Origin of the sequence: Lactiplantibacillus nangangensis, from assembly GCF_005405065.1 — a bacterium.
Classification (GTDB): Bacteria; Bacillota; Bacilli; order Lactobacillales; family Lactobacillaceae; genus Lactiplantibacillus; species Lactiplantibacillus nangangensis.
This window is the reverse complement of record NZ_BJDI01000008.1, coordinates 57,672-155,556: the sequence shown is the minus strand read 5'-3', so window position 1 is coordinate 155,556 and position 97,885 is coordinate 57,672. Positions and strand designations below refer to the sequence as shown.

At 45.3% G+C, this 97,885-nt stretch carries 93 protein-coding genes and 1 other annotated feature (1 of these 94 running past the window's edge); of the genes, 77 read left to right on the top strand and 16 right to left on the bottom strand.

From position 1 onward, the window contains the following. Window positions 1-186: 186 nt before the first annotated feature. Complete coding sequence (locus FFM70_RS08415) at window positions 187-687, bottom strand: antibiotic biosynthesis monooxygenase (RefSeq protein ID WP_137616404.1); 501 nt, start codon at window positions 685-687, stop codon at window positions 187-189. 130 nt (window positions 688-817) lie between these two features. On the opposite strand from FFM70_RS08415, the gene FFM70_RS08410 reads away from it, so the two are divergent. The 5 genes from FFM70_RS08410 to pepF all read left to right on the top strand — a co-directional run bounded on the left by FFM70_RS08410 (window position 818) and on the right by pepF (window position 6,198). Then, a complete protein-coding gene (locus tag FFM70_RS08410) occupies window positions 818-1,561 on the top strand; it encodes an MBL fold metallo-hydrolase (RefSeq protein WP_137616403.1) in 744 nt (247 codons plus the stop codon). Between the two features lie 289 nt (window positions 1,562-1,850). Then, complete coding sequence (spxA, locus tag FFM70_RS08405) at window positions 1,851-2,249, top strand: transcriptional regulator SpxA (protein WP_137616402.1); 399 nt, start codon at window positions 1,851-1,853, stop codon at window positions 2,247-2,249. A gap of 150 nt (window positions 2,250-2,399) precedes the next feature. Beyond that, window positions 2,400-3,131, top strand: coding sequence for an adaptor protein MecA (locus tag FFM70_RS08400; protein WP_137616401.1), 732 nt, complete (start codon window positions 2,400-2,402; stop codon window positions 3,129-3,131). Between the two features lie 97 nt (window positions 3,132-3,228). Beyond that, a complete protein-coding gene (locus tag FFM70_RS08395; protein WP_137616400.1) occupies window positions 3,229-4,314 on the top strand; it encodes a competence protein CoiA in 1,086 nt (361 codons plus the stop codon). Between the two features lie 75 nt (window positions 4,315-4,389). Next, window positions 4,390-6,198 (top strand): oligoendopeptidase F, encoded by a 1,809-nt coding sequence (gene pepF, locus FFM70_RS08390; RefSeq protein ID WP_137616399.1) that lies wholly within the window; start codon window positions 4,390-4,392, stop codon window positions 6,196-6,198. Window positions 6,199-6,292: 94 nt separating this feature from the next. Here the strand turns inward: pepF and FFM70_RS08385 are convergent, their stop codons facing one another. Next, window positions 6,293-6,922 (bottom strand): DsbA family protein, encoded by a 630-nt coding sequence (locus tag FFM70_RS08385; protein WP_137616398.1) that lies wholly within the window; start codon window positions 6,920-6,922, stop codon window positions 6,293-6,295. A gap of 292 nt (window positions 6,923-7,214) precedes the next feature. On the opposite strand from FFM70_RS08385, the gene yjbM reads away from it, so the two are divergent. The 3 genes from yjbM to FFM70_RS08370 are packed head-to-tail and all read left to right on the top strand — an operon-like array spanning window position 7,215 to window position 9,570. Next, window positions 7,215-7,880 (top strand): GTP diphosphokinase, encoded by a 666-nt coding sequence (gene yjbM / locus FFM70_RS08380; protein ID WP_307722488.1) that lies wholly within the window; start codon window positions 7,215-7,217, stop codon window positions 7,878-7,880. Continuing rightward, on the top strand, window positions 7,877-8,680 hold the full coding sequence (locus FFM70_RS08375; RefSeq protein ID WP_137616396.1) for an NAD kinase: 804 nt from the start codon (window positions 7,877-7,879) through the stop codon (window positions 8,678-8,680). The genes yjbM and FFM70_RS08375 overlap by 4 nt, the downstream gene beginning before the upstream one ends. Next, the gene (locus FFM70_RS08370) at window positions 8,677-9,570 is read left to right on the top strand and encodes an RluA family pseudouridine synthase (RefSeq protein ID WP_137616395.1); all 894 of its coding nucleotides are present in this window, start codon (window positions 8,677-8,679) and stop codon (window positions 9,568-9,570) included. Before FFM70_RS08375 ends, FFM70_RS08370 begins: the two co-directional genes overlap by 4 nt. Before the next feature lie 56 nt (window positions 9,571-9,626). Here FFM70_RS08370 and FFM70_RS08365 read toward each other — a convergent pair whose 3' ends face one another. Then, window positions 9,627-10,265 carry a copper homeostasis protein CutC gene (locus FFM70_RS08365; protein ID WP_137616394.1) on the bottom strand — a complete coding sequence of 213 codons (639 nt, stop codon included), beginning with the start codon at window positions 10,263-10,265 and terminating at the stop codon, window positions 9,627-9,629. A 14-nt stretch (window positions 10,266-10,279) separates the two neighbouring features. Then, a complete protein-coding gene (locus tag FFM70_RS08360) occupies window positions 10,280-11,305 on the bottom strand; it encodes a lactonase family protein (RefSeq protein WP_137616393.1) in 1,026 nt (341 codons plus the stop codon). 133 nt (window positions 11,306-11,438) lie between these two features. Between FFM70_RS08360 and FFM70_RS08355 the strand changes: the two genes are divergently transcribed. Both FFM70_RS08355 and FFM70_RS08350 read left to right on the top strand, forming a co-directional pair. After that, on the top strand, window positions 11,439-11,798 hold the full coding sequence (locus FFM70_RS08355) for a PTS glucitol/sorbitol transporter subunit IIA (RefSeq protein WP_137616392.1): 360 nt from the start codon (window positions 11,439-11,441) through the stop codon (window positions 11,796-11,798). Window positions 11,799-11,816: 18 nt separating this feature from the next. Next, on the top strand, window positions 11,817-12,944 hold the full coding sequence (locus FFM70_RS08350) for an AI-2E family transporter (protein ID WP_137616391.1): 1,128 nt from the start codon (window positions 11,817-11,819) through the stop codon (window positions 12,942-12,944). A 212-nt stretch (window positions 12,945-13,156) separates the two neighbouring features. Here the strand turns inward: FFM70_RS08350 and rpsN are convergent, their stop codons facing one another. Continuing rightward, complete coding sequence (rpsN, locus tag FFM70_RS08345) at window positions 13,157-13,426, bottom strand: 30S ribosomal protein S14 (protein ID WP_137616390.1); 270 nt, start codon at window positions 13,424-13,426, stop codon at window positions 13,157-13,159. 187 nt (window positions 13,427-13,613) lie between these two features. Between rpsN and FFM70_RS08340 the strand changes: the two genes are divergently transcribed. After that, the gene (locus tag FFM70_RS08340) at window positions 13,614-14,465 is read left to right on the top strand and encodes a methyltransferase domain-containing protein (protein WP_137616389.1); all 852 of its coding nucleotides are present in this window, start codon (window positions 13,614-13,616) and stop codon (window positions 14,463-14,465) included. Between the two features lie 247 nt (window positions 14,466-14,712). Here FFM70_RS08340 and brnQ read toward each other — a convergent pair whose 3' ends face one another. Both brnQ and FFM70_RS08330 read right to left on the bottom strand, forming a co-directional pair. Further along, complete coding sequence (brnQ, locus tag FFM70_RS08335) at window positions 14,713-16,056, bottom strand: branched-chain amino acid transport system II carrier protein (RefSeq protein ID WP_137616388.1); 1,344 nt, start codon at window positions 16,054-16,056, stop codon at window positions 14,713-14,715. A 535-nt stretch (window positions 16,057-16,591) separates the two neighbouring features. Beyond that, window positions 16,592-17,239, bottom strand: coding sequence for an NAD(P)-dependent oxidoreductase (locus FFM70_RS08330; protein ID WP_137616387.1), 648 nt, complete (start codon window positions 17,237-17,239; stop codon window positions 16,592-16,594). 301 nt (window positions 17,240-17,540) lie between these two features. Between FFM70_RS08330 and FFM70_RS08325 the strand changes: the two genes are divergently transcribed. Then, a complete protein-coding gene (locus tag FFM70_RS08325) occupies window positions 17,541-18,053 on the top strand; it encodes a tRNA (cytidine(34)-2'-O)-methyltransferase (protein WP_137616386.1) in 513 nt (170 codons plus the stop codon). Window positions 18,054-18,196: 143 nt separating this feature from the next. Next, window positions 18,197-20,575, top strand: coding sequence for a DNA translocase FtsK (locus tag FFM70_RS08320; protein WP_137616385.1), 2,379 nt, complete (start codon window positions 18,197-18,199; stop codon window positions 20,573-20,575). Between the two features lie 83 nt (window positions 20,576-20,658). Here FFM70_RS08320 and FFM70_RS08315 read toward each other — a convergent pair whose 3' ends face one another. Then, on the bottom strand, window positions 20,659-20,781 hold the full coding sequence (locus FFM70_RS08315) for a DUF4044 domain-containing protein (protein WP_137616384.1): 123 nt from the start codon (window positions 20,779-20,781) through the stop codon (window positions 20,659-20,661). 75 nt (window positions 20,782-20,856) lie between these two features. Further along, complete coding sequence (locus FFM70_RS08310) at window positions 20,857-21,813, bottom strand: magnesium transporter CorA family protein (protein WP_137616383.1); 957 nt, start codon at window positions 21,811-21,813, stop codon at window positions 20,857-20,859. 191 nt (window positions 21,814-22,004) lie between these two features. Here FFM70_RS08310 and FFM70_RS08305 point away from each other — a divergent pair, with 191 nt between their 5' ends. The 29 genes from FFM70_RS08305 (at window position 22,005) to FFM70_RS08165 (ending at window position 53,364) form a co-directional block, all read left to right on the top strand. Next, on the top strand, window positions 22,005-22,370 hold the full coding sequence (locus tag FFM70_RS08305; RefSeq protein WP_137616382.1) for a DUF3397 domain-containing protein: 366 nt from the start codon (window positions 22,005-22,007) through the stop codon (window positions 22,368-22,370). 179 nt (window positions 22,371-22,549) lie between these two features. Then, window positions 22,550-22,975, top strand: a complete 426-nt coding sequence (mraZ, locus tag FFM70_RS08300) for a division/cell wall cluster transcriptional repressor MraZ (RefSeq protein ID WP_137616412.1) — start codon at window positions 22,550-22,552, stop codon at window positions 22,973-22,975. Window positions 22,976-23,009: 34 nt separating this feature from the next. Next, on the top strand, window positions 23,010-23,963 hold the full coding sequence (gene rsmH / locus FFM70_RS08295) for a 16S rRNA (cytosine(1402)-N(4))-methyltransferase RsmH (protein ID WP_137616381.1): 954 nt from the start codon (window positions 23,010-23,012) through the stop codon (window positions 23,961-23,963). Between the two features lie 23 nt (window positions 23,964-23,986). Next, window positions 23,987-24,367 carry a cell division protein FtsL gene (ftsL, locus tag FFM70_RS08290; RefSeq protein WP_137616380.1) on the top strand — a complete coding sequence of 127 codons (381 nt, stop codon included), beginning with the start codon at window positions 23,987-23,989 and terminating at the stop codon, window positions 24,365-24,367. Next, window positions 24,364-26,505, top strand: coding sequence for a penicillin-binding transpeptidase domain-containing protein (locus tag FFM70_RS08285; RefSeq protein WP_137616379.1), 2,142 nt, complete (start codon window positions 24,364-24,366; stop codon window positions 26,503-26,505). Before ftsL ends, FFM70_RS08285 begins: the two co-directional genes overlap by 4 nt. A 28-nt stretch (window positions 26,506-26,533) precedes the next feature. Continuing rightward, complete coding sequence (mraY, locus tag FFM70_RS08280; protein WP_137616378.1) at window positions 26,534-27,499, top strand: phospho-N-acetylmuramoyl-pentapeptide-transferase; 966 nt, start codon at window positions 26,534-26,536, stop codon at window positions 27,497-27,499. A gap of 625 nt (window positions 27,500-28,124) precedes the next feature. Further along, window positions 28,125-29,504, top strand: coding sequence for a UDP-N-acetylmuramoyl-L-alanine--D-glutamate ligase (murD, locus tag FFM70_RS08275; protein ID WP_137616411.1), 1,380 nt, complete (start codon window positions 28,125-28,127; stop codon window positions 29,502-29,504). Next, a complete protein-coding gene (gene murG, locus FFM70_RS08270; RefSeq protein WP_137616377.1) occupies window positions 29,504-30,601 on the top strand; it encodes an undecaprenyldiphospho-muramoylpentapeptide beta-N-acetylglucosaminyltransferase in 1,098 nt (365 codons plus the stop codon). The genes murD and murG overlap by 1 nt, the downstream gene beginning before the upstream one ends. Before the next feature lie 29 nt (window positions 30,602-30,630). Continuing rightward, window positions 30,631-31,506 (top strand): cell division protein FtsQ/DivIB, encoded by an 876-nt coding sequence (locus tag FFM70_RS08265; RefSeq protein WP_137616376.1) that lies wholly within the window; start codon window positions 30,631-30,633, stop codon window positions 31,504-31,506. A gap of 125 nt (window positions 31,507-31,631) precedes the next feature. After that, window positions 31,632-32,975 (top strand): cell division protein FtsA, encoded by a 1,344-nt coding sequence (ftsA, locus tag FFM70_RS08260; protein WP_137616375.1) that lies wholly within the window; start codon window positions 31,632-31,634, stop codon window positions 32,973-32,975. A 28-nt stretch (window positions 32,976-33,003) separates the two neighbouring features. Beyond that, complete coding sequence (gene ftsZ / locus FFM70_RS08255) at window positions 33,004-34,299, top strand: cell division protein FtsZ (protein WP_137616374.1); 1,296 nt, start codon at window positions 33,004-33,006, stop codon at window positions 34,297-34,299. A 24-nt stretch (window positions 34,300-34,323) separates the two neighbouring features. Then, entirely contained in the window at window positions 34,324-34,755 is a 432-nt protein-coding gene (locus tag FFM70_RS08250) for a cell division protein SepF (protein ID WP_137616373.1), read from the top strand. 11 nt (window positions 34,756-34,766) lie between these two features. Continuing rightward, the gene (locus FFM70_RS08245) at window positions 34,767-35,033 is read left to right on the top strand and encodes a YggT family protein (RefSeq protein ID WP_137616372.1); all 267 of its coding nucleotides are present in this window, start codon (window positions 34,767-34,769) and stop codon (window positions 35,031-35,033) included. A 24-nt stretch (window positions 35,034-35,057) separates the two neighbouring features. After that, window positions 35,058-35,843, top strand: a complete 786-nt coding sequence (locus FFM70_RS08240; RefSeq protein WP_137616371.1) for a YlmH family RNA-binding protein — start codon at window positions 35,058-35,060, stop codon at window positions 35,841-35,843. Window positions 35,844-35,862: 19 nt separating this feature from the next. After that, a complete protein-coding gene (locus FFM70_RS08235; protein WP_137616370.1) occupies window positions 35,863-36,564 on the top strand; it encodes a DivIVA domain-containing protein in 702 nt (233 codons plus the stop codon). Between the two features lie 32 nt (window positions 36,565-36,596). Further along, window positions 36,597-36,808 (top strand) — a binding site (T-box leader). A 687-nt stretch (window positions 36,809-37,495) separates the two neighbouring features. Beyond that, the gene (gene ileS / locus FFM70_RS08230) at window positions 37,496-40,294 is read left to right on the top strand and encodes an isoleucine--tRNA ligase (RefSeq protein ID WP_137616369.1); all 2,799 of its coding nucleotides are present in this window, start codon (window positions 37,496-37,498) and stop codon (window positions 40,292-40,294) included. A 174-nt stretch (window positions 40,295-40,468) separates the two neighbouring features. Next, entirely contained in the window at window positions 40,469-41,467 is a 999-nt protein-coding gene (gene dapF, locus FFM70_RS08225) for a diaminopimelate epimerase (RefSeq protein ID WP_137616368.1), read from the top strand. 199 nt (window positions 41,468-41,666) lie between these two features. Further along, window positions 41,667-42,227 carry an NUDIX hydrolase gene (locus FFM70_RS08220; protein WP_137616367.1) on the top strand — a complete coding sequence of 187 codons (561 nt, stop codon included), beginning with the start codon at window positions 41,667-41,669 and terminating at the stop codon, window positions 42,225-42,227. Then, window positions 42,220-42,474 (top strand): hypothetical protein, encoded by a 255-nt coding sequence (locus tag FFM70_RS08215; RefSeq protein WP_137616366.1) that lies wholly within the window; start codon window positions 42,220-42,222, stop codon window positions 42,472-42,474. The genes FFM70_RS08220 and FFM70_RS08215 overlap by 8 nt, the downstream gene beginning before the upstream one ends. 20 nt (window positions 42,475-42,494) lie before the next feature. Then, window positions 42,495-43,190, top strand: coding sequence for a 5'-methylthioadenosine/adenosylhomocysteine nucleosidase (locus tag FFM70_RS08210; RefSeq protein WP_137616365.1), 696 nt, complete (start codon window positions 42,495-42,497; stop codon window positions 43,188-43,190). A 32-nt stretch (window positions 43,191-43,222) separates the two neighbouring features. Continuing rightward, a complete protein-coding gene (locus FFM70_RS08205; protein WP_137616364.1) occupies window positions 43,223-44,374 on the top strand; it encodes a cysteine desulfurase family protein in 1,152 nt (383 codons plus the stop codon). 15 nt (window positions 44,375-44,389) lie between these two features. Continuing rightward, window positions 44,390-44,731: a DUF1831 domain-containing protein gene (locus FFM70_RS08200; RefSeq protein WP_137616363.1), complete on the top strand. Its 342-nt coding sequence runs from the start codon at window positions 44,390-44,392 to the stop codon at window positions 44,729-44,731. A 117-nt stretch (window positions 44,732-44,848) separates the two neighbouring features. Further along, a complete protein-coding gene (mnmA, locus tag FFM70_RS08195; protein ID WP_137616362.1) occupies window positions 44,849-45,973 on the top strand; it encodes a tRNA 2-thiouridine(34) synthase MnmA in 1,125 nt (374 codons plus the stop codon). A 150-nt stretch (window positions 45,974-46,123) separates the two neighbouring features. Beyond that, the gene (locus FFM70_RS08190) at window positions 46,124-47,476 is read left to right on the top strand and encodes a TrkH family potassium uptake protein (RefSeq protein WP_171002335.1); all 1,353 of its coding nucleotides are present in this window, start codon (window positions 46,124-46,126) and stop codon (window positions 47,474-47,476) included. A gap of 12 nt (window positions 47,477-47,488) precedes the next feature. Further along, window positions 47,489-48,151: a potassium channel family protein gene (locus FFM70_RS08185; RefSeq protein ID WP_137616361.1), complete on the top strand. Its 663-nt coding sequence runs from the start codon at window positions 47,489-47,491 to the stop codon at window positions 48,149-48,151. Window positions 48,152-48,332: 181 nt separating this feature from the next. Next, window positions 48,333-48,998: a histidine phosphatase family protein gene (locus FFM70_RS08180; protein WP_137616360.1), complete on the top strand. Its 666-nt coding sequence runs from the start codon at window positions 48,333-48,335 to the stop codon at window positions 48,996-48,998. 14 nt (window positions 48,999-49,012) lie between these two features. Continuing rightward, the gene (locus FFM70_RS08175; protein WP_137616359.1) at window positions 49,013-49,702 is read left to right on the top strand and encodes a tetratricopeptide repeat protein; all 690 of its coding nucleotides are present in this window, start codon (window positions 49,013-49,015) and stop codon (window positions 49,700-49,702) included. A 15-nt stretch (window positions 49,703-49,717) separates the two neighbouring features. Next, a complete protein-coding gene (gene recD2, locus FFM70_RS08170; protein WP_137616358.1) occupies window positions 49,718-52,270 on the top strand; it encodes an SF1B family DNA helicase RecD2 in 2,553 nt (850 codons plus the stop codon). A 131-nt stretch (window positions 52,271-52,401) separates the two neighbouring features. Next, complete coding sequence (locus FFM70_RS08165; RefSeq protein ID WP_137616357.1) at window positions 52,402-53,364, top strand: ribose-phosphate diphosphokinase; 963 nt, start codon at window positions 52,402-52,404, stop codon at window positions 53,362-53,364. Window positions 53,365-53,661: 297 nt separating this feature from the next. Here the strand turns inward: FFM70_RS08165 and FFM70_RS13860 are convergent, their stop codons facing one another. Next, window positions 53,662-53,802 carry a hypothetical protein gene (locus tag FFM70_RS13860; RefSeq protein ID WP_171002334.1) on the bottom strand — a complete coding sequence of 47 codons (141 nt, stop codon included), beginning with the start codon at window positions 53,800-53,802 and terminating at the stop codon, window positions 53,662-53,664. 365 nt (window positions 53,803-54,167) lie between these two features. On the opposite strand from FFM70_RS13860, the gene FFM70_RS08160 reads away from it, so the two are divergent. Further along, window positions 54,168-55,616, top strand: a complete 1,449-nt coding sequence (locus FFM70_RS08160; RefSeq protein WP_137616356.1) for a C40 family peptidase — start codon at window positions 54,168-54,170, stop codon at window positions 55,614-55,616. Window positions 55,617-55,851: 235 nt separating this feature from the next. Next, window positions 55,852-56,055 carry a hypothetical protein gene (locus FFM70_RS08155; RefSeq protein WP_137616355.1) on the top strand — a complete coding sequence of 68 codons (204 nt, stop codon included), beginning with the start codon at window positions 55,852-55,854 and terminating at the stop codon, window positions 56,053-56,055. 59 nt (window positions 56,056-56,114) lie between these two features. Here the strand turns inward: FFM70_RS08155 and FFM70_RS08150 are convergent, their stop codons facing one another. The 3 genes from FFM70_RS08150 to FFM70_RS08140 form a co-directional block, all read right to left on the bottom strand. Then, entirely contained in the window at window positions 56,115-57,077 is a 963-nt protein-coding gene (locus FFM70_RS08150; protein ID WP_137616354.1) for a diacylglycerol/lipid kinase family protein, read from the bottom strand. An 83-nt stretch (window positions 57,078-57,160) separates the two neighbouring features. Then, a complete protein-coding gene (rnjA, locus tag FFM70_RS08145) occupies window positions 57,161-58,837 on the bottom strand; it encodes a ribonuclease J1 (RefSeq protein ID WP_137616353.1) in 1,677 nt (558 codons plus the stop codon). Continuing rightward, window positions 58,834-59,052: a DNA-directed RNA polymerase subunit epsilon gene (locus FFM70_RS08140; RefSeq protein WP_137616352.1), complete on the bottom strand. Its 219-nt coding sequence runs from the start codon at window positions 59,050-59,052 to the stop codon at window positions 58,834-58,836. Before FFM70_RS08140 ends, rnjA begins: the two co-directional genes overlap by 4 nt. A gap of 273 nt (window positions 59,053-59,325) precedes the next feature. Here FFM70_RS08140 and FFM70_RS08135 point away from each other — a divergent pair, with 273 nt between their 5' ends. Next, a complete protein-coding gene (locus FFM70_RS08135) occupies window positions 59,326-59,820 on the top strand; it encodes a hypothetical protein (protein WP_137616351.1) in 495 nt (164 codons plus the stop codon). A 37-nt stretch (window positions 59,821-59,857) separates the two neighbouring features. On the opposite strand, the gene def is transcribed toward FFM70_RS08135, so the two are convergent. Beyond that, entirely contained in the window at window positions 59,858-60,418 is a 561-nt protein-coding gene (gene def, locus FFM70_RS08130; RefSeq protein ID WP_137616350.1) for a peptide deformylase, read from the bottom strand. Window positions 60,419-60,720: 302 nt separating this feature from the next. On the opposite strand from def, the gene pdhA reads away from it, so the two are divergent. The 18 genes from pdhA to holA all read left to right on the top strand — a co-directional run bounded on the left by pdhA (window position 60,721) and on the right by holA (window position 82,381). Continuing rightward, on the top strand, window positions 60,721-61,833 hold the full coding sequence (gene pdhA, locus FFM70_RS08125) for a pyruvate dehydrogenase (acetyl-transferring) E1 component subunit alpha (protein WP_137616349.1): 1,113 nt from the start codon (window positions 60,721-60,723) through the stop codon (window positions 61,831-61,833). A 1-nt stretch (window position 61,834) separates the two neighbouring features. Beyond that, window positions 61,835-62,812, top strand: coding sequence for an alpha-ketoacid dehydrogenase subunit beta (locus FFM70_RS08120; protein ID WP_137616348.1), 978 nt, complete (start codon window positions 61,835-61,837; stop codon window positions 62,810-62,812). 57 nt (window positions 62,813-62,869) lie between these two features. Further along, window positions 62,870-64,174: a 2-oxo acid dehydrogenase subunit E2 gene (locus FFM70_RS08115; RefSeq protein ID WP_137616347.1), complete on the top strand. Its 1,305-nt coding sequence runs from the start codon at window positions 62,870-62,872 to the stop codon at window positions 64,172-64,174. A 7-nt stretch (window positions 64,175-64,181) separates the two neighbouring features. After that, window positions 64,182-65,594, top strand: a complete 1,413-nt coding sequence (lpdA, locus tag FFM70_RS08110) for a dihydrolipoyl dehydrogenase (protein ID WP_137616346.1) — start codon at window positions 64,182-64,184, stop codon at window positions 65,592-65,594. Window positions 65,595-65,890: 296 nt separating this feature from the next. Next, window positions 65,891-66,832 (top strand): Rossmann-fold NAD(P)-binding domain-containing protein, encoded by a 942-nt coding sequence (locus FFM70_RS08105; RefSeq protein ID WP_137616345.1) that lies wholly within the window; start codon window positions 65,891-65,893, stop codon window positions 66,830-66,832. After that, window positions 66,813-67,103, top strand: a complete 291-nt coding sequence (locus FFM70_RS08100; protein ID WP_137616344.1) for a UPF0223 family protein — start codon at window positions 66,813-66,815, stop codon at window positions 67,101-67,103. The genes FFM70_RS08105 and FFM70_RS08100 overlap by 20 nt, the downstream gene beginning before the upstream one ends. A gap of 9 nt (window positions 67,104-67,112) precedes the next feature. Then, window positions 67,113-67,889 carry an inositol monophosphatase family protein gene (locus FFM70_RS08095; protein ID WP_379856183.1) on the top strand — a complete coding sequence of 259 codons (777 nt, stop codon included), beginning with the start codon at window positions 67,113-67,115 and terminating at the stop codon, window positions 67,887-67,889. Window positions 67,890-68,078: 189 nt separating this feature from the next. Next, entirely contained in the window at window positions 68,079-69,917 is a 1,839-nt protein-coding gene (gene typA, locus FFM70_RS08090) for a translational GTPase TypA (protein ID WP_137616343.1), read from the top strand. A gap of 203 nt (window positions 69,918-70,120) precedes the next feature. Beyond that, window positions 70,121-71,287 carry an FtsW/RodA/SpoVE family cell cycle protein gene (locus tag FFM70_RS08085; RefSeq protein WP_137616342.1) on the top strand — a complete coding sequence of 389 codons (1,167 nt, stop codon included), beginning with the start codon at window positions 70,121-70,123 and terminating at the stop codon, window positions 71,285-71,287. Between the two features lie 31 nt (window positions 71,288-71,318). Next, complete coding sequence (locus FFM70_RS08080) at window positions 71,319-74,750, top strand: pyruvate carboxylase (protein WP_137616341.1); 3,432 nt, start codon at window positions 71,319-71,321, stop codon at window positions 74,748-74,750. Window positions 74,751-75,338: 588 nt separating this feature from the next. Further along, a complete protein-coding gene (locus FFM70_RS08075; protein ID WP_137616340.1) occupies window positions 75,339-75,635 on the top strand; it encodes a YlbG family protein in 297 nt (98 codons plus the stop codon). 16 nt (window positions 75,636-75,651) lie between these two features. Continuing rightward, a complete protein-coding gene (rsmD, locus tag FFM70_RS08070; RefSeq protein ID WP_137616339.1) occupies window positions 75,652-76,224 on the top strand; it encodes a 16S rRNA (guanine(966)-N(2))-methyltransferase RsmD in 573 nt (190 codons plus the stop codon). After that, complete coding sequence (gene coaD / locus FFM70_RS08065) at window positions 76,221-76,706, top strand: pantetheine-phosphate adenylyltransferase (RefSeq protein ID WP_137616338.1); 486 nt, start codon at window positions 76,221-76,223, stop codon at window positions 76,704-76,706. The genes rsmD and coaD overlap by 4 nt, the downstream gene beginning before the upstream one ends. Next, entirely contained in the window at window positions 76,706-77,749 is a 1,044-nt protein-coding gene (locus tag FFM70_RS08060; protein ID WP_137616337.1) for a SepM family pheromone-processing serine protease, read from the top strand. The genes coaD and FFM70_RS08060 overlap by 1 nt, the downstream gene beginning before the upstream one ends. A gap of 94 nt (window positions 77,750-77,843) precedes the next feature. Then, entirely contained in the window at window positions 77,844-78,554 is a 711-nt protein-coding gene (locus FFM70_RS08055) for a helix-hairpin-helix domain-containing protein (protein WP_223877462.1), read from the top strand. Window positions 78,555-78,606: 52 nt separating this feature from the next. Next, window positions 78,607-79,092 carry a ComE operon protein 2 gene (locus FFM70_RS08050; RefSeq protein ID WP_137616336.1) on the top strand — a complete coding sequence of 162 codons (486 nt, stop codon included), beginning with the start codon at window positions 78,607-78,609 and terminating at the stop codon, window positions 79,090-79,092. Beyond that, window positions 79,093-81,363, top strand: a complete 2,271-nt coding sequence (locus tag FFM70_RS08045; RefSeq protein ID WP_137616335.1) for a DNA internalization-related competence protein ComEC/Rec2 — start codon at window positions 79,093-79,095, stop codon at window positions 81,361-81,363. Further along, window positions 81,341-82,381, top strand: coding sequence for a DNA polymerase III subunit delta (gene holA / locus FFM70_RS08040; RefSeq protein WP_171002336.1), 1,041 nt, complete (start codon window positions 81,341-81,343; stop codon window positions 82,379-82,381). Before FFM70_RS08045 ends, holA begins: the two co-directional genes overlap by 23 nt. Before the next feature lie 112 nt (window positions 82,382-82,493). On the opposite strand, the gene rpsT is transcribed toward holA, so the two are convergent. Further along, complete coding sequence (gene rpsT, locus FFM70_RS08035) at window positions 82,494-82,748, bottom strand: 30S ribosomal protein S20 (protein ID WP_137607259.1); 255 nt, start codon at window positions 82,746-82,748, stop codon at window positions 82,494-82,496. A 227-nt stretch (window positions 82,749-82,975) separates the two neighbouring features. Between rpsT and rpsO the strand changes: the two genes are divergently transcribed. The 11 genes from rpsO (at window position 82,976) to FFM70_RS07980 (ending at window position 94,338) form a co-directional block, all read left to right on the top strand. After that, complete coding sequence (gene rpsO / locus FFM70_RS08030; RefSeq protein ID WP_122551502.1) at window positions 82,976-83,245, top strand: 30S ribosomal protein S15; 270 nt, start codon at window positions 82,976-82,978, stop codon at window positions 83,243-83,245. A 155-nt stretch (window positions 83,246-83,400) separates the two neighbouring features. Next, complete coding sequence (locus FFM70_RS08025) at window positions 83,401-84,588, top strand: MFS transporter (RefSeq protein WP_223877461.1); 1,188 nt, start codon at window positions 83,401-83,403, stop codon at window positions 84,586-84,588. A 127-nt stretch (window positions 84,589-84,715) separates the two neighbouring features. After that, window positions 84,716-85,591, top strand: a complete 876-nt coding sequence (dapA, locus tag FFM70_RS08020; RefSeq protein WP_137616333.1) for a 4-hydroxy-tetrahydrodipicolinate synthase — start codon at window positions 84,716-84,718, stop codon at window positions 85,589-85,591. 15 nt (window positions 85,592-85,606) lie between these two features. After that, on the top strand, window positions 85,607-87,331 hold the full coding sequence (locus FFM70_RS08015) for a ribonuclease J (protein WP_137616332.1): 1,725 nt from the start codon (window positions 85,607-85,609) through the stop codon (window positions 87,329-87,331). A gap of 63 nt (window positions 87,332-87,394) precedes the next feature. Further along, the gene (locus tag FFM70_RS08010; RefSeq protein ID WP_223877460.1) at window positions 87,395-88,315 is read left to right on the top strand and encodes a hypothetical protein; all 921 of its coding nucleotides are present in this window, start codon (window positions 87,395-87,397) and stop codon (window positions 88,313-88,315) included. Between the two features lie 214 nt (window positions 88,316-88,529). Then, the gene (tuf, locus tag FFM70_RS08005; protein WP_137616331.1) at window positions 88,530-89,717 is read left to right on the top strand and encodes an elongation factor Tu; all 1,188 of its coding nucleotides are present in this window, start codon (window positions 88,530-88,532) and stop codon (window positions 89,715-89,717) included. A 203-nt stretch (window positions 89,718-89,920) separates the two neighbouring features. Then, window positions 89,921-91,240: a trigger factor gene (tig, locus tag FFM70_RS08000; RefSeq protein ID WP_137616330.1), complete on the top strand. Its 1,320-nt coding sequence runs from the start codon at window positions 89,921-89,923 to the stop codon at window positions 91,238-91,240. A gap of 212 nt (window positions 91,241-91,452) precedes the next feature. Further along, window positions 91,453-92,715 (top strand): ATP-dependent Clp protease ATP-binding subunit ClpX, encoded by a 1,263-nt coding sequence (gene clpX, locus FFM70_RS07995; protein ID WP_137616329.1) that lies wholly within the window; start codon window positions 91,453-91,455, stop codon window positions 92,713-92,715. A 164-nt stretch (window positions 92,716-92,879) separates the two neighbouring features. Beyond that, entirely contained in the window at window positions 92,880-93,473 is a 594-nt protein-coding gene (gene yihA / locus FFM70_RS07990; RefSeq protein ID WP_137616328.1) for a ribosome biogenesis GTP-binding protein YihA/YsxC, read from the top strand. A gap of 2 nt (window positions 93,474-93,475) precedes the next feature. Further along, window positions 93,476-93,772 (top strand): nucleoside triphosphate pyrophosphohydrolase family protein, encoded by a 297-nt coding sequence (locus FFM70_RS07985; protein ID WP_137616327.1) that lies wholly within the window; start codon window positions 93,476-93,478, stop codon window positions 93,770-93,772. 158 nt (window positions 93,773-93,930) lie between these two features. Then, window positions 93,931-94,338, top strand: coding sequence for an iron-sulfur cluster biosynthesis family protein (locus FFM70_RS07980; protein WP_137616326.1), 408 nt, complete (start codon window positions 93,931-93,933; stop codon window positions 94,336-94,338). 50 nt (window positions 94,339-94,388) lie between these two features. Here the strand turns inward: FFM70_RS07980 and FFM70_RS07975 are convergent, their stop codons facing one another. Continuing rightward, window positions 94,389-94,556, bottom strand: coding sequence for an SPJ_0845 family protein (locus tag FFM70_RS07975; RefSeq protein WP_137616325.1), 168 nt, complete (start codon window positions 94,554-94,556; stop codon window positions 94,389-94,391). A gap of 203 nt (window positions 94,557-94,759) precedes the next feature. Here FFM70_RS07975 and FFM70_RS07970 point away from each other — a divergent pair, with 203 nt between their 5' ends. The 3 genes from FFM70_RS07970 to uvrC form a co-directional block, all read left to right on the top strand. Then, entirely contained in the window at window positions 94,760-96,238 is a 1,479-nt protein-coding gene (locus FFM70_RS07970) for an ABC transporter substrate-binding protein/permease (RefSeq protein ID WP_137616324.1), read from the top strand. Next, complete coding sequence (locus FFM70_RS07965; protein ID WP_137616323.1) at window positions 96,231-96,971, top strand: amino acid ABC transporter ATP-binding protein; 741 nt, start codon at window positions 96,231-96,233, stop codon at window positions 96,969-96,971. Before FFM70_RS07970 ends, FFM70_RS07965 begins: the two co-directional genes overlap by 8 nt. A 114-nt stretch (window positions 96,972-97,085) precedes the next feature. Further along, window positions 97,086-97,885, top strand: partial view of an excinuclease ABC subunit UvrC gene (gene uvrC / locus FFM70_RS07960; protein ID WP_137616322.1) — the start only. 1,015 nt of this gene lie beyond the right edge of the window; the window shows 800 of its 1,815 coding nt (coding positions 1-800); its start codon is at window positions 97,086-97,088; the stop codon falls past the right edge of the window.

Here is a 97,885-nt window from a genome sequence, read left to right as displayed (position 1 = left end):
TAAATTGACGCCCCCTTTAGTCACAGAATACGTGACCAGAGGGGGCGTTTCAATACGTCATCTTATTTACTGCTTACGAATCACGTTTTTCAACTGATGTCCGGTCGCTGCTACCTAACAATGATTAGTGGCCCAGCGCCGATAAAAAAACACCTAAGCCAAAGGTGACCTAGGTGTGAGTTACAATTAAGATTTGAGCGAACGAACGAAAGCATAACGACTTTCATGGTAATCATAGTCAGGGGTTAAGTACTTGGCAAATGGCTTGAAGGACTCACTCCGTAACCAAACAGCATATTCTGAGTCACTGTGCCAGTTAGTGACAATCACAAAGGCAGCGTCATTTTTGGCTTCTCTTAAAATCCAAAAATGTTTCAGACCGTTTGGTTTTTCAAATTCTGTTCGAAAGGCAGTAAATTTAGAATTGAAGACTTTTTGTTCCTCAATCGGTAAATCCATGAAAATGAAACTAGTCATCCCATGCCAGTCTTCGTTGCCTTTAGCTAATAAGACGTCATATGAAACTGGACTTGAGAAAACTGATTTTTCACCAGATAGGTCGAGTAACATGTATCGGTCTTCAGTTGCATTGGCTTGCATCAATAATAAATCACGATCAGCGTGTTGTTGCTGAAGCATGGTCAAAATTTTGCGGGTGCCAAATGTTGCCGAAATCTTTTCACTCATCAAAAATCACTCCTTAATTATTACACTTATTATTATACGTGTTTTCGAAAATAATTGAAAACAAGTTAGGTTAACGGTTTCAATTTTTCTTGATCCTACGTTAAAATAGACCTAGAAGGGAATGATAACGATGAAATTGACCGTGTTAGGTTATTATGGTAGTTATCCATATGATGGGGTGGGCACAAGCTCATACCTAGTCACTGCTGGAAACTATCAGTTATTATTGGATTGTGGTTCAGGGGCGTTGAATGCTTTGGAGGAAATTTTGGATCCGTTGCAGTTAGATGCTGTTTTATTAACGCATTATCATCACGACCATACAGCTGATGTCGGCGTTTTACAGTATTATTGGCAATTACGTCAAGGCGACCGTAAAACACCAATTCTGCCCATCTATGGCCATACAGAAGACCCCTTGAACTTTGGGGCACTAACTTGGGCTGGTGCAACTGAAGGACGGGCTTATCAACCAGATGCCGTCAATCAAATTGGCCCATTTGACGTGACGTTCTTGCGGACTAAACATCCAGTCCCAGCCTTTGCTGTCAAAATTGTTGAACGCGCAACGGGACAACAATTAACTTTCTCAGCAGATACGGCCTTTATTCCTGAGCTAGCTAAGTTTGCGACCGGTTCACAGTTATTGATGACTGATACTAATTTTGGTGCCGATAAAACTGGTAAGATCTGGCATATGACTTCGGCACAATCTGGCTTAATTGCTAAGGAAGCACATGCTAACCGGTTATTATTAACCCATCTACCTCAGGATGTTGATTTTGAGCAATTAAGAAAAGAAGCCCAAGCAGCCGCTGGTGATGGTGTAAAGGTTACCGTTGCGCAAAAATATTTACAATTAAAATTAGGTTAGTTTGATGACCAAGTCGATACTGGCTTGGTTTTTTTGATCGCTTCGTTGCTTAATTTATTTATTATTTTAATAAGTCAAAACTAAATTGTACGCTAATTAATTAATGACGATTTTTAACAACAAAAATGGATAGTCGTTAGTAATCGGACGAAATAGACGAGACTGTATATAAAAATCACTAGAACTATTTGATTATTTTTATAAAAACTATTCACAAAAAATGATAAAGCATGTATAATAATATTTGTAATAAAGTTTTGTTGTTGGCGATGCAGAAGGAGGAGACTCAATGGTTACCTTATATACTTCACCAAGTTGTACTTCATGTCGAAAAGCCAAAGTTTGGTTGCAAGCACATGAAATTGATTTTACAGAACGGAATCTTTTTGCAGAACCGCTCTCGATTGAAGAGATAAAAGGCATTCTACAAATGACCGAAGATGGCACCGAAGAAATTATTTCGACCCGTTCCAAGGCCTTCCAACGCATGCAGTTGGATATTGATGATCTCTCCTTGAACCAACTTTATGAGCTGATCAGTCGGGACCCAAGCTTGTTACGTCGGCCCATTTTACTGGACGAGAAACGGTTACAAGTTGGATATAACGAAGACGAAATTCGGCGCTTCTTACCACGAAAAATTCGGACGTTGGAATTGCAACGTGCCCAAGCGATTGCGAATAGTTAAACTAAATCGAATTGGCTTGTTAGCCTAGCTAACGAGTCAATTTTTTTAAATTCGGTTTAATTCAGATAGATTACTTTACAAAGCGCTGAAATAAGTTAGAATTGTGATAGTGATTATGGCCCTTGACACTTAGAAAGGGGTGGATCTGTAATGGAGATGGAACGAATCAATGATGATACGATTCGAGTTCTAATCGGCAACGATGATCTCAATGAGCGCGGAATTCGCGTATTAGATTTACTAGGGAATCATAAGCAAATTGAAAGTTTCTTTTATAGTATTTTAGAAGAAGTTGATGTTGATCATCAATTTCAAGATAACGATGCCGTCACTTTCCAAGTTTTGCCAAATCGGAACGGCTTAGAGTTATTTATTAGTAAAAATAGTGAAAACTTGCAGGACACGATTGCAAAGGCGACTCAGTCACCGAATGAATCCAATGACCACGATATGCAAGATGATGTTTCAGACTTTTTGAAACGCAAATTAATGCAAACTGATACTGATAGTACTGATCAACCACAGGGTGTACAACATAATCAAGCTAAAGATACGAATGATTTGGATCCTTATATTGAGGATCCTGATACACCAACGAAAGAGTTTGTGCTGGCTTTCGATAGTTTTGAAGATGTGATTGCACTAGCCCAGATGTTTCGGCCAGATGGGTTAGCTTCAAACTTGTTTAAGTATCGTGACAAGTATTATTTGGAGTTAGTCTTCTTCGTTGATCAATCTTCTACGGGCGTTATCAAAGACGACGTGGCAGTGGCGTTAGAATACGCGAACCAGACTAAGGTGACGGCTGATGTATTATTGGAACATGGTGAAAAAATCATGTCCAATGCCGCTTTAGAAACTGTTCGGCATTATTTTAAATAGGTTTAGCGTTGAGAGTTGGGCAAAATTGCTCAGCTCTTTTTTTCGTCATTTAAGCTTGCTTTTACGTAACTGTGCTTAAAAGAGGATGGTGACCAAAATGCTCATAGCTGAAGATGGAACTGAAAAGTTGGTGACTGCGGCGTTAGCACAACGTGGCAGCAAGTACTGGTGTCCGGGTTGTCATCGCCCAGTGCGCTTAAAACGAGGAGCGGTGATGTGTGCACATTTTGCCCATCAAGCCAATCAAGTTTGTACGACCTTTTCAGAGGGTGAGACGGCGGAACACTTATTAGGCAAGCAGCAATTAGCTGCCTGGTTTGCCGCATCAGGCTATACGGTACGGTTAGAAGCGCGGCTGCCTGAAATTCATCAGCGACCGGACATCTTAGTCCGAAAGGACGGTCAACTGCCGCTAGCACTAGAGTTTCAATGTTCACCGATTTCAGTGGAAAAGTTACGCCAGCGCACACAAGGCTATCGAGATCACGGTTATCGCGTTTTGTGGTTACTAGGATCGCCATATCAACATCAGTTACGCTTGAATGCGAAAGCGTTAAAATTTTTACAACACTATGCACCCTGGGGCTGCTTTTTAGTCTATTGGCTCACGGCAGTCAATGGGGGGGAATTGTTGCTTAATTTGACGACGGTCGATGGCGAACGACTCAATTATCAGGTGCAAGCGTGGCAAGCGGCTCAGGTGCCGGTCTCAGCAATTTTGAATTTAAAGCCACAACTTTCCCCACCCCGTAAAACTGCAACTCAATTTGTTACCTTTCAGCAACGCTTAGTCCTTGGCCGACTACGGCACCAGCCGGCCGTTGTTAGCTTGCAAACGTACTGTTACCAGCATGGTGGGTCCCTTGCCCAGTTACCAAATTGGGTGTTTATGACCACGGCAAAGGTGCCAATTTTAAAAACAGCCTACTTGAGCTGGATGGTCTATCTGTTGATGGCTTTAAGAACCGCACCGGCCAATTTGAGCCAGCAACGCTTACAAACATTAATTTGGCAAACCTTGCTGCCGTGTGTCGCACAGCAACCTTGCTTGCTAGATCCAAACCGCCTGCAGGCCCAGTTAGTGGCCGCGGCTATCAGTGAGTTGCGAGCGGCTAAAGTAATTAGCAGGCAAGGTAGGGATTGGCAAGTTGAGGCAGACCAACTTGCCTGGCGCGCCCATTAAAACAAAACTTATCAGCTAAAATTTAGTAATTTATGTGTTACGCTAGTAGATATTATGGTTATTGGAGGAATTCAGATGGGTGCAACCAAACAACTGCCAACACGCGCAGCAGTACCAACACAATTAACCTGGGATCTGACTCCCATTTATGCGACGACCGCAGCATACGAAGCGGATATTGCACAAGTTAAACAGGAACTAACGACAATGGCGCCATTAAAAGCGCATTTTACCGAATCTGCAGCGACGGTCTTGGCTGGGGTTCAGGGGGTATTAGGCTTGTATCGGCGATTGGAAAAGGTCGCCGTCTATGCAAGTTTAAAACATGATCAGGATACTGGTGACAGTGCTAATCAGGCTCTGGATGACCAGGCGGGGAGCTTGACTGCCCAAGTCTCGGCAGCGACCGCTTGGCTGGAACCCGCAATCTTACAACTGACGCCTGCTCAACTTGATCAATTTTTGGATGAAAATGTGGCGCTTCGTGATTATCGCCATTTTTTGGACACGGTACGGTTACAAAAGGGGCATGTACTCAGTGATAGTGAAGAAGCACTTTTAGCTGGGGCTAGCGATATTTTTGAGTCCTCCGCGAAGACCTTTGACGTTTTAAACAATGCCGACTTTGAGTTTCCCACGGTCCACGATGAACAAGGAAATTCAGTCAAGCTGTCACAGGGGGTCTATGGGGTCTTACTCGAATCAGTTGACCCGGCTGTTCGGCGTGACGCTTTTACGGCACTTTATCGCGTGTATACGCAATTTCGGCGCACTTTGGCTTCAACTTTAGCGGGCCAAGTAAAGGTCCATAATTTTGACGCACAAGTGCATCATTATCCAGATGCACGGACGGCCGCATTAGCTGCCAATCAGATTCCGACATCGGTCTATGACTCATTAGTCTCATCAGTTGATGATCATTTAGACTTGCTCCATCGCTATGTCGCGTTACGTAAGTCAATCTTGGCGGTTGATGAGTTACATATGTATGATTTGTATACGCCACTGACGGGCAAACCGGAATTGACCTATACTTACGAACAAGCTCAGGCGACAGCACTCAAAGCGTTGAAAGTGCTCGGCCCAGACTACTTGAAGCACGTGAAGACGGCGTTTGCGTCCCGCTGGATCGATGTTGTTGAAAATAAAGGCAAACAGAGCGGGGCTTATTCGTCAGGGATGTATGACACGGCGCCCTATATCTTGCTCAACTGGCAAGATAATATTGATAATTTATACACACTGGTGCACGAAATGGGCCACAGTATGCATTCTTATTTGACGACCCATCATCAACCGTACCAATACGGGGATTATTCGATCTTTGTGGCTGAGATTGCTTCAACGACTAATGAAAATTTATTGACAAATTACTTTTTGGCAACCGAAACAGATCCGAAGATTCGGGCTTACGTCCTCAACTACTATTTAGATGGTTTCAAAGGGACTGTTTATCGTCAGACTCAATTTGCTGAATTTGAGCAATGGGTCCACGAACAAGCAGCCGCCGGGGAAGCGTTGACGGCTGATCGGTTATCCAAGCAGTATTTGGCGCTGAACCAACGTTATTATGGCGACGCAGTGGTCAGTGATCCGCAGATTGCGGATGAATGGGCGCGCATTCCACACTTTTATTATAATTATTATGTTTATCAGTACGCAACTGGCTTCGCGGCGGCCTCAACTTTGGCAAACAAGCTGACGAGGAAGCAACCTCGTGCGGTCAAAGACTATCTGGGCTATTTGCAAGCTGGGTCATCGGAGTTCCCAATTGAAGTGATGCGCAATGCGGGGGTTGATATGACTAAGACTGCCTACTTGGATGATGCGTTTGCACTCTTTGAGCAACGTCTGACTGAATTTGAAAGTTTGATTAAAAAATAGGCTGACTCAAAACCTGTTTGCTAGCCAATAAAAAAGTCCGCTACCGTTTTTGGGTAGGGGACTTTTTTGCGTTTGAATAATTGCAATTCCTGAATTATAAAACGTGGAGCTGACTACCATCTAAGGTAGCGCAGTTGGTACGATGGGAAAGTTCATGGAATGGGTCTAACTGACCGTTAACTAAGTCAAATAAAGTCGTGTAGTTAAAATGTTCTAATAAAACGCCATAATCATATTGATCACAATCGAAGACGACTGCTGATGAAGCTTCAGTAATGTTCATTTCTGAAGCTAAACGTTGATCGGCATGAAAGGCTTGTTTTGCTAAGTTGCTATCACGATCTTCCATAAACATATCCAAATCAATGTGGCATTCCGCGGCAACCGTTTTGACCAAATCTTCTGAATAATGTTGCCCAGCTTTAAGCATGGCATCTTGCAACGCAATTAAGAAATTGCGGCCACGCTTCTTGCCTTGAAATAGGGCGGCTTTATAATCGAGAATGACCCGGTAGAGCGTTTGCGATTGTTGATTTTGGGCTTGCCAGTCAGAAGCTTTGAAGCCTTGGCTTTTAAGGGCTTTTTGCACCACATTGATATTCAATAAGGGTACGAATTGAAATTGAATTTGCTTATCCGAATCATTGGCCAGCCGCAACACATTTTGTTCATCGCGTACACATTGTGTCGCCAATGGATTTACAAATAAATACACTTCTAACACGTCATAATTCCTCCACTTTCTCGTTTCGCGTCATAGTGCAGAATACCAAATGAACCTAGGTATTTGCAAGTTTTTAATTTCATATCATCATAATTTTTACGGCCTAAGTCGTAACTTGACTTAAACCTTCGACTGTCATCATGCACCGAATTCCCAGTTTCGTAAAGTAATCTGCTTCACGACTGTGAGTTTGTTAGGTTGCTAATGTCAATTGTTAAACTGGGAAGCCATTGCTTTTTATTCTGCCAAAATATGGTAAAATTTTAAGGTATGGATTTGAAACGGAGGTGCCTTGATGGAAGATTGGAATCATTTTTTGTTACCTTATCAACAGGCCGTTGATGAGTTGAAAGTTAAATTGCGGGGCATGCGTAAGCAATTTCGAGATTTGAGCCAACACGAACCCATCGAGTTTGTGACGGGGCGGGTCAAGCCCGTCGATAGCATCAAAGAAAAAATGGTGCGACGCAAGGTTCAAGCAGATCGGCTAGAGCAAGATATGCAAGACATCGCCGGGCTACGCATCATGTGTCAGTTTGTGGAAGATATTTATCAAGTGGTCGATTTGTTGCGTAAACGGACCGATATGACCATTTTGGAAGAGCGGGATTATATTAGCAATGAAAAGCCTTCGGGATACCGTTCTTATCACATTGTGATTGAATATCCAGTGCAAATGGTTGGCGGTGAAAAGCGCATTTTGGCTGAGATCCAAGTGCGGACGCTCGCAATGAACTTTTGGGCCACCATCGAACATTCACTGAACTATAAATATCAGGGCGACTTTCCTGAAAATTTAAGTCAACGGTTGCAGCGCGCCGCAGAAGCGGCCTTTAGTTTGGATAAAGAAATGTCTGAAATTCGTGAAGAAATTCAAGAGGCTCAGAGTCTCTTTTCCTATGGTAAAGGGCCGCAGAGTGACGCTCAGAATCCGACAAAGGAAGATCAAGAACCATGAAAGTAACCATATTTGCAAATTCTAATCCTAAAACGAAAAAGGTCGCGGCCGAATTACATACGAAGTTAGTCGCGGCTGGTTTTGAAATTGATGATTTTAAGCCTGATGTGGTGCTATCTGTAGGTGGGGATGGCACGCTGCTCTCAGCGTTTCATCACTATAGCGACATGGTTGACCAAGTTCGCTTTGTCGGGGTGCATACGGGGCATTTAGGCTTCTATACGGACTGGCGGGACTACGAGATCGATCAATTGGTCGATGGCCTGTTACACGATAACGGCCAATCGGTCACGTATCCCTTGCTTTCGGTGGAAATTACGTACGCAGACACCGGCGAAACGGATCATTATCTGGCGTTGAATGAATCTACTTTGAAGAAGTTAGGGAGTACCATGGTTGCGGATGTCTTTATTCAAGATGAATTATTTGAACGTTTCCGTGGCGATGGTCTCTGTGTATCAACACCGACTGGTTCAACGGCTTACAATAAGTCTGTTGGGGGCGCGGTAATCCATCCGCGGTTGGACGCCTTACAAATGGCTGAAATTGCTTCCATCAATAACCGGGTGTTCCGGACGTTAGGGTCGCCAGTCATTGTGGCACCGTACGAAACGATCACGATTAAGCCGCAACAGCAGTCACATTTTATTTTTACGGCTGATCAGATGGATACGCAGCCGCGGCCGATTCAGCAGATTCGCTATTCGATCGCTAATCGGCGGATCGCCTTTGCCCAACATCGGCATAACCGTTTCTGGAAACGGGTCGGGACTTCTTTCATCGGTTTGGACGAAGAATGAGGTTTACGTGGACCAATACCGCGACGTCACCCATGAAAGTGAAGACGTTATTGTCTGCACATGGCGTGACGCGCAGTCTATTAAAAAAAGTGAAATATCACGGCGGGGCCATTTTAGTGAACGAGTTGCCAGTGTTAGCGATTCATGTGCTAACGGGCGGTGAAACGGTGACGATGGTCACGCCAGATGAAATTGGAAATGACCATCTGGGCGTTTCCGGTTTACCAATTACGATTTTATATGAGGACCGAGATTATTTGATTGTCAACAAGCCGGCCGGGGTTGCTTCGGTGCCTGCACATCGGTTACCAGATAACACGCTAGCTAATCGCGTGAAGGGGTATTATCGCGCACAGCACTACACGAACGAAGTGGTGCACATTACGACGCGGTTGGACCGTGATACGAGTGGCATCGTGTTATTTGCGAAACACCATTTTGCCCATTCGATCATTGATCATCAGCTCAAAGAACATGCGATGCGCAAAATGTATCTTGCCGTAGTCAGCGGTGTCTTAGCTGAAGATCATGGGTGGTTGGATCAACCAATTGGCCGGGCACCGGAGTCCTTCATCAAACGAACGGTAACTCCCGATGGTCGCGCGTCGTTGACCGAATATTGGGTGGTTAAGCGACTGCCAGGCATGACGGTCGTGCGCGTTCGGTTGCATACGGGGCGGACGCATCAGATTCGAGTACACTTCGCCCACGCCGGTCATCCGTTGATTGGGGATGCGCTATATGGTGGCCCATTGAATCCGGCCATTGACCGGCAGGCACTACACTGTATGCAACTCCAATTTTATGATCCATTTATTGAACAAAATTTAACGACTTTTGCGCCATTACCGGCTGACATTGTCCGGCTGATCGGGGCTGAGCCGATTTAAAAATGGCACTAAAAAAATACTAGCCAACTTTTTCAAGTTGACTAGCATTTTTTTAGTTAATAACGAATAATTTTAGTGCCGTGTGCTTGTTTGACGTTTAACGCAGTCGTGATTGTGTCGACGTTGTCAGCAGTAATCCCGCCGCCAGGTAAAATCTGAATGCGACCAGCTGCTAACTTGATCGTAGCTTGTAATTGTGGCACACAGTCCGCAATTGGGGTCGTTAGCGGGCCACCATGAGTTAAAATGCGGTCAACTTGATGATCAACTAACCAATCGATGGTCGGTGCTTGTTGATCAGCAGCGAGGGCGTCAAACGCCATGTGGAAGACCACACTCATCCCACCAGCCGCGCCAACTAGTAACGCCATGGCCTCGGTATCCAACTGACCATCAGCCGTTAAGGCGCCAAATGTGACGGCGTCGACGCCTAATGCTTGGGCTTGCAACAGATCGGCTTCCATAATTTTCAGCTCGGTATCGTTGTAAACGAAGTTACCGCCACGCGGGCGAATCATGGCAACTAGACTCACACCGTGTTCCTGCGTGTATTTTGCAGCTTCGGCCATGACACCACGACTGACCGTGGTCCCACCAACGGCTAAATTATCGTTTAGTTCGATTCGTTTAGCGCCAGCAGCCACGGCAGCCGGGATATTAGTATAATTTTCCAGTGCAACTTCTTTTAATAGCATTTCTGAGTCATCCTTTATTTCGAGAATAAGACGCAAACGCCTTCTGGAACGGCGACGTCTTTTTGTAATAAGCTCAGTTTACCAGTTTTCAGGTCGCGCGCATACAAAGTGGCATTGTCCGTGTTCTGATTAACGACGACGACGAAGGCTTCCGTTGGGTCTAAATCGAAGTCACGTGGGAAGTCGCCTTCTGTGCTGATTTGTTGGATCAGAGTCAATTTGGCGTCTGCATCAACTGCGAATACAGCTAACGTATTGTAGCCACGATTAGAAACGTACAGGAAGTGCCCGTCGTGGCTTAAACGAATCGCTGCGGCACCATTATGGTCGGTGTAATCGGCAGGAATGGTTGCGATTACGTCGGTCTGAGTGAACGCACCGGTTGCTTGGTCGTAATCTAAGGTCGCTACTTTACTTGAAAGCTCGCCGGCTAATAGGGCATGTTTGCCGTCGGGCGTGAAGACTAAGTGCCGTGGGCCAAAGCCAGCTGCCATGGTCAAAACGGATTGTTCCGTCAATTTGCCATTGTCAGCGACATTATAAACGTAGACCTTATCACTCCCTAGATCGATCGCAACTAAGCGGTTGTCAGGGGTCAAGTCGGTATAGTGGATATGTGACTCATCTTGTTCGGGTCGTGGTCCGTTACCAGTATGTTTAACTTGATCGACGAGTTCGAGTTCGCCATTGGCCGCAATCTTTAAGACACTGGCCGTTCCTTTATGGTAGTTAGCACTGTAAACGAGCTGGCGGGCTTCGTCGACGGCCACGTATGCTGGTGGGGTGCCGGGAGCAATCACAGCGTTGAGCTTGTTGGCATGCTTGCCGTCAAGTTGCCAAGCGGCCACGCCACCTTGGTCGTCTTCTTTATCGACACTGTAAAGCCGATTTTTCGCAGAAAGGGCTAAATAAGTAGGGTTGTTAGTTTTGGCTAGTAAACCGTCATTAGTTAACGTTTTTGCGGTCGTATCCAAGGTCCCTTGATAGATTCCTTGGCTTGTTTTTTTCGTATAAGTTCCAAATAAGATTTTTTCTTGCATCAAAAAAAGCCTCCTCAGTTAATAATTTCAGTATAGCATAATTCGTTTACTTGTAAGCGATGACAAATTGACACTGCGACCGGTGCCTATGCTACAATTGAGCTATTAAAAATAGAATGGAGTTCTGTAAACTATGGCAACGACTGCAACTGTTAAAGCCATCGGGCCACAAGCGTTAGCCCCCGATGAACCGATTTTGATTTTATTTGATGAAACGGCCACGGCCTCATTGCAACAAATCGCCGTGATTCAGCAATTTAAGGAAAAGTTAACCAGTTTACCTTTGACTGCGGGCAGTACGATCAAAATTGATGATCAAGCCTACACTGTCGCCTATGCTGGGCCACTAGTCGAAGCTAATTTGACGACGATTGGTCACGCAACGTTGTATTTCACAGCAGTACCAGCCAAGCCGTTAGCCAATGGCATCTACTTAACGACCACGACATTACCAACGCTTAAAGTTGGGAGCGTCATTACTTACGAACCATAGCAAGGAGGTGGCGGCTGATTGAAAAGTAAACCAGTCAGCACGGGACTCACTAGTTCGAAGACGATTCGGATTTTAGTGATAATTTTACTTGTTTTAGCTTGTTTCTTTCTAGGAAAGCAGGTTGATTGGCTATTAACGCCGGTCCGCCAGCTTTTCAGCATCGTCGGCTTGCCAATTATTTTGGCGGGCGTCTTGTACTACTTAATGAACCCACTGGTGGATTTACTGGAAAATAAGTACCATATTCATCGAACTTTGACCATTGTGGCACTGTTCGTCATTATTTTTGGCCTGATTGTTTGGGGAATCGTGGCAATTATTCCAACGATTCGCACGCAAAGTTTAGCCATCATCAATGATTGGCCGAAATATTGGCAGAATGCCAGTGATGAGATCAATCAATGGCTACGTGATCCGAACCTTTCCGGGATTCGCGATCAATTAGAACAATGGAACACGGATGCCAGCAAGTTGTTGAGTGGTCGGGTGACTAAATATCTCACTGGGACGGTCTCATCGATTACGAGTGTCGTTAGCACAGTCACGACGATTGTGATTGGCTTAATTACGATGCCGTTTATCTTGTTCTATTTGTTAAAAGATGGGCACAAGCTACCAAAATATTTAGCCAAGTTTATTCCAACAAAAGGCCGTGCGAGTTTCTTACAAGTGTTAACTGAGATCAATTCACAGGTCAGCAACTATATTCGTGGTCAGTTGACAGTCGCCTTCTTTGTGGCGGTCATGTTTGCGATTGGGTATTGGGTCATTGGGTTGAAGTTTGCACTGACCTTAGGCATTGCTGCTGGGATTCTAAACTTGATTCCTTATTTGGGGTCATTTTTAGCAATGGTACCATCAGTGGTTATTGCCATGGTTATTTCACCATGGATGTTAGTTAAAGTACTGATCGTTTTTGTGATTGAGCAGACGATTGAAGGGCGGGTCATTTCGCCGCTAGTCTTAGGGAGTAGTCTTGCAATTCATCCAGTTACGATTTTAATTGTGTTATTAGCGGCCGGTAAAATTTTTGGCCTGATGGGTGTGATTTTCGGGATTCCAGGTTATGCCATTTTGAAAGTTTTGATCACGCATCTGTTCGCGTGGTATCAAGCACAGTCGGGACTTTATCAGTCGGATGACTAGTGTTTTGCGGTGTGATTAGGAAATTGCAAAAAGGCTTCAGAAATTTGTAATCAATTTCTGAAGCCCTTTTCATTACTATTTTGATAGCTGAAACGTGTGACAAAAAGCTGCGACCTCCGCTTAGCTACGAAAGCCGGACGATTGAAAGCCCCAATCATCCGGCTTCCTAGGCTATGCTCGGTAGCAACCCGCTTTTTGTCACACTCTGCTAATTACCAGCTAGCTTTCCGGACACCGGGGATCTGACCTTGATGGGCTAATTCTCGGAAATTTAACCGGGACATCCCGAATTTCCGTAAATAAGCATGTGGTCGGCCGTCAAGTGAGTCGCGACGGTGAATCCGAACGGGTGAGGCGTTCCGTGGTAAGGTTGCGAGGCCGGCATAATCGCCAGCCGCTTTCATTTCTGCACGCTTCGCAGCGTAACGGGCAACGGTCGCTTCAATGCGCCGTTCTTTAGCGATTTTGGATTTCTTTGCCATAATTGAAAATGCTCCTTTGCAAGTGAACTTAAAGTGACTTCCGCCGAACATTTTTTAAATGATTTTAGTTGTTTTTTAGAACGCTAATTACAATATCATAGCCAAATCGTAATTGCTACTATTCTGTTTGGGGACAGCTAATTGGTATGGTATGATTAAACTAATTTAGTTAGAGAGTGTGAAAATCGTGAAGAAAATCGATCAAGGGATTGCCTTTGTGCAAGCCAATTTAGGCTTATTTCGTTGCTTAGTTTGTGACCAACCATATGAGGCCATTGATGGCCATAGTCTCAGCTGTCCCAACGGTCATCAGCTGGATTTTTCAAAAAAAGGAACTTTGTATTTTTTGACTCATCAAGTGCAAAGTGAATATGACGCAGCCATGTTAGCTGCTCGGCGTCGCATTTTACAAGCCGGATTCTTTCGGCCAATCGTTGACGCCATTAATGCGCAATTACCAGCCCAGCCACAACGGATTCTGGATATTGGCAGTGGAGAAGGGACGCCATTAGCGGACTTGTTGGCGTTGCATCAGCAGCCTAAAGATATCGGGATTGGCTTTGATATTAGCAAGGCGGGTGTAAACTTAGCCACCCAACTCCCAACGTCTGCGTACTTTTGTGTCGCTGATTTGGCTCAGTTACCGTTTACTGCGAACGCTTTTACGGCCATTATGGATGTCTTTTCACCATCCGCTTATCGTGAATTTGAACGGGTGCTGGCACCGGGTGGTCGGCTATTAAAAGTGGTGCCGAATTCCGACTACTTGATTGAACTACGTCATCTGTTGTTTGAACCCACTGATCGGCAGTATACCTACGATAATGATCGTGTCATTGACCTATTCAAACAACACTATCCAGCGGCTGAACAACAACGAATTCATTATGAATTTGATCTCAGCCGGGTTGATTTCGCGGATTTAATGGTCATGACGCCGCTCCATTGGGGGGCCTCGGCGGCGAGCTTGGCACATGCGCAAGCCACTGGATTGCCTAAAATTACCGTCGATGTCAGTTTGCTCACGATGACCAAGTAAGCGGGCTAGCTTGCATGATTGTTTACTGGGTGTTAAGATAACCTTTGAGAAATCGTTTGGTAGCTAACATCGACTTAGGTCGTTGGTGTCTACCGAGTTGTACTTCATTAACGTAGCTTTTCGCCGTGCCCACACCGAAATACTACGTTTTTTATTTTGCCAAAAAAATGGTCGCGCAGCTCCTGTGATGTCAGGTGTTGTGCGACCGTTTTCGTGTTTTATGAAAATAAGGCCTTTTTGATGAAAATTACGATTGGCGATGAGCTTGCCAGTTTTGGCCGATAAGTCCCAGAATTAGGCCAATCAATGCAGGTACGGTCCATCCCAGTCCGAGTTCAGCTAGCGGTAAGGCCCCATTGACTTGTAAAAGCCAATGACCAATCGCATTTTGTAGCAGGAATTTTGGTAAGGCGACGAGTCCCGCTAAAATAGCTGGAATCAGGGTCCAAGCAGTCGTCATGGCGAAAAGCCAACGCGACTTGCCTAACCAAGGGGATAGAACTGCCAGTAAAATTAAGACAATGGCCAAAGGGTAGAGCAGCATGAGTACGGGGGTTGAATAGCTGATCAGTTGGGTCAAACCAACATTGGCTAAAACGGCCGGAACAATACAGGCGAAGCCGATTAGACCAGCGTAGGGCAATTTTGGAAACATGCTGTGACCGGTATCGCCAAAAGCAGAAGTTAAGCCAATTGAAGTTTTCAAGCAAGCGATGATAACGATCAGGGCTAGCAAGAGATTGCCAAAATCGCCAAAGTAATAATGGGCTAATTGGGCGAGCGTCACACCACCGTTAGCTGCGGCGGAAAACTGCCCCAAGCTTAGGGTGCCCATTACCGCAAGTAAAGCGTAAATAACGGCCATGAGCGTCATGCTAATTAAACCAGCTTTGATCGTATCGGTCGCAATTTGCCCTGGTTCAGTCACGCCGAGATCGCGAATCGCGTCAATGACGACGATGCCGAAAGCTAGCGAGGCCAAAGCGTCCATCGTATTATAGCCTTCCGTGAACCCGGCTAGTATTGGATGGCTGGTGTAGGCGCCTTGCGCGGCAACGTTAAAATTGCCCAGTGGCTTGACCAGGGCGACGACGATCAAACTACCGAGTAAGAGTAGAAAGAGCGGGGTGAGCCATTTGCCAATATAAGTCATGAGCTTACCGGGGTTGCGGGCCAGTAGCCAGGTCACGATAAAGAAAGCTACGGAAAAAGCCAGTAATACACTGGTTTGCTGTGATTTAGCCAGAAAAGGCGCAATCCCGATTTGAAAGGCCGTCGTTGCCAGCCGGGGCATGGCGAAAAGTGGGCCGAGTGTGAGATAGAGCGCGACGGTAAAAATATAGGCGTAGGGCCGGCTGACGGTGGTTGCCAGTTCAAAGACACCCTCACTGCGCGTCAGACCAATGCCGATGACGCCGAGCAGTGGCAGGCCAATCCCAGTGATTAGCAAGCCGACAATGGCACCACCGAGATGTTGGCCAGCTTGTTGGCCTAAATAAATAGGAAAAATTAAATTGCCAGCACCGAAGAACAGCCCAAAGAGCATGGTCCCGATGAAGATCAAATTGCGTTTTGATAAACGAGTTTTCAAAATGGTCACTACTTTCGTCACAAAATTATGATGTGGCCTAGCTTAGCATGCTTTGGTTAGGAGCAGATTAAAAAATCACTCACAAAAGGTTGAAATTTGAAAACAACTGGCCCATTCCACTGTGAAGAATAGTTGCTAATTGACGCTTCCGATTGTTGTTGAGTGCATGCGGCCGAGGGACCAGGTCAAGCCTCAGGAACGTCTTGACCCTCGCCCGGAAACTTTGTGAAAACCGCAAATCTCCCGGTCGGTCCGTGGTGTAAGACCGGAAAATCGCCGGTCAATCGCCACCCACACGGCCGATGCACTCAACAACAACCCACAGCTAGGCAACTGCTTTGAATGATTAGTCAATTGTTTGAACTTAGCGGAGTCGGCCAGACCGGATTCTGACTGAGTGGTGAGCCGTATGAGACCATTTTAGGTATAACTAACGCGAGCATGACTGGATTGACGGCAACTTTGACACTTTCAACCGTTAGATTGCTAATGACTAAAAAAACACTCGGCAAATTTGCCGAGTGTTAAGCGATGATTATTGATTTGCGACGGTAAAACGTTCTTGATGATGTTTAGGTGTTTCGATTTCGGCTAAGACGGTTGCCGCCATGGTGCCAGAAGTGGTTACTGAGGCGCCGGCTGCGTTAGCGAGCAGGTGATCAGTGCCTAAAATGGCAGGGGTCGCATCGCCAGCGTGAAAATCTGCGGCTGGTGAGACGCCGACCCAGTTGACATTGGTAACCGTTTGTAAGAATTGGAGTTCACCCAACTGATTTTGTGGAATGGCTACAAAGTTGGCTGCCTCTGGGCTTTTTTCAATATCATGAACAAGGAGATGGTCGTCGTCACCGGTCTTCAAGCTACCAGCACCTAAAATAAAGACTAAGCGGGGACTGTTGGTGTTACGGAGCATTGCCACTAGTTTAGTGGCTAAGTCCACGTGTAAGTATGCTTGGGCTGGTGGGGTCGCCATGGCATCGATGATGACGTCAAAGTTAACTAATTCGGCTTTGGTCAGTGCGAAGGCGTCCTCAGTGCGGGTTGTCAGGTTAGGATTGGCAGGGAGCTTAGCCAACTTTTCTGCGGAACGGCCTAACGCCGTCACTTCATGGTTATGTGCTAAGGCAGTGGTAGTTAACGCGGAACCAGCCATCCCGGTGGCACCAATAATTAATAATTTCATTTATATGTCGACTCCTTTGAATTGATTGAAACTTGATTAGGTTATTTTGGAACGGATCAGTTGAAAAGTGTTAAATTGCCATTAGCATTTATGTGAGCTGTTGATTAGCCGACTCGCTTATTAGCGTAGAATAGCAATTTCACCTTTTAACTGTAGATCAGTATAAGTAAACTTTGTAAAGTTAGCGAACAATTTGTCTTCGATAGAGAATTGTTAGGCCTTTGGTGATCAATCATGGTATGATAATTAAGATAATGACGGCGATTGACCGATCAAGACTTAATGAAAAAGGAAGATTATTTTGACGAATCATATTGCACTATTTGAACCCTTGATGCCAGCGAACACTGGTAATATTGCCCGGACCTGTGCTGGCACTGATACGGCCTTACACTTAATTGAACCATTAGGCTTTAAAATAGATGATAAGCATTTAAAACGCGCTGGTTTGGACTATTGGGATAGCGTTGATATTACTTATCATGCCGACCTTCAAGACTTTTTAGCCAGCATTCCTGACTTGGATCAGTTATATTTGGTCTCTAAATTTGCTGATCACGACTATTCAGATGTGGATTATAGTGATACTAGCAAGGACCATTACTTCTTGTTCGGAAAGGAAACGACCGGTTTGCCAGAGCCTTTCATGCGTCAGTATCCTGAAAAGGCCATTCGGATTCCACAAGATGATTCACATATTCGTGCGTTGAATTTGTCGAATTCTGCGGCAATCGTTATTTATGAAGCGTTGCGGCAACAAAACTTTTTGAGCTTGGAACGGTCACATCATTATGAAAATGATAAATTAAAATAACCTGGTGATTGCCAGACGTACGTTAACGGTTCAGCGAGCTGTGGTTAACGTGCGTTTTTTTGGCGGTGTGGCGAAAGTTTTTAATTACGAACATTAGTTTGGTACAATGGCAGTAAGACAAAAATGGGAAGGACGATAGTAGCGTGGCACGAAAGCAACGAACAACTAAAAAGCGGCGTACGACTGGATCCAAGCGGTCGACCAAAGCCACGACCCAACGCCAAATGACGGGAAATATCATTGGCTTAGTCGGGGGGCTAGTGACCATCTTTGCGTTATTTAAACTCGGCTTAGTCGGGACCTTTTTTGCGGAATGTTTCCGATTGGTAGCTGGTGATGCTTATGAACTCTTAGCCGTGATTACACTAGTCCTCATGGGGACCCTCATGATTTTTGGCAAATTGCCCAAAATTGGTTGGCGTTGGTGGACGGGTGGGAACTTAGTTTTATACAGTTACCTATTACTGCTAGAAATTCCGATGTTTAATCGATTGGATCGCCATACGGATTTTTGGTCAATTACTTGGAACCTGATAAAGAACGACTTTTCAACGGGTGGTGTTTCGGTCCATCTTGGCGGTGGCTTAGCCGGAGCAGCTGGATATAGCTTGACTTATCCATTGTTAGCTAACTTGGGAACTATTTTAATTGCCATTATTTTAATTATTACGGGGATTTTTGTGGCCTTCAATTTGCCGTTCCATCAGACCCTACTTTATATTCGACACGGTTTGGTGGTGGTTGGCGAACAACTCAAGCAAGCTTATGATGAAGTGGCGCATTACGTGCGAGTGCAGTATGCTCGTTGGCGCGTCCAGCGTCAGGTCAAGGCGAATCAGCAAGTAGCTGAGCAACCGACACCAACGTCAAAACCAGTCACGTCGAGTGCGCCAATTGCGCCCAGTGAAGCGGCACCGGCGCCGGCGAGTGCGACGACTGCGGTCCAGTCGGCGCCAGCCGACGATGTGAATATTCTGGTCGCCAGTGATCAAGCTTCGAAAGCCCCAGCGACGACTGAAGCGAGTGAGTCTAGTGAGGAAGAAACGTTACAAGGCACTGAAACAGTCGATGATTCGGATTATCAATTGCCAACTTCTGACCTGTTAACAAAAATTCCGAAAACGGATCAAAGCGCGGAATATGCAACGATTGAAAGTAACTCTAAAAAGCTCAAGACGACTTTGGAAAGCTTTGGCGTCAAGGTCGAGGTTAAAAATGTGAGCCTAGGGCCATCCGTCACAAAATACGAATTGCATCCGGCGGTCGGGGTCAAGGTCAGTAAGGTGGTCAACTTAGCGGATGACTTGGCCTTAGCGTTGGCGGCGAAAGATTTACGAATTGAAGCGCCGATTCCCGGAAAATCGTTGATTGGGATCGAAGTACCAAATAAGCAAGTTTCTACAGTTTCATTTCGAGATATCGTCGAAGCACAACCAGCCCACCCAACGAAGCCATTGGAAGTGCCGCTGGGACGCGATGTCTCTGGTAATTTAGTGACAGCGGATCTTTCCAAAATGCCTCATCTATTGATTGCCGGCTCGACCGGGAGTGGGAAGTCAGTGGCAATTAACGTGATGATCACGGGTTTGTTGATGACGACGAAACCTAACCAAGTGAAGTTTATGTTGATTGATCCAAAGAAAGTTGAGTTAGGAGTCTATAACGGGATTCCGCATCTACTCACGCCAGTGGTCACGGAACCGAAGAAAGCGGCGCGAGCACTGCACAAAGTGGTGGCTGAAATGGAGCGGCGTTATGAACTATTTGCGGATTCCAAACAACGGAATATGCAAGGCTATAATCAGTTTATTCGCCAACAGAATGCCGCCGATGGTCAAAATCGCCCAGTCTTACCGTATATCGTGGTCATCGTGGATGAATTGGCCGATTTGATGATGGTGACTTCCAGTGAAGTTGAAGATGCGATTATTCGCTTGGGTCAAATGGCACGGGCCGCTGGGATTCATATGATCCTAGCAACGCAACGGCCATCGGTAGATGTTATTACTGGGCTGATCAAAGCGAACGTCCCGTCGCGGATGGCGTTTGCCGTGTCTAGTGGGATCGATTCGCGGACCATTATTGATAGCAATGGCGCGGAAAAGCTCCTCGGTCGTGGCGATATGCTGTATCAACCGATGGGGATGAATAAGCCACTCCGGGTGCAAGGTGCCTACATTTCAGATCACGATGTCGAAGAAGTGGTGAACTTCATCAAACAACAACAATCCGCTGACTACGATGAAAGTATGCTGGTCAAGGATGATGAAACGACCGATGGCGGTGGTGATCCGCGCGATGGTGAGGATGAGTACTATGCGGATGCCGTTGAACTAGTCACGGAACAGCAATCGGCAAGTGTGTCGATGTTGCAACGGCGATTCCGAATCGGTTACAATCGTGCCGCTCGAATCGTCGATGAGATGGAAGAACGTGGTGTGGTCGGTCCCTCTGAGGGGAGCAAGGCCCGGAAAGTTTATCGGCAACCACAAGCCGACGAATCGCCGACTTCGGAAGTTTAGACCATATGGGTTTGAACATGAAAACAATCAAAAAACGCCTGAGACTAATTTCTCAGGCGTTTTTTTAGTTGATGAGTTGTTGTTTAGCTGAAGTTGAGTAAACCTAAGCCAGATAAGGCGCCTAGGACCAGCGAGCCGACAGTTGAAATAATCATCAACCACACGATGACCATCGTGATTTTTTGGAACGTTGATTTCTTTTTCATAAGTTTGATTGCACCACACTTTTCGAGTAATTCTTTCATAGTTTAACGTGGAATCGCAGATATTTCAATTACCAATTAGAAATAGTCGTGGTTTCGTAAGTATTCAATACTAATGACACATAAAATAATCGTACCAAAGGCAATCCAACTAAAGGCATGGGCGAAGCTTGCTCCCGGTAACGTGACGTTCATCCCATAAATGCCACCAATAATGGTTGGAATGGTTAAAATTAAGGTGAGGGAGGTCAGGACTTTCATCACATCATTTAAATTGTTTGAGATGACTGAGCTGACTAATTGACTGTATTGTTGCAAAATTTGATTAGTCGTGTTGGTCATATCGGCCGCTTGCTTATTTTCAATGATGATATCGGTCGTTAGGGCTTGATGACCACTGCCATTAAAATGAGTCGCTGAATGTTCAACTGCTGCTAAGACCGGCGCGTTTTGTGTGAGCGCGGCCTTAAAGCGAATCAGCGACTTCTGGTAAGCCATGATGCGAAAGATTTCTTCATTGCGTGTGGCGCGTGTCAAATGTCGTTCCAAGACGGTCGTTTTGTGATTGATGACTTTCAAGGCAGTGACGTAGGCGTGCGAAATATACCACATGATGGCGAGTACAAAGTTTTCATGATTATCTAAGCTCAGTCGTGAGGACTCAGGATCCATTACGAAATCTTGAATGAAGCTGGCGGGATAATTACTAACCGTTAGCACGACTTTTGGGGTCAAAATGAGTGCAAACGGATAAACTTGATATTCAAGGTAGCCGAGGTCACTAGTCGTTAATTTTGGAAATTGCATGACGATCAGCGCGGCATTGTCAGTTGTTTGCTGATTTAATTGTTCGGTCCGTGAAATTTCGGCGTCATCCAATACGGCCGTTAAATAATCCTTTGGAAAGTTAAATTTCTGAACTAATTGATTGATCTCCGTAGTCGTCGGTCGTTCGATATTAATCCAGTAAGTTTGATCCTGTGGTTGACCGGTGGCTAACTGGCCATCAGCACTCATGGTAAAATATTGCAGCATCAGCGACGCCTCCGTAGTGTGACTTGGATTCTATTATAGGACTGGTGGCAGTGATTGAAAAGTCTGAACAGAATCCCTATAATAAAAAAGAAACGTTGCAGCCATTCCGTTCTTAACCGCATTAATCCGCAGTTTTCACGGTTGTCTGGGGTGCTGAAACGAGTTTACGAAAGATTGCGAGGGAAAGCGGCATGCACGACCTGTTCACCAACTGGCTAGGTCAAATCAGTTTAATTGCGGCCGTTTCGGTCATTATTTTCGGTTTGAAACGACTCTTGAGACGCTTTTGGCCGGCACATTTGTTGATCATTGATTTTTGGCCCCCATTTTTAATTGTGTTCACGCACTTCTTGACCTTACAGGCAACGGACAGTTCAATCGTCCCCTATGAAGTGATCTCCTTAATGATCATGGGCATTGGGTTGACCCTGTTAACGGTAATCCAACAAGGCGAAATCCTGTTTGGCCGCTTTTTTAAGCTTTACTGGCGGGTCACCGACCTCTTAACGATCGTCATCTATTTGCTGGCACTAGGCAGCTTTTTGCTGACAATTTGAGTCACTAAAGGAAAATAAGCCCCACGAGTCCCCACCTAACGAATCAGCGTTGGGTGGGGACTTTTTTGACATTTTGTTAACATTTTCGAAAAGTAACAAAACCATGTGGTAGGAAGTGGGGGGGTGTGGTAGACTTAAGAATGTTTAATGAAAGGGGTTGATTAGCCGTGGCATCCAAGATGTTTTTTGGTGAGTTTGAACACGCGTTGGATGCTAAAGGTCGGTTAATCATTCCCGCTAAATTTCGGGAGTTGTTAGGGGCGTCGTTCGTGATTACGCGCGGAATGGATGGCTGTATTTTTGGCTATCCGGAAGCACGCTGGACGACGCTACAGGATCAATTAGATGATCTACCGCTAACCAAGAAGGACGCGCGGGCATTTGTCCGGTTCTTCTATGCAGCAGCGGCCGAATGTGAATTAGACAAGCAGGGGCGTGTAATGATTCCAGCACCGCTCCGACAATATGCAAAATTAGAAAAACAATGTGTCATCGTTGGTGTTTCGGACCGATTTGAAATTTGGAGCAAGCCGAAGTGGCAGACTTTTGAAACAGAAACAGCTGCCGACTTTGATGACTTAGCAGAGAACTTAATTGACTTTTAAAAAATAATGACTGAACTAGGGAGGCGAAATCAGCGTGGCCGAATTTGAACATACAACTGTATTACTGCATGAAGCCGTGGCCGAATTAGCGGTCAAACCTGATGGGGTGTATGTGGATTGTACCTTGGGTGGCGGTGGTCATTCACGACGGATCTTGGAACAACTTGGGCCAAATGGACACCTATTCAGCTTTGACCAAGACCAAACAGCGATTGACTATAATGAAGAAAACTTGGCAGACTATTTAGCAGCCGGCCAATTAACGTTTATCAAGAGTAATTTCGCCAATCTTAAGACTGAATTGAACGCGCGCGGTATCGAATCAGTCGATGGCATCGTTTATGATTTGGGCGTGTCCTCCCCTCAATTTGACAACGCGGAACGGGGCTTTTCTTATCAACATGATGCCCCGTTGGATATGCGGATGGATCAATCAGCACCATTGACGGCTCAAATTGTTGTGAATACTTGGGATTACGCTGACTTGGTGCGAATTTTTTATCGTTACGGTGAAGAAAAATTCTCGAAACAAGTGGCGCGCGCCATTGAGCGTGAGCGGGAACAGGCACCAATCGAAACCACTGGTCAGTTGGTTGACATTATTAAAGAAGCGATTCCAGCGCGGGCTCGGCGCACGGGTGGTCATCCGGCCAAACGGGTCTTCCAAGCAATCCGCATCGCGGTCAATAATGAGTTGGGCGTCTTAGAAACGTCGTTGGAACAAGCGGTGGCGTTACTTGCGGTTCACGGTCGCGTCAGTGTGATCACCTTTCAATCATTAGAGGATCGCTTAGTTAAAACGATTTTTAAAGAACATAGTTCCTTGCCAGAGTTACCACCTGGCTTACCAGTGATTCCGGCCGAAATGCAGCCAAATTATCGTCTGGTTCATCGCAAACCGATTGTGCCAAGTGAGGCGGAAGTTGCCGCTAATCGCCGTGCGCGCAGTGCCAAGTTACGGGCAATCGAACGTTTAACAATTAAGTAAAAAATTTTAAGGAGTGAAGAACCATGGCCCAAAATGGATTGGCCCGGGAGTTACCGCGTGAGACCCCCCAAGCCCAAAACCCGGTACATAAAACCGTTGTTACGCCAAATCCTGCCATTCAAACACGGCGGGTGCCGTTCTCAGCATTTGAGAAGGTCTTATGTGTGACTTTTGGTTTGGTCGTCTTTGCACTTGCAATCGCTTTAGTTTCCTCAAACATTGCGATTGGTAACGCCCAAACACAATTGCAAACGGTTCAAGCGAAGGTGACGAAGGTCCAAGCTAGCAACACTTCCGCAACGCAACAAATTAGTGAACTTTCAAGCCGGAGTCGCTTAAACAAAGTGGCTAAGAAAAACGGTTTATCGCTCAACAACGGTAACATAAGGAATGTTTACAAATGAATAAGAACAAACAACGAATGACTTCGAAACGGTCACCAAAACAAAATCGACGAATCTTTGGCCAATGGCTATTTTTTGGAGCGATTGTGGTATTTGGTGTTTTGAGCATTCGTTTTTCGTATATTGCGATCGGTAAGCATGTGAACGGGGTTAATTTAGCGGCAGCAACCAAAAAGCTGTACACCGAAGACCAAACAGTGACGGCGAAACGCGGCACGATTTATAGTGCCAATGGGGAGCCTATCGCGGAAGACACTAGCACGTACACGATCTACGCAATTATGTCGAAAAACCAAAAGGACGCTAATGGTCACGACATCTACGTGAAGGACAATGACCAAGCGGCCAAAGTGCTCGCCAAATATTTGCCAATTAGTACCAAAAAAGCCCTCGCAACTTTGGAAAAAGGGCGCGGTAAGTTCCAAATTGAATTTGGGACGGCCGGTAAAAATATTTCATTAATTACGAAAAAGAAAATTGAAGCCCAAAAGGTCACGGGCTTGCATTTCACGCAATCTGAAGCCCGGCTCTATCCCAACGGCACGTTTGCGTCACAGCTGATTGGTCTGACGTCTTCTAAAGATGTCAAAGGGACGGATCGCACGACCTTAGTTGGTTCAATGGGAATTGAGCTGGCCTATAACAAGCAACTTTCCGGAACGGACGGTCACAAGACCGTGACGAAAAGCGGTTATCAAGGAACCACTGACAATGTTAAAAAAGTCACGAATGGGGACAATGTTTATACCACGATCGATAGTAAGTTGCAGACATTGTTGGAAACGAAACTATCTGAAGTGGCTGAGAAGCTGCAACCGAAGACGATGACGGCTACTTTGATGAACGCGAAGACTGGGGCTATTTTGGCGACGAGCCAACGACCAACGTTTAATTCGCAAACGAAAGTCGGTTTATCAAAGATGTGGCGTAACTTGTTAGTCGAAGACACATATGAACCAGGCTCCACGATGAAAGTCTTCACAATGGCGGCGGCCATTAATAGTGGGAACTATAATGCCAATGTGACTGTGCCAACTGGGGAGTACAAGATTGGTGGCAAAACGGTCCCTGACTGGAATACCGCTGGTTGGGGGAACATCACTTATGCCAAAGGATTCGCTTTGTCGAGTAACGTCGCGATGGCGCACTTGGAACAAACGATGGGCGCCAAGACGTGGCTCAACTACATCAAACGCTTTGGTTTGCGTAGCAGCACCAATAGTGGGTTAGCCAACGAGCAAACTGGAACGATTCAATTTACTTATCCAATCGAACAGGCGGACACTTCTTTTGGACAAGGGATTCAAGTTTCCGCAATGCAGATGTTGCGTGGCTTCACGGCGATTGCAAATCATGGTAAGATGTTACAGCCGTACTATGTTTCTAAGATCACAAACCCGAATACCAACAAAACTGTCTACAAAGGCCAGCGTAAGGTTGTTGGGCAACCGGTCACGTCTAAAACGGCGTCGGCAGTTCTGGATCACATGCAAGATGTGGTCTACAAGTCTTACGGGACTGGGTCGGCCTATAAAATTGATGGTTATCGAATTGCTGCCAAATCTGGGACGGCTCAAGTGTCGAATGGCTCGACCTATGAAACGGGCGACGACTCTTACTTGTACTCGGTTGTTGGGATGGCGCCAGCCAAAAATCCGAAATATATCATGTATATTACGATGAAGCAACCGACTTTAAATGGGAGTACCGCTTCGGAAGATATGGCCGAAATCTTCAAGCCGGTCATGCAACGGGCGCTGGATGAACAAAAAGCCAGTGAGACGAAATCTGCCACGATTAAAATGACGGATTTATCTGGTCAGGAAACCAAGACCGCCGAAACAGCGGCTAAGAAGATTGGCGTGACGCCAGTGATTGTCGGTAAAGGGGCGCACATCGTGAAGCAGTCGGTGAACTCCGGCACGATTTTGACGAGCAAGCAACGGGTGATCTTGGTCACTAACGGGCAGATGTATATGCCAAATCTAACTGGTTGGTCAGCAAGTGAAGTTGCTGATTTTGCCGATTTGACTGGGTTGAAATTAGCGACGAATGGTACGGGCTATGTCAGTGCGCAGAGCATATCGGCCGGTAACCCGATTGAAGCTAAGGAAGCGTTAACGGTCAGTTTGAAATAATTAATAATGTGTAGAATGGAGAATTGTTTTGAGTTTAATTGAATGGGTAGCAACGCTATTTAGTGGCTTTATTATTGTCTTTGCCTTGATGCCGTCCTTGATTCGGTATTTCCGGGCGCGTAAAGAAGGCCAAATGATTCGTGAGGAAGGACCTAAATGGCACGAAAAGAAGTCCGGCACCCCGACCATGGGTGGTCTATTGTTTATCATTGCCATCTTGATCACGACGATCTGGGTCGGCTTTTGGCAAGGTCAATTACGGCCAACGACTTGGATTTTGATGTTCATTCTCGTGCTATACGGCGGATTGGGCTTCTGGGATGACAGTATCAAACTTTGGCGCAAGCAAAATGAAGGCTTGAAAGCTTGGCAAAAATTGTTGGGCCAAATCGTTGGTGCAGTCGTATTCACATTAGTTTATCAGCATGAACAGTTGCCAATGGGACTACACGTTCCCGGCATGGGTGATTGGTCATTAGGTCTCTGGTACATCTTGTTTGTCATTATCTGGTTGGTCGGTTTCTCAAATGCGGTCAACTTGACCGATGGGCTAGATGGTTTAGTTGCTGGTCAAGCCACGATTGCGTTTGGTGCGTATGCGTTGATTGCGTTACACCAACATCAATTAGATGTGGCGTTGTTCTGTGTGGCAGTTGTCGGTTCATTATTAGGGTTCTTTGTTTTCAACCACAAGCCAGCTAAAATCTTCATGGGTGACATGGGGTCATTAGCCTTAGGTGGCGCGTTAGCCGCGGTTTCCATTCTGGTTCATCATGAATTATCACTGTTGATCATTGGGATCATCTTTGTGATTGAAACAGCCTCAGTGATTTTACAAGTGGCTTCATTCAAATTGACAGGGAAACGGATCTTCTTAATGAGTCCAATTCACCATCACTTTGAAATGAAGGGCTGGAGCGAATGGAAGATTGATATTGTATTTTGGTCAATCGGGTTGGCTGCCGCAGCCATTAGTGTTGCAACGATTATCTAGTTATTGATTGCCGCCTCCGGTCACCGCTGATGACATGCGGTCGTGGGACCGGAGCGAGCCTGAAAAGCGGTCTCGCTCCTCGCCCGGAACAGTTGCCAAAATCGCAATTGCCCCGGACGGTCCGTGGTGTAAGGCCGGTAAACTGCCGACCAAACGCCACCTTCACGACCGATGCCATCAGCGGTGACCTCCGGCTAGTCAACTGTTCAGTTGATTAGGCAGTGATTAGATCATGATGGAAGCTAATTTTTCTTGGTTGATTTTGCCAGCTGAGTAGCGCAGTATGTCGCATAACTCGGACATTGCTGGTACTGCTATCAATGGCAATTTTAGGCCAATTGATTAGTTAATCACTATGCCATGAAGGGTTTAGGTAGCTTCTACTGTGGGTCTAATGGTATTTTAGCCGAGAGGTTGGGTCACAAAACGCTCAGCCGCCAAATTTTGCTTATTGGCGTGGGTTACGGCAATTAGCAAAAGACCAGTTTTCGAGACCGGTTTTTGGCTCGAAAATGGTCGGCAGCGTTCCAGCGTTTTGTGACCCAACCGGCAGGCGGCAAGCTAACACTAACTTATGAAACAAAAATTAAAGTATTAATAAACAAATTTAGGGAGATCTTGGATGATGAAGTCGGTTGAACAGTATCGTAACCAAAAGGTATTGGTATTAGGGTTAGCCAAAAGTGGGATGAATGCAGCGCGTTTACTGCATAAATTAGGCGCTTTTGTCACAGTTAATGATAAAAAGGATTTTGATAATAACCCCGATGCGCAAGAATTACTCAGTGATGGCATCAAAGTTATCACGGGTGGGCATCCACTGTCGTTATTGGACGAAGATTTCAAAGTCGTCGTTAAAAATCCTGGGATTCCTTATACTAATCCGATTGTCGCTGGTGCATTGAAGAAGCATATTCCAGTGATTACGGAAGTTGAATTGGCTTCACAAATTCTTGAAGGTGAGCTGATTGGCGTTACCGGGACAAATGGGAAGACCACGACAACAACCTTGATTTCGTTGATGCTCAATCATCGAACGAATGCGGGTAAAGCCTATGTGGCTGGTAACATTGGTGTGCCGGCTTCAGCAGTCGCTCAAAAGGCTTTGCCAGAAGATACAATGGTCACGGAACTCTCCAGTTTCATGTTATGTGGGATTCAAACCTTGCATCCGCATATCGCCGTTTTGACCAATATTTATTCAACGCATTTGGATTATCATGGGTCACGGGCTAACTACGTTAAAGCCAAGATGCGGATTACGATGAACCAGACGCCTGACGACTATTTTGTGGTCAACTGGGATAGTGAAGAATGGCGGGAGTTGAGTAAACAGTCGCACGCCCAGGTTGTCCCATTTTCACGGCAAGGTAACTCTGAAGCCGGCGCCTACGAAAAGGATGGTCAGCTCTATTATCAAGATGAGTTGATCATGGCGGCCAAAGATATCAAGATTCCTGGCGACCATAACGTTGAGAATGCGTTGGCTGCGATCGCTGTGGCTAAGTTGCAACAAGTGCCAACTGCTGGTATCGTCCAAGTCTTGAAGACATTCTCTGGTGTACGGCACCGGACACAATACGTGGAAACGGCTGAAGGTCGGTTATTCTACAATGATTCTAAAGCGACGAATATTGTGGCGACTGAAATGGCTTTAAAAGGGTTCAGTCAACCAGTTGTATTGTTAGCTGGCGGGCTGGATCGCGGTAATACCTTTGAAAAGTTAGCCCCAGCCTTGAAAGACCACGTTAAAGCGATGATCGTCTTTGGTGAAACTGCACAAAAAGTGGCGGATGCTGGGAAGCTCGCCGGTATTGAAAAGATTGAATTTAGTGAAAATTGTGAAACAGCGGTTCCCGTTGCTTGGAAATTGAGTGCTCCTGGTGATGTCATCATGTTATCACCAGCCTGTGCCAGTTGGGATCAATATCCAAACTTCGAAATTCGAGGCGACCGTTATATTAAGGCCATTGAAAAAGTAACTGGAAAGGCGGAAGAAAAGTAATGCGATTAATGATATCCGGCGGTGGGACTGGTGGTCACATCTATCCGGCCTTAGCTTTGATTGAAGCGTTAAAAGCCCATGACCCCCAAGCAGAAGTCTTGTATGTGGGAACACATCGTGGCCTTGAAAGCCGCATTGTCCCTGAACGGGGCATCGCGTTCAAGACGATCAAAATCCAAGGGTTTAAACGGTCATTGTCACTGCAAAACTTTAAAACGGTCTGGCTCTTTTTGAAGAGTGTTGGAACGGCGCGTAAGTATATTAAAGCCTTTAAACCAGACGTGGTCGTCGGGACCGGGGGGTATGTGAGTGGCGCAGTTGTGTTTGCAGCGAGTCAAATGCACATTCCAACCGTGATTCATGAACAGAATTCCGTCGTTGGGGTCACCAATAAGTTCTTGAGTCACTTCGTGGACAAAATTGGGATTTCATTTGAAAGTGCCCGGGATCAATTTCCAGCTAAAAAAGTCGTTATGACGGGGAACCCACGGGCCCAACAAGTAGTCAACATCAAGAAGACCGCGGCCTTGAAGGCGTTAGGCCTTGAAGATGATCAACCAACGGTCTTAATTTTTGGGGGCAGTCGTGGGGCGGCCCGCATCAATCAAGCGACGGTTGAGGCAATTCCCGAATTAAATCGGCGTGACTATCAGACCTTGTTTGTAACGGGACAAGTTCACTACGACAAAATTATGGATGGTCTCGGTAAGACAGCTTTAGCACCGAATGTTAAAATTAAACCGTACATCAAAAATATGCCGGCCATTTTACCAGAAATCGACACGATTTTGGGACGGGCGGGTGCCACCAGCATCGCGGAAATTACGGCATTAGGGATTCCATCAATTTTAGTGCCAAGTCCGTATGTCACTAATGATCATCAAACTAAGAATGCCCAGAGTCTAGTTGACGAAGGGGCCGCGGATTTGATTAAAGAAGCGGACTTAACAGGTCAGAGTTTGGTCAAAGCTGTTGATGGCTTGATGCTCGATGCTACTGGCCGTCAAAAGATGGCAGCGAATGCTAAACGGCTAGGGATGCCGGATGCTGCGGATCGGTTGTTGAACGTTTTGAAAGCGGCAATGCAAGCCCATTAGGCTAGTTTTACAGTGAAAGGGTGGTTGTGATGGCCATATTTAAACGCCGGCCAAAAAAGAAAGCCCAGCTTGACCAACTCACCCCCTGGGAAAGATTTCAACGTCAGGCTGATGAAAATCAAAAAGCCGAACGCAAGCGGCACTTTAGCTGGTCCGGTAAACAGATTCGAATTGGTGATAAGCTGCCGAAACTAAAGACGCAACGGCGCAAGTTAATGACGAGACGGGCTGGATTATTAATCGGCCTGTTTTTGTTGGGAATTGCTGGGGCGAGCTACTTCATCTCGCCATTGAGCCACATTGCACAGGTGCGGGTGACGGGGACCGAAAAGTTAACCGCCGCCCAAGTTCGAACTGCGACCCAAGTCAAGGTCGGTCAGTCGGTCTGGGCCGTGATCGGTCAAGATAAAACGACGAGTCGCTTGGCGCGCAAGGCGAATCCGCAAGTCGGTCAAGTTAAGACAACTTTAAGTAATTGGAATCACGTGACTTTGAAAGTTACCGAAATTCGGTTAGCCGGGTACTTAGTGATAGGTGGTCAGTATCGACGAGTCTTAGAAAACGGTCTGATCATGTCAAAATCGCAATCACAGCCTGGTGGTGGCTACCCAATTTATGCCAGTTTTAAGAGTGGGTCACGTTTACAACTGATGATTGCCCAGTATGCCAAATTGCCAGCGGCGGTTAAGCATAATATCTCGGAAATCAAGTTTGATCCGAACAAAGCTAATCCTGAACGGGTTCACTTGTATATGAATGACGGCAATGAAGTTTATGCCACGATTTCGACTTTTGCCAGCAAGATGCAGTACTATTCTGGCATCGTTGCCAAGATGAAAGCACCGGGAATTATCAACTTGGAAGTGGGTGCTTATTCGTATTCGTTTAAAAAGTCATCAAATTGACTGAAAAGCGAGCGAGCCCCTTTTTAAAAGCGCTTAGGATATGGTAAACTAAGGGATAATTGGATATGTTAGCCAAAACTTTGGATATTTATGTATTTATGTAATTACTAGGAGGTTCCTCTATTATGGATAATTCAGGAATTTATGTCGGACTTGATATAGGGACCACCTCAATAAAAGTCATTGTTGCTGAACGTGTGAAGGGACAAATGAACGTTATTGGTGTGGGAAGCGAACGTTCTAATGGTCTGAGTCGTGGCGTAATTGTCGATATTGACAAAGCGGCCACCGCGATTCAATCAGCGGTACGCCAAGCAGAAGAAAAAGCAAGTATCGAAATAAAAAAAGTTATTGCGGGTGTGCCCGCTAACTTGGTAAAAATCGAGCGTTGCCGTGGCATGATCGCGGTCGCCGATGAATCAAAAGAAATTAATAATGAGGACGTCCAAAAAGTCGCAACGGCTGCCTTAGTGCAGAGTATGCCACCAGAACGGGAAGTTCTCGACGTCATTCCCGACGAATTTGTGGTCGACGGTTTTGATGGGATTAAAGATCCGCGTGGCATGGTCGGCGTGCGCTTAGAAATGCACGGCACTTTGTTCACTGGGCCTAAGACCATTATTCATAATACCCGTAAAGCCATTGAAAAGGCGGGGTTGCAAATTGAACAGATCGTGATCGCCCCCTTAGCATTGAGTTCATTAGTACTCAATGATGGTGAACAAGATTTTGGTTCAATCATTGTTGACATGGGCGGTGGTCAAACGACTGCTGCAGTCATCCATGATCATCAATTGAAGTATACTTATGTTGACCAAGAAGGTGGTCAGTATATCACGAAAGACATTTCCGTGGTTTTGAACACCTCGATTGAAAATGCTGAAAAATTGAAGCGCGATTATGGTTATGCGGATGCGCAACAGGCTTCAGATGATGAAGTCTTTCCAGTTGACGTAGTTGGTCAAAGTACCCCAACTCAAATCAGCAGCCAGTATCTTGCGGAAATTATTGAAGCACGTTTGGATCAAGTCTTCGGTAAAGTTAAGCAACATTTGGATGAGATTCAGGCGTTAGAATTACCTGGTGGTATCGTGTTAACTGGTGGCGTTGCGGCGTTACCAGGTATCACTGATTTAGCCAGCGACTTATTTGGGACCAATGTTCGCGTCTTCACTCCGAGCCAAATGGGCTTAAGACATCCGTCATTTGATGAGGCCTTGGCCGTCATCAAATATCAAGCGGCCTTAAGTGAAGTGGCGTTACTCGTCAAGAGTGCGTTAACTGGTGATACTCGGGCAAGTGTTGCCGTCGAATTTGCACCAGAGACCCCGACGAGTCAGCCAATGACTGCGCAGCCGAGTCAACCAATTAAAACAACTAGTAAATCAAAACCTGCCAAGCAGCAGGATCCCGATCGTGAGAGTGGTTTTGAACGGGTCAAAGGTTTCTTCAATCACTTTTTCGATTAAATAGGATAGGAATGACGGAGGAAAAATTATGGAATTTTCTTTAGATGCAACCCAGAATTCAGGGGCGATGATTAAAGTCATCGGTGTCGGTGGCGGTGGTGGTAACGCCGTTAACCGGATGATTGCCGAAGACGTGAAAGGCGTTGAATTTATTGTCGCTAACACGGATGTGCAAGCGTTACAAAGTTCTAATGCCGAAACTAAAATTCAACTCGGACCGAAGTTGACCCGTGGTTTAGGGGCCGGTTCTAATCCGGATGTCGGTGCCAAAGCGGCGCAAGAAAGTGAAGAAGCCATTACCGAAGCCTTAACGGGTGCTGATATGGTCTTCGTTACAGCCGGAATGGGTGGTGGTACCGGGAACGGTGCCGCACCAGAAGTGGCTAAAATTGCGAAAGATTCTGGTGCCTTAACGGTGGGGGTCGTCACTCGACCATTTACCTTTGAAGGACCAAAGCGGGCACGCAATGCCGCTGAAGGCATCGCTCAGATGAAAGACAACGTGGATACGTTGATCATTATTGCCAATAACCGTTTGCTGGAAATCGTTGACAAGAAAACGCCAATGATGGAAGCCTTCCAAGAAGCCGATAATGTGTTACGTCAAGGGGTTCAAGGAATCTCTGACTTGATTACGTCACCTGGTTACGTCAACTTGGACTTTGCGGATGTTAAGACGGTCATGCAAGATCAAGGTTCTGCTTTGATGGGAATCGGGTCAGCTAGCGGTGAAAACCGGACTGCTGATGCGACGAAGCAAGCCATTTCATCACCATTGTTGGAAGTTTCCATCGATGGGGCTGAACAAGTCTTATTAAACATCACGGGTGGTCCTGACATGTCCTTGTATGAAGCACAAGCGGCTTCTGACATCGTTTCACAAGCAGCGACAACGGATGTTAACATCATCTTTGGGACATCGATCGACGAAAGCTTGGGCGATGAAGTTCGAGTGACTGTGATTGCCACTGGGATCGACCAGAAACAAAAAGAAATCAACACGGGTAGTGTCCACACGCGTAGCGAAAAGGCACAACAACGCGGTGGCATGTTTGATACACCAGCGGACAGTCAACCAAAGACTGACAACACCGTAAATGTGAACAACCAAACGACCCAAAATAACGATCCATTTGGTAACTGGGATATTCGCCGCGAACCTAACAGTTCTCGGCCAGCCAGCCAAAACAATGCTGAGTTTAAGAATGTTGAAAAGACGGACTTTGATGTCTTTAATGACAATACTCAGACTGACAAAAATGATGATAGCGATAATGGTGATTCATTAGATACGCCGCCATTCTTCAAACGGCGTCGTAAATAAGTTCGTTGAAGGGAAGCGATGACTATGGCCGGACGTTTTAGTTTTAGTAACTTTTTTGGTGTTGGTGATGAGGCAGACTATGATGAAACTGCTAACGTACCTCAACCGAACCGGACCACGCCGACAACGACTACTGGGACCAACGCAACGTCACCAAAAATCGTGCCAATGCAGGGCGGTAAATCAGTGAACAGCAAAATTGCGTTGTTTGAACCCCGCATTTATTCAGACGTGAAAGAAATTGCCGCTCAATTGTTGAAAAATCAAGCGGTGATTATTAACTTCGATCACGTTGATGATGCGATGGCCCGTCGAATTGTCGATTTCCTGACTGGAACGGTTTATGCCATTAATGGCGAGATCGAACGCATTGGTGATGAGATTTTTCTCTGTATTCCTGAAAACTACGAAGTTTCTGGGAGTACCACCGCGCAAGTAAATCCCAACAGTCTATAAGTTAAGGAGTGATGGCACTGATACTTACAATTATTGATGGCTTGTTTCAACTGTATACCCTAGCGATTATTGTCTTTATTCTAATGTCCTGGTTCCCAGGCGCTTATAATACTGGCCTTGGTCGTTTCTTGGGGCAGATTTGTGACCCATTTCTAAGTGTTTTTCGGCGGTTCATTCCGTCGATTGCTGGGCTAGACTTTTCGCCAATCGTCGCGCTGTTAGTGCTACAATTCGCTGAACGCGGTCTAGTCTACTTATTATCACTAATTAGTTTTTAATTTTAAACAAACGAGGATAGTATCGTGAATGATAATTTAAAACAACATTTTCGCGATAGTGAAGCCCCATTTATTGAACAGGTCACTGGTTGGTTGCGCGAAGCAGCAGATCAGTATCGACCGATTTTAACCGCGTTTTTAAATCCGCGGCAAGTCTACATTGCACAAACTTTAGTGAACCAACTTGATGAAGTCCATATGCGGGCCTCAGGTGGGTATCCGGGGGCGGAATTACAACGGATCTTATTTTATCCGGACTATTACGACCCTCAACCAGCTGATTTCCAAATTACGTTATTCAACATTGTTTATCCTGTAAAGTTTGCGACCCTCAAGCATGGACAAATCCTTGGGACGTTGGCAAATTCGGGTGTCGAACGTGATGTCTTTGGTGATATTGTGTCGGATGGTGAGGATTGGCAGTTTTACTGTGAAAGTGAAATGGCCACTTACTTCAGTGATCAGATAGATCATTTTGGGAAGACCAAGATTCATTTGACCGATGTACCACTGGCAAATGCCATTGATCCAGAGAACGATTGGGAAGCCATGACGACCACTGTCAGCTCACTACGAGCAGATAGTGTGATCAAGGCAGCTTTCAACCTGTCACGGCATCATGCGAAAGAATTGGTCGAAGCGGCCCATGTGCGTTTAAACTGGGCAGATTTACCCAAGGCCGATTACGAGATTGCTTTGTTGGATATGTTGAGTGTGACGCATTATGGTCGAGTCCGGTTGACTGAAATCGGCGGTGAGACTAAAAAGTCGCGGCTACGAATTACTTTAAATATTATTCATAGTAAATAGGTATTGGAGGAAATTTAGTATGGTGTTAAGTCCTGATGACATTCATAACAAAGAGTTTTCCACGAAACTCCGTGGTTACAATATTGACGAGGTAAATGATTTTCTTGAACAAATTATCAAGGATTATCAAATTACCTTGAAGCAAAATAAGGACCTCCAGGAACGTTTAGACGCTAGTGAAGGCAAGCTCAAATACTTCAACGAACTGAAGGATTCTTTGAACCAATCGATCTTAGTTGCTCAAGAAGCCGCTGATAAAGTGAAGACGAATTCAAAGAAAGAAGCAGACATCATTACCCGTGAAGCTCAAAAGCAAGCTTCTGACATTGTCAGTGAAGCCACGGATAAGTCGAACCAAATGATCGATGAAGCTTCACAAAAGGCTAAACGGTTATCCGTTGAAACGGATGATTTGAAGAAACAAACGCGGGTCTTCCGCCAACGCCTCCAAGTGATGTTAGAATCACAATTGGAAGTTGTTAAGAGCAAAGACTGGGACCAACTATTAAGTGAAACTGATACGTCAACTTACTCCGAAATTCAACATGTTTTGAAGGATGATAACCTTGACAACGGGGCTAATGCGAGCGTAAACTCAGAAGCAACCGTTGAAATTACCGACGCAGCCACTGGTGAAACCCCAGTTGCCGACGGCGGTGACCAAGCACAACAGCAAACGGTCGTTATTTTCCCTGATGATGATGTTGACTCTGCGAAGTAAGTCGACTAAAATCAACAGTACAGTTAAATTTTATTAACATTTTGAGGAGAACAGCAAACAACTTAGTGATACGCACAGAGAGCCGGATAAAGTGTGAACCGGTCGTCCCTCACGAAGTTGCAGATCATCTCCGAATGTCGGCCTGAAATCAGTAAGGTCGGCCGGTTCATGACCGTTAACCATGCTATGAGAGAATCTAAACAATTCTAAAATTGGGTGGTACCACGATAACTTCGTCCCTTGCCGGACGGAGTTTTTTTGTATCCAAAATTGTGGAATTGATTTGGTAATTTAAGGCTATTTTGTTTGATTGGTGTTAGATCCAAGATCGTGTCTGATTGCCGCCGACCGGTTGCTCCGGCTGAGGCTGGAACGTGGTGGGCACAACTTTGAGCCGAAAACCACGTCTCAAAGCTTGGCCTTTCACTAGGCGAGGCAACAACCCTCGCCAAGTGAAATTTCACCACTGAGCCTCAGCCGGACCAACCTTACGGCTAAGTGACATCACTTTACTAGAACCTGTTGGGGGACTAATCAACTGAGATTGTGTCAATTAAATAAGCGTCTGGATTATTTCAGCATTAAGACCGATAATTTTAAAATGATATTGGCTGAGAATGCCTGGCAATAATCTAAGACGCAGTTCGAATTTTTAATTGGTCAATCTCAGTTGATTAATCACTTGACGCTCGCTGGTAGAATGGTGATAAATTTATCCGAGAGGTTGGGGTGCGCAAGGCTCAGCCGCCAAATTACCCTTACTGACGTGGGTTACGGCAGTTAGGGTAAGGCCACTTTTCGAGATCGCTTTTTGGCTCGAAAATGGCCGGCAACGTTCCAGCCTTGCGCGCCCCAACCGGCAGGCGGCAATCGATCACCGCATCAAAGTCAATCAACCTAGATAGTCTAAAAAATATTAAGGAGTGGTCAAATGCGCGTTAAAGAAACGCTTAACCTCGGTAAAACCAAGTTTAAAATGCGTGGTAACTTACCAGTTAAAGAACTCGAACGTGAAAACGTTTGGGCGGAAAACAAAGTTTATGAACAACGACAAAAGCTAAATGAAGGGAAACCAACTTTCATTTTGCATGATGGCCCCCCATACGCCAACGGTGATATTCATATGGGTCACGCGTTGAACAAGATTACAAAAGATTTTATCGTTCGTTATAAATCAATGAACGGCTTCCGCGCCCCTTATGTGCCTGGTTGGGATACTCATGGGCTACCAATCGAACAAAAGTTACAACAAGCGGGCTATGACCGTAAAAAGATGAGCACCAATGCGTTCCGTGAACTTTGTCGCGAATATGCCTTGAAGCAGGTTGATCGCCAACGTGATGAATTCAAACGGCTCGGAGTTGCTGGTGAATGGGATAACCCATACTTGACCTTAAAGCCAGAATTCGAAGCTGCTCAAATTCGGGTATTTGGCGCATTTGCCAAACGTCACTTGATCTATCGTGGTAAGAAGCCGGTTTATTGGTCATGGTCTTCCGAATCTGCTTTGGCTGAAGCCGAAGTTGAATATCATGATGTGACGTCACCATCCGCATTTTATGGCGAAAAAGTCATTGATGGTAAGGGTGTCTTGGACGATGACACGTATATGGTCGTCTGGACCACGACGCCTTGGACGATTCCAGCTTCTGAAGGGATCACGATCGATGCTAGTTTCGACTACGCCGTCGTTCAACACAGTGGTGATGATCACAAGTATGTGATCGCAGCCGAATTAGTTGATGAAAATGCTAAGCGTTTCGGTTGGGAAGATGTCAAAGTCGTTAAAACGGTCAAAGGGGCCGATTTAGACCGGGTCATTTGTGAACACCCATTTGATGCCAGTCGGAAATTAGTCACGATGTTAGGCGACTTTGTCACACTCGACGCTGGGACTGGGCTCGTGCATACGGCGCCTGGTTATGGGGAAGATGACTACCGTATCGGGATGAAGTATGACTTACCTGTGTTTGCGCCAGTGAACAACCAAGGGGTCTTGACTGAAGAAGCCGGTCCCGATTTTGCCGGTGTCTTCTATGACGATGCCAACCAAATCGCCTTGGACAAATTAAAGGCAGCTGGCTTGTTATTGGATTACATGCCATACGAACATAGCTATCCATTTGACTGGCGGACTAAGAAACCAATCATCTTCCGGGCAACACCACAATGGTTTGCCTCCGTTGGCGACATGCGGGATGAAATTTTACACGCCATTGATGACGTGCAATTCTTCCCTGATTGGGGTCAAAAACGACTTTACAACATGATTCGTGACCGCGGTGACTGGGTCATTTCACGGCAACGGGTCTGGGGTGTACCGCTACCAATCTTCTACGCCGAAGATGGCACGGCCATCATGGAACCAGAAACGATCGATCATGTCGCGGACTTGATTGGTCAATACGGATCAAATGTTTGGTTTGAACGCGAGGCCAAAGACTTGTTACCAGATGGTTATACAAATGAACACTCACCACATGGCCAATTCACTAAAGAAGAAGACATCATGGATGTGTGGTTCGATTCTGGTTCGTCACATCAAGGCGTCTTGGCTGAACGTGATTACTTGGACTACCCAGCTGACTTATACTTGGAGGGGTCTGACCAATATCGTGGCTGGTTCAACTCAAGTTTGATTACCAGTGTGGCGGTTTCTGGTCATGCCCCATACAAGCAAGTCTTGTCTCAAGGCTTTACCTTGGATAATCAAGGTCGTAAGATGAGTAAATCATTGGGTAACACGATTGCACCAGCTGAAGTCATCAAGCAAATGGGGGCTGAAATCGTCCGCTTGTGGGTCTCTTCAGTGGATACGAGTTCTGATGTGCGTGTTTCAATGGAAAGCTTTAAGCAAGTCGCTGATGGTTACAAGAAGTTCCGGAATACGATGCGTTTCTTGTTAGCCAATACGACGGATTACGATCCAAAAGAAAACCGGGTCGCCTTTGACGACTTGGCCACGGTAGACCAGTACATGGCGGTTCGTTTGAACGATTTTGTCGCCGAAGTCAAAGACCATTATGACCACTATGACTTCTTGGATATTTACAAGAAATTGTTGAACTTCTTGACGGTCGATTTATCGAACTTCTACTTGGATATCGCCAAAGATATCATGTATATCGATGCTGAAGACAGTCATTCACGGCGGTCAATGCAAACGGTCTTCTATGATGTCTTGGTTGCGATGACGAAGCTCTTTACGCCAATGTTGCCACATACGACGGAAGAAATTTGGCCATTCCTGAAGGAACCAGAAGAATTCGTCCAATTGGCTGAAATGCCAACCGTTCAAAATTATGCGAACGCTGACGAGCTCAACGCCAACTGGCACAAGTTTATGGACTTGCGGAGTGATGTTTTGAAGGCGTTAGAAGAAGCCCGGGATGCTAAATTGATTGGGAAATCATTGGAAGCTCACTTGGACTTGTACGTCGATGCGGAAACTAAGTCATTGCTTGACAGTCTGAACACCAACGTTCGTGAAATGTTGATGGTTTCAGCACTTGATTTACATGATTTAGCTGAGGCACCAGCCGATGCGGAAACTTTTGGTGACCATGAAGCGATTAAAGTTAGCCATGCTGACGGTGAAGTTTGTTCCCGTTGTCGGATGACTAAGACGGATGTCGGCAGTGATACTGCTTATCCAATGCTTTGTGCCCGTTGTGCAGATATTGTGCGGACGAACTATCCAGAATCAGTCGCAACTGGTTTGGAAGCTTAAGTTAACGTTAGAAATTTAGACGAGGTGATTGGCAGGAAACTGCTGGTCAACTCGTTTTTTTTGTTTGAAGGCGCCAACATAAATTTTTTGGTTCTTTGGAATTGAAATATCTTGTAAAAGTCAGTATGATGGTGAAGTAACTAAAACCGAGTTGATTAAATAGATAGGATGCTGATGGCAGTGAAAATGATCAAGGTGCATGGTTCCGGTAATGATTTTTACTTATTGGACCAAACGCAATTTCCAGAGCCGCTCACAGATAAGGGCTTAAAGCAGTTGGCAATTAATATTTGTAAGCGTGATGGTGCCGGCTTATACGAAGGCGCTGATGGGGTGCTGGTTGTCGATAAATCGGAACATGCGCATGTCTTGGGCCGGATGCGGGTCATTAACGCAGATGGTACAGAAGCTAGCATGTGTGGGAATGGGTTACGGACCGTTGCCCGCTATCTTGGTACGCAAAATGATGCCGATAATTTCCGGGTCGAAACGATGTATGCTGATTTGAAGGTTCAAGCAGTTGCTGACTTTGCTAAGCAAGTCCCAGCTTACAGCGTTGAAATCTCACCAGTGTCATTTGATGCGAAAACGCTTGGGATGCATGCTAACCATGAGGCCCAAACGATTATCAATGAAACGATTCCTGAACTTAAAAGTGAGTTGAAGTTTTCTGCAGTTGCCGTCCCTAATCCACATTTGATTGCTTTTGTTGACCATGCCACCCTCGTTGGGGATGAATTGGGTCGCATTGGCGAATGGCTGAATGATGGCAAAAATACGATTTTCCCAGATGGCGTCAACGTGAGCTTTGTTGAAGTCTTAGGCCAAAATTCAATTTTTGTCCGGACTTTTGAACGCGGGGTTGGGTTTACCAATGCCTGTGGAACGGCCATGTCGGCTTCTTCATTGATGTACGTTTTGTTACATCAAGAGAGCACTGATTTTAATCAAGAAATTCAGGTCACTAATCCTGGTGGGATGGTCAAAACGGTCGTCCATCAAGGTGCAGATGAAGAATATTGGATGGAATTAATTGGGAATGCCACGTTTGTTAAAATCGTGAGCCTCCCATTAACCGATGCGTTGGCTGCTGACTTTACACAAGCTTCAGCCACCATTACTGGTGAACAAGCGGCGTATGAAGACTTTGTCACGTCGTTAACGACGGCTTAATTGAGATAGACGCTGGGTGAGTCGTGATGACTGCTCAGCGTTTTTTTTGTGACATCGACGCGATGCGGTGGCTTAAGCCTAGCAGTAGTCGAAGGCACGCCGGGCGCTAAAGAATCTCTAAAATTAGCTGGGTGAAAATTGCATTCAGGCTTAAAAATCGGTATCCTTAGTGAGAAAGCAAGTCACAGGGGGTCTTACGATGGACTTTAAAGAACAGGTGCAGACGCGCAAGCTAGTATTCAATGGTGGGCTCGTCAAAGTTGAACGTCAACAAGTCACGTTGCCGGATCAGACGCCAGCAACGCGTGATGTTGTGCGTCATCAACCAGCAATTGCGGTATTGATGGTGACTGCTGCCAATGAATTGATCTTAGTTAAACAGTGGCGGGCTGCAACCGACGGGGTCACGTTAGAGATTCCTGCTGGTAAAGTTGAACCTGGTGAAACGGCGGCTGCGGCTGCGGTTCGTGAATTGAATGAAGAAACGCGGTTAGTGGCGGCCCAGCTGGACCAAGTGGCTGGTTTTTATACGTCACCTGGCTTTACCGACGAATACATGACGCTCTATGTTGCAACGGGGCTCTCACCGGTTGAACAGGCGTTGCCACAAGACGCCGACGAACGGCTACACTTAGAAAAGATGAGTTTGGCAACGGCCCTCGCAGCAATCACTGCCGGCCAGATTGCGGATGCTAAAACGATCATGGCAATCTGGTACTGGCAAAATCATCCGACGTTAGGAGGCACTGCCCATGGCTGATGAAGAAGATCACATGACGCGTCAACGTTATCGTGAACAACAGGCACAACCGGATCCCGCGGATGAGCCGACAGCTGATCCGGACGAAGGTAGTTCGGAGTCGTCACGGCGGGCGTATGCCGCTGAAAATAACCGGGCGCTAGTTGAAGCTAAATCAAAGCGATTAGGTCGCAAACTTAACTGGGTAATTTTAGGGCTGGTTTTAGCAATTATCATTGTTTTTTTAATATTATTTTTAACCCCATAAGAAAGTAGGATTTAAAACTGATGAAATTTGGAATTATTTGTGCAATGGCAGAAGAGCTTAAGACTTTGCGAGAAGCGCTGCAAAATGAAAAAGTGGTGCCGATTAAGGATATTACTTTCTATGATGGCACGATCGACAATCAAGAAGTCGTCCTTGTTCAATCTGGTATTGGTAAAGTTCAAGCTGGGATGACGACCGCGTTAATGATCACTAACTTTGACGTGGATGTGGTCATCAACTCTGGTTCTGCAGGCGGTATCGGTCAAGGCCTAGCTGTCGGTGACGTGGTCGTTGCCACCGCCACTGCCTACCACGATGTCGATGCGACGGCCTTTGACTACGCTTACGGTCAGTTGCCACAACAACCGCTCTACTATGAAACGGATGCCAACTGGGTCAAACAGATCGTGAGTGCGGCAGCTGCTACTGGGTTACATGCCAAGACGGGGCTAATTGTGTCTGGGGATCAATTTATCGCTGGTAAAGCCGCCACTGACAAAATCCTAGCGCATTTTCCCGAGGCGCTTTCGAGTGAAATGGAAGGCGCAGCCATTGGTCAAGCTTGTCACCAATTTAACACGCCATATGTCGTGATTCGGGCCATGTCCGATGTTGGTGATGAAGCGGCTGGCGTCAGCTTTGATGAATTTATCTTAGCAGCCGGCAAACAATCGGCCGCAATGTTGTTAGCACTATTTAAAGCCCAAAATAAGTAATTAAGTCAGATCTTTTAAAAGGAAGTAGTTTAATGAAGCGAGTGTACCTTGATAACGCTGCGACGACGCCGATGGCTGAGTCGGTAGTGTCAGAGATGATGGACAAGATGACCAATACGTTCGGGAACGCGTCGAGCACCCATGCCTTTGGTCGGGCGGCCCGCGAAGTTTTAGATGATAGTCGGCATATTATTGCCCAAAGTATCAACGCGCCGGATGATGATATTATTTTCACGAGTGGTGGGACGGAAGGCGACAACACCGCCATTATGCAAACGGCGATGGCGCGTCAAAGCTTAGGTAAGCATATTATTACCACGGCGGTTGAACATCAAGCGATTTTAAAACCATTAGCTAGCTTGGAAAAGCAAGGCTTCGAGGTCACCTATCTCCCAGTCGATGAAAATGGTGATATCAGTTTGGCTGATTTTAAAGCGGCCTTACGACCAGATACGATCCTAGTTTCAATTATGATGGGAAATAATGAAGTGGGCTCACATATGCCAATTCATGAAATCGGCGAGTTACTCAAGGATCATCAGGCTTGGTTCCATACGGATGCCGTCCAAGCTTATGGGCTATTGGATATTGATGTTGAACGCGATCACATCGATATGCTTTCAACTTCAGCTCACAAGATCAATGGGCCTAAATTTATTGGCTTCCTTTACAAGCGTAATGGGGTCAATTTTCCAAGCTTGATCAAGGGTGGCGAACAAGAAGATAAGCGCCGGGCAGGGACCGAAAACGTGCCGGCTATCGCTGGCTTTGCCACAGCCGTTAAAGAATTGACGACCGCTGAAAAAGCCCATCGTCAGGCCAAGTATCACGATTTTAAAAAATACGTTGTCGATCAACTGACCGCCAATGATGTTGACTTTGAAGTGAATGGTCAATTAGGTGAAGACAATTTACAACATGTCTTGAATTTATGGATCAAAGGGATTTCGACTTATACCTTGCAGACCAATTTGGACTTGGGTGGGGTCGCGGTTTCCGGAGGTTCTGCTTGTACTGCGGGTAGTTTGGAACCGTCACATGTCTTAATTGCCATGTTTGGGGAAGACTCACCACGGGTGGCTGAATCGATTCGGTTAAGTTTTGGCCGGTATACGACCAAAGCTGACTTAGATCAATTTGTCACCGTTTTAACGAAGACCGTTAACCGACTATTAAAAAAATAAGAGGAGGACTTTGACATGGCTTATGCAACAAGTGTGAAACTTGAAGGCGACTCAAAGACTTATCAAATTAGTACGGGGATTAAGAAGTATACGTTGATGGATTTAGGCTTTACGAAGGGCAAGTCTGGCGCATTCATGTGTTCTTGGTCGTTAGACCCGAATACGCCGTATAACGCTGCGTTTCGATTAAAGATGAGCGTCAACGCTGACTTAGACGGGTTTAAGTTGTCGACCGTTACGGGTAACGGGTTACAACGCGCCAACATTTTCAAAAATGACGCGCATCCGGAAGCAGTTGAACAATTACGGTTCATTTTAAAGAACTTTATTGACCGGGATGTCCTGGTTGAAGCATAATGATGAAACGCCTGGCTTGCAGCCGGCGTTTTCTTTGTTATAATGGGTATTACTGGACTTGTACGACCTTCAAATCGTGGATTCTCCAGAATCTTTTGGAAATGATGGTGAAAAAGTATGACAGATCACAGTAACACGCGTGTCGTTGTCGGCATGAGTGGTGGTGTTGATTCATCCGTTGTCGCTTTATTGCTGAAGCAGCAAGGCTATGACGTGGTGGGCGTCTTTATGAAGAACTGGGACGATACCGATGAAAATGGTGTCTGTACCGCAACTGAAGATTATAAGGACGTTGCCAAAGTGGCTGACAAAGTTGGGATTCCTTACTACTCGATCAACTTTGAGAAGGAATATTGGGATCGGGTCTTTACGTATTTCTTAGATGAATACAAAAAAGGCCGGACGCCTAATCCTGACGTCATCTGTAACAAAGAAATTAAGTTTAAGGCGTTCTTAGATTACGCGATGGACTTGGGTGCTGATTATATCGCCACTGGTCACTATGCACGGCTCTCACATGATGAGGACGGCACGATGCACTTATTGCGCGGTGTGGACAGCAACAAGGACCAGACTTATTTCTTAAGCCAATTGGATTCTAAGACACTTTCAAAGGTTATGTTTCCATTAGGTGACATGATCAAGCCAGATGTGCGGAAGTTAGCTTTAAACGCCGGCTTAGCGACGGCTAAGAAGAAGGATTCCGTTGGGATTTGTTTCATCGGCGAAAAGAACTTCAAGGAATTCCTCGGTCATTATTTACCAGCAACGCCTGGTAAGATGATGACGGTGGATGGTGACATTAAGGGCGAGCATGCCGGCTTAATGTACTATACCATTGGTCAGCGTCGTGGCTTAGGCATTGGTGGCGATGGTGAGGATAACGAGCCATGGTTCGTCATTGGCAAAGATCTCAAGCAGAATATTTTGTATGTCGGTAAGGGTTATCACAATCCACACCTCTATGCGACATATTTGGAGGCCTCAGACTTGCACTTTGTCACGAGTGAAGACTTGGGCAATGATTTCCATGTGACGGCGAAGTTCCGTTATCGTCAAAAAGATTCCGGCGTGACGGTACACTTCAACGAAGACCATACGTCGGTTCGTGTGACCTTTGATGATCCAGTCCGGGCCATTACGCCTGGACAAGCCGTTGTCTTCTATCGCGGCGAGGAGTGTCTCGGTTCCGGGATGATCGATGCGGCTTACAATGACGAGCGCATCTTGCAATACGTTTAAATTTAAATGAGTTTCAAGCCACTGGCAATTCACTGTTGAATGCTGGTGGCTTTTTTGTTGTTGAAAGCGGTGAAAACAGCAAACAGGGCTTGCATTTCAATGGGGGGTTGCTTAAGCTAAGAAGAAAGACTGGATTTGGATTGGATAGTTATGCAGAAATTAAAAGAATTTAAATTTTTTGATACTTTATCTAAAAAGATGGTTGCCGGTTTCGTGATTTTGATCGTGATTGGGACCGTCCTGTTAAGTTTACCGATGGCCACCACTCCGGGTAGTCACAGCTCGTTTATAAATATCTTGTTTACAGCGGCTTCAGCGACTTGCATTACTGGACTGACGGTCGTGAATACGGCGACACATTGGACGACATTTGGGCAAGTAGTCATTCTGGCATTGTCGGAAGTCGGTGCTTTGGGGTACATGACTTTTGCGGTACTCTTATTTAATATCATGCGCCGTAATATTGGGCTGTCGACGCAACTGATGGTCAAAGAATCCCTGAATTTAGAAAACTTGAGTGATACGAAGAGTGTCATGCGCTATGTGATCGGCTTGTCCTTGTTATTTCAATTAGGTGGTCTGGGATTGTTGGCACTTGATTTTGTGCCACGATTTGGCTGGCATCGCGGCTTGTACGTGTCGCTCTATCACGCAGTCATGTCATTTTGTAACGCTGGTTTTGATGTCTTTGGCAATAGTTTGATGGACTTTCGGAGTGATTCCTACGTGCTAATCGTGACGATGATCTTGATTGTTGCCGGTGGGTTGGGTTTCTTAGTTTGGCGCGACTTGTTACTCTATCATGAGCGGAAACGTTTATCGTTGAACTCGAAGTTAACGTTATTGACCACGATGAGTCTGTTTGTGATCGGGTTCATTCTGTTATTAATTACGGAACGTGATTTGAAATTATTGCCGGCAGGGACGTCTTGGTTTAATCGGACCGTGAATACGTTATTCTTAAGCGTCACGCCCCGCACGGCTGGGTTGATCACGATGCCGACCGGCAAACTCCAAGCTGGGAGTTTATTTATTCTGATGGTCCTGATGTTTGTTGGTGGGACGCCTGGCTCAACGGCCGGTGGGATCAAAACAACGACCTTTGGCGTCCTGATGTTTCAAAGTATCGCCCAAATACGTGGTAAGCAAGATGTTGAATTTAGCCATCGGCGTTTCAGTCAAGCTAACATTAGTCGGGCATTACTACTCGTGTTTTTGGCCAGTATCGTGATTTCCGTGGCAACCTTGATCTTGACGCAAACGGAGAAGATTCCCCAAGGATTCGGACTGGAGTATGTCGTCTTCGAAGTCCTATCTGCGTTTGGGACCGTTGGACTGAGTTTGGGATTGACACCGCATTTGACGGTCGTTGGAAAAATCGTGATCATGTTGCTCATGTTTATTGGGCGAGTTGGCATCTTCACATCGTTATACGCACTTTCTAAACGCCAAGCGAAGGTCAATTTGATTCGCTATCCGGCTGAAAATATTTTGATTGGTTAAGGGGTCGTAAAGATGAAAAAAAGTTTTGCAGTATTTGGTTTAGGACGCTTTGGTCAAAGCGTGGTGCGCACTTTAGTGGATGCGCATCAGGATGTTTTGGCGGTCGACATCCATGAGGAACCGGTCAATGAACTGATGGAAGTCGCCACCCAAACGCTAATTGCCGATACCCGTGACGAAGCAGTTCTCCGTGAACTGAATATTGATACCTTTGATTATGTCATCGTTGGAATCGGGAATAATATGGAAGCCAGTATTTTGACCACCATGTTGAGTAAAGAGCAAGGGGCTAAAAAAGTGATTGCCAAAGCCGAGACGAGCGATCAAGGTCGGGTCCTAGAACGGGTTGGGGCGGACCAAGTCGTCTTCCCAGAACGTGACATGGGGCACAGCATTGTCCGTAAATTGTTATCAAATCACATTTTGAATTTTATTGATCTCAGTGATGAGTATACACTCGCAGCAATTGAGATTACGGATCCAACTTTTGTGGATCAAAATTTGATTGCGTTGAATCTGCGCGAGAGGTTTGGCTTGACGGTCATCGCCATCAAGCATCATGGTCAAATCAATGTGTCACCGGAGCCCACGGATATGATGGCACTACATGATGTCTTGACCGTTGTTGGACCGATCAAAGGGGTCGAGGGCTTAGATGAAGCCTTGAAAAAGTAAACAAGTTGGCCTGGGAAGGTTCCAGGTCTTTTTTGTACCCAGTTTACGGATTGATTTCAATAAAGTTTACATAATTTTAATTTATCACAGTAGTTAGCGATTTTTGAAAATTAAGCCAATAACTGGCATAATAGAAGTTAAACTGTAAGGTCGTGAACGGCCAAGATGAGGAAGTAATCTTTTGACAAAATTGCTATTTATTCGGCATGGTAAAACGGCTTGGAACCTCGAGGGGCGCTACCAAGGCTCACAAGGAGATTCACCATTATTACCGGCTAGTTATGAAGAAATTCATCAACTGGCAGCAGCATTACAACCGATCCATTTCAGTCACATTTATGCGAGTCCCTTAAAACGCGCACGTGATACGGCGATGACGCTAAAAAATGACTTGGAACAGCCGGACTTGAGTTTGACGATTCTGAGTCGGTTACGCGAGTTCAACTTGGGTAAGATGGAGGGGATGGCGTTTACGGATGTGCAAGCCCAATACCCCCAAGAATTTGACAGCTTTCGGAATCATCCTGATCAATACGATCCAACGGCGATTCATGGCGAAAGCTTTCAACAGTTGATCAAACGGATGCTTCCAGCCATTCAACAAATCGTGGCTGCTAACCCACGTCGGGAAGACAATGTCCTGATCGTCAGTCACGGGGCGGCTTTAAATGCCTTGGTCAACACGATGCTTGGGGCGACACTGGCGACCTTGCGTGATCGTGGTGGCTTATCGAATACAAGTACGACGATTTTAGAAACGCGTGATCGCGGGAAAAGTTATAAATTATTACTTTGGAATGATACGTCCTATTTGTCACGGCAACCAGATCCAACTGATACGATTTAGAAAGAGGCGCGTTTATGACAGAGACAACTGGCCGACCAAGTAAAGCCGAGCAACAGGCTTTGGTCCATCAACTGGTGCAAAAAATCGATACCCAACCTGGTGACTATCAAGCTTATTATGAATTAACTGTCTTGTTGACCGCTGGGCAAGATTATGAACAAGCCGAAGCTTTGGCGATGAAAGCACTAGGACGATTTGAAGCCAATCAAAAAGCTAAAAATTTGCTGACTTATGCGCTAGGTAATGTTTACTATCAAGCCGAAGCCTATGATAAAGCGTTGGCGGCGTATCAAGAAATCACTGATCCAAAGTTGACGGCTGACGCCTATTTAATGATGGGTCAGGCACTGATGGCTAAAAAAGATTATCAGCATGCACTTGTCTGGGCGTTGACCGCCCAAGAGGCGCAACCACAGGCAGTCGACACCAATTTGCTAGTTGCAAATATTCTACTTGCATTGGGCAATAATCAGCAAGCATACGATTACTATCAAAAAGTGATTAAGTTGGATCCAACACAAGGTGCTGCGTATTTCAACGCCGGGTTGACGGCCATGGTCCTTGGTAAACCGTATGCTGACTTGTTTGCACAGGCCAAATCAGTTGATGCAACTTACTTTAAAACGCACCAACAACAATTAAGTGATATCGAAAAAATGCTGGCAGCTCAGTCAGAGTCGTCCAGCAAGTCAACTAAACCATAGTTAGGAGGGACTCCGGTGCCGGCAACTGATCCAAGTTTATTTCCGGATGATTATGCAGGTCAAACGGTCACGCGCTTTATCGTTGGTAAGGTCGCAGCCGTTTTTTTCAGCAGTTCGGATAGTTTTTATAAAGTGTTACTCGTTAAAGTAACCGAACAGAATATTGATTGGTCTGAGGATGAAATCGTCGTGACGGGTAGCTTTGCCGACATTCAAGAAGAGGGCACCTACAAGTTTACGGGGAAAACGGTCCGTCATCCCAAATATGGGACACAATTTCAGGCGGATAATTATCAAAATGAGACGCCGACTTCTCGCAGTGGTCTAATTGCTTACTTGGCGGGAAGTGATTTTCCAGGCTTGGGACGCCGCACCGCTGAGCGAATCGTGGACACGCTTGGTGAGAACGCCATTGATAAAATTTTAGATGATCCTAAGGTTTTGACACCGATTGGGTTACGGGCGTCAGTCCGGGCGACCTTATTAGACACCTTACGGGTGAATAACGGCTTAGAACAAACGATTATTGGTCTGAACGCTTACGGCTTTGGGAGTCGTTTAGCGGCGGCGATTTATGCCAAGTATCAAGGTGATACATTACAAGTTATTCAAGAAGATCCATATCGTTTGGTAGAAGATATCAAAGGGGTCGGGTTCAAAAAGGCGGATCAGATTGCCGCGCAATTAAAAGTTGATCCGCAGTCTGAGAGTCGGCTAAAGGCAGCGTTACTGACGCAAATCAATGACAACTGTGCTCAAAATGGCGATACCTATACGACTGCCAAACCGCTGATTACCGCAACATTACAGTTACTTGAAAACTCGCGCAATGTTGCGATTGATCCGCAAAAGCTGGCGGACCAATTAGTAGCTCTAGCTAAAGAGAATAAAATTGTCGGTGAAGAAAATCGTATTTACTTACGGCCGTTATACGAAGCGGAATGGGGTATCGCTGAACACTTGAAGCGACTCCATGATGCGGATAATGACGGTAGCTTGACCGAGAAAGCTGTTGACCGGGCAATCGGCCATGTGGCTAAGGCCAGCAATTTAACTTATGATGCCTCGCAAACACAGGCGCTTAAATCAGCAATCACGTCGCACTTATTTCTATTGACTGGTGGTCCCGGGACCGGGAAAACGACGATCATTCGTGGCTTAGTCGCGTTGTTTGCGGAATTACACGATGTGTCGTTAGATGTTAATGAGTATAAGGACAAGCCATTTCCAATCTTGTTAGCTGCGCCGACTGGTCGCGCCGCTAAACGGATGGCAGAAACGACCGGCTTGCCAGCGGGGACGATTCATCGGTTACTTGGTTTAACGGGACGGGATGATGATCCTGAAATGCCGACGAAGGATTTGGAAGGCGGTATTTTAATCATTGATGAAATGTCGATGGTGGACACCAATTTGTTCCGGTTATTACTCCAAGCAGTCCCGAGTCACATGCAGGTCATCTTAGTTGGCGATAAAGATCAATTACCATCAGTTGGAGCGGGGCAAGTCTTTCATGATTTGCTGCAAAGCCCTGAGATACCACAGATTGAGTTAAATACGATTTACCGGCAAGATGACGATTCAAGTATTATTCCACTGGCACATGCCATCAAGGATGGTCGCTTGCCGGATGACTTTACCGTTAATCAACCAGACCGGTCCTTCATTGCTTGCAATGCCTTTCAAGTCAATCACATTATTGAACAGGTGGTTTCCAAGGCGAAAGCGAAAGGTTTCACGGCGGATGATGTCCAAATCCTAGCACCGATGTATCGGGGTGCCGCTGGGATCGACCAGTTGAATACGACGGTCCAAAATATTTTTAATCCGGTGAAATCCAAGCGACAAAAACAACTCAGTTACAATAATCAGCAGTATCGCGTTGGCGATAAAGTGTTACAACTCGTGAATGCACCTGAGGACAATGTTTTCAACGGGGATGTGGGGAAGATTGTTGGGATTGATTTGGCCAATGATTCCCACAACAAGTCTAAAAAAGACCAGATCACCGTTGCTTTTGACCAAAACGAAGTGACTTATCAAAAGTCTGATTGGAATCGGCTAACACTAGCCTATAGTATGTCGATCCACAAGTCTCAAGGGAGTCAGTTCAAGATGGTCGTGTTGCCGTTAGTTCCGCAATTTTCACGGATGTTGCAACGAAACTTGCTATACACTGCGGTGACGCGAGCTGAGCAGATCTTAATTTTATTAGGGGACATTCAGTCGTTTGAACGCAGTGTCACCAATGAGTCCGTGAATCGTTTAACGACGTTGACTAAACGATTACAGCAAGTCTTTACTGGTGACGGCGATGCCACCGTGACACAGCCAGTCCCTTCGTCAGACACGGCTGCTAAAGGTGTTTCCGAGTCAACGGTGGAGACTGCTGATTCAACGCCAAATTCAGCATCGTCTGAGACTGAGGACCAAACTGCTGCAGTCGCTACTGAAGGCGGTGAACGCCGTCTGACGCCAACAATCGTGGCACAGGGACAGGTTGATCCAATGATTGGCATGGCTGGGATTAAGCCAACTGATTTCATGGGGCAAGTATCGTCCTCCTAGTTAGTTGCGATTAACAATTAATTGGCACGCTAAGTTGTTTATTTTGGCGCGACCTTTTTTATCTGTTATTCAACTCGGATACTGCTATAATTAACTATATATGTCATGAAACTATTTATCCGGAGGTCGTTATGTCAGTAGATGAATCAAGTGCTAAGCTAAAATTATTTGCTCTAAATTCTAATTTGCCGTTAGCAAAAAAGATTTCAGAACGGGTCGGTATTCCGTTAGGTCAGAGCTCTGTTAAACGATTTAGTGATGGCGAAATTCAAATTAATATTGAAGAAAGTATTCGTGGCGCTGAAGTTTTTGTGATTCAGTCCATTTCTGAACCAGTCAACGATACGATTCTTGAACTTTTGATTATGATCGATGCGTTACGTCGGGCGAGTGCCAGTGAAATTAATGTTGTCATTCCGTACTATGGCTATTCACGCCAGGATCGTAAAGCCCGCTCACGGGAACCAATTACGGCCAAGTTGATTGCAACTTTATTGGAGAAAGATCGGGCCACTCGTATTTTGACCATTGACTTGCATGCTGCTCAAATCCAAGGCTTCTTTGATATTCCAGTTGATCATTTGATGGCTGCGCCAATCTTAGCCGGTTACTTCAAAGACCGTGGGATCACTGATAATCTGGTGGTGGTCTCACCTGATCATGCTGGGGTCTCACGAGCACGTAAGATGGCTGAATTGTTAGGCGCACCGATTGCAATTATTGACAATCGTCATCCTGAAGATGAAATTGTGCCAAGCAGTATTATTGGTGAGGTCAAAGGTCGCATTGCAATCGTGATCGACGATATGATTGATACCGGGACGCGTTTTGAAGTTTCGGCAGCAGCTTTAAAATCAGCCGGAGCCGCTAAAGTGTATGGCTGTGCGACACATGCGATTTTGTCACAAAATGCACCTGAAAAGTTAGAAGCTTCCGCAATGGAAAAAGTGATCGTCACCGATACGATTCAGATTCCAGCAGCTAAACAATTTGGTAAATTGGTCCAGCTTTCTGTTGGGCCACTCTTAGGAGATGCCATTAAATTAGTTCATGAACAACAACCAGTTGATAGTTTATTTGATGCAAAACTGTAATGACTATGCTTGGTGCTAGTTAAAATTTCCGCCTGCCGGTTGGTTCCTAAAATGCTGGAACGCCATGGGCCATTTTGAAGCCAAAAAGCGGTCTTCAAAACTGGCCTTGGCCTAAGTCCGAGCAGACCACTCGCACTAAGGCCAACGACACGGCTGAGCATTTTAGCAACCAACCTCTCGGCTAAATAGCTGAACCAAAAATAATCAATTGTTAATTTTTTAATAGCCGTTAATTAACGTCGGGCGGGACAGAATTGGCTCAGTGGTGTCGTTTATCTTGGTCGGTGATTTTCCGACTTAGACAACCCCCGTCTTGTGGTAGACCGCACTTGGTTTCCAAACGCGGCCAACACGTTCCAGCCGATTCTGGCCCAACCAGAGTGGCAATTTAAACCAACTAGCACCAAACGTAATGACTAAAATTGACGAGCTCGCCACGCGCGAACTCGTTTTTCTTTTGCCAGTTATTTGTCGAATTGGTCTGGTAGGTAGGACCGATTGCTGTGAACGGTTTCGCGACGCAATTTTTAAGTTGGCCTATCAAAGTGTTACGATTCAGAGAATTCGCCTAAACCTTGATTTGACGGCGACTTGTATGGATTCAACACGTACAATTGGTTTTAAAATTAAACGGGCTGTTTTGTAAAAAAATAAGTGATTCTGGTTTGCATTCTCCTGAGATGTGCTACAATAAAGTTATGATTTGTCTAAGGTGTTAAGATTCTATTAAGAAGTCTGTATACCGCAGTTAGTTATCACATTTCAAGTTAGAGAGTTTTAATTTTGCTAAAGGAGTGAAGTTAATGTCACAAGCACATACAACGGGCAAGGTCCTAGCCGGTACGGTTGGTGCCGTTGGTTTATTGCTTGCCACAGGACAAGCTGCCAATGCTGCTTCAGTAACCGTTAAACAAAACGATACGGTCTGGAGCCTCGCTCAGCAACATGGTGTTTCTATTAAGAGTGTCGAAAAGTTAAATGCTCAAGCCCTTAATGGCAACTCCGATTTAATTTATGTCGGTCAAAAGTTACAAATTAGTGGGGAATCCTCATCATCAGCAAAAAAGGGTACATATACCGTTAAAGCTGGAGATACTTTATGGGATTTAGCTGACAAGTATCAAACGTCAGTCCATGCGTTACAACAGCTCAACGGGTTATCAGGTGATTTGATTGTGGTTGGTCAGGATATTCAGGTTCCTGGCGCAACCGCAACGAAGACCACCACTAAGGTTGCCACGTCTGCAGCGACTAGTGAAACCACTAGCACCGCTAGTGAAAGCACCTCAACAGCAACTTCAGCTGCCAGTGCCAGCACGACCAGTACAAGTGCGACGAGTGAAAGTACGGAAGTTCAGGATTCCGTCAGTGCCGCTTCCACGTCAACAAGCACTGCTGCTAGTTCAGTAACGAGTGCCAGCAGCAGTCAAGCGAGTGAAACGTCATCAAGTTCAACGACTTCTGCCGCTTCACAAGCACCAACGGCTGTTTTACAAAAGGTTGCAACTAGTTCATCTAGCGTAACTAGTGCCGCTCAAAGCAGTTCTACGACGTCACAAGCCACGAGTTCGGCAACGACTCCAGCTTCCGCAGCGAGTCAGAGTAGTTCAACGGCTTCACAAGCAACAAGTACGGCTAGTCAGAGCAGTGCAACGAGTACTGCCTCACAAAGCAGCAGTAGTGTTGCCTCACAGGCATCGACGAGTACGGCTTCACAAAGCAGCAGTAGTGTTGCTTCACAAGCTTCAACGAGTACGGCTTCACAAAGCAGCTCATCAGCCGCTCAAAGTAGTAGCACTTCTGCAGCAACGTCGTCTTCATCACAAGCAAGCTCAACGGCTACTAATACCAACAATAGTAGTAGTTCGACAACTAGCAACTCTGATTTAGCGACCGGCTCTGTGACGGGCTTAGCTTTGAAATTGGCCAACGCTAATATCCCTTATGTTTGGGGTGGCGGGTCACTTTCAGGGATGGACTGTTCAGGGTTAGTTTCATACGTTTACTTGCACGCCGCTGGCATTAGCTTGCCACATAACACGGTTTCACAAGAAGCCTATGTCTCAACCCATTCAGTTGCTGATGCCCAACCTGGAGATATTTTATTCTGGGGTTCACGTGGTGCGACCTATCATGATGCCATTTATATTGGGAACAACCAATATGTTGCGGCACCAACTGAAGGTCAAAATGTCCAAGTTCAAACCATCAGTCCATACTTTGCACCAAGCTTTGCAGGGACTGTTAAATAATTAAGTTGATCATTAATGAAACAGCCGGCTTCCTGCACTAGTGGGCTAGCTTGGCTGTTTTTGTGTTGGGGCACTTTTTTAAGTTTTATGATTTATTAATTACTGAGATTGTGTTATATTAATTCTGCTGTTTTTTTTATTAATAGCTTGAAACTCGAGGCAAATCTTGATTTGGTGTCGAGCAGAATGTTTCAGTAAGACTGTAATAGATAATTGTTTTGAGGGAGTGTTTTAAGTGAGTAACAGATTTGAGATCCTGGAAGAATACCAACAGGCGAATACCGAATTAGATCGTTTGAAGGGGTTGGCAGCGCGCCAACGGGATCGCTCACGGGTCGTGACGATTTACCCTCATCTTAAAGAGCGGGTCAGTCATCTTTCCCAAAAATGTGAACAGCTTGATATGCTGCTAGAAGCAATTAATGCTTCTGAAGACTAAATCAGCTAAAATAAGGCGCTTCAATTCGTTAGTTTCGAATTGAAGCGCCTTTACTCTTTTTAATGATGATCGTGAATACTTGTATCGATCCAAAATGGATAGGGCTGTGTTGAGAGATAGAGATCGTAATTACGATTACCAATCGTTTGCCCGTCCATCTGGCCAATTTCAACCGAGTTGACTAGCAGGTGGAGCTTTTTGCTGCGATAATGGTGGACGAAGCGTGAGTTGAGATGGCGTCCCCCCATCACTAATAGCAAAAATAGCCATAAAATGATCCACCAGTGTGGTTCTTCAATCACGATCAATTCTAGTTGATCATCGTGGAGGTCAGCTTGCGGTAAGATCTTGACACCACCACCAAAGTAAGGATGATTCGAAACCGTACAAAGAAAGGCATGGCGGTAACGATCGCGTTGACGCCCCACGTGGACGGTCAATGGATAGCCTTCTTGCTGTGAATAAGCTTTCAAGGCGTTACTCAGGTAAGCCCAATGTCCCAGTTTGCCCTTTTGTTTACTACGATTCGTATCGTCAACGATTTGGGCATCAAAGCCTAGCCCGACATTGTTAACGAAGTAGCGATGTTCATTTTTAAAGGTTTCGTGATAAGTCCCAATATTTAATGGGCGCGCACGCATGTTATTTAAAATTTGTGCCAAGGCGATGGCTGGATCAGTTGCCATACCCAAACCACGGGCAAAGTCATTGCCGGAACCGCCGGGAATATAAGCCAGTGGCATCGGGTCATCAGTTGGAACCTGCATTAACCCATTGAGAGCTTCATTTAAGGTACCATCTCCACCGATGACTAATAACACTCTGGTGGCAGTGTGCAACGATTGACGCCTTTTTTCCGCGAATTGGGTTGCTAGGCGAGTGGTATGGCCGGCATATTCTGACACCCGGTACTCAAAAACGATTTGGCGTTGTTCGAGCAGGGGCTTAACGATTTCCCAAACCGTCTTGCCATGGCCGGATCCAGCCAACTCATTAATTATAATGTCGTATTCAGTCGTCAAAATTACACCTCACTAAGATCGAATCAGCGTTGAACTGACCCTTACACCACAAAAAGCCGGAACAGGATCGTTCCGGCAGGTGATTAATTCATAATCAGCATCGGTAAAATCATCGGATGCCGTTCAGTTTTCTCGAACAAAAAGCTTTGTAGATCATCAATGATCGCGTTGCGAATCGTGGCTTCACTAGCTTTGTCACTCTTCATCTTACGGCGAATTGTGCGGAAGACATGACGCCGGGCTTCATTGATCAAGTCACCAGATTCACGCATATAGACGAAACCACGTGACAAAATATCTGGACCAGCCTGGATTTCTTTTTTCTTAAGGTCAATGGTGGCGACAACCACGACTAGGCCTTCTTCTGAAAGCACTTGACGGTCACGCAAGACCACGTTACCAATGTCGCCAATCCCAGAGCCGTCGACATAGACGTCACCGGCACCGAAGTGACCAGCAACCCGAGCCGAGTCTTTAGTCAAGGCTAAAACATCGCCATTTTCCAAGATAAAGCTATGGTCTAATGGGACGCCACACTGTTCAGCTAACTCAGTATGAATCTTTAACATCCGGTATTCCCCATGAATTGGCATAAAGAACTTTGGCTTCATCAAACGAAGCATCAGCTTTTGTTCCTCTTGACCACCATGACCAGAAGTATGAATGTTATTGACTTTCCCATGAATGACGTGCGCGCCAGCTTCTTCAAGTTCGTTGATCACGTGGTTAACACTCAAAGTGTTCCCAGGAATTGGTGAACTAGAGAAGATGACGGTGTCGCCAGGTTGTACCGAAATTTGACGGTGAGTCCCGTTGGCAATCCGCGAAAGGGCAGCCATTGGTTCACCTTGTGAGCCGGTACATAAAATCATGACTTTGTTAGCTGGTAAGGACTTGATATCATTGGCGTCAACGATGGCTTCGTCTGGAATGTTTAAGTATCCCAGTTCGCGACCATTAACAATGGCAGCTTCCATACTGCGACCGAAGACCGCAATCTTACGATGGTGTTCCAAAGCAACTTGCGCCGCTTCTTGAATCCGTGAAATATTGGAAGCGAAGGTGGCGAAAATAATCCGACCCTCGACGCCTTCAAAAATATGGCGGATCGATTGTGCAACCCAACGTTCGGACTTCGTAAAGATTGGCCGTTCGGCGTTTGTACTATCAGATAGCAATGCCAGCACGCCTCGTTCACCGAGATGTGCCATCCGTTGCAAGTTCGGTGGCTGATTCGTAATTGGTGTCAGATCGAACTTATAATCCCCGGTTTCCACAATCGTGCCAGGTGGTGTTTGGACGGCGATTCCTAGCGTATCTGGAATTGAGTGGGTCGTTCTAAAGAAGGAGACCCGAGTCTTACGGAATTTCAACACGGTATCTTCGTTGATCTCGTGAAGCTCAGTCGTCTTTAGCAGGCCGTGTTCTTCCAGTTTACCTTTGATCAAGGCTAAGGCTAGGGGACCGGCATAAATTGGCACGTTGATTTGTTGGAGTAGGAATGGAATCCCACCAATATGATCTTCGTGTCCGTGCGTAATCACCAATGCTTTTATTTTTTGCTGATTTGCAACTAGATAAGAATAATCTGGGATGACATAATCAATTCCGAGTAATTCATCTTCGGGGAATTTGATACCAGCATCGATCAGAATAATCTCGTCCTGAAATTGGACACCATAAGTGTTTTTCCCAATTTCTCCCAAACCGCCGACTGCAAAAACAGCGGTTTCGTTATTTTTGACGTTTAACCGTTTCATTTATTAAACTCCGTTAGTTGATACTCTGGATTTTCTTTTTCATAATCCAAGAAGTTACCTTCTAACGGTTCGATAAATTCAATGTTGAATTCAGTGTTATCTTCGACCAAAACGCGGGCGTCAACTTCGGTATCTGCTTCGAGATAGAGGGCCTTCGTTGTTTCGCGTTGTGGGTTCCGTTTTTTGGTTTCTTGGTAGTAGACTTTGTAAATCATTAACAAAACTCCTTATAAAATATTTATTCAGGACCTGAAATCCTAAATAGTAGCAAAAATAAAAGTTTGATCCGTACACCAGGTTGTGTAAACACAACAATTATCTTTCATTTTAGCATAATTCCGCTGAGGTGTATACAATGTTAACTTTCTTCAAAAACTAGGCTTACTTCGGTAAATTTTTTTATTAAACATGCTATGCTGAGAGCATGTTAAGTGTGATTAATTTACTCGTTTTGTGAATAAACGTACAAAAATTGTGAGGGATGCCTAATGGAAAAATGGCTGATAATTTTAGTTGGGTTAATTTTAGCCGTCATTATATATGAAGTCTTGCGTCGCCAAGTTTTAAAACGTGCGGCATTAAAAATCCGGCTGAGAGGCCAACGGACCGTCGATCAAGCGATGAGCCAGATCTTGAAACAGTTGAGTAGTACTGCTGTGGCGCAGCAAGTTGGTGGTGATTTACACTCCGTACCAGTGGCCGATGTGTGGGGCCGGGGGGTCATGGCGTTTGAATATGTGCTTGAAGCACCAGGCATGATCACGACCGACCTACCAGAGATTCGGCGGATTTTAAACAATCATTTACAAGCTTACGCCAGAGATGAACAGTTGCCGGCGTATCAAGCAGCCGGCCCGGCGTTGCGAGTCACGGATGCTTGGCTAAGATCAGGTCAATTACACATTGATGTGGCCTATCTCATGAATGAAGCAACTCTGGAGTATTTGGAAGATCTACGGCGCTTAAATCCAAAAAAGTCATAAAAAAAGCTCGACCACGATGGTCAGAGCTTTTTTTAGCTTATGAAATTAAAACGAGGTCATCTTCGGCTGCAAAAGGATTGTCATTGTTGATATGGTCATAAAATAAAATGCCATGTAAATGATCAATTTCGTGCTGACAAACGATGGCTGGGTAATTTTTAAGGCGAATTTTCTTTTGTTCGCCAGCCATATTATAGTAGCGTAATGTGATCCGATCGTGGCGGATCACGTACCCTGAAACATCGCGGTCAACGGATAAACAGCCTTCACCTTCAGTCAGAGCGCCTGGCTGAACGGAATGACTGATGATGACCGGGTTAATGATGACGTCTTTGAAGATTGGTTCATCACTGTTGTCTTCGGCAGGAACGAGGACGGCGGCCATTTGTTCTGAGACGTCCACTTGTGGTGCGGCTAATCCAACGCCAGCACGCAAACCATATTTTTTAGCCAATTCTGGATCTTGACTATTTTCCAAGTAGCCCATCATGTCGTTGGCCAACTTGCGGTCGTCATCGCTCAATGGAAACTTGACGGCCTTGGCTTCCGCGCGCAACGTGTCGTTACCTTCGCGAATGATATCTTTCATCTTAATCAACCCAAATTACCTCCAAAACTATTCTACGATTCGAACTGCAGGGCAGTTTAATCATCCAAATAAGTTTAGCATAACTAAAATTGAAAATGTAGAATGATTCTCGAAAAAATCATGAAAGTCAAGTCAAGTTACAAATGAAAACATTCACAATCGTTTTTGGCCTAAAAGCTGTTATTTAGCCTTTTGAAAGGGCTTGCAAAAATTGAAAACCAATGGTAAATTAGACTTGTAATTATGAAAACGATTACGAGCCAATGGTTTAGCCGTTGAGTTCGTACGTTCATGAAAGGGATGTGTCATTTATGGACAACGAAAAACCAATTGTCGATTTCAGTGAGATCCGGGATGCGCTTGGAAAGAATTTTGAACCAGTACAAGTGATGGACGGACAAGCTAATGTCGTCAACCAAGCAATTGTCTCTAAATATTCAAATGATCAATTAGTCGACTTTTTAAAGCTAATGATCTGGGAACGGACTTTACACCAACGCTCAAACGCGCTAACCCGTCAAGGTCGACTAGGTTTCTATGCACCAACTGAAGGTCAAGAAGCTAGTGAAATGGGGAGCAACTCCGCGATGAAGTCAACCGACGTTTTAATGCCGGCCTATCGTGATATTCCTCAACTGATCCAACACGGCTTACCCGTTTACAAAGCGTTCCTATGGTCACGTGGACACGTTTTAGGTAACGAATATCCAGAAGATTTACATGCAATGCCACCACAAATTATTATCGGGGCTCAATATATTCAAGCGGCCGGTGTGGCCCTCGGAATCAAGAAGAATGGGACCGAAGATAAAGTTGCTTACAGTTACACTGGTGATGGTGGGACGTCGCAAGGGGACTTCTATGAAGGCATGAACTTTGCTGGCGCATTCCAAGCACCTGCTGTCTTTATCGTTCAAAATAATGGTTATGCCATTTCAGTACCACGGCGTAAGCAAACGGCTGCCCGAACATTGGCTCAAAAAGCCGTTGCCGCTGGGATTCCAAGTGTGCAAGTTGATGGGATGGACTTCTTAGCTGTTCATGAAGTCACCAAGGCTGCCCGGGAATACGCTGCTGCTGGCAATGGCCCAGTGATGATTGAAACGTTGACTTATCGGTTTGGACCACATACGAATGCTGGGGATGATCCTAAGCGTTACCGGACTAAGGAAGAAGAACAACCATGGTTCGACAATGATCCATTGATTCGTTATCGCAAGTACTTAACGGACCAAGGCGTTTGGTCAGAAGACCTTGAAAACGAGTACGTTGAACAAGTTAAAGCTGACATTAAAGCCGCTGTTAAACAAGCGGATGAAGCACCTAAGCAAAAAATGACCGAATTTTTGGAGAATGTCTTTGAAGAACAACCACAAAACATTCAACAACAAATTACGGAATACCAAGCAAAGGAGTCGAAGTAACATGTCAAAGAAAACATATATTCAAGCGATTACCGATGCACTTCGATTAGAATTAGGGTCTGACGAAAAGACGTTAATTTTTGGTGAAGACGTTGGTAAAAACGGTGGGGTTTTCCGGGCAACTGACGGTCTCCAAGCTGAATTTGGCGAGGACCGGGTCTTCGATACACCTTTAGCTGAATCTGGTATTGGTGGCTTATCCATCGGTTTAGCACTCGAAGGCTTCCGCCCAATTCCAGAAATCCAATTCTTAGGGTTCATTTTTGAAACCATGGATTCGATTGCTGGTCAAATGTCACGGGAACGCTTCCGGACTGGTGGCACGCGTCATATGCCAATTACGATTCGGTCACCATATGGTGGTGGGACCCATACTCCAGAAATGCATGCCGATTCATTGGAAGGCTACTTAGCACAAATTCCTGGGCTCCGGGTGGTCACACCATCGAACCCATACGATGCCAAAGGTTTGTTGATTTCCTCAATTCGGAACAATGACCCTGTGTTCTTCCTTGAAAACTTGAAATTGTATCGGTCAATGAAAGCTGACATTCCAGATGAAGCTTATACCGTGCCGTTGGACAAAGCGAATGTTGTCCGTGAAGGGACCGATATTTCACTGATTGCGTACAGTGCTCAAGTTAACCAATCATTGAAGGTCGCCGAAAAGCTTGAAAAAGAAGGCATTTCGGTTGAAGTGGTTGATTTACGGACTTTGTCACCACTCGATGAAGACACGATTTTAAAATCAGTTGAAAAGACTGGTCGCGCGGTTGCGATTCAAGAAGCGCAACGTCAAGCTGGGATTGCTGCCAATGTGGCTTCACTGATTGCTGAAAAGGGTGCTTTATACTTGAGCGCACCAGTCGGTCGGGTCTCAGCGCCTGACACGGTTTATCCATTTGGGCTAGCTGAAGACGACTGGCTCCCTGCTGAAGATGAAATTGAAGCAAAAACCCGCGAGATCTTAAACTACTAAAAAATTTCGCGCATCGAAAACAACCAGATATTGGTTGCAATGAAAGGAAGTTATCCAATGGCTTACGAGTTTAAATTACCAGAGCTTGGCGAAGGCCTAGAAGAAGGCGAAATCGCCACTTGGCTCGTTAAACCTGGCGATCAAGTCAAGGAAGACGATTCTCTAGTTGAGATTCAAAACGATAAATCAGTTGAAGAATTACCATCACCCGTTGATGGGACGATTGTAAAGATTTTGGTACCAGAAGGTGAAACCGCTAAAATTGGAGATGTCATCGTGGAAATCGATGATGGCTCTGGTGCTAGTGCCACACCGGCTGCGGCGCCAGCTGAAAATGCAACCGCTGACAAACCGACACCTGCGCCTGCAGCACCAGAAACAGCTGCCACGGCGGCACCAATCGCCCCTGCAGATCCAAACAAGCGGATCTTAGCGATGCCTTCTGTCCGGCAATATGCTCGCGACAAAGATATCGATATTTCGCAAGTGACTGCAACTGGTGCACATGGCCAGATTACGAAACAAGATATTGATAACTATACTGGGGCTCCAGCTGCAACTGGCTCACAAGCCGCAACAACGGCTACCGCTGCAGCACCAGCTGCTGAAGCTGCGCCGGCACCAGAACCAGTTAAACCATATGTTTCTGATACACCAGAATTAGAAACACGCGAAAAGATGACACCAATTCGGAAAGCCATCTCGAAAGCCATGGTCAACAGTAAGCATACCGCACCACATGTGACGTTATTTGATGAAGTTGAAGTATCTGCTTTGATGGCTCATCGGAAGAAGTACAAGACGATCGCGGCAGATCGTGATATTCATTTGACCTTCTTGCCTTACTTTGTTAAGGCTTTAGTAGCTGTCTTGCAACAATTCCCAGAATTTAACGCGTCAATCGACGATGCCAACAAGGAAATTGTTTACAAGCACTATTACAACATTGGGGTCGCAACAGATACGGATCGCGGCTTGTTAGTACCAAACATCAAGCATGCTGAAGGTAAAGGGTTATTTGCCATTGCCAAGGAAATTACTGACAATACGCAAAAAGCTTATGATGGCAAACTCAAATCGAAAGAAATGAGTGGTGCGTCAATTACCATTAGTAACATTGGTTCAATCGGTGGTGGCTGGTTTACACCAGTAATCAACCAACCAGAAGTGGCAATCCTTGGGGTTGGCCGCATTGGGAAAGAACCTTACGTCAACGAAGATGGTGAAATCGTCGTTGGTAAGATGCAAAAATTGTCCTTAAGCTTTGACCATCGTTTGATCGATGGCGCCACTGCTCAAAAAGCAATGAACTTATTGAAACAATTATTGCATGATCCAGAATTACTTTTGATGGAAGGATGAGGTCAGAATGGTTGTAGGAGATTTTGCTGAAGAACGCGATACAATGATCGTTGGTGCGGGTCCTGGTGGCTACGTCGCCGCGATTCGGGCCGCTGAACTCGGTCAAAAAGTAACTATCATTGAGAAAGAATATATTGGTGGGGTCTGCTTGAACGTTGGCTGTATTCCATCTAAAGCATTGATCAGTGCTGGTCATCGGCTCCAAGAAGTCAAAGATAGTAAAATCTTTGGGATTAAGAACATTCAAGACCCAGTCTTAGACTTCAAGACGACCCAAGATTGGAAAGACCATCAAGTCGTTGATCGCTTAACCGGCGGGGTCAAAATGTTATTAAAGAAACATAAGGTTGAAATCGTTGAAGGGGAAGCTTACATGCACGATAACCATACGTTACGTGTCATGAATGGCGACCACACGGGTCAAACTTATAAATTCAAACATTTAATTATTGCAACCGGATCACGCCCAGTTGAGATCCCTGGCTTCAAGTTCAATGGTCGTGTCGTTGACTCGACCGGTGGCTTGAACTTGCCAGAGGTTCCTAAAGAATTAGTTGTTATTGGTGGCGGTTACATTGGCTCTGAATTAGCTGGTGCTTATGCTAACTTAGGGGCACATGTGACGATCCTCGAAGGAACACCACAAATCTTGCCAAACTTTGAAAAAGATATGGTTAAATTAGTCCTGAAGAGTTTCAAAGATAAGGGTGTCACCGTGGTCACTAATGCGATGGCGAAAAACTCGGAACAAGATGACAGCGGTGTCACTGTGACTTATGAAGTTGATGGCAAGGAACAATCCGTTCGCGCTGACTACTGCATGGTTACGGTTGGTCGTCGGCCAAATACTGACGACATGGGCCTTGAATACACGGATGTTAAGTTGACCGACCGTGGTTTGATCGAAGTTGATCAACAAGGTCGGACAGCTGCGCAAGACATCTTTGCGATTGGGGACATTGTTGCCGGTCCGGCTTTGGCACATAAAGCCTTTGCAGAAGGTAAGGTTGCAGCTGGTGCCATCAGTGGCAAGAAGACTGCGAATGATTATGTTTCCGTGCCAGCAGTTTGTTTCACGGATCCAGAATTAGCGACCGTTGGGATGACTAAAGCTGAAGCTGAAAAGGCTGGCTTGAGTGTCACGACGTCGAAGTTCCCATTTGCTGGGAATGGCCGTGCGATTTCATTGAACTCGATGGAAGGCTTCTTCCGGCTGGTTTCAACGAAGGATGAAGGCACGATCGTTGGGGCACAAATTGCCGGCCCTGGTGCCAGTGATTTGATTTCTGAATTGAGTGTTGCTGTCAATGGTAGCATGAACGTTGAAGACTTAGCTTTGACGATTCATCCACATCCAACCTTGGGCGAAGTTGTTCAAGAAGCTGCGGATGTTGCCATGGGTTATCCAACGCATATTTAAATTCGACAAATTTAACGATTCGATGCAGAAGTTTGAGGCTTAAGGGTCTCAAACTTTTGTTTTGCTCATGAACTGGTCGATCGCCGGATAAGTCAAAAATGCCGCATGATATCAGCGGTGGTGTTATGCTGTTCAAGGTCTGTACGACCGGCGCATGAGCTTACATAAAAAAGTTTAACTTCGTAAACAGTTGGCAATCCTGATTAATGTGACAAAAGGGTAAGGATTTACTTAAACTTTACTTGAATAAGTTGACAGCTCAGGTACAATTATTAGCGAAAGTTGGGAGGAATTTCATGAACAATACAGTTATTATTCGTGGCTTATTTGAATTCGTACAACAACTCATTTTAATTGCAATGGCCAAGGATCTGCCATTGAACTTGATCGTCGCTGCAGCAACCGACGAGACACCGCGTTATCAATCTCTGATTACAGCGAGTGCTGCCTGCCGTCACTTTACTTTGCAGGCACCCGCAAAACCTGATTATTCACAAGCTGATGCGTTAATCATCGGCAATCTAGTCCCTTTGGCCGCCGACCGAGATGTTGAAGCCGATCTACAGGCGACGTTGCCTTTATTTCGTCAATTTATCAATACGGCGATGGCCGCTGGGTTTAATGGCAAATTAGTGCTGACTGGGAGCAATGATGCGGTACTCAGCGTCTTGGCCGCCCGTTTTAGTGGGGTCGATCATCAACGGGTGCTCGGCTTAGGCACGTTACCCCAGAGTCGACTGCTTGAGCGGCTATTACAAGATCAGTTAAATGTTGGGGCGAGTGATGTCCACGCGTTTGTCGTCGGGACTGCTCGCGAGCACTTGATCTCATGGAGCCGTTCTTATATTGGACCCGCACCAGTGCTGACTTATCTGGCCAACCAAGACATTAGCTTCGGCGCCGATGAGATGGGCGCTGACCAGGAACGCATCGACGAACCAGCAATCGTTACCAATCAAACGTTGAGTGTGTTAGCATTAGTACAAGTCTTACGAGCGTTTTACGATCAGGCCCCATTTATTGGGACGGTCACAAATGTTCAAACGATCGCGGATGACCAACTGGTTGGCTTAGCGTCGCCAGTGCTCATTAGTGCTAATGGGATAAAACGTTTGGCAGACATGGTCTTGTCAGATGAAGAACAAAAAGAATATGCGGAAATTGCTGGTCAAGTCCGGCATGATTTAGACCGCGTAGAAGCAGGGGAGTTTGACCAAAATGACGATGAACAGGCCTGAAAATTACCAATATCCATTGAATGACGCCTGGACGACTGACGAAATCATTACTGTGAGTCGTTTCTATGAAAAGATTGAGGCAGCTAACGACAGTACGGTGCCAACAGCTGACTTACTAAGTGCTTATCAGGCGTTTAAAACGATCGTGACCTCAAAGTCTGAAGAAAAACAGCTTTCACGTGCCTTTGAAGCGGCTTCTGGACTCAGCATTTATAAAACGATGCAGGCAGCTCAGACCACAAATAAACAACGTTTTCAATATCGAAGCTAGGTGATAGAGGTGTCAAATACAGCATTACAACAATTAAATCAAGCTGTTCAAGCAGTGATGCGACAAGCCCGCGCACAAGTCTTAGCACAGATGGGCACCCAATTGACAGTCTCTGAAAAGACGAGTCGTAAAGACTTGGTGACCAACGTTGATAAAAGTAATGAACATTTTTTAGTTCATGCGTTACGCCAACTTGATCCTGCAGCCAAAATTCTCGGTGAAGAGGGCTTGGGTGATCCGGTTGAGTCAATGACCGGGCATGTTTGGATCGTGGATCCCATCGACGGGACCATGAACTTTGTCCATCAACGGGATCATTTTGCGATGATGATCGGGTACTATGTTGATGGTGAACCGACCTTGGGCTATATTTACGACGTGATGGGCGACCGGCTCTATGCTGGTGGCCCCGCCTTGGGTGTCACTGTCAATGAACAACCGTTACCGGCACCTGCTGATCGTGGTCTTTCGGCAGGGCTATTTGGCGCGAGTGGCCCGCTACTAATTCATGATAAGTACCAGATGCAAGCAATCGCACATGCCAGTCTGGGGCCGCGAATCATGGGTAGCGCTGGGATTCAAATCAGCCAAGTCTTGGCTGGTGAACTCGTTGGCTATTTGTCTTATTTGCGGCCGTGGGACTTTGCTGCTGGCCGCGTCTTAGCTGAAACCTTAGGACTGGTTGTTTCACAAGTTGACGGCAAGCCCGTAAATATGTTATCATCTGGTGCTGTACTAATAGCGACTAAAAGTGCGCAACGTGCTATTTTGACAATCGTCAGATGAACGGTGTGACTGTGACCCATCCGTCACAGTTTTTTTATGCCAATTGATGAAAGCCGATGAAAACGGCATTACGCGTCAATCAAGGCGCACGTGTCACTTGATAGTGATGCCAGATTGTATTAATATATGTAAGATTTCTGCTATCAATCGGATAGTTAGAATTTTTGAAGGATGAAAGGAAGATCAATTTTGAAATTTAGAGATGATATCCGCAACATTGCCATTATTGCCCACGTTGACCACGGTAAAACAACCTTAGTTAACGAAATGCTTAAACAATCGGATACCTTAGATGAACACGTCCAGATTGATGATCGGGCGATGGACACTAATGCCATTGAAAAGGAACGCGGTATCACGATCCTTTCAAAGAACACGGCCGTACGTTACGGCGACAAACAAATTAATATTTTGGATACACCAGGACATGCTGACTTCGGTGGTGAAGTTGAACGGATCATGCGCATGGTCGATGGGGTCTTATTAGTTGTTGATGCTTTTGAAGGAACGATGCCACAAACCCGTTTCGTTTTGAAAAAGGCCTTGGAACAACATTTGACACCTATCGTGGTTATCAACAAGATTGACCGTCCAGGTGCTCGTCCTGAAGAAGTTGTTGATGAAGTCCTAGACTTATTCATCGAATTAGGTGCGGACGAATCACAATTGGACTTCCCAGTTGTTTACGTTTCAGCATTAAACGGGACGTCAAGTTACGAATCAGATCCTGCTAAACAAGAACATACGATGAAACCAGTCTTTGATACCATTATCAAGACGATTCCAGCCCCAATCGATAACTCTGACGAATCATTACAATTCCAAGTTGCTTTACTTGATTACAATGATTACGTTGGTCGTGTTGGGATTGGCCGGGTCTTCCGTGGAACGATCAAGGTTGGGGACAGCGTTACTGTTATGAAGCTTGATGGTAGCAAGAAGAATTTCCGGGTAACCAAGTTGTTCGGTTTCTTCGGTCTACAACGTTTGGAAATCAACGAAGCCCATGCCGGTGATTTAGTTGCCGTTTCTGGGATGGAAGATATTAACGTTGGTGAAACGGTTGCTGACTCAAGCAATCCAGAAGCTTTACCAATCTTACGGATCGACGAACCAACCTTACAAATGACCTTTGGGACGAACTCATCACCATTTGCCGGTAAAGAAGGTAAATTCGTGACTGCTCGTCAATTGGAATTACGTTTGAAGTCTGAATTGGAAACCGATGTGTCGTTACGTGTTGACGATACTGACGAACCTGGTTCATGGGTCGTTTCTGGTCGTGGAGAATTGCATTTATCAATCTTAATCGAAACGTTACGGCGTGAAGGTTATGAATTACAAGCATCTCGTCCAGAAGTTATTTATCGCGACGTTGACGGCGTTCGGAGCGAACCATTCGAATCTGTTCAGATCGATACGCCTGACGAATATACTGGTGCCATCATTGATACCTTGTCACAACGTAAGGGTGAAATGAAGAACATGGAAAGTACTGGGAACGGTCAAACTCGTTTGACTTTCTTGGCTCCTTCACGTGGGTTGATCGGTTACTCAACTGAATTCTTATCATTAACGCGTGGTTACGGCATCATGAACCATACGTATGCTAAGTATGCGCCAGTTATCAAGAACTGGAACCCTGGTCGTCGGAATGGTGCCTTAGTTTCAATTAACCAAGGTAAGACCACGACATACGCGACGATGGGTATCGAAGAACGTGGGACGATTTTTGTCGACCCAGGTACCGATGTCTATGAAGGGATGATTGTTGGTCAAAATAGCCGTGAAAATGATATTTCAGTTAATATCACTAAAGGTAAGAACATGACCAACGTTCGTTCATCAAACAAGGATTTGACTGCGACAATCAAGACGCCAACTCATTTGACGCTTGAAGAATCATTGGAATTCTTGAATAGTGACGAATATTGTGAAATCACACCAGAACACGTCCGTTTACGTAAGACGATTCTGAATACGAATTCACGTGAAAAAGAAGCTAAGAAACGTAAGATGGCTAAATAAGCGCATCAACGTTTCAACTCAAAGCGACCTCCTCAATGGGGTCGCTTTTTTGTTTAAAAAAGTTTAAAAAGCAACCACAAATTAACAATTTCACAGGTTGCGGTAATTGCGACTATGCTATAATTACTGCAAGCGAACTTTTATAGAATGGTCATGGCGAAACGTTCTATAAACTCAGATTATTTAAGGTGGGATTGACCGTCATGCCAAAAAAAATACGTCACATGGACTATGTCCTTTTTATTCCATACCTCATCTTGTGTGGTATTGGGATCGTCATGGTTTATTCCTCAAGTTCGTACGTTGCAGCAGGTATTGGCTCATCACCAACGAGCTATTTATTTCGTCAGCTCGTCTGGGTCCTGGGGGGCCTAGTGATTACCTTGTTTTGCATGAACTTAAAGATTGATTACTTTAAGCGCACTAAGTTATGGGGAATTTTAGGATTTGCTATGTTGGCTGTCCTCGTTGGGTTGCGATTGTTCGGTCAATCGATCAATGGGGCGGCTGGCTGGATTGTGCTCGGACCGATGTCCATTCAACCGGCCGAGTTTTGTAAGTTTTATTTGATCGTGTACCTTTCAACAATGATTGCGCAGCGTGAACGGCGCCTAGGTGTGGCCAAATTACGGGATTTAAATGCGCAGTTAGCGATGCTCGGGGTCATGATCGTGTTGATCGTGATCCAGCCTGATATTGGGGGCGCCACGATCAACTTGGCGATTGCGGCAGTGATCTTATTTGCCAGCGGGATGTCTTACCTTTATGGGGTCGGTATCTTCGTAACTGCCGCCGTGGGGTTTGAGTGGGTCTTAGTTCCCATGATGAGTCGTCTTCCTCAAAGTGTGTTAGCGAATTCTTATCAATTGCGGCGTTTTCTCGGTTTCTTGAATCCATTTACGACGGCTTCAGGTGCGGGGACACAATTGGTGAATTCATATTATGCCATTTCAAATGGTGGTTTGACCGGTGTTGGGATTGGGAATAGTTTGCAAAAACGCGGCTATTTACCAGAGCCTAATACAGATTTTATTATGTCAATTACTGCGGAAGAACTCGGCTTGCTCGGGGTTCTGTTGGTAATGGGATTATTACTCGTGATCGTTGGTCGGATGATCTACATCGGTGTGCGATCCAACAACACGTTTAATACGTTAGTTTGTTACGGGGTGGCCGCTTATTTGACCATTCAGGCGTTTATTAATGTCGGCGGAATCGTCGGTCTGATCCCGATTACCGGGGTCACGTTCCCGTTCATTAGTTACGGCGGTTCCAGTATGATGGTGCTCACACTATCGTTCGGGTTAGTGCTCAACGTGAGCTCGCTTGAACAAATCGCGCGAGCATCCGCTGTTCGTCAGGAAAGTTAAGTCAATCTAATTTGGAAATGAGGGGTTTCTGGTGAAGAAAGTATTAATTGCTAACCGTGGTGAAATTGCGACGCGGGTGATTCGGGCTTGTCATGAATTAGGCCTGCAGACCGTGGCAATTTACGCCAAAGAAGATGAATTTTCCGTTCACCGTTTTAAGGCTGATGAAGCGTACTTAGTCGGTGAAGGCCTCGCACCAATCGCAGCTTATCTCGATATTGAAGACATTATTCGGATTGCCAAAGAAAACCAAGTCGACGCGATTCATCCCGGCTATGGTTTCTTATCTGAAAATGCAACTTTTGCGCGGCGTTGTGCTGAAGAAGGCTTGACCTTTATCGGCCCGACACCGGAACAATTGGAAATGTTTGGTGACAAGATCACCGCGAAGCAAGTCGCTGCCGATGCTGGCGTCGCAACGATTCCTAGTACGACACATCCGGTAACGAGTTTAAACGAAGCACTCCAATTTACGCAAAAGTATGGTTTCCCAATCATGATCAAGGCCGCGATGGGCGGTGGTGGTCGTGGGATGCGGATCGTTCATGAAGCTTCCGAATTACAAGAAGCTTTTGATCGGGCGCGTTCAGAAGCGATGCAGTCCTTTGGTGACGACGAAATTTACTTAGAAAAATTCATTGCCCACCCAAAGCACATTGAAGTCCAAATTTTAGGGGACTCCCATGGCAATATTTTGCACTTATTCGAACGGGACTGCTCTGTGCAACGTCGTAACCAAAAGGTGATTGAATTTGCGCCAGCGGTTGCGTTGCCAATTGAATTACGGCAAAACATTTGTGATGCTGCTGTTCGTTTAATGAAGCATGTCCATTATCTGAATGCCGCCACGGTTGAATTCTTAGTTGAAGGTGACAAGTTCTACTTCATGGAAGTTAATCCACGGGTTCAAGTTGAACACACCGTGACTGAAATGATCACCGAAATCGATATCGTGCATGCACAATTAAAGATTGCCATGGGCGGTGATTTATTTGAAGATTTACATTTGCCACATCAAGATGCGTTGACTTACAAAGGGGCTGCGATTCAATGCCGGGTCACCACTGAAGATCCAGCGAACGATTTCATGCCGGATACTGGTCGAATTGAAACTTATCGGTCACCAGGTGGTAACGGGGTTCGTTTGGATGCCGGGAATACTTACTCTGGCGCCGTGGTCACACCATACTTTGATTCCTTACTAGTTAAAGCCTGTGTCGTGGCGCGTAATTTCAAGGCCGCTGTGCATAAAATGCGCCGGGTCCTAGTTGAGTTCGATATTCGTGGCGTGAAGACCAATATTCCATTTATGTTGAATGTGATCGACCATCCAACTTTCCAAGCTGGCCAAGCCAATACCCGTTTTATCGACAACACCCCAGAGTTGTTTAACTTCCCAGATGATACACAACAAGAAGATAAAATGTTGAAGTATATTGGGAATACTACGGTCAATGGGTTTGCCGACGTGGCCCAACATTCGAAGAAATACTATCCAGATGTTGAGTTCAAAGATAACTTTGCGCCTATCGATAAAAAGATTGTGACCGCCAAGGACGTCTTGGATGAACAAGGTGTCGCTGGCTTACAAAGTTGGTTATTAGCTAAAAAAGAAGTGTTATTAACTGACACAACGATGCGGGATGCACACCAAAGTTTATTTGCGACCCGGATGCGGACTAAGGATATGTTAGCCGTCGCGGAAGCGTCACAAAAGGCGTTACCAGAGCTATTCTCCTATGAAATGTGGGGCGGCGCGACCTTTGATGTCGCTTTTCGCTTCTTAAATGAAAACCCTTGGGATCGGCTGCGTAAATTGCGGACTGCGATGCCACGGACGTTATTCCAGATGTTATTCCGTGGGAGTAATGCGGTCGGTTACCAGAACTATCCAGATAACGTGATTCGCGAATTTATTTTGGAATCAGCAAAAAGTGGAATCGATGTCTTCCGGATCTTCGATAGTTTGAACTGGGTTCCTCAAATGGAAAAGAGTATTCAAGCAGTCAAAGAAACCGGTAAGATCGCCGAAGGGACGATTTGTTATACTGGCGATATCATGGATCCAAAACGCAAAAAATATTCCTTGGCTTACTACAAACAATTAGCGTTAGATCTACAATCTGCAGGCTCTGATATTATTGCCATCAAGGATATGGCCGGCGTTTTGAAGCCAGAAGCGGCTTATGAACTTGTGGCGACATTGAAAGATGCTTTGGACGTGCCAGTCCACTTGCATACTCACGATACGACTGGGAATGGGATCTTTACCTATGCACGGGCCGTTGAAGCTGGGGTCGATGTTGTGGATGTTGCGGCCAGTGCCTTGTCAGGGACGACGAGTCAACCATCGATGAGTTCTTTATACTATGCCTTAGCGCATAATGATCGCCAACCAGCGGTAGATATCAACAATGTTGAAGCCATTAATCGTTACTGGCAAGGGATTCGGCCTTATTACCAAGACTTCTCAAATGGGATGACGGGTCCACAGACCGATATTTATCAAACTCAAATGCCAGGCGGGCAATATTCGAACTTACAACAACAGGCCAAAGCTTTAGGGCTCGGCGATCGTTGGGAAGAAGTTAAAGAAATGTATGCGACCGTCAATGACATGTTTGGGGATATTATCAAAGTCACGCCAAGTTCCAAAGTTGTTGGTGATATGGCACTCTTCATGATTGAAAATAATTTAACACCCGATGATGTCTACGATCACGGGGAGAAGTTAGACTTCCCTGAATCAGTCATTAATTTCTTCGCTGGAAATATTGGCCAACCGGTCGGCGGCTTCCCAAAGAAGTTGCAAAAGATCGTGTTGAAGAATCGTCAAGGGTTAACGGTACGGCCAGGTTCTTTGGCCAAGCCAGCTGACTTTGAAGCGACGAAGGCTGAGTTAGCACCTAAGATTGGGCATGAACCTTCCAAACAAGAAGTCTTGAGCTATATCTTATATCCAAAAGTCTTCTTGGAATATCAAGCCCAACATAAGCAATACGGGCATGTGTCCTTATTAGATACGCCAACGTTCTTCCAAGGGATGCGTTTAGGCGAAACGGTCAATGTTGAATTGGCTCGTGGTAAGACGATGATCGTCAAGTTGAACCAAGTTAGCGAACCGGATGTCGATGGGATTCGGACCTTATACTTTAGTATCAATGGTCAGAACCAAGAAATCACGGTGAAGGATAATTCAGTTCATCAAACGTCAGCCAGCACCCGGAAAGCCGAACCAACGAACGAAAATGAAGTTGGGGCGACGATGAGCGGTTCTGTCTTGAAATTACTCGTTAAGAAGGGCGAGACAGTCAAGAAGGGTCAACCATTGCTAGTTACTGAAGCGATGAAGATGGAAACGACGATCCAAGCACCAGAAGATGGGATCATTGAACACACCTATGTCAGTGCTGGTGATGTTATTCAGACGGATGATTTATTACTTGAAATCACGCCTAAATAAAGTTGTTTCGCGACGCTTAAATTGGTTATCTTAGACTAATCAAACAAAATGGTCGGTAATTACTAGTTAGCTGCTGGTAATTATCGATCATTTTTTTATTCAAAGGGTAGATTGTGGTTTCCGGATGTCGCTGATGGTGTCTGGTTATTCAGCCCATTGGTATTAGTTGAGACCGGTCTTGGAAGTGACAGTAAATTGTCAGAACGACGCAAAAAGTCTGAAGTCATTAGCACAACCGTCATTGCAGTCTTGTGTCACGACAGTTTATTTAGGTTACTAAAGATGGAAAGTGACTAAACTGTTGTGAATCCAGTGATGCCGACGTTGGTTATGTCCAAATTAGATTCATGCGACTAACTTTATTAACTTTAAACAACGGATTGAGCACTTAGAACGGTTAACAACCGGAAGCGGCAATTCTCATAGCCTGATCACTAATGCAGCAGAATGGGCTAGTAACCTTCACCCTTCACCCTTCATAATGTCAACTGGTGGTACGGGTGCCAGTGCCCTGAGACAAAGTCTTGACGAACCGAGCAATCTAGCCTAACATTTAACCAGATAGAAAGTAAAAGAGGTGGCTATTCGATGGAATTTAAAGTAAAACCACGCCGTTCGGTGATCGTGTATTTACATTCGATGAAACAAATTCGGCAGTTAAAGCGTTTTGGGGTGGTCCAATATCAGTCACGCCAAGAACATTATGTCATTATTTACATGGATGAGGCACAAGTTCAGCCAGCGATGGCCAAACTCAAAAAGTTGAATTTTGTCCGGCGGGTCGAACCTTCTTATCGGCCGGATATTGATATGAATTTCGGTGAACGTGTTGATAAAGGCTTCTTTAAGCCACAGACTGGGGTTCCAGTTGATGATGAAGATTAAAGTTGGTGAAAAATAAATGCGAATCGTAGCTGGAGTTTTTGGCGGCCGACGCTTGAAGGCGGTCCCTGGCATGCAAACACGGCCGACCACGGATAAAATCAAGGAAGCTTTATTTAATATTATTGGCCCTTATTTTGATGGGGGTCGGGCGCTCGATATGTTTGCTGGTAGTGGCGGCTTGAGTATCGAAGCCGTTTCTCGCGGGGTCGATCAGGCGGTTTTAATTGACCGTCAGTATCAGGCCATCAAGACGATTAAAGATAATGTTGCAGTGACTAAAGCCCCTGAACGATTTGAAATTATCAAGGGGGATGCTAAACGCGTCCTGGAACAATTAGCTTTTAAAAATGAGCGCTTTGATTGGGTCTTTTTAGATCCGCCATACGCAAAGCAACAAATCGTTAAGGATATGCTTAAATGTCAGTCGTTGGGACTGCTTAATCCTGGTTGTCATGTCATTTGCGAAACGGATGGCAATGCTGAAATGCCGGATGAGATTACTGGGTTTAAGTTGATTCGACGTCAAAATTATGGCATTACTTATTTGACGATTTATCAAAAAATAGCAGTGGAGGATGACGCCCTATGACCATCGCAGTCTTTCCTGGGAGTTTTGATCCGATTACCCGTGGCCATTTAGATTTAATTGAACGGGCGAGTCACTTATTTGATCAATTGATTGTTGCTGTCATGACGAATACTGGCAAGCAACCCTTATTTACGAAGGCTGAAAAAGTGCAGTTAATTGAAGCTGAAGTAGCGGCCTTGCCAAATGTGAAAGTCCAAGCTGCGGCTGGTTTAACGGTCGATTTTATGGCCGCTCAACACGCGACTGTTTTAGTGCGTGGCTTGCGAAATGAGCAGGATTTTGGTTATGAGCGTGATATTGCGTGGATGAATCAATCTTTAAATGATGAGATTGAAACGGTTTGTTTGTTGGCGCGGCCACCGTATGCGTATTTCTCGTCGAGCTTGATTAAGGAAGTCGCTAAGATGGGGGCAGATGTGCGTGACTATGTCCCAGATTCAGTGGCGGCGCAGCTAGCACAACGATTAAAGGAACGCGGCTAATGACGAAATTCAAACGATTTTTACGTCACTATTGGCTTGCCATCGTGGCGGTCATTGCGATATTAGTTCTATTTTACGTTCCGCTACCGTATTATATTGAGGGGCCGGGCAGTGCTAACAATCTAAAGTCTTTTGTTAAGATCAAAGGGCATCCTGATCAACGTAAGGGTAAATTTATGTTGACCTCAGTGCTACAAGCACCAGCGCGCCCGATTACTTGGTTGTACGCGCAAGTTAATCCACATTATTCGGTCGTCAGTGCCGCTGAAGTTAATGCCGGCCAAGATGACGCAACCTACGATAAGGTGCAGAATTTTTACATGCAAAGTGCGATCAATGAAGCAATCGCGACGGCTTATTCAGCGGCCCATGCGGAATACCATAAGACTTATCGTGGGATTTATGTGTTGACCGTGCAAGCCAACTCAAAGTTTAAGTCAGACGTCAAAGTTGGCGATACGATCACCAAGGTTAACGGGCATCATTTTACGACGGCCCAAGGCTATCAGCGCTATATTGCGAAGCAAGGTGTTGGTAAAAAAGTGACAGTGACGTATCAGCACGACGGCAAGCTCAAACAAGCGACGGCACCATTGATTAAATTAAGCACGCATCGTGCCGGGATTGGGATTGGATTGACAGATAATGTCAAAGTGACCACTAAAATTCCGGTTAAAGTCAATCCAGGTGCTATCGGTGGCCCTTCAGCTGGCCTGATGTTTAGTTTGCAGATCTATCAACAACTGACTGATCAGAATATTCGTCGTGGTCGCAAGATTGCTGGGACTGGGACGATTAATCCTGACGGGTCGGTTGGCGAAATTGGTGGGATTGATAAGAAAATCATTGCCGCTAAAAAAGCGGGGGCCACGATTTTCTTTGCCCCATATCTCAAACCAACCAAAGCGGTTTTAGCACTTGAAGAAAATCACCAGACCAATTATCAGGTGGCTAAAGCGACTGCCAAGAAATATGCTCCCGAGATGAAGGTTGTGCCTGTAAGTTCATTTAACCAAGCCATAAAATATTTGAAAACACATTAAGTGGTTGTGACAATTGTCACAACCTTTTTTGTGCCTTTTTAAAGGGTTAGGATCATCTTCTACGTAACTACAAAGTGTTAGGGGATGAGAAAAATTGGTCAATGAAATTTTCAGTTGGGTGAAGGCACATCGATTGGTCACGGTCATCATTGGTGGGCTTGGCTGTTTAAGTTTTGGGGGAGTTATTTTGGTGGCGCTATTACGTCCGCCTGTTGCCGCACCACCGATGCCGGATGCGGCCTTGGGGAGTCAAGCAGTTCGGCAGCAGACGAGTTCGGGGTCGTCTAAAGGAAGTGCCAAAGCTGTGGCTAAGGCCAATAGTGGGCCATTGTACGTTGATGTGAAGGGCGCCGTGAAACAACCGGGATTGTATCAGGTTCGGACCGATATGCGCGTCGCGGATGCTTTAACGCTAGCACAGGGCATGTTACCACAAGCGGATCAAGCACAAGTTAATTTGGCAGCCAAAGTGACAGACCAGCAAGTCATCTATGTGCCAGTCAAAGGTGAAAAGCCACCAACCATGCCAGTGCCACCGACTACGGCACCCACTAATGCAGGGACACTCACAACGAGTCAGACCGGGACAAATGCGAAACCGTCGGACACCAAGGCTGTGGTTAATCTAAATACGGCCGATGTAGCAACATTGCAGAAGCTATCAGGAGTTGGTCAAAAGAAGGCTGAAAAAATCATTGCTTATCGTGAGCAACATGGTGGGTTTAAAAGTGTGGCCGACTTAAAAAAGGTTGGTGGGTTTGGCGATAAAACGTTGGCAAAATTTAAAGACCAATTGACGGTCTAGTCGTGTGCCGAACAATTTGGTATACTACTGTCATTGAAAGCGAGGCAAAATAATGAAAGATCAACGAATTCCTTGGGATCAGTATTTTATGATGCAGGCGGTATTATTGTCGACCCGGAGTACTTGCGAACGTTTATCAGTTGGGGCCACAATCGTCCGTGACAAGCGCATTATTGCCGGTGGTTATAATGGTTCAGTTTCTGGCGATGTGCATTGTATCGACGAAGGCTGTTATTTGGTTGATGGGCATTGTGTCCGCACGATTCATGCGGAAATGAATGCAATCTTACAGTGTGCCAAGTTTGGTGCCGCCACGGATGGTGCCGAGATTTACGTCACTGATTTTCCTTGTTTACAGTGTACTAAGATGTTGTTGCAAGCTGGCATTACAAAAATTCATTATTTGCGAAATTATCATAACGACGCGTATGCGATGTCATTGATTGAACGCAAACACGTTGCACTTCAACAAGTGGCTTTTGACCAAACTGACCTTGATAAACTTGGGTTGGCACATATTTTATTAAATCGTAACTAGTTGCGGGCGCTATTCTTTGCCGCTATCAGTGGCGGTCTACTGAGTAGTTGGCTGGTCGGTCAACAGTGGGTAGCCGCCATTTTGTTATTCTTCTGGTTGATTCGCGTCATGTGTCTCAAGCAGCAGCGGGTATTAGTTGTCAACTTGATTTGCGTGATCGGGTTGGCAGGGTGGCTAAGTTTCAAAAATGCGCAGTTTGTTCGAATTCAGCGCGAGAATCCACGCCAGCTTTCACTAACATTAGCGGTCCAACCGGATCAAATTAGTGTTAATGGTGGGCAGTATCAACTGGTGGCAACCAGTCAGTTGGGGCGGGTCATCGTCTATGGGCGCTTGGCGGATGCTGGTGAGCAGCACCGGTTGCAGCAATTACGTCAGCGGACCAGTTGGCGCGTTCAAGGCGAGTGGTCACCAGTCCCGCCACCGACAAATCCAGGACAGTTTAACGCGCCGAATTATTATCGTAGTCAGGGGATCTCTCATCAATTAACTTTGGCGACGGTCCAACAAATTCAAGCCAGGCCACGGTCAGGCTGGTTAGCCGGTTTGGATTTGGTACACAGTTGGCGCAAACAGTTTATGCTTGCCAGCCAGCAACTACCCAAAAGGTTGCAGCTATACGCGACTAGTCTGTTGATTGGAGCACGTCCCGCAACTTTTCGCACGGTAATGACGAGTGTTCAGCAATTAGGGCTACTGTATCTATTTAGTTTGTCCGGCATGCACGTGATCTTGCTGGTCAGTTTTTGTCGTTGGTGGCTGGTTCGTTGTCATTTGAGTCGGCCGACAATTGATCTTTGGTTACTAGGCACCTTGCCGTGGGTGCTAGTGCTGGGCGGCGGTGCGGATAGCCTCAAACGGGCAGTGGTGACGGTCATGCTGTCGATTGGCTGGCAACTTGTTACTGGCAAACCGCAACGGGCCTTGGCTGGTTGGAGTGTGGCATTGCTACTAGGTATCTGGCAAAATCCGTTGGTATTAAGTCAACTAGGGGGCCAGCTCAGTTATGGCTTGGCACTATTTCTAATTTTGCACCCACGGTTACCGGCTTGGCAGTTAGCAGGGTGGATTCAGCTATTGAGCTTACCGGTGATCTTGTTGGCGACAGCGCAGTGGCATTTGTTAACGATTGTGGTGAGCGTGTTGGTGGCACCAATTTTTACTTGGGTCTTATTGCCGTTGACTTTGATTGGTGCGAGCCTGGGATTTTGGTCGGCCAGTGTCGCAGCTTGGTGTGATTGGGGGCTGACCTTGTTTCAGACGAGTCTCGACTGGGTCGCAACACTGCCGGGACTACTCACGATTGGGCAACCGCCAGCGTGGGTAGCCTGGTTGATTGGGCTGATGACGCTCTGGCTATTGCGGCGACCAACTAAGCGGCTCTGGCTAAAATTGGGCTTGGTCTATTTTGGAATGATCGTCAGCAATCATTGGCCGCTGACAGGTGCGGTTCAATTTATTGATATTGGTCAAGGCGATTCGATCTTGATCCGGCAACCATTCAATCGCACTGTTAGTTTGATTGATACCGGTGGCCGGTTGCAGTTTCCACGGCCTAAGTGGCAACAGGGGGTCGCTCCGCGGGCACGGGTCGCAACAATAACGGTGCCATACTTGCATCAACTAGGCATTTCAGCGATTGACACCGTCTATTTATCACACAAAGATGTCGATCATATGGGTGATTTGGGTCAATTATTACAACTTATTCGGGTTCGAAAAATTGTGGTTCCCGCCGGCATGGCAGTCTTACCTAAATTTCGACAATTATTAACGCCTGCCATTGGTCATCCAATCGTCCAAGAAGCTTTAGCAGGCCAGCGGTTTACGGATGGCTTGACGGTGGTGCATCCCTTTGAGCCTGGTAAGGCAGAGAATGCGGATTCTTTAGTTTTGACAGGCGTTTTTGGTGGGCAACGCTTTATGTTTACCGGTGATCTAGATCGTGCTGGGGAGCGGGCCATCGTTGCACATTATCCGAACATGAAAGTGGATGTGTTAAAATTAGGACATCACGGTAGTAAAACGGCCTCAGATCCACAAGTGCTACGACAATTAGGGGTGCAGCGTGGGATCTTATCGGTTGGTCGCCATAATCGTTATGGACATCCCAATCCGGAGACATTAGCGACACTACGAGCCCAGCAAATCCGGACTTATTCGACGGCATTACAAGGGATGGTTACTTATCGGTTTGGCATCGGTCAAACGGGTCAATGGACAACATTTTTGAAGGAAGGTAATTATTATCAACGCACAGCAGGCCATTAAAGAAATCAAGGCGGGCCAACTCGCGTCGATCTACGTTGTGTTGGGCACGGTCGACTATTTAGCTGATCAGCTTAAACAACAATTGTTGCAGCTTATTCCGAGTGAAGAACGAACCATGAACGTGGGGAGTTACGATATGGAGACGACGCCCGTTGCAGTGGCCTTGGATGATGCGATGTCGGCACCATTTTTTGGTGAACGGCGCCTAGTCTTTATTAATCATCCCTATTTTTTAACGGGGGAACATCAAAAAAGTAAAATTGACCATGACTTAGACTCACTACAACATTACTTTGATCAACCAGAACCTGATACGATTCTGGTTCTAATGGCACCTTATGAAAAATTAGATGCCCGGAAAAAGCTGGTCAAGTCGCTTAAAAAGCAAGCGACCATCGTGGAAGTCAATCAAGTTTCCGAGCGCGAAACGCAAGCTTACGTTCAGCAAGCGTTACAGGCCAAAAAAATTTCGATTGAACCAGCTGCCTTTCAAGAATTGTTGAATCGTACGGATGGTCAACTGGGCTTGATCATGGCACAATTGCCTAAATTGATGATCTATGCAGCACAATCGCAACGAATCGATTCGGCCGCTGTCAACGCGTTAGTGACCAAATCATTAACACAAAATGTTTTTGATCTGGTGAATGATGTCTTACGTTATCACACGCAGTCGGCGGTTGAACTCTATCATGAATTGGTGGCGGCTCAAGAAGCCCCACTTAAAATCAATGCAATTTTACTTGGACAGTTCCGACTTTTACTACAAGTCAAAGTCTTAGCCCAAGCCGGTTACAGTCAGGGAAGTTTGGCTAGTACCTTAAAAGTGCATCCATACCGGGTTAAATTGGCGATGCAAGTCGTACGCCAATTTGATCAACCGACGTTACGGGCAGCTTATCTCGGCCTTTTGGAGACGGAAGTTCAGATGAAGACGACGCAACGTGATCCAGAACTCTTATTTGAATTATTTATGGTTCAATTTGTCAATGACCGTCGCGCAGTTGGGGTACGGTAAAGGCGTGATTGAGACTAAAAAGGTCGCTTAAACGGGAATTTCCACGTCTAAGCGACCTTTTTGAAAGCACAAAAAAACTCCTAAGCAGATGCTCGGGAGTTGGAAGTGCACATTACTTAGCGTAACGAGCAGCCATACGTGACTTGTCACGAGAAGCCTTGTTACGTTTGATAAGCCCTTTGGAAGCTGCTTTGTCAACAGCGCTAACGGCTGCTAAGTATAAATCATCGACGTTGTCAGCGCCGGCAGTTTTAGCATTTTCGAATTTTTTAACAGCAGTCCGCATTGCACTCATTTGAGTGGTATTACGGGCATTTGCTTTATTGTTTGTTTTCACGCGTTCAATAGCGGATTTGATAATTGGCATCAGATTCACCTCCATCATTTTTTCAACAAATGCTATTATACATAAGCCCCGGCCTGATTGCAACTGTTATGTGTAAAGTAATTTGGCTTGATATGTTCTAAGGCTTGCTTTTTAGGAGCGACTTTGCTAGACTATATCAAGTGTTCAGCAACCCTTTACTTAGTTTATCGCGCACCACCAGCGACTTACTCAGTTTAGGGCAATTATTCGAAAGGTGGTTGATACACATGGCAATTTCACGCGAAAAAAAGACGGAACTTATTAATAAATATGCCCGTCACGAAGGCGATACTGGTTCAGTTGAAGTCCAAGTTGCAGTTTTAACTGAAGACATCAACGAATTAAACGAACATTTACGTGTTCACAAGAAAGACTTCCACTCACAACGTGGGTTGATGAAGAAGATTGGTCATCGTCGTAACTTATTAGCATACTTGCGTAAGGAAGATGTTAACCGTTACCGTGATTTAATTCAAAATCTTGGTCTTCGTCGTTAATATTGAATTTCAGAAAGACTGCCTACGGGTGGTCTTTTTTTTGTAAACTTTTTTGCGGCATCGTTACAAAAACAATACATAAAATTGACCACCAACCAGTGATCGCTCACTATACTTAGAATTTAAAAGCTGATGTGAGGGCATGGTGATTAATCGTGATCGAGTTAAAACGTAATTTTCGGATTCTTTGGTTGGGAAGCCTGATCACAGAATTAGGCAATGCGATGACTTTACCGTTTATTGTGTTATATATCCAAACGCTGGGTCAGTTTACAACGCAACAACTGACTTGGCTGGGGGCGGCCGCCTTTGCTGTGACGTATGCCAGTAAAGCACTTGTTTCACCACTATGGGGACGTTTAGCCGATCAAAAGGGACGTAAGCTGATGTGCTTGCGAGCGTCTGGGGTCATGACTTTGACGATTATTGGCGTCGGATTAGCACCAAATGTTTGGGTATTGTTAGGCTTACGGGCGCTACAAGGTGCTTTCTCGGGCTATATCAATAATGCCAATGCACTCATTTCGTTAACGGCGCCAGTCGCGACTCGTGGTCAACAGTTGAGTAGATTAGTGACGGGGAGTATTACGGGCAGTTTGTTAGGCCCATTGCTTGGTGGCAGCTTGGCGAGTACGGTCGGCTATCGGGGGGCTTTTTTTGTCACTGGTAGTTTGATGGCGCTTGTTTTTGGGCTAACTTGGTGGGGCGTTACAGAACAAGTCACAGCGATTAGTCGCGCGAAATTAGTGCCATTACGGCCTATTTTACGGGACATCGGGGCACCATTTTTTATCGCCTTATTTTCATCATTATTAGTGATTCAAGCGACGACCAATGCCATCACGCCGATTCTAAGCCTGTTTGTCGGCCAATTGAGTCATCAAGCTAGTCAAGTCGTGATGATGACGGGACTCGTGGCGGCGGCCCCCGGACTGGCGACAATTTTGATGGCTGGGCGAGTTGGTCACTGGCTAGATCATTTTGGGGCCAATCGCTGTCTCGTGATTTTTTTGAGCTTAGCCATCATTAACCTTGCCTTGACCAGTCTGACGACCCAAATTTGGCAGTTGGTCGTCTTACGATTTATTTTGGGCATCGCGGATGCGGCATTGTTGCCAGCCATTCAGATTTTGACAGTTGAACGCGTTCCACGGACGGCATTTGGCCGGGTCTTTAGTCTGAATCAGTCCGCTCAATCGACAGGAAACGTGATTGGACCAGGGCTGGCAGCACTAGTGGCAACGCAATGGGGTTATCAGCCCATTTTTCTAGTGACAGCCGGTTTAGAGTTACTCGTTTTGGGATTATGGTGGGGTTATTTTCGGTCACAACCGCAACATTAAGTCAGGCATGATGGGATGAATGGCCTAGCTATTGCTTTAGTTTAAAATGTGGTAAACTGAAGAGAGTTATTTATTCGGCTCAAGTATAACTATACTTGTAAAATCTTATCGTAAGGAGTTTTAATGCATGAACTTTAAAAATGTTGATTTAATGACTGCCATGGTGACCCCTTTTAATGATCAACAGCAGGTCGATGATGAGCGCTTGAAGAGCTTGATCGAACACTTGTTGGCACATGGGACCCAAGGCTTGTTAGTTGGTGGGACGACGGGTGAAGCACCAACGTTGACCGAGGCTGAAAAATTGGGGCTACTCAAGAAGGCCGCTGAAATCGTTGCTGGTCGAGTGCCAATCATTGCCGGTACGGGGTCAAACAGTACCGCTGCGACGATTGCGTTTACGCAAAAGGTCAGCCAGATCAAGGGTATCGATGCCGCATTGGTCGTTGTGCCATATTATAATAAGCCAGATCAAGCTGGCATGATTGCGCATTTTACTGCCGTTGCCCAGCAGGGTGGTCTACCAGTGATCATCTATAATATTCCTGGACGTGTGATCGTCAAGATGAACGTTGAGACGGTTTTGGAATTGGCTCAAAATCCGAATATTATTGGGATCAAACAGTGTACGTCGATGGAAGAATACGGCGCAATCGTCGAAAATGCGCCAGCTGATTTTCTGGTTTATACCGGTGAAGACTCGCAAAGTTTAGCGGCTAAGGAAATTGGTGGTGCCGGTGTTATTTCGGTTGCTAGTCATATTTATGGTGATGAAATGACGGCCATGTTCCAAGCGGTGGCTAAAGGCGAAATAGCGAAGGCTGCGAAATACCAGCGTGATTTAACGCCAAAGATGGCCGCACTGTTTAGTGCACCATCACCATCGCCAGTTAAGGCAGCTTTAAACCATGTCGGTCAGCCGGTTGGCGAACCACGGTTGCCAATCTTGCCGTTAACTGCTGAACAACAAACTAAATTGTATACAACACTTAATATTAAATGAATCAAGGTGAAATAATTGAGTAGTAAAGTCCAAATTACCCCCTTTGGTGGGGTTCGAGAAAATGGTAAAAACATGTACGCTGTCGAAGTCGATGGTGACATCTATGTGTTAGATTGTGGGTTGAAGTACCCGGAAAATGAATTACTAGGAATCGATATTGTGATTCCAGATTTCAGTTATTTGCGAGAAAACGCTGATCGAATCGTTGGGGTCTTCTTGACGCACGGTCATGCGGACGCAATCGGCGCCTTGCCTTACTTTTTAAATGAATTTAATGTGCCCGTTTTTGGTTCTGAATTGACGATTGAATTGGCAAAAATTCAATTGCAAAAAGATCCTAAGGCGAAGAAATTCAATGATTTCCACATTGTGGATGAAAAGACTGAAATTGATTTTGGCAATGTGACGGCTTCTTTTTTCCGGACGACGCATTCGATTCCGGACTCTATGGGAATCGTGTTACAAACGAGTGAAGGGCAAGTCGTTTATACCGGTGACTTCAAGTTCGATCCAACGGCTACCGTTGGCTATCAGACTGATTTTGCTCGTTTAGCCGAAATTGGCTCAAAAGGGGTTTTAGCGTTACTGAGTGATTCAGCTAATGCTGAGAACTTTGACCAGCCCGTTAGTGAGCATGAAATTGCGTCATACGTGTTGGAAACTTTTAGATATCATAATGGTCGGATTATTGTGGCTTCAGTTGCTTCAAATATTTTGCGGATTCAACAAGTCTTGGATGCTGCTGAAAAGTCTGGTCGCAAAGTCGCTTTAATGCCTGGGGATGTTGAAAGTATTATCAACACTGCCTTGAAGTTGAAGAAGCTCCGAATGCCGGCAGACGTTGTCGTCCCATTGGCAACCGCTGAAAAATTGGATCCATCTAAAGTCGTCATTTTGCAGACTGGCCGGATGGGTGAACCAATCAAGGCGCTACAACGGATGTCCAACAAGCAAGAAGGCAAAGTTAACATTGAAGCTGGCGACTTAGTCTTCATTACAACGACGCCGTCACACTCAATGGAAACGGTCGTCGCCAAGACGCGCGACATGATTTATCGTGCTGGTGCGGATGTCAAAGCCATTGCTGATGAGATGAACTCTTCTGGACATGCCACGAAGCGGGATCTCCAGTTGATGATGAACCTGATGAAGCCTAAATACTTTATGCCAATCCAAGGTGAATATCGGTTGCTCGAATCTCATGCTGAATTTGCTAAGGAAGTCGGGATTCCTGACGACCACATCTTGATTGCGGCCAAAGGTGATCAGTACGTCTATGATGGTGAAGAGATGCACTTAGCCGGCTCAATTGAAGTTGGCGATACGATGATCGATGGTATCGGTGTTGGTGATATTGGGAACATTGTCTTACGGGACCGTAAGATTTTGTCGGAAGATGGGATCTTTGTCGCGGTCGTCACAATTGATCGCAAAAAGAAGAAAATCATCTCAACCCCCAAGATTACCTCGCGTGGGTTCGTGTACGTGAAGACGAGCAAGGACTTGATGCAGGAAAGCGCTGAGTTGGTCAAAGAGACAGTTCAATCAAATTTGGATAATAAAGAGTTTGATTGGGGCCATCTGAAACAGGCGGTTCGTGAGAAGTTGAACCATTATTTATGGGATCAAACGAAACGACATCCTGTGATTTTGCCTGTGATCATGGAAGTTAATCAGCATCATCGGCGTCAGTCTAAAAAGGCAAAGCCGGAAGCTGCTCAAACCGAAGATGAAGCTTAAATTAGTGTTAAAATTAGTCGGGATTTTCCCGACTTTTTTGGTCCACAGAAAGGGGGTAGCGGTTTGAAAACCATTGCGCAACTTATCACTGCCGGTGAAACGGCAGCCACGGCTGGCAAATGGTCGTTGGCGGCGAGTCAGTTTGAAGTTGCCTATCAGCAGGAACAAAGCTATGTGCTTAATTTGAAATTAGTGACAGCGTTATGTCACACAAAAAAATTTATGCAAGCGAGTGAATTGGCGTTGGAGTATGAGGCCGATTACTTGAAAACGGACCAGACGGCGGATGTGTTAATTGACTGTTTGTGTCAAAGCCAGCAGTTTATTCAAGCACGGTTGTCAGCACAGCAACGCGCCAAAATCGCGCCAGCGTGGCTGCAAGCGACGAAAAAACAATTGTCGGTGGCAGAACAATTGGCTGAAACCACAATGCAGCAAACCTTGAAGACGACGATGAAACAGTTTTATCATCTCTCAGATTTGCCGGTAACGGGTCAGATGACGCGATTAGCGGCTGCTAAACATTTAACTTATGCGAAATATCTGACCGCGGCTAAATTTCTGCTAGTGGATCCATTTTTACATCAGCTCTCCAGAGTGGAGGTCTTATATACGTTGAAGGGGTTAGGCGTCGAGTCCCCCGTGACGTTCCAATGGTTGGACGAAACGTCACTGACGGTCGTGCCAAATGCTTTGCCGGCGATGGGCCAAGATCATGTGAGCTTGGCTGTGCAAGCGGCGTTACAGCAACAGCTCGCGCATCAAGATGCGGTGTTGTATGAAAGCCTGCAAGGACTGCTGTCATTACAATTAATGTATTTATATCCCAGCCCTGAAAAAATTGTGACCAGTGCGCAAAGTTGGGTGGCACTCTTAATTGGGAGTCAGACCGGACAACTATCCCCAAAATTAACTGTTTCCGAGCAAAAAATGCTTGACAGTCAGCAAAAAATCCAACAATTAAATTTGGAATTGGCCCAATAATTGAAAGCAATAAGCTTTTTCTTACAAAAATTCAATTTTTTGAATAATATCTGTTTACAAAACAGAGGCTACTATATATAATGTTTAAGGATTCTTAGTGATGGGTGCGTGATTTGGCCTTTTCATTAGGATGTAGTATAATATTAACTAAAGAATTGTCGGGCATTATTTGTACTGACATTATTCTTGCGAAAATCACAGGAGGTTTCATTTAATGGCAAAAGCACATTATGAAAGAACAAAACCCCATGTAAACATTGGTACTATCGGCCACGTTGACCATGGGAAGACTACTTTGACAGCTGCAATCACAAAGGTATTATCTGAAAAGGGCTTAGCAGAAGCTCAAGATTTTGCCTCAATTGATGCCGCTCCCGAAGAACGTGAACGTGGTATTACTATCAACACCGCGCACGTTGAATACGAAACAGAAAAGCGTCACTATGCGCATATTGATGCCCCAGGACATGCTGATTACGTTAAAAACATGATCACTGGTGCCGCTCAAATGGATGGTGCCATCTTAGTTGTTGCCGCAACTGATGGTCCTATGCCACAAACGCGTGAACACATCCTCTTGGCTCGCCAAGTTGGTGTTGACTACATCGTTGTTTTCTTAAACAAGACTGATCTTGTTGATGATGACGAATTAGTTGACTTGGTCGAAATGGAAGTACGTGAATTACTTTCAGAATACGATTTCCCTGGTGACGATATTCCTGTTATCCGTGGTTCAGCTTTGAAAGCTCTCGAAGGCGACCCAGAACAAGAAAAGGTTATCTTACACTTAATGGACGTTGTCGATGAATACATCCCAACACCAGTTCGTGATACTGACAAGCCTTTCTTAATGCCTGTTGAAGATGTCTTCTCAATCACTGGTCGTGGGACTGTTGCTTCTGGTCGTATCGATCGTGGGACTGTTAAAGTCGGTGACGAAGTTGAAATCGTTGGTTTGCATGACGAACCATTGAAGTCAACTGTTACTGGTCTTGAAATGTTCCGTAAGACCCTTGACTTAGGTGAAGCCGGCGATAACGTTGGTGCTTTGTTACGTGGTGTTAACCGCGAACAAGTCGTACGTGGTCAAGTGCTTGCTAAGCCAGGTTCGATCAAGACCCATAAGAACTTCAAGGGCGAAGTTTATATCTTGACTAAAGAAGAAGGTGGCCGTCATACGCCATTCTTCTCAAACTACCGTCCTCAATTCTACTTCCATACCACTGACGTTACTGGTGTTATTGAATTACCAGATGGCGTTGAAATGGTTATGCCTGGAGACAACGTTACATTTACAGTTGAATTAATTTCCCCTGTTGCCATTGAAAAGGGTACTAAGTTCACTGTTCGTGAAGGTGGCCATACTGTTGGTGCCGGTGTTGTTTCTGAAATTGATGACTAATCTCTAGTTGATTTTCATTGATTCATTTAAGAGACTTGGAAGATTCCTTCCAAGTCTCTTTTTTTTAGAAAATTTACAATAAAACGCCAGAATACGCGCTTTTTTAACTGATTTTGTTTACTTTATTGAGTCGATAGGTTAAACTTAACCAGTATGCAATTGACTAGAATTGTAGAAAAACTAAATGTTTCGGAGGGAATACAATGGCTGCAAAGTGGGAAAAGAAAGATGGCAACCAAGGCGAATTAACGTTCGAAATTGGTGCTGACAAGATTAAAGAAGGAATCGATAAGGCCTTCCAACGTACTAAGAAGAACTTAAACGTCCCTGGTTTCCGTAAGGGGAAGGTTCCTCGTCAAATCTTCAATCAAATGTATGGTGAAGAAGCACTCTATCAAGATGCTTTGAACATCGTGCTCCCAGAAGCATATGAACAAGCGATTAAAGAGACTGAAATTGAACCCGTAGACCAACCTAAGATCGATGTTGATAGCATGGAAAAAGGCAAGGCATGGGTCTTAAAAGCGGTTGTAACTGTTCAACCAGAAGTTAAATTAGGCGACTACAAAGAACTTAGTGTTACTCGTCAAAACACACGTGTCTATGCCAAAGACGTTGATGCTGAATTAGAATCACGTCGTGAAAAGCAAGCTGAATTAGTTTTGAAAGAAGACCAACCAGCTGCTAACGGTGACACTGTTGTGATCGACTTCAAAGGTTTCGTCGATGGCGAACCATTTGAAGGCGGCGAATCTGAAAACTACTCCCTTGAATTGGGCTCAAACTCATTCATCCCTGGCTTCGAAGAACAATTAGTTGGTGCCAAAGCCGGCGACGAAAAAGAAGTCAAAGTAACCTTCCCTAAGGATTACCAAGCGGAAGACTTACAAGACAAGGAAGCTACTTTCAAAGTAACCATCCATGAAGTTAAAACTAAGGAACTCCCAGAATTAGACGATGAATTTGCCAAGGATGTTGACGAAGACGTTGACACACTTGAAGAATTAAAGGCTAAGATCAAGGACGAACTTAAAGAACAAAAAGAATCTGCTGCCCATGACGCGATTGAAGATGAAGCTTTAAACCAAGCCGTTGACAATGCTGAAATCGAAGCAATTCCTGATGCCATGAAGGAAGACGATATTCATCGTCAAATGGATCAATACTTGGCTAACATGCAACAACAAGGTATTGACCCTAAGACTTACTACAAGTTAACTGGTACTTCTGAAGATGACTTGCACAAGCAATTTGCTGCGGATGCTGAACGTCGGGTTAAGACTAACTTAGTCTTAGAAGCCGTTGTTGAAGCTGAAAACATCAAACCTTCAAAAGATGAGATTGATGCTGAAGTTAAAGACTTAGCTGGTCAATATAACATGGAAGAAAGCGCTGTTCGCGGTGCTTTAACTGACGACATGTTGTCACATGATATTGCGATTCGCCAAGCGGTTGACTTGATTGCTGATTCAGCCAAGCAAAATGCTAAAGCTGACGACAAAAAAGAAGACAAAGAAGACTAATTAATTAGTCGATCGACTAAAAGGCCTTGAGGGGGTAACTCCTTGAGGCCTTTAGTTTGAACAAAACCGTTTGTAAGTTTATAGACAAATCATTTCAGGTTTTCAAAGACCCATGTTATAGTAATGGACGAAGTGACAAGGCCATAGGTGGTTTTAGGCCTGTTTTTCTGTTATGATTAATCCATGTAAATACATCGATGAGGTGAGAATGAATGTTTGAAAATACCGAGACAAACGGCCCAGTTAACTGTTCATTTTGTGGGAAATCACAAGATCAAGTTAAAAAAATTGTTGCCGGCCCCGGCGTGTATATCTGTAATGAATGTATCGACTTATGTAAAGAAATTATCGATGAAGAATTCAGTGAAGAACAATCACATGAATTGACAGATATTCCAACACCAAAGGAAATTGTTGACGAACTAGACCAATATGTAATCGGTCAAAATGAAGCTAAACGGACTTTATCTGTCGCAGTTTATAATCACTATAAGCGGGTTAAAGCGATGGAGGATAGTGATAAGGACTCCGATGGTCCCGAATTACAAAAGAGTAATATCAGTTTAGTTGGTCCCACTGGCTCTGGGAAGACTTTCTTAGCCCAAAGCTTGGCGCGTATCTTGGACGTGCCATTTGCGATTGCGGATGCCACTACCTTGACTGAAGCGGGTTATGTTGGTGAAGACGTTGAAAACATCTTATTGAAGTTATTGCAAAATGCTGATTACGATGTTGAACGTGCAGAAAAGGGTATCATCTACATTGATGAAATCGATAAGATCGCTAAGAAGAGCGAGAACGTGTCGATTACACGCGATGTTTCTGGTGAAGGGGTCCAACAAGCCCTCTTGAAGATCTTGGAAGGGACCATTGCCAACGTTCCGCCGCAGGGTGGTCGTAAGCACCCACAACAAGAGTTCATTCAAATTGATACCACGAACATCTTATTCATCGTTGGTGGGGCATTTGATGGTATTGAAGAGATCGTTAAACGTCGCCTTGGTGACAAGACGATCGGTTTCGGTAATGATACCGATGGTAAGAACGCGATTTTGGATGATACCAAGAGTATCATGCAACAAGTTGTGCCAGAAGATTTGCTACAATTTGGGTTAATTCCTGAATTTATCGGGCGGTTGCCAATCTTGACGGCCTTAGAACGTTTGACCGAGGACGATTTGGTGCGGATCTTAACTGAACCAAAGAACGCCTTAGTTAAGCAGTATCAACGCTTGATTGCGTTGGACGGTGCTGAGTTAGACTTTGACGATGACGCCTTACGCGCCATCGCACAAGAAGCTTTAGCTCGTAATACTGGTGCCCGGGGGTTACGGTCAATCATTGAAGATACGATGCGGGACATCATGTTTGATATTCCAAGCCGTAAAGACGTGAAGAAGGTCATTATTAATAAAGCGACGGTTGAAGATCATGCCGAACCAGAATTGGTTTTGGAAGATCAAAAAGCGTCATAGGTTCAGTAAAATTTAATTGAAATCGAAGTCAGGACCGCGATGGGCGTTACTTATCGCGGTCCTGACTGCTGTTAATTGTCATTTGAGGCATTCAAACTAGACCAATCGTCGTTGAGAATTGTGTTAGAATGGGTAAAGACTATTTGGTAGAGGAGTTATTTTCGATGGAAGTGCATAACGTAGAACTGGTCATGAGTGCCGTGGCGACCAGCCAATATCCAACCACCGGTTATCCTGAAGTGGCGTTGTCCGGTCGTTCGAATGTTGGTAAGTCGTCTTTGATTAATGTGTTGATCAACCGCAATAGCTATGCGCGGACGTCAAGTCAGCCCGGAAAAACACAGACGTTAAATTTTTATAAGGTCGAAGATCAATTGTACTTTGTCGACGTACCGGGTTATGGTTACGCCAAAGTATCTAAGAAGGATCGCGAGAAATTCGGTCAGATGATTGAAACTTATTTGACGAATCGGAGTACCTTACGTGGGGTCATCATTTTAGTAGACGCGCGCCATGCGCCAACGAAAGACGATGTGACGATGTACGAGTGGATGCATTATTACAAGATGCCATTACTCGTGGTCGCGACTAAGAGCGACAAAATCGCCCGTGGCAAGTGGAACAAACAAGAGAGCTTAATTAAGAAAACTTTGAATTTCCAAGCCGGTGATGATTTTATTCCGTTTTCCGCAAAAACTAAAGCGGGTAAAGAAGCTGTTTGGGACTGGATCGAAGCACATACAGTGGGAGGCAATTAACAGTGGAATTTAATGACTATCAATCTTTGGCCAACCGGACGCTGTATGGCAATGAACAAGTTTTAACGAACTTGTCATTGGGCCTAGCGTCCGAAACGGGTCAGGTCGTCGATTTGGTCAAGAAGTATACTTTCCATGGCGAGAGTTTAAATAAAGACCAATTGACGAAGCAAATGGGCGATGTGCTCTGGTATTTGTCACAAGTCGCTGAATGGGCAGATATTCCTTTCGACGATGTGGCGGAACAAAATATTGCTAAATTAAATCAAAAATATCCGAATGGGAAAACACCCAAATAATGAAAAGCGAGTCCGACGGTTGTCGTGACTCGTTTTTTAGACCGAATACTAATTTTAAGTAAGCACTTTGATTGCATTATAGGATCGTCTGCGGTATATTAGTGATAGTAAAAGAATTGTACACAACTTAATTGTCATAATTGAAAGGGTGTTGAGTGATGAAGATTACGATTAAAGATGATGCACAAGCTTATTTAGCTGATAAGATTCCAGCAGGTAGTCGCGTGATTTTGACGACTGATGACGGGTCAAATAAGTATTCAAGCTTAGGTGGGAGTTGTGCGATCGGCAACAAGTTCCAATTGGTCATCTTAAAGGCTGCTGATCCGACTTACACGGTTCCCTTAGAAAATAATGTTGGTTATGACATGGCTACCGCTCCTGGCGACACGGACTTTTTAGGCAATGGTCTCAATATTGACCGTTGGCACAGTGGGTTAGCCTTGAAGGATGATAGTGGTATTCTGGACGGCGCGCTGTCAGTGGTTGATTGGCGTGACGTTAGTCCTGAGACGGAAGCGGAATTACGTGAAAAGATGGCCACGATTGGCACTAAAATTTGTTAATTAAAAGGCAAAATCACGTTCCCTAAAAATGGGGAACGTGATTTTTTTGGCTATTTTTTAGCGTCTTTTGTTTTTGGTTGATCGGTTTTACGTTTGGCGTGTTCGTCAATAGTTTCTTGGATGGCTTTAGGACTCAATTTTTCCTTGTCATCGGGACCAATCGCGAATTTATCGAATAATTTATCTAAGTTGTCTTGACGTTGGACTTTTAAACTCATGTGATCATTCCTTTCAATGGCCTTTATCATAGCAAATTTTGGCGTCTTTGTCAGTTATTCGTCGTTTATACATTTTAAAGCGGTTAAAAGCTGTATAAAAGGCCTTTTTATGCATAAAATAAAGAAATTATCGAAAATACTTGCATAAATAATCATATGCGTTTATACTTTGTTCTTGTAAAAAGAAAACAAGGAGATTGCTTATGAAAAAAAAATATGGGTTGCTGCTAGCCATGCTAGTTGCCTTGTTCATGTTAGTCGTACCGATGAGTACACAACACGCACAAGCTGCTACGGATGACTCACTAGAAAAGATTCAGAAAAAAGGCGTTTTGGTGATGGGGACTTCACCAGATTATCCACCTTATGAATTCCAAGCGACCGTCAATGGGAAGAGTACCGTTGTCGGGATGGATGTTGAGATTGGGAAAAAGGTTGCCAAAGATCTTGGCGTTAAACTTAAGATCAAGTCCATGTCGTTTGATTCCTTACTAGTTGCGTTACAAACTGGTAAAGTTGATATGGTTATTTCTGGGATGAACCCCACGCCTGCGCGTCGTAAGAACGTGGACTTCACGCATACTTATTACCAAGGCGGCTATGAAATCGTCGTTAATAAAGCTGATAAGGGTAAATACAAGGATAAGGATTCATTTAGCGGTGGCACTCTAGGTGCTCAAACGGGGACGACCCAATATAATGCCGCTAAGAAACAAACTAAGAATACAACTGTTAAAGGGATGACTTCCAACTCCGACTTGATTTTGGCGCTTCAAAGCCATAAAGTCCAAGGGGTTGCAATGGAAAAGCCAACTGCACAAGCTTATGTTTCGAATAACAAACAGTTAGCCGCCTTACCAAGTCATTTTGATATGAGTTCTTCAGCCACAAGTTCAGCGATTGCGTTCCGTAAAGGGTCAACGAGTCTCGTGAACAAGGTCAACAAAACGGTTGATCAAGTTAAGAAGCAAGACTTAGTTAAGAAGAGCTATTTGCCAACTGCTGGGAAATACTTGAAGACTAACACCGTCAATACTTCGATGGGGCATTACTGGAAAGCCTTCCTCACCGGGATTGAATACACGTTGATCATTACTGTTTGCTCTGTCTTCTTTGGGTTCATCATTGGGATCATCTTAGCTTTAGCACGGATGGCCAAAGGTGGCGTCTTAAAGACAGCTTTACGTTGGCTCGCAACGGCCTACGTTGAATTTATTCGGGGCACGCCAATGATGGTTCAAGTCATGTTTGTTTACTTTGGTTTAGGACTTTTCGTCAATTTACCAGCCTTAACCTCTGGGATCATTGCGATTTCCTTGAACTCTGGTGCGTACGTGGCTGAATATATTCGTGGTGGGATTAACTCCGTTGACGACGGCCAAACGGAAGCCGCTCGAAGCCTTGGGATGTCCAATGGCGAAACGATGCGTTACGTGGTCTTACCACAAGCGTTGAAGAACATTTGGCCATCACTTGGGAACGAATTTATCACGTTGATCAAGGATAGTTCGATCGTCTCCATCATTGGGGTCACTGAATTGATCTATCAAAGTAATATTGTCCGTTCCGACACTTACCGTGGGGTTGCCCCAATTGTGGTCATCATGGTCTTATACTTCATCTTGACCTTTACCGCGTCACGGATCTTGAACTACTTCGAAAGGAAGATGCAACATGACTAAACCAGTAATCGAAGTTGAAGCCTTAGCCAAAAGCTTCGGCGACAATGAAGTGTTAAAAGATATTACCGAAAAGGTCGAACCTGGCCAAGTGATCGTTGTGATTGGGCCTTCCGGTGGTGGGAAGAGTACCTTCTTACGGTGCTTAAACTTGTTGGAAACGCCAACGAGTGGTAAAGTTGCCTTTGAGGGTCAAGACTTGACCACGTTGGATACGAAGAGCGTCAATGCCTTACGGGAAAAAATGGGGATGGTCTTCCAAGGCTTTAATTTATTCCCAAACATGACCGTTTTGGAAAACATCAAACTTGCGCCGATGAAAGTGAAAAAGACTGACGATGCAGCTGCAACGAAGCGGGCGCACGAGCTATTGACACGAGTCGGCTTAGATGATCACGCGGATGCCTTTCCAACTAGTTTATCTGGTGGGCAGGCACAACGGGTGGCCATTGCGCGGGCCTTGGCGATGGATCCAAAAGTGATGTTGTTTGATGAACCCACTTCTGCCTTAGATCCAGAAATGGTTGGCGAAGTGTTGAACGTTATGCAAGAATTGGCTAAAGAAGGCATGACGATGGTCGTTGTGACTCACGAAATGGGCTTTGCGAAGTCCGTGGGTGACCGCATCTGGTTTATGGCGGACGGTTATATTCAAGAAAATAACACGCCAGATAATTTCTTTGCCCATCCAGAAACGGATCGGGCTAAAGACTTCTTATCTAAAATTTTAATGTAACGAACTTGGCTGGGAAATGTTTCCCGGCCTTTTTTGTCTCGTGGGCGAATTGCTTGTCGCAACTAGTTGGGGGCGGTATACTAATAACACTGTATTAAAGTCAGGAGGGGTCAAATGGCTTCGGCACACATTGAACACAAACTTTCACTATTGCCCGATTTACCAGGCTGTTATTTAATGAAAAATATTAATAGTCAGATCATTTATGTCGGGAAAGCGAAAAATTTAAAAAACCGGGTCCGGTCATACTTTAAGAGTAGCCACACCGGGAAAACGGCCCGTTTAGTCTCTGAAATCAGAGATTTTGAATTTATCGTGACTTCGACTGATAAGGAAGCTTTCTTATTGGAAATCACGTTGATCCAAAAACACCAACCTTATTTCAACATCAAGCTGAAAAAGGGCACGGGTTATCCGTACATTAAGATTACCAACGAACGTGATCCGCAAATTTTGATTGTCAGTGACGTCCGTAAAGATGGCGGCTATTATTTTGGGCCGTACCCGAACGTTTATGCGGCACAAGAAACGGTCAACTTTATTCAAAAAGTCTACCCATTGCGGCGTTGTCATGGGTTCCAGAAACGGCCGTGCTTGTATTATCACATGGGTCAGTGTCTGGGAGCTTGCTTTAAAACAGTGCCAGTCGCGGAATATGATGCCCAGATCAAGCGTATCAAGTCATTTCTGAACGGTCATGTTGAAACGGTCAAGAAACAATTAAACCAACGCATGGCGAAAGCTGCGGCCAATTTAGAATTTGAACGGGCGGCCGAACTGCGTGATCAATTGACTTATATTGAAATGACGGTCGAAAAGCAAAAAATCATTTCAAACGACAACACCCCGCGCGATCTGTTCAATTTTTATTTGGATAAGGGTTGGTTATCGATCCAAGTGTTCTTCATTCGTCA

What these genes read in the sequence shown, in the direction of transcription:
- lpdA (WP_137616346.1), top strand. Translation starts at nt 64,182, where the DNA reads ATGGTTGTAGGAGATTTTGCTGAAGAACGCGATACAATGATCGTTGGT.
- dapF (WP_137616368.1), top strand. Translation starts at nt 40,469, where the DNA reads ATGGCAGTGAAAATGATCAAGGTGCATGGTTCCGGTAATGATTTTTAC.
- FFM70_RS07970 (WP_137616324.1), top strand. Translation starts at nt 94,760, where the DNA reads ATGAAAAAAAAATATGGGTTGCTGCTAGCCATGCTAGTTGCCTTGTTC.
- FFM70_RS08115 (WP_137616347.1), top strand. Translation starts at nt 62,870, where the DNA reads ATGGCTTACGAGTTTAAATTACCAGAGCTTGGCGAAGGCCTAGAAGAA.
- FFM70_RS08120 (WP_137616348.1), top strand. Translation starts at nt 61,835, where the DNA reads ATGTCAAAGAAAACATATATTCAAGCGATTACCGATGCACTTCGATTA.
- FFM70_RS08200 (WP_137616363.1), top strand. Translation starts at nt 44,390, where the DNA reads ATGGCTTATGCAACAAGTGTGAAACTTGAAGGCGACTCAAAGACTTAT.
- dapA (WP_137616333.1), top strand. Translation starts at nt 84,716, where the DNA reads ATGAACTTTAAAAATGTTGATTTAATGACTGCCATGGTGACCCCTTTT.
- FFM70_RS08215 (WP_137616366.1), top strand. Translation starts at nt 42,220, where the DNA reads ATGGCTGATGAAGAAGATCACATGACGCGTCAACGTTATCGTGAACAA.
- FFM70_RS08085 (WP_137616342.1), top strand. Translation starts at nt 70,121, where the DNA reads ATGCCAAAAAAAATACGTCACATGGACTATGTCCTTTTTATTCCATAC.
- rnjA (WP_137616353.1), bottom strand. Translation starts at nt 58,837, where the DNA reads ATGAAACGGTTAAACGTCAAAAATAACGAAACCGCTGTTTTTGCAGTC.
- FFM70_RS08105 (WP_137616345.1), top strand. Translation starts at nt 65,891, where the DNA reads ATGAACAATACAGTTATTATTCGTGGCTTATTTGAATTCGTACAACAA.
- FFM70_RS08160 (WP_137616356.1), top strand. Translation starts at nt 54,168, where the DNA reads ATGTCACAAGCACATACAACGGGCAAGGTCCTAGCCGGTACGGTTGGT.
- FFM70_RS08185 (WP_137616361.1), top strand. Translation starts at nt 47,489, where the DNA reads ATGAAAAAAAGTTTTGCAGTATTTGGTTTAGGACGCTTTGGTCAAAGC.
- FFM70_RS07980 (WP_137616326.1), top strand. Translation starts at nt 93,931, where the DNA reads ATGAAGATTACGATTAAAGATGATGCACAAGCTTATTTAGCTGATAAG.
- FFM70_RS08210 (WP_137616365.1), top strand. Translation starts at nt 42,495, where the DNA reads ATGAAATTTGGAATTATTTGTGCAATGGCAGAAGAGCTTAAGACTTTG.
- FFM70_RS08175 (WP_137616359.1), top strand. Translation starts at nt 49,013, where the DNA reads ATGACAGAGACAACTGGCCGACCAAGTAAAGCCGAGCAACAGGCTTTG.
- FFM70_RS08050 (WP_137616336.1), top strand. Translation starts at nt 78,607, where the DNA reads ATGAAAGATCAACGAATTCCTTGGGATCAGTATTTTATGATGCAGGCG.
- FFM70_RS08370 (WP_137616395.1), top strand. Translation starts at nt 8,677, where the DNA reads ATGAGGTTTACGTGGACCAATACCGCGACGTCACCCATGAAAGTGAAG.
- tuf (WP_137616331.1), top strand. Translation starts at nt 88,530, where the DNA reads ATGGCAAAAGCACATTATGAAAGAACAAAACCCCATGTAAACATTGGT.
- FFM70_RS08330 (WP_137616387.1), bottom strand. Translation starts at nt 17,239, where the DNA reads ATGAAATTATTAATTATTGGTGCCACCGGGATGGCTGGTTCCGCGTTA.
- FFM70_RS08235 (WP_137616370.1), top strand. Translation starts at nt 35,863, where the DNA reads ATGGTGTTAAGTCCTGATGACATTCATAACAAAGAGTTTTCCACGAAA.
- FFM70_RS07975 (WP_137616325.1), bottom strand. Translation starts at nt 94,556, where the DNA reads ATGAGTTTAAAAGTCCAACGTCAAGACAACTTAGATAAATTATTCGAT.
- FFM70_RS08395 (WP_137616400.1), top strand. Translation starts at nt 3,229, where the DNA reads ATGCTCATAGCTGAAGATGGAACTGAAAAGTTGGTGACTGCGGCGTTA.
- FFM70_RS08365 (WP_137616394.1), bottom strand. Translation starts at nt 10,265, where the DNA reads ATGCTATTAAAAGAAGTTGCACTGGAAAATTATACTAATATCCCGGCT.
- FFM70_RS08250 (WP_137616373.1), top strand. Translation starts at nt 34,324, where the DNA reads ATGGCCGGACGTTTTAGTTTTAGTAACTTTTTTGGTGTTGGTGATGAG.
- FFM70_RS08135 (WP_137616351.1), top strand. Translation starts at nt 59,326, where the DNA reads ATGGAAAAATGGCTGATAATTTTAGTTGGGTTAATTTTAGCCGTCATT.
- FFM70_RS08205 (WP_137616364.1), top strand. Translation starts at nt 43,223, where the DNA reads ATGAAGCGAGTGTACCTTGATAACGCTGCGACGACGCCGATGGCTGAG.
- FFM70_RS08165 (WP_137616357.1), top strand. Translation starts at nt 52,402, where the DNA reads ATGTCAGTAGATGAATCAAGTGCTAAGCTAAAATTATTTGCTCTAAAT.
- FFM70_RS08190 (WP_171002335.1), top strand. Translation starts at nt 46,124, where the DNA reads ATGCAGAAATTAAAAGAATTTAAATTTTTTGATACTTTATCTAAAAAG.
- FFM70_RS08310 (WP_137616383.1), bottom strand. Translation starts at nt 21,813, where the DNA reads ATGCTGCAATATTTTACCATGAGTGCTGATGGCCAGTTAGCCACCGGT.
- FFM70_RS08075 (WP_137616340.1), top strand. Translation starts at nt 75,339, where the DNA reads ATGGAATTTAAAGTAAAACCACGCCGTTCGGTGATCGTGTATTTACAT.
- yihA (WP_137616328.1), top strand. Translation starts at nt 92,880, where the DNA reads ATGGAAGTGCATAACGTAGAACTGGTCATGAGTGCCGTGGCGACCAGC.
- rpsO (WP_122551502.1), top strand. Translation starts at nt 82,976, where the DNA reads ATGGCAATTTCACGCGAAAAAAAGACGGAACTTATTAATAAATATGCC.
- rsmD (WP_137616339.1), top strand. Translation starts at nt 75,652, where the DNA reads ATGCGAATCGTAGCTGGAGTTTTTGGCGGCCGACGCTTGAAGGCGGTC.
- FFM70_RS08315 (WP_137616384.1), bottom strand. Translation starts at nt 20,781, where the DNA reads ATGAAAAAGAAATCAACGTTCCAAAAAATCACGATGGTCATCGTGTGG.
- FFM70_RS08265 (WP_137616376.1), top strand. Translation starts at nt 30,631, where the DNA reads ATGGCCATATTTAAACGCCGGCCAAAAAAGAAAGCCCAGCTTGACCAA.
- tig (WP_137616330.1), top strand. Translation starts at nt 89,921, where the DNA reads ATGGCTGCAAAGTGGGAAAAGAAAGATGGCAACCAAGGCGAATTAACG.
- coaD (WP_137616338.1), top strand. Translation starts at nt 76,221, where the DNA reads ATGACCATCGCAGTCTTTCCTGGGAGTTTTGATCCGATTACCCGTGGC.
- FFM70_RS08410 (WP_137616403.1), top strand. Translation starts at nt 818, where the DNA reads ATGAAATTGACCGTGTTAGGTTATTATGGTAGTTATCCATATGATGGG.
- pepF (WP_137616399.1), top strand. Translation starts at nt 4,390, where the DNA reads ATGGGTGCAACCAAACAACTGCCAACACGCGCAGCAGTACCAACACAA.
- murD (WP_137616411.1), top strand. Translation starts at nt 28,125, where the DNA reads ATGAAGTCGGTTGAACAGTATCGTAACCAAAAGGTATTGGTATTAGGG.
- ftsA (WP_137616375.1), top strand. Translation starts at nt 31,632, where the DNA reads ATGGATAATTCAGGAATTTATGTCGGACTTGATATAGGGACCACCTCA.
- murG (WP_137616377.1), top strand. Translation starts at nt 29,504, where the DNA reads ATGCGATTAATGATATCCGGCGGTGGGACTGGTGGTCACATCTATCCG.
- FFM70_RS08245 (WP_137616372.1), top strand. Translation starts at nt 34,767, where the DNA reads ATGGCACTGATACTTACAATTATTGATGGCTTGTTTCAACTGTATACC.
- FFM70_RS08415 (WP_137616404.1), bottom strand. Translation starts at nt 687, where the DNA reads ATGAGTGAAAAGATTTCGGCAACATTTGGCACCCGCAAAATTTTGACC.
- mraZ (WP_137616412.1), top strand. Translation starts at nt 22,550, where the DNA reads ATGTTTTTTGGTGAGTTTGAACACGCGTTGGATGCTAAAGGTCGGTTA.
- FFM70_RS07965 (WP_137616323.1), top strand. Translation starts at nt 96,231, where the DNA reads ATGACTAAACCAGTAATCGAAGTTGAAGCCTTAGCCAAAAGCTTCGGC.
- ftsZ (WP_137616374.1), top strand. Translation starts at nt 33,004, where the DNA reads ATGGAATTTTCTTTAGATGCAACCCAGAATTCAGGGGCGATGATTAAA.
- FFM70_RS08100 (WP_137616344.1), top strand. Translation starts at nt 66,813, where the DNA reads ATGACGATGAACAGGCCTGAAAATTACCAATATCCATTGAATGACGCC.
- FFM70_RS08400 (WP_137616401.1), top strand. Translation starts at nt 2,400, where the DNA reads ATGGAGATGGAACGAATCAATGATGATACGATTCGAGTTCTAATCGGC.
- rpsN (WP_137616390.1), bottom strand. Translation starts at nt 13,426, where the DNA reads ATGGCAAAGAAATCCAAAATCGCTAAAGAACGGCGCATTGAAGCGACC.
- FFM70_RS08305 (WP_137616382.1), top strand. Translation starts at nt 22,005, where the DNA reads ATGCACGACCTGTTCACCAACTGGCTAGGTCAAATCAGTTTAATTGCG.
- ileS (WP_137616369.1), top strand. Translation starts at nt 37,496, where the DNA reads ATGCGCGTTAAAGAAACGCTTAACCTCGGTAAAACCAAGTTTAAAATG.
- pdhA (WP_137616349.1), top strand. Translation starts at nt 60,721, where the DNA reads ATGGACAACGAAAAACCAATTGTCGATTTCAGTGAGATCCGGGATGCG.
- spxA (WP_137616402.1), top strand. Translation starts at nt 1,851, where the DNA reads ATGGTTACCTTATATACTTCACCAAGTTGTACTTCATGTCGAAAAGCC.
- rpsT (WP_137607259.1), bottom strand. Translation starts at nt 82,748, where the DNA reads ATGCCAATTATCAAATCCGCTATTGAACGCGTGAAAACAAACAATAAA.
- clpX (WP_137616329.1), top strand. Translation starts at nt 91,453, where the DNA reads ATGTTTGAAAATACCGAGACAAACGGCCCAGTTAACTGTTCATTTTGT.
- FFM70_RS08355 (WP_137616392.1), top strand. Translation starts at nt 11,439, where the DNA reads ATGGCAACGACTGCAACTGTTAAAGCCATCGGGCCACAAGCGTTAGCC.
- mnmA (WP_137616362.1), top strand. Translation starts at nt 44,849, where the DNA reads ATGACAGATCACAGTAACACGCGTGTCGTTGTCGGCATGAGTGGTGGT.
- FFM70_RS08220 (WP_137616367.1), top strand. Translation starts at nt 41,667, where the DNA reads ATGGACTTTAAAGAACAGGTGCAGACGCGCAAGCTAGTATTCAATGGT.
- FFM70_RS08140 (WP_137616352.1), bottom strand. Translation starts at nt 59,052, where the DNA reads ATGATTTACAAAGTCTACTACCAAGAAACCAAAAAACGGAACCCACAA.
- FFM70_RS08060 (WP_137616337.1), top strand. Translation starts at nt 76,706, where the DNA reads ATGACGAAATTCAAACGATTTTTACGTCACTATTGGCTTGCCATCGTG.
- FFM70_RS08360 (WP_137616393.1), bottom strand. Translation starts at nt 11,305, where the DNA reads ATGCAAGAAAAAATCTTATTTGGAACTTATACGAAAAAAACAAGCCAA.
- ftsL (WP_137616380.1), top strand. Translation starts at nt 23,987, where the DNA reads ATGGCCCAAAATGGATTGGCCCGGGAGTTACCGCGTGAGACCCCCCAA.
- FFM70_RS08375 (WP_137616396.1), top strand. Translation starts at nt 7,877, where the DNA reads ATGAAAGTAACCATATTTGCAAATTCTAATCCTAAAACGAAAAAGGTC.
- FFM70_RS08285 (WP_137616379.1), top strand. Translation starts at nt 24,364, where the DNA reads ATGAATAAGAACAAACAACGAATGACTTCGAAACGGTCACCAAAACAA.